The organism is Sphingomonas populi (assembly GCF_004208535.1).
GTDB classification, from domain to species: Bacteria; Pseudomonadota; Alphaproteobacteria; order Sphingomonadales; family Sphingomonadaceae; genus Sphingomonas; species Sphingomonas populi.
The window spans coordinates 1-82228 of sequence record NZ_SGIS01000023.1; the positions used below are offsets into that span (position 1 = coordinate 1).

At 63.0% G+C, this 82228-nt stretch carries 73 protein-coding genes and 3 pseudogenes; 46 read left to right on the forward strand and 30 right to left on the reverse strand.

Translation table 11 applies throughout. From position 1 onward, the window contains the following. Positions 1-161, forward strand: a pseudogene (locus EWE75_RS25580) (IS630 family transposase); the annotation flags it as partial. A gap of 68 nt (positions 162-229) precedes the next feature. Then, positions 230-673 (forward strand): acyl-CoA thioesterase, encoded by a 444-nt coding sequence (locus EWE75_RS14850; protein WP_130158859.1) that lies wholly within the window; start codon positions 230-232, stop codon positions 671-673. 221 nt (positions 674-894) lie between these two features. On the opposite strand, the gene EWE75_RS14855 is transcribed toward EWE75_RS14850, so the two are convergent. Together EWE75_RS14855 and EWE75_RS14860 are read right to left on the reverse strand one after the other, a co-directional pair. Further along, positions 895-1140: a hypothetical protein gene (locus tag EWE75_RS14855; protein WP_130158861.1), complete on the reverse strand. Its 246-nt coding sequence runs from the start codon at positions 1138-1140 to the stop codon at positions 895-897. 18 nt (positions 1141-1158) lie between these two features. Further along, positions 1159-2748, reverse strand: a complete 1590-nt coding sequence (locus tag EWE75_RS14860; protein WP_130158863.1) for a phytoene desaturase family protein — start codon at positions 2746-2748, stop codon at positions 1159-1161. 548 nt (positions 2749-3296) lie between these two features. Between EWE75_RS14860 and EWE75_RS14865 the strand changes: the two genes are divergently transcribed. Next, on the forward strand, positions 3297-4022 hold the full coding sequence (locus tag EWE75_RS14865; protein ID WP_130158865.1) for an SDR family NAD(P)-dependent oxidoreductase: 726 nt from the start codon (positions 3297-3299) through the stop codon (positions 4020-4022). A 374-nt stretch (positions 4023-4396) separates the two neighbouring features. On the opposite strand, the gene EWE75_RS14870 is transcribed toward EWE75_RS14865, so the two are convergent. The 3 genes from EWE75_RS14870 to EWE75_RS25585 all read right to left on the reverse strand — a co-directional run bounded on the left by EWE75_RS14870 (position 4397) and on the right by EWE75_RS25585 (position 6290). Then, positions 4397-5173, reverse strand: a complete 777-nt coding sequence (locus EWE75_RS14870) for an SDR family oxidoreductase (protein ID WP_130158867.1) — start codon at positions 5171-5173, stop codon at positions 4397-4399. A 72-nt stretch (positions 5174-5245) separates the two neighbouring features. Beyond that, entirely contained in the window at positions 5246-6022 is a 777-nt protein-coding gene (locus EWE75_RS14875) for an SDR family NAD(P)-dependent oxidoreductase (RefSeq protein ID WP_130158869.1), read from the reverse strand. Between the two features lie 28 nt (positions 6023-6050). Then, the gene (locus EWE75_RS25585) at positions 6051-6290 is read right to left on the reverse strand and encodes an AMP-binding enzyme (RefSeq protein WP_345789388.1); all 240 of its coding nucleotides are present in this window, start codon (positions 6288-6290) and stop codon (positions 6051-6053) included. Positions 6291-6811: 521 nt separating this feature from the next. Between EWE75_RS25585 and EWE75_RS25590 the strand changes: the two are divergent. The 4 genes and pseudogenes from EWE75_RS25590 to EWE75_RS14900 all read left to right on the forward strand — a co-directional run. After that, positions 6812-7060 (forward strand): annotated as a pseudogene (locus EWE75_RS25590) (thiolase family protein); the annotation flags it as partial. 105 nt (positions 7061-7165) lie between these two features. Then, a complete protein-coding gene (locus tag EWE75_RS14890; protein WP_130158871.1) occupies positions 7166-9853 on the forward strand; it encodes a winged helix-turn-helix domain-containing protein in 2688 nt (895 codons plus the stop codon). An 86-nt stretch (positions 9854-9939) separates the two neighbouring features. Beyond that, complete coding sequence (locus tag EWE75_RS14895) at positions 9940-11037, forward strand: CaiB/BaiF CoA transferase family protein (RefSeq protein WP_130158873.1); 1098 nt, start codon at positions 9940-9942, stop codon at positions 11035-11037. Between the two features lie 135 nt (positions 11038-11172). Continuing rightward, complete coding sequence (locus EWE75_RS14900) at positions 11173-12654, forward strand: NAD-dependent succinate-semialdehyde dehydrogenase (protein WP_282432702.1); 1482 nt, start codon at positions 11173-11175, stop codon at positions 12652-12654. Positions 12655-12935: 281 nt separating this feature from the next. Here the strand turns inward: EWE75_RS14900 and EWE75_RS14905 are convergent, their stop codons facing one another. Beyond that, entirely contained in the window at positions 12936-13676 is a 741-nt protein-coding gene (locus EWE75_RS14905; protein WP_165388396.1) for a 2OG-Fe(II) oxygenase, read from the reverse strand. Between the two features lie 396 nt (positions 13677-14072). Here EWE75_RS14905 and EWE75_RS14910 point away from each other — a divergent pair, with 396 nt between their 5' ends. Continuing rightward, positions 14073-17003, forward strand: coding sequence for a TonB-dependent receptor plug domain-containing protein (locus EWE75_RS14910; RefSeq protein WP_130158877.1), 2931 nt, complete (start codon positions 14073-14075; stop codon positions 17001-17003). A 67-nt stretch (positions 17004-17070) separates the two neighbouring features. Here EWE75_RS14910 and clpB read toward each other — a convergent pair whose 3' ends face one another. Continuing rightward, entirely contained in the window at positions 17071-19668 is a 2598-nt protein-coding gene (gene clpB, locus EWE75_RS14915) for an ATP-dependent chaperone ClpB (RefSeq protein WP_130158879.1), read from the reverse strand. 126 nt (positions 19669-19794) lie between these two features. Here clpB and EWE75_RS14920 point away from each other — a divergent pair, with 126 nt between their 5' ends. The 6 genes from EWE75_RS14920 (at position 19795) to EWE75_RS14945 (ending at position 25646) form a co-directional block, all read left to right on the forward strand. Beyond that, positions 19795-22620, forward strand: coding sequence for a M16 family metallopeptidase (locus EWE75_RS14920; protein ID WP_165388397.1), 2826 nt, complete (start codon positions 19795-19797; stop codon positions 22618-22620). Positions 22621-22624: 4 nt separating this feature from the next. Further along, on the forward strand, positions 22625-22924 hold the full coding sequence (locus EWE75_RS14925; protein ID WP_130158883.1) for a hypothetical protein: 300 nt from the start codon (positions 22625-22627) through the stop codon (positions 22922-22924). Between the two features lie 144 nt (positions 22925-23068). After that, complete coding sequence (locus EWE75_RS14930) at positions 23069-23332, forward strand: type II toxin-antitoxin system Phd/YefM family antitoxin (RefSeq protein ID WP_130158885.1); 264 nt, start codon at positions 23069-23071, stop codon at positions 23330-23332. Beyond that, positions 23329-23595: a Txe/YoeB family addiction module toxin gene (locus EWE75_RS14935; RefSeq protein WP_130158887.1), complete on the forward strand. Its 267-nt coding sequence runs from the start codon at positions 23329-23331 to the stop codon at positions 23593-23595. Before EWE75_RS14930 ends, EWE75_RS14935 begins: the two co-directional genes overlap by 4 nt. A 69-nt stretch (positions 23596-23664) precedes the next feature. Further along, positions 23665-24990: a PQQ-dependent sugar dehydrogenase gene (locus EWE75_RS14940; RefSeq protein ID WP_130158890.1), complete on the forward strand. Its 1326-nt coding sequence runs from the start codon at positions 23665-23667 to the stop codon at positions 24988-24990. Between the two features lie 170 nt (positions 24991-25160). Beyond that, complete coding sequence (locus EWE75_RS14945; RefSeq protein WP_130158892.1) at positions 25161-25646, forward strand: hypothetical protein; 486 nt, start codon at positions 25161-25163, stop codon at positions 25644-25646. Here EWE75_RS14945 and EWE75_RS14950 read toward each other — a convergent pair. Beyond that, complete coding sequence (locus EWE75_RS14950; RefSeq protein ID WP_206364777.1) at positions 25643-26071, reverse strand: winged helix-turn-helix transcriptional regulator; 429 nt, start codon at positions 26069-26071, stop codon at positions 25643-25645. The genes EWE75_RS14945 and EWE75_RS14950 overlap by 4 nt on opposite strands. A gap of 62 nt (positions 26072-26133) precedes the next feature. Here EWE75_RS14950 and EWE75_RS14955 point away from each other — a divergent pair, with 62 nt between their 5' ends. Continuing rightward, on the forward strand, positions 26134-26958 hold the full coding sequence (locus tag EWE75_RS14955; protein WP_130158895.1) for an SDR family NAD(P)-dependent oxidoreductase: 825 nt from the start codon (positions 26134-26136) through the stop codon (positions 26956-26958). 186 nt (positions 26959-27144) lie between these two features. Here the strand turns inward: EWE75_RS14955 and EWE75_RS14960 are convergent, their stop codons facing one another. The 3 genes and pseudogenes from EWE75_RS14960 to EWE75_RS14970 form a co-directional block, all read right to left on the reverse strand. Further along, a complete protein-coding gene (locus EWE75_RS14960; RefSeq protein WP_130158897.1) occupies positions 27145-27888 on the reverse strand; it encodes a DUF2889 domain-containing protein in 744 nt (247 codons plus the stop codon). 8 nt (positions 27889-27896) lie between these two features. Beyond that, complete coding sequence (locus EWE75_RS14965) at positions 27897-28685, reverse strand: enoyl-CoA hydratase/isomerase family protein (RefSeq protein ID WP_130158899.1); 789 nt, start codon at positions 28683-28685, stop codon at positions 27897-27899. Next, a pseudogene (locus EWE75_RS14970) lies at positions 28682-29510 on the reverse strand (phosphotransferase). The gene EWE75_RS14965 and the pseudogene EWE75_RS14970 overlap by 4 nt, the downstream one beginning before the upstream one ends. A 207-nt stretch (positions 29511-29717) precedes the next feature. Here EWE75_RS14970 and EWE75_RS14975 point away from each other — a divergent pair. Beyond that, the gene (locus tag EWE75_RS14975) at positions 29718-30449 is read left to right on the forward strand and encodes a TetR/AcrR family transcriptional regulator (protein WP_165388398.1); all 732 of its coding nucleotides are present in this window, start codon (positions 29718-29720) and stop codon (positions 30447-30449) included. 334 nt (positions 30450-30783) lie between these two features. On the opposite strand, the gene EWE75_RS14985 is transcribed toward EWE75_RS14975, so the two are convergent. Beyond that, positions 30784-31374 (reverse strand): TetR/AcrR family transcriptional regulator, encoded by a 591-nt coding sequence (locus EWE75_RS14985; protein ID WP_130158903.1) that lies wholly within the window; start codon positions 31372-31374, stop codon positions 30784-30786. A 26-nt stretch (positions 31375-31400) separates the two neighbouring features. Between EWE75_RS14985 and EWE75_RS14990 the strand changes: the two genes are divergently transcribed. Continuing rightward, complete coding sequence (locus EWE75_RS14990; RefSeq protein WP_130158905.1) at positions 31401-32087, forward strand: DUF1349 domain-containing protein; 687 nt, start codon at positions 31401-31403, stop codon at positions 32085-32087. Further along, the gene (locus tag EWE75_RS14995) at positions 32087-32638 is read left to right on the forward strand and encodes a sugar O-acetyltransferase (protein ID WP_130158907.1); all 552 of its coding nucleotides are present in this window, start codon (positions 32087-32089) and stop codon (positions 32636-32638) included. The genes EWE75_RS14990 and EWE75_RS14995 overlap by 1 nt, the downstream gene beginning before the upstream one ends. A gap of 189 nt (positions 32639-32827) precedes the next feature. On the opposite strand, the gene EWE75_RS15000 is transcribed toward EWE75_RS14995, so the two are convergent. From EWE75_RS15000 to EWE75_RS15035, 8 genes are all read right to left on the reverse strand, one after another. Continuing rightward, the gene (locus EWE75_RS15000) at positions 32828-33643 is read right to left on the reverse strand and encodes an enoyl-CoA hydratase-related protein (protein WP_165388399.1); all 816 of its coding nucleotides are present in this window, start codon (positions 33641-33643) and stop codon (positions 32828-32830) included. A gap of 50 nt (positions 33644-33693) precedes the next feature. Further along, entirely contained in the window at positions 33694-35352 is a 1659-nt protein-coding gene (locus tag EWE75_RS15005) for an FAD-dependent oxidoreductase (RefSeq protein ID WP_165388400.1), read from the reverse strand. Positions 35353-35446: 94 nt separating this feature from the next. Further along, complete coding sequence (locus EWE75_RS15010) at positions 35447-36220, reverse strand: alpha/beta fold hydrolase (RefSeq protein WP_130158913.1); 774 nt, start codon at positions 36218-36220, stop codon at positions 35447-35449. A 20-nt stretch (positions 36221-36240) separates the two neighbouring features. Then, a complete protein-coding gene (locus EWE75_RS15015) occupies positions 36241-37482 on the reverse strand; it encodes a CaiB/BaiF CoA transferase family protein (protein WP_130158915.1) in 1242 nt (413 codons plus the stop codon). A gap of 45 nt (positions 37483-37527) precedes the next feature. Next, positions 37528-38466 carry a cupin domain-containing protein gene (locus EWE75_RS15020; protein WP_130158917.1) on the reverse strand — a complete coding sequence of 313 codons (939 nt, stop codon included), beginning with the start codon at positions 38464-38466 and terminating at the stop codon, positions 37528-37530. A gap of 66 nt (positions 38467-38532) precedes the next feature. Next, positions 38533-39015, reverse strand: coding sequence for a hypothetical protein (locus EWE75_RS15025; protein ID WP_130158919.1), 483 nt, complete (start codon positions 39013-39015; stop codon positions 38533-38535). 15 nt (positions 39016-39030) lie between these two features. Further along, entirely contained in the window at positions 39031-40644 is a 1614-nt protein-coding gene (locus EWE75_RS15030) for a GMC family oxidoreductase (protein ID WP_130158921.1), read from the reverse strand. Between the two features lie 91 nt (positions 40645-40735). Further along, positions 40736-41545 (reverse strand): aspartate dehydrogenase, encoded by an 810-nt coding sequence (locus tag EWE75_RS15035; protein WP_130158923.1) that lies wholly within the window; start codon positions 41543-41545, stop codon positions 40736-40738. Between the two features lie 346 nt (positions 41546-41891). Here EWE75_RS15035 and EWE75_RS15040 point away from each other — a divergent pair, with 346 nt between their 5' ends. The 7 genes from EWE75_RS15040 (at position 41892) to EWE75_RS15070 (ending at position 50796) form a co-directional block, all read left to right on the forward strand. Next, complete coding sequence (locus EWE75_RS15040) at positions 41892-43373, forward strand: aldehyde dehydrogenase family protein (RefSeq protein ID WP_130158925.1); 1482 nt, start codon at positions 41892-41894, stop codon at positions 43371-43373. A 415-nt stretch (positions 43374-43788) separates the two neighbouring features. Beyond that, positions 43789-44835, forward strand: coding sequence for a gentisate 1,2-dioxygenase (gene gtdA / locus EWE75_RS15045; protein WP_130158928.1), 1047 nt, complete (start codon positions 43789-43791; stop codon positions 44833-44835). A gap of 3 nt (positions 44836-44838) precedes the next feature. After that, a complete protein-coding gene (locus EWE75_RS15050; protein WP_130158930.1) occupies positions 44839-45714 on the forward strand; it encodes a fumarylacetoacetate hydrolase family protein in 876 nt (291 codons plus the stop codon). 120 nt (positions 45715-45834) lie between these two features. After that, complete coding sequence (locus EWE75_RS15055; RefSeq protein ID WP_165388401.1) at positions 45835-46449, forward strand: cytochrome b; 615 nt, start codon at positions 45835-45837, stop codon at positions 46447-46449. A gap of 262 nt (positions 46450-46711) precedes the next feature. Beyond that, positions 46712-47011 carry a helix-turn-helix domain-containing protein gene (locus EWE75_RS26260; RefSeq protein ID WP_165388402.1) on the forward strand — a complete coding sequence of 100 codons (300 nt, stop codon included), beginning with the start codon at positions 46712-46714 and terminating at the stop codon, positions 47009-47011. Positions 47012-47243: 232 nt separating this feature from the next. Beyond that, complete coding sequence (locus tag EWE75_RS15065; RefSeq protein WP_130158936.1) at positions 47244-49499, forward strand: TonB-dependent receptor; 2256 nt, start codon at positions 47244-47246, stop codon at positions 49497-49499. Between the two features lie 82 nt (positions 49500-49581). Continuing rightward, positions 49582-50796, forward strand: a complete 1215-nt coding sequence (locus EWE75_RS15070; protein ID WP_130158938.1) for an MFS transporter — start codon at positions 49582-49584, stop codon at positions 50794-50796. Positions 50797-51029: 233 nt separating this feature from the next. On the opposite strand, the gene EWE75_RS15075 is transcribed toward EWE75_RS15070, so the two are convergent. Then, positions 51030-52091 carry an aromatic ring-hydroxylating dioxygenase subunit alpha gene (locus tag EWE75_RS15075; protein ID WP_206364778.1) on the reverse strand — a complete coding sequence of 354 codons (1062 nt, stop codon included), beginning with the start codon at positions 52089-52091 and terminating at the stop codon, positions 51030-51032. Between the two features lie 100 nt (positions 52092-52191). On the opposite strand from EWE75_RS15075, the gene EWE75_RS15080 reads away from it, so the two are divergent. From EWE75_RS15080 to EWE75_RS15115, 8 genes are all read left to right on the forward strand, one after another. Next, positions 52192-53166, forward strand: a complete 975-nt coding sequence (locus EWE75_RS15080; RefSeq protein WP_130158940.1) for a LysR family transcriptional regulator — start codon at positions 52192-52194, stop codon at positions 53164-53166. Between the two features lie 245 nt (positions 53167-53411). Then, positions 53412-55703, forward strand: a complete 2292-nt coding sequence (locus tag EWE75_RS15085; RefSeq protein WP_130158942.1) for a TonB-dependent receptor — start codon at positions 53412-53414, stop codon at positions 55701-55703. Then, positions 55700-56884 carry a cytochrome P450 gene (locus EWE75_RS15090; protein WP_130158944.1) on the forward strand — a complete coding sequence of 395 codons (1185 nt, stop codon included), beginning with the start codon at positions 55700-55702 and terminating at the stop codon, positions 56882-56884. The genes EWE75_RS15085 and EWE75_RS15090 overlap by 4 nt, the downstream gene beginning before the upstream one ends. Before the next feature lie 57 nt (positions 56885-56941). Beyond that, positions 56942-57157, forward strand: coding sequence for a hypothetical protein (locus EWE75_RS15095; RefSeq protein ID WP_130158946.1), 216 nt, complete (start codon positions 56942-56944; stop codon positions 57155-57157). A gap of 10 nt (positions 57158-57167) precedes the next feature. After that, positions 57168-57626, forward strand: coding sequence for a hotdog family protein (locus tag EWE75_RS15100; protein WP_231708365.1), 459 nt, complete (start codon positions 57168-57170; stop codon positions 57624-57626). Next, positions 57623-58012: a MaoC family dehydratase gene (locus EWE75_RS15105; protein WP_130158948.1), complete on the forward strand. Its 390-nt coding sequence runs from the start codon at positions 57623-57625 to the stop codon at positions 58010-58012. The genes EWE75_RS15100 and EWE75_RS15105 overlap by 4 nt, the downstream gene beginning before the upstream one ends. A 19-nt stretch (positions 58013-58031) precedes the next feature. Continuing rightward, a complete protein-coding gene (locus tag EWE75_RS15110) occupies positions 58032-58544 on the forward strand; it encodes a VOC family protein (RefSeq protein WP_231708366.1) in 513 nt (170 codons plus the stop codon). Beyond that, positions 58541-59377 (forward strand): alpha/beta fold hydrolase, encoded by an 837-nt coding sequence (locus EWE75_RS15115; RefSeq protein WP_130158949.1) that lies wholly within the window; start codon positions 58541-58543, stop codon positions 59375-59377. Before EWE75_RS15110 ends, EWE75_RS15115 begins: the two co-directional genes overlap by 4 nt. 225 nt (positions 59378-59602) lie before the next feature. Here the strand turns inward: EWE75_RS15115 and EWE75_RS15120 are convergent, their stop codons facing one another. Further along, positions 59603-61261: a class I adenylate-forming enzyme family protein gene (locus EWE75_RS15120; RefSeq protein ID WP_130158950.1), complete on the reverse strand. Its 1659-nt coding sequence runs from the start codon at positions 61259-61261 to the stop codon at positions 59603-59605. A 317-nt stretch (positions 61262-61578) separates the two neighbouring features. Here EWE75_RS15120 and EWE75_RS15125 point away from each other — a divergent pair, with 317 nt between their 5' ends. The 3 genes from EWE75_RS15125 to EWE75_RS15135 are packed head-to-tail and all read left to right on the forward strand — an operon-like array spanning position 61579 to position 66078. Then, positions 61579-62784 carry an acetyl-CoA C-acetyltransferase gene (locus tag EWE75_RS15125; RefSeq protein WP_130158951.1) on the forward strand — a complete coding sequence of 402 codons (1206 nt, stop codon included), beginning with the start codon at positions 61579-61581 and terminating at the stop codon, positions 62782-62784. A 1-nt stretch (position 62785) separates the two neighbouring features. Beyond that, entirely contained in the window at positions 62786-64921 is a 2136-nt protein-coding gene (locus EWE75_RS15130) for a 3-hydroxyacyl-CoA dehydrogenase NAD-binding domain-containing protein (RefSeq protein ID WP_130158952.1), read from the forward strand. Continuing rightward, positions 64921-66078, forward strand: a complete 1158-nt coding sequence (locus EWE75_RS15135; protein WP_130158953.1) for an acyl-CoA dehydrogenase family protein — start codon at positions 64921-64923, stop codon at positions 66076-66078. Before EWE75_RS15130 ends, EWE75_RS15135 begins: the two co-directional genes overlap by 1 nt. 6 nt (positions 66079-66084) lie before the next feature. Here EWE75_RS15135 and EWE75_RS15140 read toward each other — a convergent pair whose 3' ends face one another. Genes EWE75_RS15140 through EWE75_RS15155 form a run of 4 tightly spaced genes read right to left on the reverse strand, consistent with a single transcriptional unit; the run spans position 66085 to position 69872 of the window. Beyond that, a complete protein-coding gene (locus EWE75_RS15140; protein ID WP_130158954.1) occupies positions 66085-66861 on the reverse strand; it encodes an SDR family oxidoreductase in 777 nt (258 codons plus the stop codon). Further along, on the reverse strand, positions 66858-67844 hold the full coding sequence (locus EWE75_RS15145) for a quinone oxidoreductase family protein (RefSeq protein ID WP_231708367.1): 987 nt from the start codon (positions 67842-67844) through the stop codon (positions 66858-66860). Before EWE75_RS15145 ends, EWE75_RS15140 begins: the two co-directional genes overlap by 4 nt. A gap of 40 nt (positions 67845-67884) precedes the next feature. After that, positions 67885-68709, reverse strand: a complete 825-nt coding sequence (locus tag EWE75_RS15150) for an SDR family NAD(P)-dependent oxidoreductase (protein ID WP_130158956.1) — start codon at positions 68707-68709, stop codon at positions 67885-67887. Further along, positions 68709-69872: an acyl-CoA dehydrogenase family protein gene (locus EWE75_RS15155; protein WP_130158957.1), complete on the reverse strand. Its 1164-nt coding sequence runs from the start codon at positions 69870-69872 to the stop codon at positions 68709-68711. The genes EWE75_RS15150 and EWE75_RS15155 overlap by 1 nt, the downstream gene beginning before the upstream one ends. Positions 69873-70225: 353 nt before the next feature. Between EWE75_RS15155 and EWE75_RS15160 the strand changes: the two genes are divergently transcribed. Further along, positions 70226-71038 carry a hypothetical protein gene (locus EWE75_RS15160; RefSeq protein WP_130158958.1) on the forward strand — a complete coding sequence of 271 codons (813 nt, stop codon included), beginning with the start codon at positions 70226-70228 and terminating at the stop codon, positions 71036-71038. 107 nt (positions 71039-71145) lie between these two features. On the opposite strand, the gene EWE75_RS15165 is transcribed toward EWE75_RS15160, so the two are convergent. After that, a complete protein-coding gene (locus EWE75_RS15165) occupies positions 71146-71529 on the reverse strand; it encodes a lysozyme inhibitor LprI family protein (protein WP_165388403.1) in 384 nt (127 codons plus the stop codon). 288 nt (positions 71530-71817) lie between these two features. Continuing rightward, a complete protein-coding gene (locus EWE75_RS15170; RefSeq protein ID WP_130158960.1) occupies positions 71818-72477 on the reverse strand; it encodes a hypothetical protein in 660 nt (219 codons plus the stop codon). A gap of 338 nt (positions 72478-72815) precedes the next feature. Between EWE75_RS15170 and EWE75_RS15175 the strand changes: the two genes are divergently transcribed. After that, entirely contained in the window at positions 72816-73433 is a 618-nt protein-coding gene (locus EWE75_RS15175; RefSeq protein WP_130158961.1) for a TetR/AcrR family transcriptional regulator, read from the forward strand. 52 nt (positions 73434-73485) lie between these two features. Here the strand turns inward: EWE75_RS15175 and EWE75_RS15180 are convergent, their stop codons facing one another. Then, the gene (locus tag EWE75_RS15180; protein ID WP_130158962.1) at positions 73486-74496 is read right to left on the reverse strand and encodes a PASTA domain-containing protein; all 1011 of its coding nucleotides are present in this window, start codon (positions 74494-74496) and stop codon (positions 73486-73488) included. 95 nt (positions 74497-74591) lie between these two features. Between EWE75_RS15180 and EWE75_RS15185 the strand changes: the two genes are divergently transcribed. The 8 genes from EWE75_RS15185 (at position 74592) to EWE75_RS15220 (ending at position 80540) form a co-directional block, all read left to right on the forward strand. Further along, a complete protein-coding gene (locus EWE75_RS15185) occupies positions 74592-75665 on the forward strand; it encodes a 3-oxoacyl-[acyl-carrier-protein] synthase III C-terminal domain-containing protein (RefSeq protein WP_165388404.1) in 1074 nt (357 codons plus the stop codon). Next, on the forward strand, positions 75662-76336 hold the full coding sequence (locus EWE75_RS15190; RefSeq protein WP_130158964.1) for an iron-containing redox enzyme family protein: 675 nt from the start codon (positions 75662-75664) through the stop codon (positions 76334-76336). The genes EWE75_RS15185 and EWE75_RS15190 overlap by 4 nt, the downstream gene beginning before the upstream one ends. Beyond that, a complete protein-coding gene (locus tag EWE75_RS15195) occupies positions 76329-77261 on the forward strand; it encodes a DUF6999 family protein (protein WP_206364779.1) in 933 nt (310 codons plus the stop codon). The genes EWE75_RS15190 and EWE75_RS15195 overlap by 8 nt, the downstream gene beginning before the upstream one ends. Continuing rightward, entirely contained in the window at positions 77261-77686 is a 426-nt protein-coding gene (locus EWE75_RS15200) for a hypothetical protein (RefSeq protein ID WP_130158965.1), read from the forward strand. The genes EWE75_RS15195 and EWE75_RS15200 overlap by 1 nt, the downstream gene beginning before the upstream one ends. A gap of 8 nt (positions 77687-77694) precedes the next feature. Beyond that, a complete protein-coding gene (locus EWE75_RS15205) occupies positions 77695-78318 on the forward strand; it encodes a hypothetical protein (RefSeq protein ID WP_130158966.1) in 624 nt (207 codons plus the stop codon). Between the two features lie 67 nt (positions 78319-78385). Further along, complete coding sequence (locus EWE75_RS15210; RefSeq protein ID WP_130158967.1) at positions 78386-78805, forward strand: lysozyme inhibitor LprI family protein; 420 nt, start codon at positions 78386-78388, stop codon at positions 78803-78805. A 163-nt stretch (positions 78806-78968) separates the two neighbouring features. Beyond that, positions 78969-79769: a hypothetical protein gene (locus tag EWE75_RS25310; protein ID WP_206364780.1), complete on the forward strand. Its 801-nt coding sequence runs from the start codon at positions 78969-78971 to the stop codon at positions 79767-79769. 126 nt (positions 79770-79895) lie between these two features. Then, positions 79896-80540, forward strand: a complete 645-nt coding sequence (locus EWE75_RS15220; RefSeq protein ID WP_130158968.1) for a hypothetical protein — start codon at positions 79896-79898, stop codon at positions 80538-80540. A gap of 40 nt (positions 80541-80580) precedes the next feature. On the opposite strand, the gene EWE75_RS15225 is transcribed toward EWE75_RS15220, so the two are convergent. Continuing rightward, on the reverse strand, positions 80581-82228 hold a 1648-nt coding region (locus EWE75_RS15225; protein WP_345789389.1), incomplete at its 5' end, for a DUF4153 domain-containing protein.

Below are 82228 nucleotides of genomic sequence, written 5' to 3' on the forward strand. Positions count from 1 at the left end.
ACCCGATCGAAAACGCCTTCTCGAAACTCAAGACCTTGCTACGCAAAGCCGCCGCCAGAACGGTTGATGACCTCTGGCGCATTATCGGCCAATCTATCGACGAATTCACCCCCGCAGAGTGCAAAAATTACTTCGCTCACTGCGGATATGATGCTTTTTGATCGAAAAATGCTCTAATATAAGCCAATAATAAAACCTAAATAAATAGATTGGTTATCAGGGGCGGCGTATGACCGATAGAGTAAATCCAAGCGTTCGCAGCGATTATATCGCATTTCAACAGCACAGTACGCGCTGGTGGGATAATGATTCCTATCGTCACGTCAATAACGCGGTTTATTATTCGTTCTTCGATTCTGCGGTGAACCAAATTCTAATCGAGGCCGGGGTTTTGAATATCGATACCAGTCCCGTCATTGGGCTGGTTGTCGAAACCAATTGCCGCTATTATGCACCCATCGCATTCCCCGATACCATCCATACTGGCGTGCGCGTGTCGAAGATCGGCACATCGAGCGTACACTATGAAATCGGCCTGTTCCGCAATGACAGTGATCACGCGAGCGCCGATGGGTTTTTTGTCCATGTCTACGTCGATCGTATGACCAACAAGCCTCAGCCGATCCCGGATGACACGCGCAAATTGTTGGAGACGCTCAGGGCTGGCCGATGACAATCAATGGCGTCCAGGTGGAGTAACCGCATCGCCACAGCCCCGATAGTGCAGCCCGAAGGCTGCAGCACCGTATCCACATCGGTGTTTCGACCCGACGCCGTCCGGCATGCTACGATGCGATGATAGGTGCCTGACGGACGCCGAATTTCCCGGCTGTGCAGTGTGGGAGGGGCTGAACAGAATTGGCATGAAAACGCTCTACTCGAGCCTCGATTCTGTCAGCCGGTTGTGCTCTTTTTTTTCTCTTTAGCGTTTATTCTGAACCCCATGAATAACAATATTGGGAGACGGACAAGTAGCTTAAGAGGGAAAAGGCGAAAGGCCTCCCAGACGCTTTTCGGCTCGACATGAAGCGTGGTCGCCATTGATTTCATCATTTTCCCCTTGATGACGATCCTATTTTCAACCAGCGCGATGGAGGAAATGTCGATCATTTCCACCCCGTCCTTGCTGAATATCTTCATATCAAAACCTTTTAAATTTTAGTTGGACGTGACTTTATCGAAGTCGAGCCCAAGATCCTCGAAAATGATCTGAGCGGAATTGCGTCCGGGCGCCCCGGTTACGCCGCCATTTGGATGGGTGGATGCGCCTGTCATGTACAGCTTTGGCACTGGCATGCGATATTCCGCCCAGCCGGGAACGGGCCGGTTGCCGCCGAGCTGCCAACTGAACGGTCCGGCATGCAGGATGTCGCCGTTCACCAGCGAGGTATTGTAGCGGCTGATGTCGAGCGGCGTCATGAAATGCATCGCGACGATATTGTCATCCGTCAGATTGGTGCAGTGTCCACGGACATCGTCGACCAATCCCCGAGCCACTTCCGCACCGATTTCGTCCCACTTCTCGCGCCCGCCGTCGGCCAGATCGATCGGCATGAACGCATAAATGTGCAGTGTTCCCTTTCCTTCCGGCACGCGGGACGGATCGGCCCTGAACTGCTGCACCCAAGCCGCGAAGTCGCGAACGGGCTGCCCCATTTGCAGCTTCTGCAAACCCATGCGGAATTGATCGACATCCGTATGCGACGCTTCAAGCCAGAAGAAATCGGACTCGCCGCCGGCCGCCTTGAATTTCAGCGGCTCGTTCAGGGCCAGATGAACGGTCATAGCCTGAAAATCTGAGTGTTTCAGCGTGTTGACGCGATTCTGGAAGCCGGCAGGCAGCTCCACGCCGGGCAGCATATTTGGGAAAATCTGCTTGACGTGCAGCCCCATGACGACGGCCTTGGACGCGCGGATCGTCTCGCCGCTCTCCAGCACCAGGCCGCGCGCCTCACCCTGTTCCAACAGCACTTGGGAAACCGGGGCGTTCAGGCGGATCGTACCCCCGTACGATTCAAAGCAGCGCACGAGCGATTCCGCAAACGCACCCGAACCGCCGATGCAGATTCCCGATCCGTAGCGATACATGTAGGGAAGGATGAGATAGAAGCCGAAGCCCGTTCCGTTATCAAATGGGTTGACCATCGCTTCCGACGCATAGCGGGCAAGTGCGATCCTGATCTTCGGATGCTCGATATGCTCGCAGATGAGATCCCACGCGCTGATCGACTGGAGCCGCAGCATCTCCTGCCCCTCGGGCGACTGGTCCATCATCATGGTCTGCATGCCGGCCGTTGGCGGCACGGAGAACATGCCCATAACGACCATGTCCAGCGACCGGTCGACGGTATTGACAAAGGCCTCGTAGTTCCGCGCATCTTTTTCGCTGATTTTCATCATCGACTCGACGGTGCGTTCGAGGTCGCTCCAGAATTCGAGAACCGTGCCATCGTCGAAGAAGATCGACGTCATTTTCTCTGGATGGGAATATCGGAGGCCGAACTTTGAAGCGAGCCCCAGCTCGTCGTTCCGCATCATCGGATTGGCCATCAACATCGAGTGCGAGACGGAGCAGACGTCCTGCTTGAAGCCCGGGCCGGTGAAATCTTCAGTCGTGGCGGCAGATCCGCCCGCCTTTTCCTTCCGCTCCGCGATGCAGACGCGCTGGCCAGCCTTGGCTAAATAGCATCCAAGCACAAGCGCGTTGTGCCCAGCACCCGCTATTACAACGTCGTAATTCTCGGACATTTTGCTTCCCAGTCAATGCTTCGTGGACATAATAGTTACTGTTCGAGTCGAGTTAAGGATGTTGCCGATCTGCGACATATTCTTCAGGGCAGCTAGGCTGCTGCATGGTACGCTGCGTCGATTTTCAACCAGTCAACCTTACAGAATGACCCAGGCGTATTCGGACAAGGGCGTTGAATGCGAAAGACGGACATCGGCCGTTCCGTCAGCGCGAACCCGGACAGCTTCACCGGCGAGGGTGAGCCTTGATCACTCCTTTTTGTCTCCCACCAGGCAAGTCGCACGTCGTCACTTTCCCGATCGATACTGAATCCCTGGCAGATTTGGCGACGCTTCGAAACAGGAAGCGCGCGACACGCTGTAAGGAAGACGGGGTGGCGAACGGGCGATCGAGCATGCGAAAAGCTCGCTAGGGCACCAAGGCTCCCTAACCACAATGGCAATGGCCACGGCTGTCCGACCTGCTCTGCTCTAACAAAGATACATTTTGCGTGGAAGAGTATTCCATAGGCATTTGGTCAGCAAAGCATACCATCAGGGAGTAAGTAATGACTGATCAGAAAACCATCGCTATCTTTGGGGCCGGACCAGGACTTGGCGCATCATTGGCCAAAAAATTCGGCAGCGAGAGCTTCAAGATCGCGCTTGTCGCCCGCAACGCTGAGACGCTTGCCGAGAGTGTCACCGAACTGGCTGCAAATGGCATCGAAGCGAAGGCATTCCCGGCTGACCTGACCGATACTAAAGGGCTGCCGCATCTCGTTCGCAGTATCGAGGACCACTTTGGTGGCATCGATGTCGCCGTTTATGCGCCGGTGTCTGCCGATGCGAGCTTCGTGCCGGCAGCGCAACTCGATGCCAATATGATGGAAAGAATATCGCGCCTGTATATTCTGGGGCCGATTGAGATCGGCCACTCGATCCTCCAGAATATGCTGACGCGGGGCGGCGGCGCGCTGATCGTGGTGGACGGGGTAACCGCCATTTATACCATGCCGGGCTTGAGCGGGGTGGGGCCGGCATTTGCTGCCGTCCGCAACTGGATTTTGACCCTGCATGAAGAGGTCAAGCACCAGGGCGTTTATGCAGGCACATTGCATATCGCGGCGCTGATCGATCGGTCGGCCGGATTGAAATTGGCCGCATCGATTGACGGCGCCCTCGATCCCGCTTTTCCAATCATCGACCCGGACGATATCGCTCAGGAAATCTGGAAGCTTGTGACCGACCGTGATCGGGTGGAGGCCATCCTGCCGGTAATGCCTCAGGCTTAAGGATGCCCGACGCTGGTCGGCGCAACGCCGCCAGGGTGGTGATCAGGCCGAGCTGCGAACTGGCTTCGATCCTTAGCCAGCATCGACAATCGTGATTTCCGGCGCGTAATCCGCCACCCCTCGGCGGTGCGGATCAGGCAGTCATCACAATAGCCGCTGGTCCGATGGGCTCCGCTGCCTTGTCGGGCACGAGCATCCACGTCTTGGGCGCCTTAGCATCGGCCCCGCAGCGTGCCAGGTCGCGAAACGCCTGCTTCTCTTCGGGGAAAGAAGAACCCATCGCCATCCTTGCGGTCACTAACACACGAACCTTCAGCCTTGCGAACCTATCGTACTATCGGGTGCCAATCGCTCAAGCCGGGCGCGCGGCGTCGTCAGATGGATAGTCCGCCCTCGACCGGAATGACCGATCCGGTGACATAGGCACCTGCACGTGAGGCGAGGTAGATCGCCGTGCCAGCGAGGTCCTCCGCCGTGCCGATCCGGCCGCGAGGAACCATGCCCTCGAGCATACCGCGCATCTCTTCGGAGGTGATCACAGACATTTCGGATTCGAAGAAACCCGGTGCGATAACGTTCGCGGTAATGTGATCCCGTCCGAGCCGCTTGGCGAGGCTCTTCGCCATCCAGTGAACGGCGCTCTTGGATGCCTGATAGGCATAGTTTTCCTTGGGTCCAACCTTCAGCGCCCCCACCGAACCAATGTTGATCAACGAAGCAGGCCGCTCTGCCGTGCCGCCCGCGCGCAACAGCGTAAGGAATTTTTGCAAGATGAAGAACGGGGCTTTGAGATTGATGTCGATGACCTGATCCCACGCGGCTTCGCTATAATCGTCGATGGGCGCTTCCGCCATGGTGCCAGCGTTGTTGACCAGGATGTGCAGTGCACTTTCCGCTGCGGCGATTTCCGCGACGAGCGCGTCGATGCCCGCCAGGGTGGACACGTCGACGGCGATGCCAATGCATGTGCCGCCGGTCATCTCGCTGATTTCTCGGGCGGCGGCTTTCACCTTGGTTTCGGTGCGGGCACAAATATAGACCTTGGCACCTGCTGCCGCAAAGCCAGTGGCGATGTGTCGACCAATTCCGGTCGATCCTCCGGTGACAACCGCGACGCGGCCTTGGATCGAGAAAAGCTCCGTGGTCTTCATGGTGCGACCTTCTCGGCGATCTTTGAAACTTTAGCGAAACGCATGATATTGCCTTTCTAGGAGGTATTAAGTCTACCGCTGCTGTCCGGTGCCCCCGCCGCTGGCAGGCATAAGCATGTTGCTCATTCCGCCATCGACCAGCACGTCGATGCCGCTGATGTGGCCGGCCTGAGGACCGATCAGGAACAGGATGGCGTTCGCCACGTCCTGGGCCGTGCCAAGCTTGCGTAGCGGGATGCTGGCCTCGCGCTGCTGCCGGCGCGCCTGGTCGTCATAACCGGACGCGGTCATCGGGGTGTAGGTCGGACCTGGCGACACAGTGTTGCAGCGGATATTGTCCGGCCCCCACTCGATCGAGAGCTGTCGGATCATCATGAGCAGCGCGGCCTTGCTACACGAATAGAAACCAAGCGCCGGCGTCGGCTGGGTCGCGGACATAGATGCGGTTGCGACGAACGCGCCCTTGCTGACTTTGAGATGTGGATACGCGGCTTTGCCGAGCAGCCAGGCGGCGCGCGTGTTGATCGCAAAGGCGCGATCGAAGTCGCCGACGGGAAGATCGGCGAGGGCGCCGCCCATGATGATGCCCGCGTTGCTGATCACGGCATCGATGCCGCCCATATGGCTTAGCGCTGCTGCTACGATCCTGTCACCGCAATCCGCATCGGCAAGGTCAGCGACGCAGGACTCCGCCGCAGGCCCGATCGCATCGGTTACTGCGATCAGATTCGCGGCGTCGCGATCTGCGAGGAGCATCTGATGTTGACCGGGGATGATGGTGTCGGTGGTCAGAAGTTCGGCGCAAGCGCGTCCGATGCCGCTCGCCGCGCCCGTAATGATTACCCGCATACTTCCTCTCCCGCTTCGTCAGAACGCCTCAGACCTTAAGCGCCAATTCTTCCATCAGCGCGGCACGAAGCTTGAACGTCTGGATCCTTGAAGCCGACATCGGCCACTCTTTGACAAAGCGAATATGCCGGGGAACCTTTAAGGAGGCGAGGCGAGCCCTTGCATAGGCTTTCAGCTCTCCGGGGTCGGCCGTCGCGCAATCTATCTCGACAAAGCCGGCAGGGATTCCGGCAAGGCGTTCGTCGGGGAGGCCTATGACCTGCGCCAGGCGACCCGCCGGCTACGTATCGAGCACCGCTTCCCTTTCGGTCGCCGCCACGTTTTCCTCCCGTTACCTTCAGCATCTCCCAACCGGCTAGCAGGTGATCGCCGAGCGTCGTCGCGGATATGCGGATGGCGGCGGTATCTTCGCCCGAGTTCTCCACCAAATTCGCTCCCTGGTTCCCGCTACACGATGAAGGACAGGTTGCAGCAGTCGGAGCGCTCTGCGCCTTTCGTCGGATAGGTGTGTGCTGTTCAGGGTCGTTCGAGAGCAAGGTTGGAAACACTCCGATCATTGACCGGGGAAATGCAATGGAAGCATATATTTACGATCGTGTTCACACGCCGCAGTATAAGGCCGACCGGATGGCGCGCGCGGCGGTGTTGAATCGATGAGCCGGACGGTCATGGTTATGACTCCAGAGCCTGAAGTGCCAAGCCCAGCGTCGTCTGCGCCAACCATGATGCTTCGCAGCGCATAGGGGCAGACCTTATTGCGACGATCGACCGCTCGCCCGGGAAGACGTCGAGCCTTTCGCCGTGGAGAGCCAGCGTAAGGCAGGCCATGCCTGGAACAGCGGCTATTTCGGGAAGTCGGTCGTCCCGATGAAGGACATCCTCGACCATGACGAGCATATGCGCCCGGCAAGCGCTCTGGAAAGCTTGGCCGACCTTAAGCCTGCTTTCGAAGGTTTCGGAAGAGCGGGCTTCGAAACGGTCGCCAGAGCCAGATATCCCGAGATCGAGGAATTGAAGGACGTCCACGGTTCGTCATGACCTATCCGTGGATAGGAGAAGATTGTTGTGTTTCGGCTTCCGAGGGTCGCAATGTGGTTCGGAGATAAAGCCGAATCGGGCCGCAAGGCTTGCAGGAGAGGAAGAATGGCCGTCGTTCCCAACTGCGTGGTGCCGCCGCGGATCACGCCAACGCTGATCGAACGCGCCGCGCTATTGAGGCTGACCGACGAGGTGGGTGCGTCACGGATGACGGTGGTTTGCGCGCCGGCGGGTAGCGGCAAGACAACGGCAACGCTTTTCTGGGCAGACCAACTTGCGGCCTCCGGCCGGCCGGTGCTTTGGTTGGCCGTTCGAGCAGGGATCGTCAACAGGCCGTCTTTCCTGTTGGCGCTGAGCGCGGCCGGCGTGGCTGCCGGTTTGAACTGGAAAGACCTGGACGACGAGTCCTCGGAGGACAACTGGCTCAAAACCCTTTCGGCCATCCTTGATCCGAAGCCGGTGATCGTCATCGATGACGCCCAGTTGCTGGACCAGCCCACCCTCGATTTCGTGGCGCAGCTTTCGGCGAGCGCCCGCGATGCGCTGACCATCATCATCGCATCGCGTGGTTCCATCGCACTGCCGTTGGCGCGAATGCGCGCGCTCGGTTTCCTGACTGAGGTCGGCACTGCGGATCTGGCGTTGACGGTTGCGGAAGCAACGCAGTTGGTAACGTTGAGCGTCGGACAGCCGATCGATGCGCAGAACCTGCATGACATCGTCCACGACACCCAGGGATGGGTGTCGGGGGTTGTGATAGCCAGCACGCTATATCGTCGGGGAGGGAAGGGGGCTGCCAATCTCAAATTGACCGGGCTGCGACCCGAATTTGCGGAATATTTTCATGAGGAGGTGGTCAGCCACCAGTCGGATGCCGTCCAACGTTTTCTGGTAGATACGTCGATTCTCGACGAGCTCACGCCCTCTGCCTGCGCAGCGGTCACGGACGACCAGAATGCGCGAGTGATGCTGGATCACGTCTTTCGCGAAGGCCTGTTCCTGAATGCGATTGACCAAGAACAGGGTCGCTACGCCTACCACCACCTTTTCCGCGAGATGGTCCTCGGCCGGCTCATGGAGCGTGCGCCGGCACGCGCCGCATTGATGCACCGCCGCGCCAGCGAGTATTTCGCGTCTATTGGTAAGGGCTCGACGGCGGTCGAACATGCCTGCCTGACTGCGGATGAGACTTTTCTTGCGCGGCAACTCGATCTCGTGGCCGAGCAACTCGTCTATGCGGGATTCCTCTATCGGCTAGACGAGCTCGCCTCGAACCTGCCCTGGTCGGCTTTGGAGCGGCATCCGAACCTGTTGCTGGCGCTGGCCTGGCGGCGCATCCGGCAGATGTCCTTCACATCGGCCGAGCGGTTGATAGCAGCCGCCCGGACGTTGCACCGGAAGGGTCTGGAGGACGGCTCGCTTAATGAGCATGATGCTGAACAGCTAGATCTTCGAATCCGGCACCGGCTGGTCATGCTCGCTGCAGGGCGGGATGATATGGGTAAGGTCGAGGCGGAGGCAGAGCCTTTGCTTCTCGAACTCGCCGACAGCGACGCTTATCTGAGCTGCACGCTCCTCGCCCAACTGATGTCGGCGCGCCGAGAGCTCTATCATTTCCAGGACATTCTAAAGCTCGAGGCAGAGACCCGCCGCGCCCTCGCGCGCGCCGGGTCGCAATTCGCGTCCATCGCCTTGAAATCGTCGGTCGCGCCGACGCTGCTGGCCCAGGGCAAGACGCAGCTTGCGCGTCGTTTTCTCGAGGAAGCTCTGACGCTCGCCATCGAGATCCACGGTGAAGGATCGGGTTTGGCCGCCTTGCCGGCCCTGCCGCTCGCCGAACTGTTCTACGATGCAGGTGATCTCGACAGTGCCACGCGGCTGGCGGAACGCTATTTGCCGGTGGCGCGTCAGTGGGGCTTCGCGGATCAATTGGCCTCCGGCTACCTTGTCAGTGCCCGGCTTCGTGCTGCACTCGGCGACCTCCCCGGTGCGTTGTCGACGCTCAACGATGCCCATCTCGTCGCGATCGAGTGCGGGCTCGACCGGATGCGCGCCTTCATCGTGGCCGAGGAAGTAAGGCTTCTGATCCGGGCCGGCCAACTGGAAGAAGCTGAGCGTCACTTCCTTGCAGGGGACCCGCAGTTGGACGGTGAGCCTATCCCCACGATGCATCCGACCCGTCGCAATGAAAACATCGCCATCGCCTGGTTGCGGATCGAGATGCAACATCACCGGCTCGCGCGCGCTCGCAAGGTCGCGCATCGTTGGCTGGGATTCGTCAAGCGCGCAGGTGCCGTGCGCTCCGCAGTGACTTTCGAACTTTTGCTGGCCGAAATTGCCGTGTTGCAAGGCAATCGTTCGGAAGCGCAGCGCGCCGTACGCGCAGCCGTGGAAATGGCCGAACCCGCCGGGTGGGTACGGACGTTCATCGACGAGGGGGAGGTGATCGCATCCCTTCTGACCGAAGCCTATTCCGAAGGCCCGGAGCTGGACACTCCAGCGGATCGCTTTGCCGTCCGGCTGGCTTCAATGATGCGCCGTGGTCCGCTTATCGCAGCCGGGGACGACGAGGAGGAGGAGGAGGATCTCGGGCTCGCGGGGCGTATCGCGACCCGCGAGGTGGAGATCCTCACGATGGTCAGCGGCGGCCTGCGCAACCGCGAAATCGGGGATCGTCTCGGACTCACCGAGGGCACGGTCAAATGGTACATGCAGCAGATATACGACAAGCTGGGTGTGCGGCGGCGTCCTCAAGCGGTGTGCAAGGCACGGCAGTTGGGAATTTTGCCTTGACGCTGTTGCCGCCTACCGACGGATAGAGTGGTTCAAGCCCCGGCCCTGCCATCGAATGGGCTGGATAAGCGAGAGGGCAAAATGTGATGGCGACGCGTTCCGGGCCTCTGGCAGGTATTCGCATTGTCGAGCTCGATGCGATCGGCCCCGTGCCGCTGGCGGCGATGCTGCTAGCCGACATGGGGGCGGACATCGTGCGCGTCGCAAGACCGCAATCAGCAGGCGTGGGTGACTGGGAGGATGTCGGCGGCGACGTGCTGCACCGCAGCCGCACCGTCACCTATCTCGACCTCAAGCAGGACGACGATCGTGCCCGGCTCCTCGAATTGATCGAGCGGGCCGATGCGTTGATCGAGGGTTATCGACCGGGCGTGATGGAGCGGCTCGGCATCGGCCCGGATGTTTGCCTGGCGCACAACCCGAGACTGGTGTTCGGCCGGATGACTGGCTGGGGTCAATCGGGGCCGCTGGCAATGCGCGCGGGACACGACATCAACTATCTGGCGATTACAGGCGCGTTGCACGCCATGGGCGAGCCGGGTGCGCCGCCGCTGGTGCCGCTCAACCTGGTCGGCGATTACGGTGGCGGTGCGATGTTCCTGATCTTTGGCCTGCTAAGCGCGCTGCTCGCTGCGCAGAAAACGGGTCGGGGGCAGGTGGTTGACGCCTGTATCACCGATGGCGTCACAGCGCTGATGAGCCTGTTCTACGCTTGGGAACCCAAGGGTCTCTGGCAAGACGCACCAGCGTCCAATCTCGTGGACGGAGCGGCACCATTCTATCGTTGCTACACCTGCGCTGATGGCAGGCATGTCGCAATAGGGTGCCTTGAGCCCAAATTCTTCGCTCAGGCGGTCGAGGGGCTGGGGTTGTCAGGCCGTGGCTACGATCAGAACGATCGCGCGGGATGGCCGGCGATGAGGGCCGATTTCACGGCCGCCTTCGCGACGCGGCCGCGAGACGCGTGGGCCGCGCATTTCGCTGGGACCGATGCCTGCGTGACACCGGTGCTGGCAATGGGCGAAGCGCCATTACATCCGCACAACCAAGCTCGGCAGACGTTCGTGCGTCGCAACGAGAGCTTTCAACCCGCTCCAGCCCCGCGACTAAATGCAACGGTGCCGGAGATCCGCGAACCCGCAGCGGCCGAGATCGAGGACATCATTCGCGCATGGTCCCGCTGAAGGACCGCAGGTTGCGCAACCTGCCACGACTGCAATTTCCGCCAGAGGACAGATAGGGGACCATGTCATGAGCGACACGATGGACATGCAGGGCAAAATGGTGCTGATAACCGGCGCGCCCGCAGAGGCATCGGCGTGAACCCGGCGGCTATCATCGGGTTATCGGAGCCGCGGCTGCTGTGTTCGGCAGCCTTCATTGACGGCGAATGGGTGATTGGCGACGCGACGATTGACGTCGTCGATCCAGCGAGCGGGGTGTTCATCGGCTCGGTGCCGAATCTCGGCCGGCCCGACGCCGAGCGCGCGGTCGCTGCCGCGCACCGTGCCTTTCCATCATGGGCGGCGCTAACCGGGAAGCAGCGCGGAGACATACTCCGTCGCTGGGCGATGCTCATGCTCGCCCATCGCGACGATCTCGCCCGGTTGATGACCGCCGAACAGGGCAAGCCGATCACCGAGGCGCTGGGCGAGGTTGCCTATGCGGCCTCCTTCCTCGAATGGTTTGCGGAAGAAGCGCGTCGGGTGAACGGCGATATCCTCGCGCCGCACCAGAGCGATCGACGCCTTCTCGTGCGCAAGCAGCCGGTCGGCGTGGTCGCGGCCGTGACGCCGTGGAACTTTCCGCTCGCGATGATCACGCGCAAGGCCGGCCCGGCGCTTGCTGTTGGCTGCACGATGGTGGTGAAGCCGTCCGAACTGACCCCTTTGTCTGCGCTGGCGCTCGCCAGGCTGGGCGAAGAAGCCGGCTTGCCCGCTGGCGTATTCAGCGTCGTCACGGGCGATGCCGGACCGATCGGTGATGTGCTGACGGGGGACAAGCGAGTTCGCAAGTTCACCTTCACAGGCTCGACCGCAGTCGGCAAGATGCTCGCTGCCCGGTGCATGGCGACCGTGAAGCGGGTATCACTCGAACTGGGCGGCAACGCGCCGCTCATTGTCTTTGACGACGCCGACCTCGATTTGGCGATTGAAGGGACGATCGCCTCCAAGTTTCGCAACGCCGGTCAGACATGCGTGTGCGCCAACCGGTTGCTCGTGCAATCGGGCATCTACGACGCGTTCGCGACGCGCTTGGCGGAGCGGGTCCGGGCGCTGGTCGTGGGACCGGGGCTCGAAGGGCCGACAGATCAGGGACCGCTGATCGACGGGCGAGCCGTCGCCAAGGCCAATGCCCATGTAGCGGATGCCATCGCGCGTGGCGGGCGCGTGTTGACGGGCGGCGAGCCATTGGCGCGCGCCGGGCATTTCTTTTCGCCCACCGTGATCGCCGACGTTCCGCGCGACGCCCTGCTGTGTCGCGAGGAAACGTTCGGTCCGGTCGCCGGACTGGTTCGATTCGAAACGGAGGACGAGGCGGTCGCGCTGGCGAACGATACCGATGCCGGGCTCGCCGCCTACGTCTTCACGCGCGACATGGATCGCGGCTGGCGCGTGCCGGAGCGGCTCGACTACGGGATGGTCGGGCTGAACACGGGCCTCATTTCTACCGAGGTCGCGCCGTTTGGCGGGGTGAAGGAATCTGGCATCGGACGGGAAGGGTCGCGCTACGGCGTCGACGATTACCTCGATCTCAAGCTCGTCTGCGTCGGCCTCTCGCCGGCTCGAGGGGCGGGATGAAGATGGGCGATTGTTGGCCCGACCTGCCCAGGAAGACGTTTAAATTTGAAGCCAACCGAGCGCCTTCGGGATGCGGCGTACCGGAGCGACACGCTTGGATTTTGGCGCTCTCAGGGAAGCGGTGGTGGCGCATCGCGGGCAGTCCTCAAGCTGCCCAATGCCTATCACATAGTTCCATCAGCCTCGCCCAACATCACGCTGCGTTAGACCGTGCCGGAAACCGGAGTACGTACGTCCGGTGGTGTGAGAGGGGGGAGCCGTGGGGCTTCCCCCCACTCGATTTATGGGGCGCCGGTGGCGCGTAGCCAGCCGGTGATCGCGAGCCGATCTTCCCCGGCATAGGGCGCCACGCATGCGACGAAATGGTTCGATGGCACGAGGAACAGGTCGAGTGTGTTGAAGCCTGGATTGCGCGCCTCGGCGATATCCCCGGCGTCATCCAGAAACGCCAGCGCGCCGCCCCATTCCGCACGCCACCCGCGCGAAAGACCCATTACATAAGCCGCGCGCCGGTGCTTGCCCGCTACCGCGTCGTCGTGACGGTTGAGGAAATGCCCCGGCCGATAGCGAGTCGCTTGGGCATCAGCGAGCGCGACGCTGTCGTCGCCGATCAGCGTGCGGACACGATCGAGCATCGCCGCGCCGTTCATCAGTGCGGCGAACTGACGCAAGGGATCGCCCGCCACGCCGAAGCTTGGGGTCGCCTCTGGAACGCGAATCGTGTCATAGCGATACCGGAACGACGATGTGGCCTCACGGTGCAGCGTCGTTTCGAGCGTGGTGCGGGTATCCACTGCCAGCGCGGCATAAGCGGTGGCGGGGATTTCGAATGCTTTCCCGCCGCTGCCGATCACATGGCGCCAGTCCTCGCGGCTCGCGAGGTTCTGGTGGAGTCTCCGCGCCGATGGCTCCGTCAAAAAATTGGCGATCCGGGTGCGACCGGTCGCGGCGATGGTCGCTGCGGCACGATCCCAATCGATCGCCGGATGAACCGCGAGGGCATGCTCCCCGGCTGACGTCATCGTTCGCCGGTCTGCCAGTCGGTCACGCGCAACCCCTGTTTCCCGTCGCCTCGTCCAGTAGCACCGCAGCGCAAGCCACCGTGCGACTCGCGTCTGCCCGATCGATGGTCCGCTTTCAACATGCGCGCGCATCGGGAGCGCTAAGCCGCAACCGCCGCGCGCCCGAAAATCCGTCTCGGACATACTGGAGAAACATTCTCCTCACAGGAATGTGGCATAATTGCTACGATGATTGCCAAATCATCACGATATGGAATCCGTCGGCTTTACAGCCCGTCTGACCCCGTTCATTCCCCCTTCATCTGCCTCATAGCGCGCCGCCTGGTGCCGAGGCTTGGTATCTCCCGACGTGCGCGACAGGGCGCGCGCGGGGGATCGTAACGGGGAAAGACACTAATGATTTCGGTCCAGACGACTCTCAAGAACCGCCTGCTTCTGAGTGCGGCGCCGCTCGCGGCGCTGGCATCGCTCGCCGCGCCTGCGTTCGCGCAGGATCAGGCCGCGCCTGCAACGCTGCCGTCGGACGCACCTGCCGCTGAGCAAACGCCTCAGGACATCGTCGTCACCGGCACGCTGTTTCGCCGCACCGACACCGAGACGCCTTCACCGGTTTCGGTAATCACGGCCCAACAGCTCGATCAGCGCGGCCTCACCACGATCGCAGACGCGATCAACACCATTTCGGCCGGCAACGGTGGCAGCATTCCGCAGGGTTTCGGCAACGCGTTCGCGTCGGGCGCGCAGGGCGTGTCGCTTCGTGGTTTGTCGACCAACTCGACGCTGATCCTGTTCGACGGCCTGCGCCCCGCATATTATCCGCTCGCCGATGACGGTCAGCGTAGCTTCGCCGATCTCAACACCATTCCCGGCGCGATCGTCGACCATATCGAGACCGTGCGCGATGGCGCCTCGTCGCTCTACGGCGCAGACGCCGTCGCTGGCGTGGTCAACATCATCACCAAGAAGGAAATCACCGGCATTCACGGCCGCGTCGAGGGTGGCGTCTCGTCGCGCCGGGACTCTGGTGGCCAGCGCTTCCAGCTAACCGCAGGCTACGGCAAGCTCGACGAGCAGGGCTTCAACGTATACCTGAGCGGCGAATATCAGCATCAGGATGCGCTGTACGCGCGTGACCGCGAATTCCCGTACAACACCAACAACCTGTCCTCGATCACGAGGCCTAACGGCTTCACCGGCGCGAACGGCAACGTCAACTACCTGCCGCCGAGCACCACCGGCGTGAGCAGCGCGACCGTCGCGGTGGTCCGCCCCGCCAACCAGATCACGCCAGGCAATATCCTGAGCGGCGTCGCGATCGCGGGTGGCCAGTACCAAATCCTTGGACGCACGGATTGCGGTGCGGGACTCACCACCCACGTCAACACTGCTGGCTCGTACTGCGAAGAAGATCAGATCAATAAATATTCGCAGCTCATGCCCGACCAGACCCGCATGGGCCTGACCGGCCACCTGACCGTCAATGTGGGTTCGAACGCACAAGCTTACCTGATCGGCACCTATTACCAAAGCACGATCTTCCAGAACCGTACGCCCAGCAGCCTGCGGTCGAACAACCCGATCTACACTTATGGATTGGTGCTGCCGGCACAACTCGCGAACGGCGCGCTCAACCCGCAAAATCCCTACGCGGCCGCAGGTCAAGCCGCGATGCTGTTCTACTCGTTCGGCGATATCCGCTCGACGCTCAAGAACGTGTCGGACACGTACCGTATCGCGTCCGGCATCGATGGCAAGTTCGGCGACGACGCTTGGAGCTACTCGGTCAAGGGTACGTACATGCGTACCAACCTGACCCAGTATCGCACCGGCAACATCAACCTCGCCGGGCTGACCAGCGCGATTAGTAACGGCACCTACAACTTCATCAATCCGTCGGCTAACTCGCAGGCGGTGCGCGACCAGATCGCCCCGAAGCAGCAGAGCTCGGCGCATTCGGAAGTCGCTGAAGTCCAGGGTATCGTGACGCACAGCTTCTTCGACCTGCCGGGCGGCCCGCTCGACGTCGGCGTGGGCGGCGAGTTCCGGTACGAGAACATCTTCGATCCCACTCCGAATCCGGGCAACCAGTTCCTGACGATCAACGCATTCTCGGCGATCGGCCATCGCTACATCACGTCGGGATTCTTCGAAGTGAATGCGCCGGTTCTCAAGGAACTCGAGCTTAACGCCTCGGGCCGTTACGACCATTATTCGATCGGTTTCAATCACTTCTCGCCGAAATTCGGCGCCAAGTTCACGCCGATCAAGCAGTTCGCGATCCGCGGCACCTATTCGGAAGGTTTCCGTGCGCCGTCGGTGCCGGAAATCAGCGGTAACGTGGTCGGCTTCACCAACTACACTCCACCGGCAGCGGTGGCGGCACTGCACGGCAACAACTCTTACACGCTTCCATATTCGGTCGGCCTTAACTCGGTCGGCAACCCGAACCTTAAGCCGGAGACCTCCCGCAGCTTCACTGGCGGCGTTGTGGTCCAGCCGACCTCGTGGCTGAGCCTCACGGTCGACTATTACAATATCAAGAAGAAGAACGTGATCTACCAGACGGCGGACACGTCGTTCGCCAACATCTATATGGGTAACGGCGTCACCGCCGGTACCTTGCCGGCTGGTATCACTGTCACGCCCAACGCGGTCGATCCGGAGCATCCCAACCTGCTGCCGACCCCGCTGTTCATCAACGGCCAATATGCCAACGGCCAGTCGCTCAAAACCTCGGGTATCGATGCGCAGATCCAGGCGACCTTCGAGGTCACGCCGGGCATCAAGTTCACCACCAACCTTGAAGGCACCGAGATCCTCGAGTACAAGCAGATCTTGCAGGACGGGACGGTCTACGATTATCTCGGCACGCTCGGCTCGTACAGTGTGACCTCGGCGTCGGGCACGCCGCGCTGGCGCGCGACGTGGCAGAACACGCTCGACGCGGGCAAGTTCTCGCTGACCAGCACGACCTACTTCACGAGCGGGTACAAGGGCTGGGCGGCAGACTATAACGGCGTCGGTAGCTGCGCTGCCAACGGCACACCGGAGAACTCGGTCAAGTACAATGCACCGGGCACGCAGGCCACGACCCGCCAGCTTGGCGACGCGCTGCAGTGCACCGTGAAGCACTTCCTGAGCTTTGATCTGAACGCCACCGTGCGCGTGAACGACAAGTTCAGCTTCTACGGCATTGTTCAAAACCTGTTCGACGCGCATGCGCCGTTCGATCCCAACACCTATGGTGGCAACAACTACAACCCCGCCTGGGCCGCTTCGGGCATCATCGGTCGCTACTTCAAGGTCGGCGCCAAGTTCGAACTCTGATCGCTTCGATTCGAGTTATAAAAAAAGGGCGGCTTCCGCGAGGAAGTCGCCCCTTTTTTTGTGATCATCACGGGCGCTCGGCGACCGCTACCACCGTCAACTCAAGCTTCCCATCGCCCTCCTCGACCCGCACGGTCGCGCCGTCCTTCACTTCGCCGCGCAGGATCAGGTCAGCGAGCGGGTCTTGCAGGTAGCGTTGCACCGCGCGTTTCAGCGGCCGGGCGCCGTAAACCGGATCGTACCCCACCCGCCCGAGCCAGCCCCGCGCACCCTCGGTCAGATCCAGCACGACCTTGCGGTCCGCCAGTAGCTTGTCGATGCGCGACACCTGGATGTCGACGATCGGCGCCATCTCGCTTTGGCCGAGACGGTGGAACAGCACGATCTCGTCGAGCCGGTTGAGGAATTCGGGGCGGAAGTGGGCGCGCACGATTTCCATCACCTGCGGCTCGACGCTCGCCACATCCTGCCCGTCGGACAGCGTGGTCAGGATCTGGCTGCCGAGGTTCGAGGTCAGCACGATGATCGTGTTGGTGAAATCGACCGTGCGGCCCTGTCCGTCGGTCAGTCGGCCGTCGTCGAGCACTTGCAGCAGCACGTTGAACACGTCGCCGTGCGCTTTCTCGACCTCGTCGAACAGGATCACCTGATAGGGCCTGCGCCGCACGGCTTCGGTCAGCACGCCGCCTTCCTCATAGCCGACATAGCCGGGGGGCGCGCCGATCAGCCGCGAGACGGCGTGCTTCTCCATGAACTCGCTCATGTCGATGCGGACCATCGCGGACGGGTCATCGAACAGGAATTCCGCGAGCGCCTTGGTCAGTTCGGTCTTGCCGACGCCGGTTGGCCCCAGGAACAGGAAGCTGCCCATCGGCCGATTGGGGTCCTGCAGCCCCGCGCGAGACCGCCGCACCGCAGTCGAGACCGCGCGCACCGCTTGCATCTGACCGATCACGCGCTTGCCGAGCGCGGCCTCCATCTGGAGCAATTTGGTGCGCTCGCCTTCCAGCATCCGCTCCATCGGGATGCCGGTCCATTTGCTGACCACGCCGGCGATATCGTCGGCGGTGACTTCCTCGCGCAGCATCGCGCCCTTGGCGGCCCCCTGCGCCTCTTCGAGCTGGCGCTGGATCTGGGGGATGCGGCCATAGGACAGTTCGCCCGCGCGACCGAGATCGCCCGCACGCTGCGCCTGTTCGAGTTCGAGCCGGGCGGCGTCGAGCTGTTCCTTGAGCTTGGACTCGGCGGCGATCTTGTCCTTCTCGGCCACCCAGCGCGTGGTGAGTTCGGCGGATTGCTGTTCGAGATTGGCGAGTTCGCCCTCCAGCGTGGCGAGCCGGTCACGCGAGGCGTCGTCGCTTTCGCGCTTCAGCCCCTCGCGCTCGATCTTGAGGCGCAGGATGCGGCGGTCGAGCGTCTCGATCTCCTCAGGCTTGCTCTCCACCTCCATGCGAATCCGGCTGGCGGCCTCGTCCATCAGGTCGATCGCCTTGTCGGGCATGAACCGATCAGTGATGTAGCGGTTGCCGAGCGTCGCCGCCGCGACGATCGCGCCATCGGTGATGCGGACGCCGTGGTGAAGTTCGTACTTCTCCTTGAGGCCGCGCAGGATCGAGATCGTGTCCTCGACGGTTGGCTCGCCGACGAACACCGGCTGGAAACGGCGTTGGAGCGCGGCGTCCTTCTCGACATATTTGCGGTACTCATCGAGCGTGGTCGCGCCGACGCAGTGAAGCTCACCACGCGCGAGCGCTGGCTTGAGCAGGTTGGACGCGTCCATCGCGCCGTCGGTCTTGCCGGCGCCGATCAGCGTGTGCATCTCGTCGATGAACAGCACCACCTGACCTTCGGCTGCCTTGACCTCGTCGAGCACGCCTTTCAGCCGCTCTTCGAACTCGCCGCGATATTTCGCGCCGGCGATCAGGCTGCCCATGTCGAGCGCCATCAAAGTGCGGTCCTTGAGCGTATCGGGCACGTCGCCATTGGCGATGCGCAGCGCAAGGCCCTCGGCGATCGCGGTCTTGCCGACGCCGGGTTCGCCGATCAGCACGGGGTTGTTCTTGGTACGGCGCGCGAGGATCTGGATGGTCCGGCGGATTTCCTCGTCGCGGCCGATCACCGGATCGAGCTTGCCGTCGCGCGCCGCCTGCGTGAGATCGCGCGCGAACTTCTTGAGCGCGTCGTAGCGGTCCTCGGCGGAAGCGGTGTCGGCGGTGCGGCCGCCGCGAAGCGCGTTGATCGCGGTGTTGAGCGCCTCGGCCTTCACGCCGGCGGCTTGCAGCGCCTTGCCCGCCGCCGTGTTGAGCGACAAGGCCAGCGCGACCAGCAGCCGCTCGACCGTGACGAAACTGTCGCCGGCTTTCTGCGCGATCTGCTCGGCCTGGTCGAGCACGCGCACCAGATCATTGTCGAGCCCCGGCGAGCCTTGCGCGCCGCTGCCCGACACCGCCGGGATTTTCGACAGCGCGAGATCGGTCTCGGTGAGCGCGCGCTTGGCATCGCCGCCAGCGGACTGGATCAGCCCCGAGGCCATGCCCTGCTCGTCCTCCAGCAGCGCCTTCAGCAGATGTTCGGGCGCGATCCGCTGATGGTTCATGCGGATCGCGACGGTCTGCGCCGATTGCAGGAAGCCCTTGGCGCGGTCAGTGAATTTTTCGAGATTCATGTTGGTGAAATCCCTCCTTCGATGCTCGCGATATGGTGTTGCACTTTTATCACACAAGGGGCGATCGGCGATTGGACGAGGTTCTTCGCGCATGGTAGCGCACGCGCCGATCCACGGGATGAAACCATGCGTCTCAAATCTCTCGCTCTTATCGGGACGATGATGTTCCTTACCCAGCCCGCCCTTGCCGAAACCAAGCCAGCCCCTGTCGAGGCACTGATCCGGCAGGTCGACATTCCCTATACGCAATTCACCCTAGCCAACGGGTTGCGCGTGGTCGTCCATACCGATCGCAAGGCGCCGATCGTCGCGGTGAGCGTGTGGTATGATGTCGGTTCGAAGTTCGAGCCCAAGGGCAAGACCGGGTTCGCGCATCTGTTCGAGCATCTGATGTTCAACGGCAGCGAGAATGCGCCGGGCGATTTCTACGCGCCGCTCAAACAGGCCGGCGGCACCGACATGAACGGCAGCACCTATTTCGACCGGACCAATTATTACGAGACGGTGCCGAAGACCGCGCTCGACCGGGCGCTGTTCCTCGAAAGCGACCGGATGGGCTATCTGCTCGGCGCGGTCACGCAAGCCACGCTCGACCGGCAGCGCGGCGTCGTCCAGAACGAGAAACGGCAGGGCGACAACCGGCCCTATGGCCTCGTCCAGTACAAGCAGATCGAGGGGCTGTTCCCGGCGGGCCACCCCTATGGCCACACCACGATCGGATCGATGGCCGATCTCGACGCGGCCAGCCTCGATGATGTGAAGAACTGGTTCCGCGCGCATTACGGCCCCAACAACACCGTGCTGGTGCTGGCCGGCGATATCGACGCGGCAAGCGCCAAGCCGCTGGTGGAAAAGTATTTCGGCGCGATTCCGCGCGGGCCGCAGAATGTTGCGCCCGCAGCCGCGATTCCGACGCTCGCCGTCGCCAAGTCCGAGGTGATGAAGGACCGCGTCGGCGCGACCTTGCTGTTGCGCGCGTGGACGGTGCCGGGGGTCAACGACACCGATTCGATCGCGCTCGACGTGGCGGCGGGGGTGCTCGGCGGGCTGTCGAGTTCGCGGCTCGACGATCTTCTCGTGCGCAAGGAGAAGCTGGCGGTTCAGGTCAGCGCGCACAACAGCAGCTTCGCGCAGCTCGGCACCTTCAGCGTGCGCGCGTTGGTGCGGCCGGGGGTCGATCCGGCGCTGGTGGCGACGCGGCTCGACGCGATCGTCGCCGATTTCTTGCATAACGGGCCGAGCGCGGACGAGGTGAGCCGCTATGTCACCGAAAGCGTGTCGGGCACGATCGCCGGGCTCGAGCGGGTCGGCGGGGGCGGTGGCAAGGCGGTGACTTTGGCCGAGGGCGCGCTCTATTCGAACGATCCCGGCTTCTACAAGAAACAGCTCGCCGATCTCGCCGCGCAGACGCCGGCGCATGTCCGCGCGGTCGCGGCGAAATGGCTGTCGCGCCCGGTCTATGCGCTGACCGTCGAGCCGGGCGCGCGCGACGCCTATGTCGATGCGGCGGTGCCGCCGGCCGCGCCGGTCGCGGTAAAGGCCGAACCGCCGGTGAAGGGCACGCGCGGCGCGATGCCGCCCGCCGGTGCGGCGATCGACCTGACCTATCCCAAGGTCGAGCGCACGCGGCTGAGCAATGGCATCGAGATCGTCTATGCGCAGCGCGGCGCGGTGCCGTTCACGCGCGCGGTGTTGAGCTTCGATGCCGGCTATGCCGCCGACGTGGCGGGGCGATCGGGCACCGCCAAGTTCGCGCTGGCGATGCTCAACGAAGGCACCGCGACGCGCGATGCCACCGCGCTCGCCGAAGCCAAGGAGCGGCTCGGCGCGGGGATCGGCATGGCGATGAGCGCCGACCGCACCAACGTCTCGTTCAGCGCGCCGAGCGTCAACCTTGCGCCGGTGATCGACCTGTTCGCCGATATGGTGCGCCACCCGGCGTTCGCGCCCGCCGAGGTCGAGCGCAAGCGCGCCGAACTGCTCGCCGCCATCGCGCAGGAAGTCACCGATCCGGGCGCGCTCGCCAACCGCGTGCTACCGCCGTTGCTGTACGGCGCGGCCTCGCCCTATGCCAAGGCCAATGGCGGCGGCGATCCGGCGGCGGTCGCCGCGCTGACGCGCGACGATCTCATCGCGTTCAACGCCACATGGCTCCGCCCCGACACCGCCAGACTGTTCGTGGTGAGCGACCGGCCGCTCGCCGAGATCGCGGCGGCGTTCGAGCGCGGCTTCGGCGACTGGCAGGCTGCGGGTGCGCGCGGCGTCAAGACGTTCACCGCGCTCGCGCCGAGCGCGCCGAAGATCGTGCTGGTCGATCGCCCCGATTCGCCGCAATCGACGATCCTCGGCGCGCTGCCCAACGGGCTCGCCGGCACCGACGAGCTGCTGCCGCTGATCACCGCCAACGATGCGCTCGGCGGCGGCTTCCTCGCGCGGATCAACATGAACCTGCGCGAAGACAAGCATTGGGCGTATGGCGCGAGCGGCAGTTTCCAGCGGATCGAACATGCCGCGCCCTATCTGGTCAGCGCGCCGGTGCAGGCCGACAAGACCGGCGCGGCGATCGCCGAACTGCGCAAGGAACTGACCGGCTATGTCGGCGCGCAGCCGATGACCCAGGCCGAGTTCGACCGCGCGATCGCCGATGCGACGCGCTCGCTGCCCGGCAGTTTCGAAACGTCGCAGGCGCTGCTCGGCGGCATGCAGAACAACGATCTGTGGAAGCGGCCCGACGACTATTACGCGACCATCACCGCGCGCTACCGCGCGTTGACGCGCGCGCAGGTCGAAGCGGCGGCGCGTGCGACGATCGACCCGGCTCGTGCGTTCTGGGTCGTGGTCGGCGATGCGAAGGTCGTGCGGCCGCAGCTTGACAGCCTCGGCCTGCCCGTCGAGGTGATCCCCGCCGCATCGGTCGCCACCGCGCGCCGGGCGGCCGGCTTACAGGAGTGACGTGATGGCGACGGTCGATGGACAGTGGAATATCGTGGTACGCACGCCGCTCGGCGAACAAAAGGCGATGCTGAGCGTGGCAAGCGCCGGCACGAGCTTCACCGGCGATCTGAGCGGCGCGCTCGGCTCGGTGGAGGTCAAGGACGGCACCGTCGATGGCGATACGCTCGCCTGGGTGATGTCGATCACCTCGCCGATGCCGATGACGCTCGAATGCACCGCTACGGTGGAAGGCGACACGCTGACCGGATCGGTCGGCGCGGGCGCGCTGGGCAGCTTCCCGGTCTCGGGGACGCGCGCGTAACGCGGGATCACCCTCCCTCTCCCGTTGGGAGAGGGAAGGGGCCCGCCCGGCAAAGCCGGGTGGGAAGGGTGAGGGCGATGCACGAAGGCGCCCTTGATTTGTACGGCTACCTGTACATATAACAGCCTGAACGGAGGCTCGAATATGCAGGTTGTGACGTACACGGACGCGCGCGCCAATCTTAAGGACGTGATGGAGCAGGTCGTCGAGGACCATGAAGAGGTTGTCGTCACGCGCAAGAACGGCAAGCCGGTGGTGATGGTGTCGCTCGATGCGTGGAACGCGATTCAGGAAACGATGCACCTGCTATCCACCCCGGCCAACGCGCGCGCGCTACGCGAGTCGATCGCACAGCTCGATGCCGGCAAGGGCGTGGAACGTGAGTTGATCGAGATGGCGGACGCGTGAGACTGGTCTTCTCCGACCTGGCGTGGGAGCAATATCAATATTGGATCAACGCCGATCCCAAAGTGTTCGAGAAGCTCAACGCGCTCATCGCCGAAGCTCGGCGCAGTCCTTTCAAGGGCAAAGGCAAGCCCGAGCCGCTGCGGGGCGATCTATCGGGATGGTGGTCGCGGCGACTCACCGAAGCTGACCGGCTGGTGTACCGGATCTCGGGCAAGGCGCCCGACCAGCAACTCGAAATCGCGCAATGCCGGTTTCATTACTGAACCCGCAGCGATAGCGCGCCCCGCCGATTTGACCTTTCGCCCGCCACCGCCACGGCTTACCTAGCGGGCATGCTCAAGCACATCCTGCGTATCGTCCTGATCCTGATCGTCATCGCGATCCCGGTCGGCTATTGGATCAGCCGGCCCGATACGGCGAAGCTGCCGTTCGAGGCCGTCACCGGCAAGCGGCCGAACATCAGCCAGCCGCGCAACCAGATGTTCCCGACGATCCGCATCGCCAAGCCGATCGGCTGGGGGAATACCATGCCGACGCCCGCCGCCGGGCTTCAGGTTCAGCCGTTCGCGCGTGATCTCAAGCATCCGCGCTGGCTGTACCGGCTGCCCAACGGCGACGTGCTGGTGGCGGAGACCGATTCGCCGCCGCGCAAGGCGAGCGGCATCAAGGATTGGGTGATGGGGCTGCTGATCGGCTCGGCGGGGGCGGACAGCGGCTCGGCCAACCGCATCACCTTGTTGCGCGACGCCAATGGCGATGGCGCGGCGGAGGCCCGCACGGTGCTGATCTCGGGGCTCAACTCGCCGCTCGGCATGGCGCTGGCGGGGGGCTATCTCTACATCGCCAACACCGATGCCTTGGTGCGCGTGCCGTTCACGCCGGGCCAGACCAAGATCACCGCCAAGCCCGAGACCGTCGTCACCTATCCGGGCGGCGGCAACCATTGGGCGCGCGGGCTGCTCGCCGCGCCCGACGGCTCGCTGTACGTCTCGGTCGGATCGTCGAGCAACATCGCCGACAACGGCCTCGACGCCGAGACCAACCGGGCGAACATCCTCCAGGTCGATCCGGTCCACAAGGCGTTCCGCATCTATGCGGCCGGCTTGCGCAACCCGCAGGGGATGGCGTTCGCGCCGCAGGGTGGCCTGTGGGTGGTCGTCAACGAACGCGACATGATGGGCTCCGACCTGTCGCCCGATTACATGACCCAAGTCGAACTGGGCGATCACTTCGGCTGGCCGTGGTTCTATTGGGGCGGCTATATCGATCACCGCGTCCAGCCCGAAAATCCGGCGTTGCAGGAATATTCGAAGCGCCCCGATTACGCGCTTGGGCCGCACGTCGCCGCGCTTGGCCTCGCCTTCGCGACCGACGCCAAGCTCGGGCCGAACTTCGCCAACGGCGCGTTCGTCGGCGAGCATGGCTCGTGGAACCGCGTGCCGGCATCGGGCTACAAGGTCGTCTACGTGCCGTTCGCGGACAACGGCTTCCCCGCCAAGGGCGCGCGGCCGGTCGATCTGCTGACCGGCTTCCTCGACGACAAGGGCCAGGCACGCGGACGGCCGGTCGGGGTCATCACCGACAAGGCGGGCGCGCTGCTGGTGGCGGATGATGTCGGCAACACCGTCTGGCGGGTGAGTGCCAAAACGGGAGGCTGATCGCGAGGCCGACCGTGCTGTGTATCAATGTGGCACGAATGTATCAGGCGCGCGCGATTCGTCGCAATGGGGTAAACCGGTAGTTTACGAACCCGCGCAAACTGCCAATATTGCGTAAAATCTAGACCCGTGACGGAATCCGGGCGTGTCAGTGAGTGCGCGAGGGGCTGATGGGGACGCGTGTTACCACCAATACGGCCAAAATGGCCGAGAACTGGCGCGTCGCGATGACCGCGCTGAGCAACCAGTTCCTGACGACGCATCGCGCCCTGTCCGAGACGATCCAGCTCGGGCCGACCGAAACGCTGATCTTCCTGACGATCTCGGTCGCCAATGTGCAGCGGGTGATGCGCGAACGCGCAATCCCGCCCGAGCTGCGCGGCACGACGCCGCTGCCGCCCGAAGCCAGCGTGCCGATTTCGCGCAACGCGATCTCCGCCGCTACCGGATTGCCGCGCGAGACGGTGCGGCGGCAGGTCGCCAACATGATCGCGCGCGGCCTCATCGTCGAAGACCCGCGCGGCGGCGTGACGCCACCGCCCGACATCATCTCGGCGGGCGGGTTTGAGCCCGTGCTCGAAGGGCTGATGACCGAATTCGCGCGGACGGTGGAGACGTTGTGCCGCACCGGCGCGCTGGCGGTCGGGCACGACTAGGCCAAAGCGATCGCCAGATCGGCGAGCGGCACGCCTGTCCCGGCATCGACCACCACCGGCACGATCTCGCGGCCCGTGCCCGCCTCGACCGGCTGCGTCATCGCGCCGCCGCCGAAATGCTTGCGCGCCCACCCGCCCAGCGCATGCAGCACTGGCAGATAATCGCGCCCCGCCTCGGTCAGCACATAGTCGTCGCGCGGCGGGTGATCGCTGTAGCGCCGCCGCTCGAGCATCCCCGCCGCGACCAAAGCCGCGAGCCGCCGCGTCAGGATGTTGGGCGCGATCCCTAAGCTCTTCTGGAACTGGTCGAAGCGCGTCTGCCCGAGCCCCGCATTGCGCAGGATCAGCATGCTCCACGTATCGCCAGCGCGGGCGAGGCCGCGCCCGACCGGGCAGGGTCCAAAGGAAAGTTCGTCGATGTCCATTGCAGAAAGATAGTCACATCACTATTAAAACGCAAGTGACATCGCACAACGGAGATTCCCCCATGACCCAAGCCTCGACCAACCCCCTCAACCAAACCGCCCTCATCACCGGCGCCTCGACCGGCATCGGCGCGGTCTACGCCGACCGGCTCGCCAAGCGCGGCTACGACCTGATCCTCGTCGCCCGCGACGCCGCCCGCCTGAAAACGCTCGCCGAACGCCTCCGCGCCGAGACCGGCCGCACCATCACCGTCCAGCGCGCCGATCTCACCGCCGCCGCCGATGTCACCGCCGTCGCCGCTACGCTGACCGACGACGCGCGCATCACCCTGCTCGTCAACAACGCCGGCATGGCGATTGACGGCGACCTCCTCACCGCCCCCGCACAAGACGTCGAACGCCTGATCGCGCTCAACATCACCGCGCCGACGCTGCTCGCGCAGGCCGCCGGCAAGGCGTTCGTCGCGCGCGGTGCCGGCTCGATCATTAACCTAGCCTCGGTGCTGGCGCTGATCCCGGAGGCGTTCGAGGGCGTCTATTCGGGCACCAAGGCCTATCTGCTCAACATCAGCCAGAGCCTGTCCGCCCAATATGCCGCCAAGGGCCTCTACGTGCAGGCGGTGCTGCCCGGCGCCACCCGCACCGAGATCTGGGAGCGCGCGGGCCAGGACGTCGAGTCCTTCCCGCCCGAGATCGTGATGGCGGTCGACGATCTCGTCGATGCCGCCTTGGTCGGCTTCGACGCGCGCGAGACCGTGACGATCCCGCCGCTCGCCGACGAGCATCTGCCGCACTGGAACGCGATGCAGGCCGAACGCGCCGCGCTCGCGACCGTGCTCAGCCGCCGCGATCCCGCCGCGCGCTACGCGGGGCCAGCCCGCGCCTGAGCGACCGGGCGCGCCGCGCGACCCCGCCGGCGCGCCCGCTTGCCGCCCCGCCGCGGTCGCTCGCGGCGGTCTCGCGTGCCATCGAAATCTTCAATCCGTCGAGCGTGCGCAAGATTGAGCTCGCGGGTTCAGTCCACCAGATGCCGGGACTGAACACATACCGCGATCACAAATGGGTGTTCTACCTTAAAGCGTTGGCTGGGTAGCGATGCTTCCAGACGTGAAGGTCGCCGCTTGCGCGTTCTCGGGGGCGTAGGCGAAGCATCGTCCAGCCATTTCGGCATTTCGGGTTATGGGGTGTCCGGCAGCCTGTTCGACCAGATAGCGCCGTCCGACCGCGATCAGCCAGGTTCGGGCGAGAAGGGTTGCGGCTTCCAGCGCAGCGTCGGCGAAATGCAAAGTCGCCCACGCAGCAAATCCCTTGTCGAGCGTCTTCCCCCGAAGAGACGGCGGATGCAAAATGGTCGCATCCTGGATGAGCCAGCGATGTATCTCGATGTCATTGCGGCGAATGGTGATCGCGACGGGCGAATCGATTTCGTCTGGAACGATTGCGTCATAGCGGCAGGAGCCTTCAGCCTGCCTGCCGTGTTGGATGGCAAATACCGCGAGATCGAACAGATGCGTGCAATGACGGCGCGCACGCCCACCGCTGTAGAAGGCTCGTCCCGGCAGGTCCAAACGCGCTCCGACGAGGTCTTGCAAAACCGTGATTGCGGCAGGGCATGCCGTGGTTGGGATGCGGATGGTCTCTCCCTCGATCGCCGTTACGACTTCGCCATCGTGGCGGACGCGGCAGCGCATTTCATGAAACGTGTCGGACAGATACGCATCGACCACACCATTGCCGCAGGTGATCTGCACCAGTCGCCGACAAGCGCCCGAACCATAGTCGGGATTTGGCGGATAGCATAAGGTGGCGGGGCGCATCGGCGCGGCTATTCGCTCGGGAAGGCCGGCGGTCGCTTCGCGAGGAAAGCGGCGACACCTTCGCGACCTTCCGCGCCGCCGCTGGCGGCGGCGATCGACGCGGCCTCGGCGTCGAGCTGTGCGTCCAATGGCGTGGTGATTGCGCTCAGCAACAACGCGCGACATCGCGCAATCGCCGCCGACGGCCCGGCGGCGAGGGCGAGCGCCGTCTCGCGCGCCGCCGCTTCCAGTTCCGCCTCTGGAACAACGCGCGTTATCAGCCCGATACGCACAGCTTCGGCCGCGTCGATCCGCCGATTGGTAAGCAGGATATCTTGCGCCTGCCTGAACCCCACCAAATGCGGAAGCCACCACGAAAGGCCGCCATCCGGCGTCAGGCCGATCGCGGTATAGGCCGCCGTGAAATGTGACGTATCCGCCGCGATGACGATGTCGCCGAGCAAGGCGAGGCTGAAGCCGGCGCCGGCAGCGGGGCCATTGACGGCGATGACGAGCGGTTTCGCCATCGTCGCCAATCGCAGAATGCCGGCATGGAAGCTGCGCGCGAGCTTTAGAACGGTTGCCTCGATATCCTCGCCCGTCTGAGCGAACACCGCGATGTCACCGCCGACACAGAAAAAGCGGCCGCTGCCGGTCAGAACGACGCAACGGACCGTCGGGTCGTCGGCGCAGCGATCCGCCATCGCATGCAGTGCCTCGGCAAGGTCGGGGCCAACCGCGTTGCGATTCTCTGGTCGGTCCAGCGTGAGCCACGCTACGCCGTCTTCGACGCGAAAGCTGATGGGGGTGTCAGTCATGGCGTATCGATCCTTTCGACCTGTCGCCAGGCGAGTTGCATGAGTTCGGGCAGCACGGCAACGCCTTCGCGCGCCTGAGCGGATGCCGCCGTGCCGCGCAGCACCCGGCCTTTGATGCCGTGGAAGATGGCGGCGAGACGGAAGACGTTGAAGGCCATGTAGAAGCCATAGCCGGGCATCGCACCCACTGCACGCCGGCGACAATAGGCGGCGAGATATTCCTGCTCGCTCGGCAGCCCGAGTGCCGCCGTGTCGGCGCCGGCGAGTCCGGCTACGATATGCGGGGGCATGCGATACATCATCGCATGGTACGCGAAATCCGCGCCCGGATGCCCGAGCGTGGACAACGACGCTGTGAAGCTGGGCGATCGTCTCGTTCATCGCGTCGAACAGGGCGGCGCGTTTCGCGTTCGGCACGCCGGGAATGCTCGCGTCCCAGAAGATGCGGCCCCCCACCATGTCCATCACGTAGAAGCATCACGTAGAAGATGGTGCCGAGTACCGCCGGGTCGGTACAGACGCCCCGGACATGCGCGACCGGGAAGCTGCTTTTGCGAGACCGGAGAGAACGCGTGCCTCGTGATCGACCGCATGAGCACCCTTGAGCAAGTGGCCGGGCGGTTGCTTGCGGAGTACGTAGCACGCGCCGGGTGTCACCAGCCTGTAGGTCGGGTTGGACTGGCCGCCTTTGAACTGCTCGATCGAGAGCGGGCCGGCAAAGCCGTCGACCGTCTCGCGTATCCGCGATTCAAGCGTGGCCACGTCGAGTTCGTAGCCCTCACGAACCGCAATCGTGCCACTGTTGAAATTGGCTGAAACACTCACGGTCGATGCCTCTCGGGTGGCGCAGGCTTGCTCATGCCTGCGCACCAATCCAGTCCGAAGCCGTCGCCATCCCAAGCATGGTTGGGGCGCCGGCCAGTTACCTCCTCGCGCGCTTTCGCTAACTTTTTCTGTGTCTTACTTACTGGCAGGTTTCCGGTTTATCGTTTAAGGCGGCCCGAGAAGAGCCCACCTAGAGGGACAATTACATTGGCGAAACCGATGACGCGAAACGACGAGCAGCCAACGGAACACACTTCGAGGGACAAGATCAAGGCCATCGCCTCTGATCTGGTCACTATGAGGGGATATCATGCTGTCACGTTTCGAGAAATTGCCGAGGCCATTAAAACCACCCGTGCAAATCTACATTATCATTTCGGAACCAAGGATAAGTTGATCGAAGAGGTTCTCGCGGACTATGTATCTGTGACCACCGAATTTTATCGATCGACTTTTACCGCGCCACAAATAAGTTTGCGCGAGAAGATGCGACGCGTTCGCGAGTTCCTCAAGGCCCGATATCATCGCTTTAACCCTGAGGGTTTGACGTCGCACCCGTGGAGCTTGGCGGCGAGACTTCGATCGGATTGGGAGGCGCTTTCTCCGCAGATGAAGGAGACCATGCGGGAATTCACCTCGGAAAACGACATCTCGGTTAGGATCGGGATTGGGCTGGCGATCAACTCGGGTGAACTGCGTGAAGACGCGCCGCAGGAAGACGTGGCATTGCTGCTTCTCAACAATATTCTCTATGCTGCGAACGTTACTCGAGACACGCAGTCTTTCGATCGCCTTACCGCGCTTTGGGAAGCCACTCTGGACGCAGTCCAGGGGGCGTATGGTGCACAGGACGTAGACCGCTTCGATAAACCGCCGACAAAAACGCGGGGGAAATCCGCTACGCAAAAGGGTTCGCGGGAAAAGGACGCCAAGCCGTGAGATCACTGGCGAAACGTGCTGAGGCTGTCTGAACCAGCCGCGCTATTTTTTGCGGGAGCCGGCGTTTCAAGGAGCATCTGTTGCCGTCTTAGGCCCCATGACGGCCACAGCCTCGGCGGCTCAAAACTGAGATGCTGATGATCGATATCAGCAACGGAGGCGGGTCATGACGGAAGTCGTGAAGTACATCGGCCTGGACGTGCATAAGGAGAGCATCGCAGTCGGTGTTGCGACGGGGAACGCAGGGGTGAGGTGCGCTACGTCGGCGCAGTTGCCAATCAAGACGATGCGATCTTGAAAAGTCCCCGGCGAATTGAAGCCAACGTGTTCTCGATTAAACGCGGGCAATGCGTTCAACGATAATCCCGATTGAGGTCCTGTCCAACGGCTCGCGATCTATCGAGTTGTGGATACCGATGCCTTCTATGAGGGCGTCAAGCGCGCGCGCGGTCAACGGATCGAAGAACCGGCTCAATGCCGCGCGACTCGTGTCCATCCACTGCTGCATCACGGCGCTCACCGGCGGGTGACGTGCCGCAAACGCATAGAGTTCGTAGCTAAGCAGCAGGGTGCGGGGCTCAGCCCAAATCGACCCTGCAATGATGTCGATCACCGCCTCTCGTGCGCTGATCGGATCGTTCGCGGTTTCCAGTCGCGCGCGAAAAGCGGCAGAAGATTGTGCCGCGAGTTGCAAGAATGCGGTGGTGAGGATGTCCTCCAGCGAGGCAAAATAGTAGGTCAGCGATCCCAAGGGCACTTCGGCGGCAGCCGCGATCTTCCGATGTGTCGTTGCGGCGACTCCGTGCTCCGAGATTACCGCCAGCGCCGCGTCAACGATCCGCTGCTGGCGGGCAGGGTCGTTCTGTCTGACTTTACTCGCTATCACAGATTCACCCTTGTTCCACGATTGTGTACGCTTGTACATATGGCGACCTCTTGAAAGGCATGCACATGACTGAGGATACGGTGACCCGGCGAACCATACTCGGAGGCGCAGCGGCGTTGGCCGTTGCAAGCTCCAGCCCGACGTCGGCGCAAGCGGGCGGCAAGCCGGTGCTGGGACGCAGCGACGGCCGCTGGCTTAATGAGCCAAAAAGCTGGAAAGTTGATCCTGCTGGAGACCTGTCGATCGTCACGGACACGGGCACGGACTTCTGGCGTGAAACGCATTACGGATTTACCCGCGATAGCGGCCACTTCCTCGGCTTTACGACGGGCGACGCCTTCACTGCGCAGCTACGCATCCGTGGGCAATATGAGAAGTTATATGATCAGGCCGGCATTATGGTGCGGGTCGATGAGCGCCGCTGGGTTAAAGCGGGTATCGAACTGTCGGACGGTCGCGCGATGCTCAGCAGCGTGCTGACCGACGGCAAATCCGATTGGGCTACCGGCCCCTATGAGCACGACGCACGGGATTTCTGGATGCGCGCCACAGTCGCCAAGGGCGTATTGAGGCTTCAGGTGTCGGCCGACGGCAAGACTTGGCCGCTCGCTCGGTTGGCGCCATTCCCGGTCGCTTCCTCCTACCAGGTCGGCCCTATGGCCTGCACGCCTGAGCGCAGCGGACTGGCCGTACAGTTTTCGGATATGCGGATTACCGCGCCGCTCGGCAAAGATCTCCATGATCTAAGCTAATGAGTATGACGCAAAAGCAGAAGATGCTTGCGGGCGAACTCTACATTGCCGACGATCCCGAACTCGTCGCAGACGCCGCTCGTGCTGCTGCGTGGATGGACCGCTACAATGCAGCATCGGCGGCTTCGGCCGCTGATCGATATGCCATGTTGGTTGAAGGGCTGGGACATGTCGGCGGCGGCGTCGTGGTGCGGTCGCCGTTCCACTGCGACTACGGCTACAATGTCCACCTAGAGGACGGTGTTTTCCTGAATTTCGGCTGCATCGTCCTTGACGTTGTTGCCGTGCGGATCGGGACGGGCACCCTGATCGGACCAGGTGTGCAAATTCTCACGGCCGAACATCCGCGTGATGCGGCGGTGCGATCGCAAAAGCTTGAATACGGACGCTCGGTGACAATTGGGCGAAACGTCTGGATTGGAGCAGGTGCGCTGATATTGCCGGGCGTTTCAATTGGAGATGATGCGATCATCGGCGCAGGTAGCGTGGTGACGTGCGATGTGGCTCCCAATACTACCGTGGTGGGCAATCCTGCGAGCCCCGTCAAATGATTTGGGTTTCCTACAGAAGTCGGTGCCGGGGTCGAGGGCGGCCGGAGCGATCATGCCGTTTCAAGGATCTTTTCCTCGAACTCGGCTGAATCGTCCGGCCCCGTCGCGAGCACGCCGCTTCGGCGTTCCGCCACCAGCCCTCACCCAGATGCGCGACGCCTCGACGGTATGGCGTGACGAACGGATCGGTTAGCGGCCGGTGAAGTGAGGGGTGCGCTTTTCCAGGAAGGCACGCATCCCTTCTTTCGAATCCGCTGTTTCGGAAAGGGCATTGGTGGTGTTTCGCTCGAACACCAACCCATTTTCAGAGGTTGCTCCGACCGCATGCGCGATGCAGGCTTTCACGGCCCGCGCCGCCGCCGGTGCTCGCTCCGCAATGGAGCTGGCGATGGCGATAGCACGCGAAATGGTTTGATCCGGCTCGCACAATTCCACGACCAAGCCGAAATGCATGGCCTGCTGCGCCCCGATGGGTTCGCCCGTCAAAAGCAGATAGGCCGCGACGTTGGGCGGCAGCTTGCGCGGCAAGCGTTGTGACCCCCCATCGCCCGGCATCCCGCCGATCTTGATCTCCGGCTGGCCAAACGATGCGTTCGATCCAGCGATGATAAAGTCGCACAGAAGCGCCAGTTCGCACCCTGCACCAAACGCCATGCCATTGACCGCAGCGATCAGCGGCTTCCCGAACTGTTCGATGCTGGACCATGCGGCGACACGCGCGGGCGAATTCGCGACGGTCGCCGGGCCAAAAGCGATCATTTCCTTGATGTCGGCGCCTGCGGCAAAGCAGGTCTCGCCGCCCGTCAGCACGACGCTGCGTACGGTGTTGTCATCCGCCAGGGTGTCGAGAATTCTTCCGAGTTCGATGATCATCGAACTGTGAAAGGCGTTCTTCTTGTCCGGCCGGTCAAAACGGATCACCACGACATGGTCGCCATGCCGTTCCATAGAAATCCGGTCAGCCAAATTGTCTGGGCTCCCGGGAACGATATTGCCATCGGTCACGACATGTTCCTTCATTTCACGTAGCTGGTAAGATGTGGGCGGCGTCGCCGTCACGAATGGTTTCGCTGCATCAGCGACCGGGCGCAGGTGTAACCCCAGGTCATATAAGGCCCGATGGTCGTCCCAACCTGGCTCGGCGTGCGCGCCCCGGTGGGGTTGGCCATCACATTGCCGGCGCAATACAGACCGTTGATGATGGACCCGTCCGCTCGCAGCGCCCGACCCGAACTGTCGGTGCGGACACCGCCCTTGGTGCCGAGCAGCGAGGGCCTGAACCGGAACGCGACATAGGGTGCCTGGTCGATCTCTTTCATCAGGCCAAGGTCTTTGGCGAGCGCCTTCTCGTAAAAGTTATTCTGCCCCCGCCCGAAGTCGAGATCAACGCCGCTACGGGCGAAACCATTGAAGCGCTCGACGGTTTCCTTGAGGGTGTCGGCAGGCAGGTCGGTAAGCCTGGCAAGTTCGTCCAGCGTTTTTGCCTTCAACAACCAGCCTGATTTGAAGAAACGATACCAGCCGACGAGGGGCGCCCGCTTTACCATCGGCCAATGGCTGATCACCCACGCAGGCTGATGGATCAATTCGCCATTTTCGTCGCGATCCATGATCCGGTCATAGACCCAGAACTCATATTCGCTGGCGAAGCGGCGCCCGTTCCGATCGACGATGATCGCGTCCGGCTCCGCGTGGATGCGGAGCGGAAGTCCGTGGAGCTTGCCCTCATAGCGAACCGGAGGCTGGATAACGATATTACCCTGGTCCATGTGCGCAAAGCTGGCGCCCAGGGCTTGCGCCATCTTGTGGCCGTCGCCCTCGTTGCTGCTCGGGCCGCTGCGAAAATCGATTTCGCTGGGGAAATGCTTGGCGAGCATCTCTGAGTCCCACTCAAATCCGCCCGATGCAAGGACCACGCCCATGCGTGCGCGCAAGGTGCGGTGCTGCCCGTTACATTCCACTTCCACGCCATCGACGACGCCCTTGTCGTCAACGGTCAGGGCGACAGCCCGCGTAGAAAGCTCGATCGTGCAGCCAGCGTCGAGGCAACCTTTCAGCAGGGCGACGATCAGTCCGCCACCTTGGGCGATGGAATCACTGGCCCAGCGACGCAGCAGGATCGGCCAGCTTTTGATCATTCCGAGCACGGGATGCCGGAACAAATTGGCGGCCATCGTCTCGCCGACGGTCATCCGCTGCGGGATGGTCGATCGGCGAATCTTGCGGCGATATTTTCCCAAGATGCGCTTGCTGATCGGTTCGACCGCCAGGATGCGGCACGACTTGGCACCGGGCGCTTCCTGAAACGGATCGGGCACGTCGGTCAGGCTGAAGCGCAGCGGCGAATGCGCCTCCACCAGACGCAGCATTTCCGGTCCGTCCTCCATCTGCCGCGCCCAGAGTTCGTCTTCCGTGTCGCGCCACCCCTCCGGGGAGGCGGCGCGCATATAGGTAAGCGCCTCGGCGACGCTGTCCGCATGACCGGCGGCTTCGGCATAATGGTTGGCCGGGATCCAGGTCATGCCGCCGGACATCGCACTGGTGCCGCCGATGCTATCCGTCTTTTCGATGATCCGCACCGTCTTGCCGGCCACTGCCGCCGTCAGCGCTGCGGTCAGCGCAGCCGCGCCCGATCCGACGATGACGACGTCGGTGGTGTCTGCGTCCGTCGCGGTGTTTGCTTTGCCGGAAACGGGCGAGTCGGTATCGGCCAAGTGAAAATCCTTCCGTGGCGTTTCGGTTGCCGCAAGGGCTCGACCGTCCAGCGATGCGGCCAGAGATCCGGACGGCGTGACGGTCGATGCGTGTTCAGTCGACCGGCTGAGACAGGATGAAAGCGCCGACCTTTTCCAGGTAAGTTTCCGGTCGGGTGTTCACGAAGAAATGCCCGCCATCGATGACTTCGAGCTGCGCGCCCGGGATCATCTCAGCGATTATTTTCGACTGGTAGAGCGGTGCGAGCAGATCGTCCGAAGCGCCGATCACCAGTGAGGGTATTCCGATCCGCGGGAGTTCCGCTCGGCGGTCGAACCCATAAGGCGCCCGCATGCGCGCCATAATGACGTCGTCCGGCGCCTTCGACGAAACATTCACAATCCTGTCGTGCAGATTGTACCGTTCGTCCATCACATTGCCGCCCGGCATCGCCATCACCGCGGAAAATTGTGCGCAGGCTTCCGTACCGACCTTGTCCAGTAGCGCCTGGCGGAGGTTGTTGGTGTTTTCCATGTACCAGTCAAAAACGCAGAACGTGCCGCTGAACACGGCGGCGCGCACGCGCTCAGGATGATCGAGCGCCAGATACTGGGTAATGACGCCGCCCATCGAATGACCGACGACAATGGCATTGTCCACACCAGCGGCGTCGAGAACGTCAATGGTATCCGCCACGATTTCGGCCAGTGTGTGCTCGCCAGCAACGTCCCGATTGTCACCGCAGCCGCGCTGATCGAAGCTGATGACCGTGCAGGTTTCTGCCAGCGCCTTTCGGAAGTTCGTCCAGAAACCCGCATGGCCATTCAGGCCGGTGATGCACAGGACTGTGCGATCACCAGAGCCTTCCTTGTTGTACGCTAATGTCATGAACGAACCCCCGTTTTTTATCAGGCTTGGGACAGCGATTTGCTTTTGGCTTCGCTCGTCGCATTCGCGCGCACCGCATTGTCCGAAATGACACGCTGCGCCACGAGTTCGGCGATTTCCTCCGCCGAGAAACCATATTCCGCGAGAACCTGCGCCGAATGCTGGCCGAGCAGGGGCGGCGGGTTCAGCGCGATCTGTGGTGATTCGGACGACTTGATCGCACTGCCCATGGTCCGCAGCGGACCCTCGGTCGGATGGTCCAGCGTGATGAGGCTGCCATTGGCCTCGACCTGCGGGTGCGCGAGCGCTTCTCCCAGGTCGAGCACGATGCTCGACAGGATACCTGCAGCCTCCAGGCGGCGCTCGCACTCCGCGCTGCTATATTTCGCGAAGCCCGCACCGATCTTTTCGCGATAGAGCTTACGATTGCCCATTTGCTGCTCACGCGTGGCCAATTCGGGCGTCTTGGTAATGTCCTCGATCTCCAGCGCCTGGCAGATGTCCGAGACTGGATTGGGGCGAAGCACAGCCAGGACGGCGATGTGGCCGTCGGTGGTCGCAAAGATATCCATGGGGTCCTGGATGAGCGGGTTGAAATGCTTGCCCGACCGCAACTTCTGGGTGACTTCCTGCTGCTGCATCAAGAAGTAGACGTCCAGCAGGTTGATATCGATCTTCTGTCCGCGGCCCGTCCGTTCGCGGTGGTACAGCGCCATCAGAACGCCCTGCACCAGGATCATGCCAGCCGAGAAATCGGCGCCGGAAACCGGGAACAGTTGTGGCCGGCCTTCGGCGTCGCGGTTGCCGTCACAGATGCCCGCCATTGCCTGGACCACAAAGTCCATGCCGCCCTTGCCACGCAAGGGGCCGGTCGAGCCAAAGCCGGAGCCTTCGATGTAGATCAGGTCTTCGTTCTCGGCCTTCAGGTCGTCGTAACCCAGACCCATGCGCTCGACGACGCCGGGGCGGAAGTTGTGAACGAAGACATCCGATTCACGTGCGATCTTCTTGACGATTTCAAGACCCTCGCTCGCCTTCAAATCAATCGCGAGACTGCGCTTGTTACGGTTCATCGCCATGAAGTTGGCGCTCTCCGTTCCGGGAGCCGCAAAGCGATCGATCATCCGGCTGATATCGCCCGATTTGGGGTTTTCGATCTTGATGATGTCCGCGCCGTAATCGCCCAAGACCTGGGTTCCGCACGGGCCGAACATGATCTGCGACAGATCGCAGATTTTGATTCCTTCAAGAGGCAGAGACATTTCAATTCCTATCGTGAGCCGGTTTTCGTTCAATTGCAGAGCGGCTTAGGAGATGCCTGGGATGATGAAGCCGTACTGCTCGACCAGCATGCGTTCGGTATCCGGGTTCCTTGGAATGCCGACCGGCCGTTCCATGCCCGGCAGCTTGCGCACGCCGGTCTTGCGCAGCGCATCTTCAACGCTGCGTGGCGTGAAAATCCCGGTGTACGTCCACGGTTCACCGCTATCGTTGATGAAGTGATGCGTGACCGTCGGCGGGAAGATCAACATATCGCCAAGACCATATTCCAGTTCGGTATCGAAGATCACGGCACGACCGCGTCCGCGCGTGCAAACGGCGACTTCGGTGGACTTGACATGCCCGTGGTGCCGAACCTGCGATCCGGGGTCCAGCGTCTGCGAGGAGATGCTGAAATAATAATCATGGGGCATCTCTTCTTCGAACTTCATCGTAATATAGCCCAAGCTCGGAGCTGCCTGCCAATAATCGTGGCCCTCTTCCTCCTGCTCCAGCAGAACCTGGGAACCCGGCGCATCGGCACCGTCGCCAATGGCCAAGCCTTTGAGGTTGAGTGGGAACAGGGCCTCTGCGTCCGCAGCATCCGGCACGAGCGAGATCGTCGTGAAACGCAGCGGCTCGGTGCCCTGCTGAAGGATTTCGACATAGGCGCCCCGGCTGACGAACAAGCTGCCGCCCTGCTTGAAGGGTGTTTCCTTGCCGCCGCCCTTGACCACGCCTTCGCCGCCATAGCAGATCAAGGTCCGCTCATTCAGCGTGTTGGTGTGGCGCGGGATAGATTCGCCCTGGCCGAGTTCCATTTCGACGACCGAGAAGGAAGCGTCGGCATCCTGATAGCGTGCGACGCGCAAGCGGATTTCACCGAAGCCTTCGATCGTCTGGAGCGGGCCGGTCGTGGCGGGCAACACAACGCCCTCGCGCCGACCTTCGTTAAGGTAGCCTTTCAGTAGGTTTGCCTGTTCCATGATGCTTCTCCATTTCAGCTCGCGCTTGCGCGCATCAGTTCGGGATGACGGTTGGGTCAGACTGTGTCAGTCAATTTTGATGTAGGTAAAATCGCTCGCCATCACTGGATCGAGGATGCCGCTCGATAGTTCATCGGCCGCATCGAAGAAGTCCGGCGGATTGCGGTGCGGCAAGGGATAGTTCAGTTGCTCACGGATTTCTTCCGAATACAGGTACGCGCCGGTGATCACCGTGGATAAGGTCATGAACCCCGGGTCATTCTTCGCGGCCATAGTTTCCAGAACACCCCACAACTGGTCCTGTGGCACTGTGGATAACGTGGCGAGTGCGGCGACAAGGGTCGGAAATTGCTTGTCCAGGATCGCAGCCGCGCGGGTGATGAGTGCTTCGAAACTCCCCACCGCGCTGCCGGACAGCAGACCCTCGCCGGCGGGGATCAACGTATCCGCGACCCGGCAGATCGTCGCCATTTCCTCTGGAGTGATCGCGCGCGGGGGCGTCTTGCTCATGCGCGAGACCGAAAGGCGGTCCGGCTGGGCGTCGTTCATGCTGCTCGACATGGCTTATTTGTCCCCCTGCAGGGTTTCGACGAGTTTTTTCGCGTTGCGCAGCGCGAGCGCAGTAATGGTGCTGGTTGGATTGGCGGAGCCACCCGTCACGAAGATGCTACCGTCCGAGATCACCAGATTGGGGCAATCATGTGCGCGGCCATATTCGTCGACCACGGACGTCGACGGGTCCCGGCCCATGCGCGCGGTTCCCAGCAAGTGGCCGGGTTCGCCCTGCAGGTCGGTGATCGGAATGACCTTCTTGGCACCACCGGCACGATGGATTTCGGTCATCCGTGCAACCGTGAAGTCACGGATCTTGATCGTATTTTCACTGAACCGGTAGCTGATCTTGGGCGCCGGGATGCCGTCGCTGTCGCACAACACCGGGTCGAGCGTGACGCGATTGGTCTCTTCCGGAAGATCGTCGATATTTGCTGCCCAGAAGATCGCATTGCGCGCAATGCGGATCGCCTCATGGAAGCTGTGGCCCCATAGCTGATCGAACGGCAGAAGGCGGTGCGCGTCGACCCCGCCGAACATCAGGCCAGGCGTGGGGCACGCATGCAGCTTGGACCCGCGAACAAAACCCCGCGACGTGTCGGTTTCGGCGAATTGCATCGAACTGATCGCGGACCCGGCCGGGCCACGCCAGGATTCCAGCTCCTCGTCATAATAGCCGATTACTGCGCAATTGGGGTGCAGCATCAGGTTCTTGCCGACGAGGCCCGAGGAGTTGGCCAACCCGTCGGGATGCTGTTCCGACGCGGACAAAAGCAGCAGCCGAGGCGTACCGATGCCGTTCGCACAGACCACGACCTGCTTGGCCTTGGTCTCGAAACGCTCGCCGTTCTTGATCCACTCGGCACCGGCGGCGGCGCCGGTTTCGTCGACGGTGATGCGCGAAACGCGCGCGCCGGTGACGAGCTTGGCGCCGGCCTTGATCGCGTTCGGCCAATACGCGAGATCGAACGATGCTTTCGCGCCTTCCGGGCAACCCTGCGTGCAGGTCCCCCACCGGGCGCATGCCGCGAGGTTGCCGATCTTCTGGCTGGGAATCGCGTTCGCATGGGGCCACCAATGCCAGCCCAGCGCATTCATCGATGCCGCTGCTTTCATGCCGTATTTGCCCAGCGGCATCGGCGGCAGGGGAGGGACATAGCCCTCCGGGAAAGCGGGATCGCCTTCCATGCCGGACACGCCGATGAAATTGTCAATCTCGGCGTAATACGGCGCCAGTTCAGCGTAGTTGATCGGCCAGTCGGCCGCTACGCCATCCAGCGTCCGCACGCGAAAATCCGAGGGGGAAAGCCGCGCCCACAATGCGCTGTAATGGATGCTGGACCCGCCGACGGCGCTGTACATCGACGGCGACAGATCGGTGTCCGACACTTCCAGCGGGTAATCTGCAGGATTGCGGCGGTGGTTCGGCTCCGCGGCCCAATGTCCCCGCGCGACCAGTTCCCACATGTCATGATTGGCGGCATAGTCCGAAGGCAAGACATAGTCGCCCTGCTCAAGGCAGATGACCTTAAATCCCGCCATCGCGAGCGTATGTGCCGTCACCGCCCCCGAAGGGCCGGCACCAATGATGAGCGCATCGTAGATTTCATCTGAAGTGGCAGTCATGATTTGCCTCAATTTCGCTATCAGTGTCGTTACCGATGCGCCAAATTATTGAAGTCCTCGCCCTGCATCTAGGGCAAGCACTGTTTCCAACTTACATTTCGACCGGCTCAAAGTGACGCATGATTGCCTGCTCGATACTTAGCGCAGCCAATCTGGACGTCTTTGGGTTTTCCGTAAGCGGTTCATTGTGTAAGCAGATGTTGAAGTCGCCGAAGGCACCGCGCGCTGTGACCTCATGGCTGTTCAGGTGCGCCTGAGCATCCGCGACGAGGGTTACTTTGGTTTTCTGAAACCCGATTCCGGCGAGTGCAACGGCCGCCGTGACATTGGCATTCTTTGGGAAAAGGCGAGACGCCTCCTCCGCGTTTCCTTCGAAAAATACGGTGCGATCCGAGACGGACGACAAGTCGCAAAGCGTTTCGGCTGCACTGCCTCGCCATGCTGCTGGCGGCTTGGCTCCGAGATACTCGACAGAAGACAGTCCGGCGAGCCTTGCGGCGCGGAGCGCATCGAGGCCTCCGATGGCGCCCGATGCGACCGTAAGCCGGCTGTTGCCAGCCACGGCGGCAGCTTCCAGTTCGCTACGCAACAGGGGGTCGGACAGGCTACCGATCGACACGATGACCGTGTCGATGCCTGCGCGGAGCAGGACCGGGACCACGTCGCGAACGGCGCCGTGGCTAGCGCACTCGACGACTAAGGACGGTTCCCACGCAACAAGGGCAAGCGGGTCGTGAAAGAACTGTAGAGCCCCTTCATCGGAGGTATCGATGGCATGGGTGCCGGTCACAAGCGCGGCCGTAATATCGAACACTCCGCCAGAACGCCTGAAAGAAGCGCGAAGGTTCCGCGCCATGGCGCCGAAGCCGATCACCGCGAGCTTCTTCCTTCCGTCTACCATTTTGCCCCTCGTGTTTGCGCGTATGGGTGCGGACTCACGCACGCCGCATACTAGCCTGACCCTTCGTACGGACTTTAACCCTAACCTGCAAGTCAGTATATGCGGTAGGCCGCTGTGAGCCTCGGGCAGGTATTAAAAGCCAAGAGCCGAGAAATTTTCGATCGACATATTGACTGACGTGGCAGTTGGTATCAAGCCTTCGACCGCACGCACGGCGTTGAAGCACGGTCGGAGATCGTCGGAATCTTATCCGCTTGTCGCCCTTCACATGGCGAGCGGCTCACGCCGAAAATTTGGCGAGACGGCCCGCCCCTGGGCTGGTCTGTAAACAGCGAGGTTATGTCCGATGTCAGTCGTTCGCAGCTACGATCATTATATTGATGGCGCGCCCACAAAAAGTCTGGGCGAAGGCGTAATTGGGCGGCATTCTTCGGCGCATGGCGGGCATCTTGCCGATTACGCCGCTGGCGACGGACGCGACGTCGACGTTGCGGTCGCTGCGGCCCGTTCGGCATTTGACGGAGGATGGGCCGACTCGACGGGCGAAGGGCGGGCTGCGATTCTGAATCGCTTTGCCGACCTGATCGACGCTAACGTCGAGAGACTGGCTGCGATCGAAGCGGAGGAAGTCGGAAAGCCGATCCGGTTTGCCCGCTTCGAGATCATGGCGGCGGCGAACCTGACCCGTTACGCTGCGGCGTTGGCATGGCAGATCGCCGGCCATGTGTTCACCCATCTAGGCCCCGACAAGATGGGGTTGGTGACGCGGGAGCCGTGCGGCGTCGTTGGCCTCATCACGCCCTGGAATTTTCCGATTCTGACGCTTTTCCAGAAATTGCCTTACGCCCTCGCGGCGGGCTGTACGGTTGTGTTGAAACCGTCGGAATTTACCTCCGGCACCGCCCTGGAAGTCGCGGCGCTAGCGACCGAGGCAGGGGTGCCCGCCGGGGTCATCAACGTGGTCACCGGCACCGGCGGCGCCGTCGGTAGCGCGATCGTAACGCATCCCGATGTGGACATGATCTCGTTCACTGGCTCGACCGCCGTCGGCAAGCAAATCCTTCGCGATGCGGCCGGTACGGTCAAGAAAGTCGCGCTGGAACTGGGTGGAAAGGCCGCGAACATCGTCTTTGCCGACGCGGATATCGAAGCTGCGCTGGACGGCGTTCTCTTCGGATTTACGTTCAACCAGGGGCAGACATGTGTTGCTGGCGCGCGCCTGCTCATTGAATCCGCAATAGCACCTGCATTCCTCGAACAATTGGCTGCCCGCGCCGCGCGTCTTCGGATCGGCCTGCCGCTTGACGAGCAGACGGACATCGCCAGCCTCATCCACCAAGCGCATCTTGAGGGCTTGGTGCAGCATGTGAAGACTGCGCAGGAGGAAGGTGCCACGGTCCTGGCGGGCGGCAAGCGGCTGGACGGTGCGTTCCCGGATGGGTTCTTCATGGCGCCGACCATCGTGTCTGACGTGCGGCCCGACATGCGACTGTTCCGCGATGAGGTGTTCGGGCCGGTGCTCACCGTCACGACGTTCGATACCGTTGACGAGGCCGTGAGCCTGGCCAACGATACCGAATACGGCTTGGCTAACGGTGTTTGGACAAAAGACATCGACAAGGCGTTGACCGTCTCGCGTCGGTTCCGCAGCGGCATCGTGTTCGTCAACACCTATCTGGATGGTGCCCCGCAGCTCCCGCTCGGTGGCTACAAACAGAGCGGGCTCGGGCGAGAGAATGGTCTCGATGGTCTGTACGAGTATATGGAATTGAAATCGACGGTTGTCAGGACAGGCCCTCGCGTGCCGGTGCTCGGGCATACCATCTAAGCGTATTGGCACGGGCTCAACGGTCATTGCCCCAAGCAAAGGGCTCCGCCCGAGAGGCGAATTGACGTTGACCCGTGCCAAAGTTCCCCGGCTGCACCGATTACTTGTTCAGCAAATATAAGACCTTGGGCAGAATTGTACCCCGTAGAACAGGTCATGCGAACCAATGGATCATACGCGCTTCAAAACCGTCGAACAACGAAGCCGGCGCTGCTCGACACTTTGAAGTAATTATGCGTGTTGACTGACGTGAAGGTAAGTTTTAGAGATGCCGAAGGGCTTTTGTCGACATGAATCGGCATCCCCCGACACAGGCGACCTGCAGGCTGATCGAGCAGATGGGGATCACGATGTCACTCTTCGGTTACGGACCTTCCTTGCCTGATCGCGGCCCGCGCGCTGACAGGAAGGCGGCATGAGCTTGCCCCTCGGCAGTGATGCGGCCCTTGCGGCGGATCGCAGCGTTTTTTACGACGCACTCGACCGTGAGAGCCTTGGCCCTTTGTGGGAATCGCTGAAAGGTCTGGTGCCAAGCGAGCCGCGCCCGAAAGCCGTTCCCCATGCCTGGCGCTATGCCGAGGTCCGGCCACGCCTTATGGAAGCTGGTTCGCTCATCTCCGCTGAAGAGGCCGAGCGCCGTGTGCTGGTCCTGCAGAACCCCGGCCTGCCGGGTGCATCGCAGATTACCGACACGATTTATGCCGGGCTCCAACTCATCCTTCCCGGTGAAATTGCGCCGGCCCATCGGCATAGCCAGTCCGCACTCCGCTTCGTGATCGAAGGGCAGGGCGCGTTCACCGCGGTTGATGGCGAGCGCACGACCATGCATCCCGGCGACCTCATCATTACCCCCGCCGGGACCTGGCACGATCATGGCCATGACGGGGAGGGGCCTGTGGTCTGGATGGATGGCCTGGATGTTCCGCTTGTGCGGTTCCTGGGCGCGGGCTTTCGTGAGGAATATAACGAATCGGCTCAGGTTGTCACCCGGCCCGAAGGCGATGCTGACGCACGCTACGGCGCGGGTTTGCTGCCGATCGATTCCGACACGCGTGTGACGTCGCCGATCTTCAACTATCCCTATGCGCGGACGCGCGCGGCGCTGGAAAGCATTGCCCGCAGCGGCGCGCCCGATCCGCATCATGGGTTCGCACTGAAATACGTCAATCCGACCAATGGCGACTGGGCCATACCGACCATCGGGGCGAGTATGCGCCTGCTGCCTGCCGGGTTCTCGACACAGCCTTATAAATCAACCGCCGGCGCAGTGGCGGTGATCGTCGAGGGACGGGTCGCGGCGACGATCGGCGACACGCGGATCGAGCTGGGGGAGCGCGACATCCTCGCCATGCCCGGCTGGACGTCGCAGGTTTTCGAGGCGTTGGAAGACACCGTTTTGTTCATCTTCTCCGACCAGCCAGTGCATGAAAAGCTCGGCTTGTGGCGCGAAAGCAAAGGCTGACCGATGAAATTCTGCCGCTTCAACAAGGATCGGATTGGTGTCGTTCAGGGCGAACTGATCCACGACGTCACGAGCCTATTCGACCGGCAATTATCCTGGCCGACGGCAGCGGGCGACGCCATCATCGCCCAGCTTGCTGCTGTTCATGCCAGCGGTATTGATCTGGCGAAAATGCCGGTCGTGCCGCTTGCGGACGTGCGCCTGGAAAGTCCGGTCGCCAACCCGAACAAGATCATCGGCGCGCCGGTCAATTATCACGCGCACATCGCTGAAGCGAACGCCGACGCCGAGATCAATTCCGGCCGAACGTACACGACGTTGGAAGCCTATGGCTTGTTTCTAAAGGCGAATAGCAGCCTGATCGGTCCTGCGGACGACATAAGCCTCGCGTTTGCAGATCGCCGGACCGACCATGAAGTCGAATTGGTGGTGGTCATCGGCAAGACGGCTCGCCATGTCTCGCGTGACGATGCGTTTGGTTACATCGCCGGGTACACGGTCGGCCTCGATATGACGGTGCGCGGTGCCGAAGTACCGAGCTATCGCAAATCGCCCGATGGCTATTGCGTGTTGGGGCCGTGGCTCGTCACCCCGGACGAGATCAAAAACCCGGATAAGCTTGGGCTGAGTCTCACCGTGAACGGCGAAACCCGGCAGTCCGCGAACACCGATTTGCTCATTCTCGGCGTGGCCCGGCTGATCGAATATGCCAGCGCGATCTACACGCTCTACCCAGGCGATATCATCATGACCGGAACTCCGGCGGGCGTCGGGCCGGTGGAAGCCGGCGACCTGATTGATGCTACGGTCGAACAGGTCGGAAGCCTGCGCATCCGCGTCATCCCGGCGCGACCGACGGTGCAGGGTGCAAGCGCGTAATGTCTGTTCACCGCTGCGGCCTCGTGACAGTCGTACTTGGTCTACGCGGGGGGCACAGAATGATTGACGGAAGGCTATGATGATGCTCGTCGAGCCAATGGAAAAGCCGGGAAGCATCGCATGAGTTTGAAATTGCCCATAGCGCCGAGTGTGGGCGAGGTGACGGATACGTCAGGTCCGGCAGCGCCGATCGTAACGCGGCCTGGGCGCTACAGCGGGATGCACCAGTTGATGCATTGGGGCACGGCCGTGATGATGTTTGTCATTATCGTGCTGGGCTGGATTATGCATGTTCAGCCCGACTCGGTCGCCCTGCTGCCGCTCTGGGAATGGCACAAGACGCTTGGCTTGTTCGTGCTCGTCGTAACCGCGTTCCGCTTGGTCTGGCGGCTCAAAGCTCCGCCGCCCCCGCCGCTTCCTGGTCAGCCGAGGTGGGATCACAGGCTGGCACAATGCACCTACGCAGTGTTCTTCGCGACACTCATCTGGATGCCGGCGACCGGATATGTGTTTTCGACCGCAGGTGGCTACCCACCCAAGCTGTTCAATATCCTTCAAACGCCAGCGCTTTTCGGGAAGAGCCCCAAGATCGAGGCGCTCGCGCAGTGGCTTCACCTTTCATCGCAATGGCTGATCTATGGCCTGATCCTGCTACACTTGGCGGGCGTGCTGTATCATGTCGTCATAGTGCGGGACCGCACCCTCGACCGAATGCTGCCCGAACCTTTGGACTGAACGGGTATCCACCCCGGCGAATGGGGTGACCCACTTTTCGTTTTTTCCATAAACTTGTGACGGGATCGCGCTCGCCTGTGGCGGGTCCTCTCCACGACCTCGGGATATCGTGCCAGTCGTCACGAAGAACACCACGGGCCCTGAGCCTGACTGACGCCTGAGACTCCCAAATCACAGAAAATCTGCTTCGCCGTGGCGCTGGTTCTGAACACCGAACAGCGGACCCGGCTTGCGGCGGTTGTGGAGCGAGGGCCAATATGGCGTGCTGCGCTGGCGGCTTGTCGATCTGGCGCAGTGGCTATGGGATGAGTTCGCGCTCTCCGTCACGCGTGATACCCTTGGGCGCGAGCTTCGCGCGATAGTCTATCGCAAGCTCTCCGCGCGACCCCGTCATCGGGCCAGAAATTTGACGACATTGGCGATTTTAAAAAGCCTTCTTCGGCCCTCTTGTGCCTCGGAGTGCGGCAGTGAGCGCGTGGGTTCCTTGGTAAAAGGCGTTCTCCAAGCACGCCGGGACGGAACGGGTCATACTTTTTTGATGGCAAGTTTTTCACACGCGTAATATATGTTGACTGACGCGTACGTAAGTCGCATGAAGAGCGACGGCCGCCAGGCCCGATTCAGATCGTTATGGCGGAGCGGGCAGCGTGCCAGGCGGATCGCCTGTGCCGACGGCGAGAGGGGTGTAAAGATCAAATAACCCGCTTTTCTTTTGTTGTCAGAAAAGTGACTTGCTCGCCAATATTCACCAATGAAAACAAACTATAAGTTTGGGGATTTTAAGGGGATACTCAATGTTAAACGGCATCAAACTAACCACGTTTTGTTTGTCCATTACTTCGGCCATGCCGGCGCTCGCTCAGGCCCAATTGGCACCGCCCCAGTCGACCGTCGCAACACCTGTAATGGAAAACGAAATTGTCGTGACGGCGGAGAAGCGCTCGGATCGTGCGCAGGATGTGCCGATTTCGTTGGGCGTTATCTCGGGAGAACAGCTCAGCAAAGCTGGTATCACGAATGTGACCCAGCTTGGCGCACAGCTTCCGAACGTTTCCCTTACTGCCCCCTTTGGTGAGGCGCAGCCCGCGTTCGTTGTCCGCGGCGTTACCATGTCCGACTATGCTATGAACCAGCAAAGTCCGATCGCGATTTACGTCGATGAAGTTTATAAGGGCGTCGCTGCCGTTCAGGCGTTGCAGCTTTATGACTTGCAGCGAGTCGAAGTGTTGCGCGGCCCGCAAGGTACTCTTTACGGCAAGAACGCCACTGGCGGCGCCGTAAGTTTTTATACACAGACGCCGCTATTCGACGGTACGCATGGCTATATTTCTGCCGGCTACGGTAATTACAACCGTAAGCAGGTTGAGGGCGCTATCGGTACGCAGCTCAGCGACACCCTCGCCGTTCGCTTTGCCGGCCGCTACGAGAAGGCGGATGGTTGGGGCCATGAAATTGAACCCAACGTTCGCGATACCGGCGGCAAAAACAATTATTCGTTTCGCGGCAGTCTGCGTTTCCACCCCAACACGGACACGGACATCATTCTGCGCGGCTCAATCGGCCGGATTCGTTCGACGGGCATTCCCGAGCAAAGCCGGAACGGGCCGGAGGGCGTTTTCTTCACGAACCCGCCTTTCGACCGGTCAGGATTGGGGTTCTATGAAAATGCCAAGGGCGAATCTTCGAGCCTGCGGAGCGATACGAAGAGCGCCTCGCTGACCATCAAGCAGCGCCTGTCCGAAGGTCTGTCGCTGACCTCGATCAGCTCTTACGATCATGGTCGCCTGTTTAACGACGAAGACGTGGACAACACCCCGTTTAAGCTGGTCCATATCGGGGATCTCTCAAACGTTACCGCGTATGCGCAAGATCTGCGATTGGGCTACGATGCGGGGCCGCTCGAACTTCTGGGCGGTGCCTATTATAACCATGAAAAGGTGCGCTTCAGTGAACAGGACGAATTCCTGTTTCAGGACGGCACGTATGATCCCGCTAACCCTGGAGCATCATCCTGCGCACAAGATGGCTTTACCGGCTGCCGCTATGTCAACAATCTGACCCAGATCAAGGATAGCACCGCAGTCTATGTGAACGCCAACTATCATGTCACCCCCAAACTCGATCTGGTCGGCGGCGTTCGTTACACGCATGATGTGGCACGCCTTCCGCAATATCGGTCCTATTACGACTTTCATGATGGTATGACCGGTGCCGAACTGCATGAAGGCCTTGTCACGATCACGGAGTCGCCGATCAAGCGCAAGGTCGACAACAATGTCAGTTTCAAGCTCGGCGCAAATTATAAGCCGAACCGCGACACATTGCTCTATGCCAGCTACAGCACCGGGTATCGAGGCTCGTCCTTCAACGGTCTGGCCTTCAACTCGCCTGCCCAGATCACTGCGGCCAATCCCGAAAAGGTTTATGCCGTCGAAGTGGGCGAGAAGATTCAGCTTTTTGATCGTAAGCTAACCGTCAACAGTGCTGTGTTCCACTACCTCTACAAGAACCAGCAAACCCTGGGCTCGTTTGACCAGAGCATTATCCAAACGCTGTTCAACGCTCCGGCTGCCAAGATTTGGGGTGGTGAATTTGATATCACCCTTCAGCCGGTGCACGCGTTGCGCTTCAACGTGAGCGGCGGCTATCTTGATGGCACGTACGGCAAGGGGATCATCGGGGGCGCACAGGTTGAGGGCCATCGATTGATTGGTGCCGCCAAGTGGACGCTGGATACCGGGGCTACCGTTATTGCGGTAGATGATGAGCGGCATTCCCTGTCGTTCAATGCTCAGGCGAACTATACTGGTCGTCGCTATTTTGATATTTTCCAGCAAGAGGCGACCAGCCAACCTGGCTTCTGGCTGGTCAATGGCAATATTGCGCTAGAGGACAAGAAAAGAGGCGTAAAGCTTTCGGCATGGGGCCGGAACCTGCTGGGCAAGCACTATGTCAGCACCATGCAGGACATCCGGTCATTTACCAATCAGGTGTTCACTGCGCTTGGTGAGCCGCGCACGTATGGCGTAGACGTGAAGTTTACGTTCTGAAGGGTCTTTCCGTGCAATCGTCGTTTCACGCGACGATTGCACGAAGATGAGCTGAAAAAAGTATAATCATAGGACCCTCGATATGGCTCAGGACGCCGCGTTTCAGTCTAATCGCACAATTGCCCTCAGCATGGCGATTGGAACCGGCGGCCTAGCCTTTTTCGCGATCATTCCGATCGTCATGGGCAGTTTGGTGTCGGCCGGGCGCATAGATGCCGCGCAGTTGGGCTGGGCGGCTACCGGCTCGACCCTGTTTAGCGCAGCAGGCATGATGCTGGGCCTGAAAGTCCTCAAGAGGTCGGGCGATCGTTGGATCGTGGTTGCCGCGGGTTTGGTCATGGCGCTGGGCAATCTCGCTGCCTGGTTCATGCCCAATTTCAGCCTGATCTTTTGGGCGTGCAGTATTGCTGGGGTCAGCCAAGGCGTGCTGGTCGCGGTGGTGGCTTTGTCGATTGGATACGCTCCAAACCCGGCAAGGCTATCGGGCATATTTCTGGCGGTCAGTGTGCCGCCCCCGTTGCTGTTGGCGTATTTCCTCCCCACGAGCCTCATGCCCTACTTCGGGAATGGCGCCGGCTTTACCTCGGTCGCGCTGGTAGGGGTGATATGCGCTGTGTGCGCTTTCTTCATTCGGGACGATTTCGCAAAGGAAACGACCGAGGTGGTGGAGCGCATCCGCTGGTCACCCTGGACCGTTGCAGCACTCGCCGGGGTGCTATTGGGGACCGCAGGGTTTGGCGCGGCCTGGACATACGTCGATCTGCTCGGGGTCAGCCTGGGCCTCACTCCGCAAACCATCGGCCTTGCCGTCAGTGCCGCGATCATGGGCCAATTCATCATCAGCGCGCTGGTCGCGGCGATCGGCTGGCGGTTACCGATGCTGAAGACATTGTTGGCGGTGTCTGCGCTTCAGGTTATCATCGCGCTGATGCTGCAGAAAAGCGGCAGCCCGCTCTTCTTCACGCTTCTCCTCACCGCATTCGGCTCGCTGTGGCAAGGCTCCACCCCTTTTGCCACCGGCTTGTTGGCGGCGCTCGATGAAAGCCGCAGGCTTGCGCCGCTGACGCTGCCACTGCAGTTGGTCGGCTTGGCGCTCGGCCCGCTGGTGGCATCATCCGTGGCCAGCACCAACATCGTCTATGTTCTGCTGGTCGCTGCCGGCTTTTACGGGCTGACGTTGCTAACATATATGGTTGTGCTGTGCGATCGAGCCTATTCCGATACGGCCACTCTCAAATCGGTCGATGTCGATCCGGCCGGGCCGTTCGAGCCATTCGTGGCCCATTTGCATGAGTGATCTGGAGGCCGCGTGCTGCCCGCAGTCGCTCCATGCCAGGTTGTCGCACAGCATCTGACCCTGCTGTCATCCGGCTGGAATGATTGCACCCAAGTCGGCCATCTCGTGCTCTTGACTGATGATGGCGACGATTTTGGGCGCTGACGTTGGAGTAAGTGCTGGAGCAAGCCTAGATCGTCATTGCGTCACCTCGCGCTCGACAATGCTGCCCGACAATTGCTCACCGGGTCAACTCAGGTGGCGACGTCCTGCCGCTCCGCAGCCATCAGGCGCCGGATCAACTGGCGCGCGGCGCGCCCGCCGGTGTCGCTCGCAATATCCAGTAGCGGCCGCTCCGGCTCCGCTTCCATGCGTACTTGCTGAAGCTCAAGGACCTCCTGGTCTTCCCGGAAGGTTGCCGCCGTCTGTTCGAAGACGATGTCGGGCGTGTCGTTGTCCAGGACGTTGGTCGCCATCGACCAGAAATAATGGGTGGTCCGCTCGGTTTCGGGCGTTATCCCGTGGAAGCCCAGCATGGAAAATCCGTGCTCGCGGCGCCCTTCATACGCGCCGGTATTCACGTCACATGCGCCCGTGTGGATACGAATGAGCACAGGCTCGAACTCGATTTCCTGCCAGCGGTCGACCAGGCCGGTGAAGCCGCGTGCCGTGACATAGGTCGGCGGCGGCACCGACGCCGGCATACGGCGCTCGACCCGAACGCGGTTCGGCAGCTTCGTCGTTTCCGTCTTTGTTTTGAAGTGCAACTCGGGATTGCCGCCGATGGTCTTCGGATGGATGTAGGGCAGGTGGGATAGATCCATCAGATTGTCGATGAGCAATTGCCAGTTGCCGTTCACCGGGAAATGCGCGCCGCGCCATGCGAAGCGCGGATCGTGATGCACCGGATACGCGGGTATTGTTGCCGGATCGGCCCGCTGGGCGTCCCCCATCCAGATCCATAGCATCGCGTCCTGCTCGACGAGCGGGTAACTCCGCACGCGCGCCGTTGGCGGAATTTTTTCTTGCGCCGGAATGCGTGTGCAGATCCCGTCCGTGCCATATTCCATGCCGTGATAAGTGCAGCGCAGGATCTGCCCATCGACGTGCCCGTGGCTCAGTTGCATGGCGCGATGGCAACAGCGATCCTCAAGCGCACCGAGCGCCCCCGTTTCCGTTCGGAAGAGCACGATCGGCTGGTTGAGAAACGTCCGTCCGACCTTGGAGCCGGGCGTGAGATCGTCGGCCCAGCCGGCGACATACCAGGCATCAAAGAGGAAGGCTGGCGCTTTCCCGGCGGTCTGATCCAGTGTCACAATCGTCCTTTCCTTGCGGCATCTATGTGCTTAGCGAGCAGCATAGCGCGCCTGCCGCTAATCCGTATCGCTAGTTATGCGGATACGCTAAATCAGCGATATGGATTACCGCGAACTCGACCTGAACCTGCTCGTCATCCTCAACGCGCTGTTTGAGGAAGGCGGGGTCAACGCGTGCGCCCGCAAGCTGGGGATCAGCCAGCCCAACGTCAGTTTCGCGCTCGCCAAATTGCGTACGGCGTTCAAGGATGACCTGCTAATCCGGGAAGGAAACCGGATGAAACCGACCTCGGCCGGGGAGCGGCTGCGCGATCCGATCCGGCGCATCCTCGCAACGGTCGATGCGGAGCTTCTGCACGCGCCGGTGTTCGATCCGGCGGAAAGCGCGCGGCGGTTTACGATCAGCACCTCCGATATCGGCGAGCTGACCTTCCTCCCGATGCTGCTGGCTGCACTCGCCGTACGCGCGCCGGGCACGACCGTGCGATGCTATTCCATGCGCCCGGAAGAGCTTGAGCGGTCCATGGCCGAAGGGACCGTCGATGTCGCGCTCGGCTATTTCCCGGATCTCGATGGTGCCGCGCTCTACCGTCAGAAGCTGTTCGAGCATCCCTTCGTCTGCATCGTCCGGTCCGATCACCCGGATGTTGCCGGGGAGCTGACGCTGGATCAGTTCCTGTCGCTCGGCCATATCGTCGTCGCGCAGGAGGGCCGCAGCCAGGAACTCGTCGAGCGGACGATGCGGCAGCAGGGGCTTTCGCGCGAGATCAAGCTTCAGTCGCCCCATTTCATGAGCGCGCCGCTGCTGATCGCGCGATCGGATCTTATTACCACCGTGCCCAGGGCCGTCGGAACGACCTATGCCGGTATCGCCGGCCTTCGGCTGCTGCAGCCCCCGATCGCCTTTCCGCCGATCGACCTCCAGCAATTTTGGCACCGGCGGGTCCACTCCGATCCGGCGGTGCGCTGGTTCCGGGCGTTGGTGGCCGAGCTTTTCCTGGGCAAAGATCCTACGATGCCCGTCGAAAAGCCGGGCAAGCCTGCCACAGCCGCCCGAAGATCCCGGAAGCCGTAGGCGTCTGACTGAACGATTGCCCGCACTGTCCAACGAACCCGATCTTCCCCCGGTTCGGCGGACACGCTGGGGTATTCCGACATGCTCTTCGACACGAAGTCGTAGGCCAAGATGGAGATCCGCGCGTCCTGGTCCTCATAAGAGGGCCGGCATCACGGGCGGCTACCTGTCGAGCGACAGGCAGCACGAGGATCCCGCTCCGCCAGAGAGCGGTCACAATAAAAAAGCGATACGGGGATGAGGGCATGAAGCGATTTAGGGGGGCGACGACGGTCGCGGGCGCGGCCATAGCCATCTGGCTGAACATGGGGCCAGCTCAGGCGCAGACCGCGCCTGCCGCGGTCGATCCCGCTGCTCAGGAAGAGCCCGCGACGTCGGCCCGCGGCATCCAGGACATCGTCGTCACCGCTCGCAAGACTGGCGCGGAATCGGCGCAGCGCGTGCCGATCGCGATCACCGCGATCCCCACTGAGCTGATCGCGATCGCCAAGGCCGACGATATCAGTAAGGTCGCGCGGCTCGCGCCCAATACCGTGCTGGAATCATCCTCGACGCTGCCGGGCTTCGCCAATTTCCAGATTCGTGGCATCGGCGCCTCGGGTAGCCAGTTGAGCGTCGATCCCGCAGTTGGGCTGAGCGTCGACGGTATGACCTATGACTTTCAGGGTGCGTCGATTCTCGACACCTTCGACGTCGAGGGGGTCGAAATCTTGCGTGGGCCGCAGGGCATCCTGTTCGGCGCGAATACGATCGGCGGCGCGGTCGTGCTTCGCACCCGCCGCCCCGGGGCGGAGACCGAAGCCAAGGCGGAGGTGACCATCGGCAACCTTAACCGCTTCGACCTGTCGGCCATGCTTTCCACCCCGTTCAATGCAGATGCCAGCCTGCGCGGCAAGATCGCGGTGCTGTATCGCACCCGCGACGGCGCGATCCAGGATCATAACGGCGGTACGTTCGTGCCCTCGGTCAACAACCCATCGGGCACCGAACCCGGCACCGCCACCGGCAACTTCCCTCAGACTCGCACGCTGGCGATCCGGCCGACGCTCACCTGGGCGCCGCCCGGAAGTGCATTCGACATGGCGCTGTTCGGCGAACTCGTCCGCAGCCGCGGCCAGACATCGGCCTCGCAGCCGGTGCCCGGCTATAGCGCGGCGCTGTTGACGGTCTTCGGCTATACACCGCCGGCCGGCGCGTTCGAAGCGAACAACAACTTCTACGAGGGCCAGAGGACCGGCGCCGAGCGGATCGCGCTTGAGGTGAACTGGAACATCGGCGTGGGGACGATCACCTCGATCAGCGCCTTCCGCCACACCGACTATCACTTCGGGTTCGACTCGGACGGCACGCCCTTCACGATCCTGGAATTTCCTGACAACCGCGCCGAAAGTTATCAGAACAGCCAGGAGATCCGCTTCGCTTCCAGCTTCTCGGATCGGGTCAAGCTGCTGGTCGGTGCCTATTTCGACCGGTTCGATCTCTACAATCTCGAACGCCGCCGCCAAGGCTCGGTGCTGATCGGCGCGAGAGTCAACACGATCTCCTACATCCAGGGGCAGTTCAAGGAGCTAAAACAGACGGCGGCGGCCTTCGCCAACGTCGATTTCAAGCTGTTCGACAATGTTACGCTCACCGCCGGCGCTCGCTATAATTACGATCGCAAAAGCTTTACCTCGACGCCGCTGTCGACCTGCGTCGGGCCGAGCTTCGACGTCTGCTCGAGCGCCAGCCAGACCTATGTCCGCCACTGGGACAACATCTCGCCCAAGGCCGGCATTACCTGGCAGGCGACTCCCTCTATTCTGGCCTATGCCTCCTATACCAAGGGCTATCGCAGCGGCAATTTCAACGGTCGCGCGACCAGTTTCGCACAGGTAACCCCGGCCGATCCCGAAAGCGCCGGCTCGTCCGAGATCGGCGTCAAATCGACATTGTTCGATCGCCGGGTGCGGTTCAACGTCGCGGCGTTCAACACCAAATATAACGACATCCAGCGCCAGGTGCTCGTGGGGCTGTTGCAGGTCATCACCAACGCCGCCTCGGCGACGATCCGGGGGGTAGAGGCTGAACTGACCGTCCAGCCGGTGCCGCAGCTCGAATTCAACGGCAATATCGGCTATACCGACGCCAAGTTTGAGACGTTCGAGAATCTCAACGTCAACGGCATTCCCGGCATACAGCCGGACGACGCGGTACTCGCCAAGAAGCTGAAGTTCGACAAGGTGCCCGAGCTCAACGCTTATGCGGCCGCGACCTACCGCATCCCCATCAACGGTCGTGATCTCGCGCTGCGGGTCGATTACAGCTACCGCAGCAGCTACTTCACCGACGTGCTCAATACGCCCTCGCTGAAGGTGAACGGCTATGGGACGCTCGGTGCCAGCGCTTCGGCCGATCTGGGCAAAGTGCGCGTCACCGTCTTCGGCCAGAATTTGACCGACGCGCGCTATTTCGATCTCGCCAATACGCTGCTCGTGCCGATCCGCTACGGTGGCGAGTCGCGCACCTTCGGCATGACGATCGGGTACAAGATATGAGCGGCCTGCTCGATACCGCTGATCGTTCGCCCTACGCCTTCTTCGAGCAGGTGCGTGCGCAGGGCGGCGTTGTGTGGGACGCGAGCGTCGGCGGCTGGCTGGTGGTCGATCATGCGCTCTGCAAGCTGGTCGAGGGCGACGAGGCGCACTTCACCAACCCTTATGTCGGCGCGCCGCCGACGATCGTCGCGATCAAGGGCGGGATGGGCAACATCACATTGACCCACGGCGCGGCGCACGATCGGCTGCGGCGCTTCCACCTCAAACTGCTGACACCGGCCGCAGTCGAGGCGTACCGGCGCGACATCGTCGTGCCGGTGGTCGCGGCGTGCATGGCGGCGATCGAGGGACGGGGACAGGCCGAACTGTTCGCCGAGCTGGCGGCCAGGGTGCCGCCCGCAGTGACGCTCGGGCTGCTCGGGCTTGACTGGCGCGACGATGCTCTGGTCGCGCGGGTGCTGGCGCTGCACGACGACATCATGGCGTTCATCGGCCGCAACTATGCCCCGGAGCTCGAGCGCAGTGCGCTCGAGGCGAGCGCCGCGATCAACGCGATCCTGCTGCCGGCGATCCGCGCGCGGCGCACCGGCGACGGCACCGATTTCATCAGCCGCATCTGGCGCGAGGCGCCGTCCGACGAGGCGATCGACGAGCAGACGGTGCTCGGCATCTGCCGCGAGATCTTCCTCGGCGGCAGCGACACCACCGTCTATGGCATCGCCAACTGCCTGTACGTGCTGCTGACCGACGCCGATGCTCGGGCCAAGCTGCAGGCCGACCGCAGCCATCTGCGCGCCTTTGTCGACGAGACGATGCGGCTCTACGGATCGGTGCAATATCGCTACCGGATCGCGGCCGAAGCGAGCGAGGTGGGCGGCGTTGCGGTGGCAGCCGGCGACACGCTGGTGCTGGTCAATGCTGCCGCCAACCGCGATCCGGCCAAATATGGCTGCCCCGCGCATTTCGATCTCGATCGTCGCCCAGTGACCGACCATCTCGCTTTCAACTGGGGCGAACGCTCGTGCGTCGGCGCCGGCCTGGCCCGCGCCGAGATGCGCGAATGCCTGCTCGCGGTGCTCGATCGGTTGCCCGACGTGCGGCTCGATGCGGAACGCGAGCCGCCGCGGCTGCAGGGATTGTTCATGCGCGCGTTCAAGCCGTTGCATGCGCGCTTCGCATGAGACCCTATCGCCGGATGGGTGGCGGCCCCGCCCACGGCGATACGATTTCGGCCATGCATGCCGGATGCCCCTGATACCATGCGCTCGATGGTCGCGATTGGACATGCGGTGAACGCCGCGCACCTCAGTGTGCAGAGTCCCGGTGGCATGGTCTGTTCGGCGGAGACGCACATGCAGCGCGGTTGGGGCGGCCACCGCACCCTGCGGATGACGCCGATCTTCAAGGTTCGCAACACGATCGCCGCAGGCCTCGGCCTGCCGCGGTCCTTCTGATGAGGTATCGATGATGGCGACCCTGCCCGATCTGCCGCCCCCGCCCGACGTTGCCGGCATGTCGCTCGACGGCACCGAGCCGTTCACGGTCGACGCCGCCGAGAACGCCGCCCTGTGCCGCTCGACGGGCGTCGAGCCAGCCGCTGATGGCAGCGCGCACCCGATCTATTATTTCATCGCCACCCAGGTCGGCATGGGCAAGACCGTCGCCGGGCTCTGCGCGGCGTGCGACTTCGATGTCGATGACGGACCGATGATGGGCAGTTCCGCCGTTCGCTTTGCGCGGCCGATTCGAATCGGCGAACCCTATCGGGTCAGCGGCGAAATCACCGGGCTGGTGCGCAAGCGCAGCCGCAAGCTGGGGGTGATGGACGTGCTCGACTACCGGCTCCGGCTGCACGATGCGGCGGGCGCGGTCATACTGGAGGCTGACAATATATGGGTATTGCCGCGCAAGGAGCTCGCATGACTGCAGTCGGTGATATCCTGCCCGAGTTCGTCGTCGATCCGGTCGATGCGGAGGCGATGAAGGAATGGGCGGTGTTCCTGCACGATCCCAATCCGATCCATCTCGATGCCACGGTGGTGCAGGCGAAGGGGCTCGGCGACCGGGTGATCAACCAGGGACCGGCCAATGTGGCCTATGTGATGAACATGCTGGCGGCGGCCTTTCCGGGCGCGACCCTCACCGCGATCGAGTCGCGATTCGTTGACAATGTCTATGCCGGCGAGCGTGTGGTCGCGAGCGGCGCCATCACCGCCATCGCCGACGGGGCGGTAACCTGCACGATCGCTCTGGTGGCCGGCGACGGCCGCCCGGTGATCACCGGCACCGCGTCGATGCGCCTTCCCTGATCCAACGAAAGGAAATTCCATGCCCAGCGGTCCATTCGCCCATGTCTGCCTGCTCGTGAAGGATATCGACACCGCCATTGCGGACTGGACCAAGATCCTCGGCGTGCTCGATCCGCGCGCGCTGGCCGAACCGATCGTCAAATATGACGAGTTCGAGGGCGGCGCCGACGCCGGCATGAAATGGGCGACCTTCGTCGCCAACCACACCACCGAGATCCAGTTCATCCAGCCTTCGCCCGGCACCCCGCTCGGCAAGCGGCTTGAGGAGAAGGGCGAGCACGTCCATCATCTCTGTTTCACCGTCGACGACGTGCCGGGCACGATGGCCAAGCTCGATGCCGAGGGGATCGCGGTGGTCAATGGCGGCCAGACCTACAACGATCCCGACATGCCGTGGCAGACCTGGAGCTGGGTCAGCCCGAAGAGCGCGCACGGCGTGCTGATCGAAGTCGCCAAGCCCTATGAGAGTCACGGCGACGGCAGATGGCATTCTTCGCCGGGCCGGTTTGCCGAGCCGGCCGCCGCTGAGTGAGCATCGGCGCGGACGGTATCGAGCGCGTAAGGTTACCGGGCGACGGGCTGACGCTGACGGCGGACGCGTTCGGCGATCCCGCCGCGCCGCTGGTGCTGTTCTTTCACGGCGGCGGGCAGAGCCGGCGGAGCTGGCGCGGCGCGGCGCGGCGGGTGGCGGATGCCGGCTATCGCGCGCTCAGCGTCGATCTGCGCGGGCATGGCGAAAGCGACTGGGCGGCGGACGGCGACTATGCACTCGACGCGATCGCGCGCGATGTCGAGGCGATCGTCGATAGCCTGGAGGGGTCGGTCGCGCTGGTTGGCGCGTCGCGCGGGGGGCAGGCGGCGTTCGTGGGCGGTGCGCGCCGGGCGGAGCGGGTGCGGTTGGTATTCTTGGCCGATGTCGCGCCGCGGATCGAGCACCGCGGCGTCGAGCGCATCCGTGGCTTCTTTCGCGCCAGCGCAGCCGGATTTGCAGACGTCGCAGAGGCGGCGGCGACGCTGGATACGCATCTCGGCCATCCCGGAACGAGCGATCCCGCCCGGCTCGGTAAGGTCTTGCGACGCGAGGGCGACCGGCTGTTCTGGCAATGGGACCCGCGCACGGTCGCGCCCGAATTTCTCAGCCCGCCTTCGGAAGGCGCGTTGATGGAGGCGATGGCGCGGACCATCACGGTGCCGGTGGTGATGGTCCGCGGTACGCTCAGCGACCTGGTGACCGAGGACGAAGCCGCCTATTTCCGCGAGATCACGCCGCATGTCGAGATTCTCGAGGCGCAAGGCGTGGGCCATATGCTCACCGGCGATCACAACGATGTTTTCGCGACGGCATTGCTCGATCATTTGGGATGATCGCACCCTGAGCGTCGTTGGCGGCAAAAGCCGCTTCATGCGCCGAAGTGTTTGCGATCGACGCCGCTGAGATCGAATGAGCAGGTCGGCGATTCCGAGGCGGATATCGCGCCGGTGGCGGGGTTCCTGGCGTCGGACATGGCACGCTATGTCAACGGTCGATGGCGGACAGCATGTGCCGCGCTACGATTCGCGGCCGCAGGTTCTTGGGGCACTGGAAGGCGCCTAATCGACGAGATTGAACTCCTCCATCAGCAGCGCGCGCAGCCGGAATTTCTGCACCTTCGACGCCGACATCGGCCATTCCTCGACGAAGCGCACCACCCGCGGCACCTTGAACGACGCGATTTCCTTGCGGCAATAGGCGATCAGATCATCCGCCGAGACCTCGGCCCCTTCGACCAGTCCGATGAACGCGGCGGGGACCTCGGAGAGCCGCGCGTCGGGAATGCCCACGACCTGCGCGAGCTGCACGCCGGGATAGCGCGCAAGCACCGCCTCCACCTCGGCCGCTGCGACATTCTCGCCGCCGACCTTTAGCATGTCCTTCATCCGGCCGTGGAACATGATATGGCCGTTCGCTTCAAGCGAGCCGATGTCGCCGCTGTGATACCAGCCGTCGCCGTCCAGCGCCTCTGCGGTCTTGTCGGGGTCCTTGTAATAGCCCTCGAACAGGCTGTAGCCGCGGATCAGCACTTCGCCTTGCTCGCCGGTCGGCAGGTCCGCGCCGGTTTCGCGATCGACGATCCGCAGTTCGATGCCGGCCAACGGATGACCGAGTCGGGAAAAGCCCAGCGCCGGGTCCATGCCTGGGCCGCCGGTCGCGACCACGCCGCACGCCTCGCTCATCCCGAAGGTCCCGACCTGCATCGTGCCCGGCATCGCCTGCGCGAAGGCCGTACCGACGCTGGCCGGCATCGCCGCGAAACAACTGTTCATAACCCGCACGCTCGACAAGTCGGTGGTCGAGAAATCTGGATGGTGGAGCATCGCCTGGAGGAAGGTGACGAAGGGGAGGAAGACTATCGTGGCCCGCTCGCGCTCGATCGCGCGCAGGCTCTCGCCCGGGTCGAAGCGCTCGTGGCCGATGAAGGTGCCGCCCGCGTCGATGCTGGAGAGCAGCGCGGAGAGCGCGGCGACATGGAACAGCGGCAGCGGCGACCAGACCCGCTCGCCTTGGCGATACTGCCAGCGTTCGCGGCCCAGGTTGATGCTGTTGCGGACCATCGCCTCGTGGGTGATCAGACATCCCTTGGGATTGGACGAGGTGCCCGAAGTATAGAGGATCATGCCCACGTCACGGATGCGGACGGCCGCGCGGGCGTCGTCGATGGCGGTCTCGGGAACCTGTTCCGCGAGCGCCCGGAACTGCGCCGCGTCGATGCAGCCCGGCGCAAGGTCGGACCCGAGCAGGACGATGTTGCGCAGGAAGGGCACGCCGTCGATCGCCAGCGCGAGCGGATCGGCCGCGTCGGCGATCACCGGGAACGCCTCGGTCAACCGCTGGCTGAAGTCGAGCGCGTCCGCCACCGCGCCGGTGGTGACGATCGTCACGACGTCGGCGTTGCGCGTGACATAGGCGAGTTCGCTCGGCCGATAGCGTGCGTTGATCAGCACCGCCACCGCGCCGCACAAGGCGACCGCGAAGAAGGCGTCGATGAAGTCCAGCCCGTTCGGCAGCAACAGCCCGACGTGGTCGCCGCGTTTCACGCCGAGCGCCTTCAGGCCGCGGGCGATATCGGTCGCGCCCTTCACTAGCTCGGCATAACTCCGGCGCGCGTCGCCGAAGACGACGGCGGTCGCCTCGGGATCGCGATCGGCCGCTTTCAACAGCAGATCGGCGAAGGTGGTTGCTTCGATGCGGACGGGGAGGCGACTATCCATGCGCCGTTGTCGCGGCGCGGCGCGGTTCCTGCTCCTATCCTGCGACAGGGACCATACGCTCATGCCGCCATCGCGCGAAATGTAATCGATGTCGGCCGAGTATTCGCTGTAGCTGCCCCACCGATCGCGCTCGACGTGCTCAACCACCACCGCTGGCGGACCGCCAAGACGCTGATCGACGCGATTGGCGCCTCCGAACTCGGGCAGGTGCTCCTCTTTCGGCGAAGGCCGGTTGAAGAGCCGTCATCGCTCCCTGCCACCCGATAGGTGGCAGCGCGCCGGTCGTGCCGTGATGGGCGGGGTGGAAGTGAGGATCTATGGCTGAAGCATTTATCTATGATCACGCGCGCACCCCCCGCGGTCGCGGGCGCGCCGACGGATCGTTGCACGAGATCACTGCGGTGGAAGTCGCCGCGACGCCGCTGCGGGCTCTGGCTGCGCGCAACGGGCTGGACACCAGTCTGATCGACGACGTGGTCTATGGTTGCGCGCAGCCGGTGGGCGAGCAGGGCGGCAATATCGGCCGCGCCGCGGTGCTTGCCGCAGACTATGACGAAAGCGTCGCGGGGCAGCAGGTGCATCGATTCTGCGCCTCCGCGCTCGAAGCGGTCAACAATGCCGCAGCGCAGGTGATGACCGGCGCTGCGGACGCGGCGATCGGCGGCGGGGTCGAATGCCTGTCACGCACCTATATCGGTGCCGACACGGGGGCGTGGTCGGCCGATCCTTGGCGCAGCTATCACGGCCATTTCGCGCCGCAGGGGATCGGCGCCGACCTGATCGCGACGCTCGACGGCTTCAGCCGCGAAGATGTCGATGCCTATTCGGTCGAGAGCCAACGCCGCGCCGCCCACGCCCAGCGCTCCGGCTGGTTCGACCGCTCGATCGTGCCGGTGCTCGACGTGATCGGCCAGACCGTGCTCGACAAGGACGAATTTCTGCGGCCCAACACGACGATGGACTCGCTGGCCGCGCTCAAGCCCGCCTTCGCGCAGATGGGTGAGATGGCCTGGGATGCGGCGGCGCTGCAACGCTATCCGCAGGTCGAGACGATCAATCATGTCCACACAGGGGGCAATTCGAGCGGGATCGTCGATGGCGCCGCAGCGGTGCTGCTGGGCAGTGCTGCATTCGGCACGGCGAGCGGGATGAAGCCGCGCGCGCGAATCCGCGCGTTCACCAACATCGGCTCCGAGCCGACGATTATGCTGACCGCGCCCGCTGACGTGTCGAACAAGCTGCTCAAGCGCGCAGGCATGACCACCGCCGACATCGACCTGTTCGAGATCAACGAGGCGTTCGCCAGCGTGGTGCTGCGCTTTATCAAATATCTCGAGCTTGATCCCGAAAAGGTGAACGTCGCCGGTGGGGCGATCGCGCTCGGGCATCCGCTGGGCGCGACGGGGGCGATGATCCTCGGCACCGTGCTCGACGAGCTCGAGCGGCGCGATCTCAACACCGCGCTCATCACGCTGTGCGCCGGAAACGGCCTCGGCACCGCAACGATCATTGAACGGGTCTGACATGGCACAGTATCTGACGACGCAAACTGCCGATGGCGTGCTGACGCTCACGCTGGACGCGCAAGGCGCTGCGGTGAACACCGTGTCGCCTGAATGGATCGAGGCGGTGACCGCGGCGATCGAGGCGGCCAAGGCGGATACCGCAGTGAGCGGCATCGTGATCACCTCGGCCAAGCCGGGCTTCATGGCCGGCGCCGACCTCAACTATATTCTCGAACACGGCAAGGCGATGCAGCCCGCCGAAGCCTTCGCGTTCAGCCAGCGTGCGACGCGGCTGCACCGCCTGATCGAGACGTGCGGCAAGCCGGTGGTCGCGGCGATGACCGGCTTCGCGCTTGGCGGCGGCTACGAGCTGGCGCTGGCCTGCACCTACCGTATCCTCGCCGACGATCCGAAGGCTGTCGTGGGCCTGCCCGAGGTCAATGTCGGGCTGCTGCCCGGCTCGGGTGGCACCCAGCGCCTGCCGCGAATGGTGGGCGTGCAGAAGGCGCTGGAGGTATTGCTCGAAGGTAGGAGCTATCCGCCGCTGGAAGCGCTCCGTCTGGGGTTAGTCGATCTGGTGGAGCCTGTCGGCGACGTCCTTGCGGCTGCGAAGGCTTGGCTCGCGACCAACCCGGATCCCGTGCGCACCTGGGACAAAAAGGGGTTCTCGATTCCAGAATCGGACGGGCTGCTCAAGCAGACCACAGCCGGCTACTTCACCGTCGCCACCGCCAAGCTGCGGGCGAAATACGGCGACAATTACCCCGCGCCGATCGCGATCCTGACCTGCGTGTTCGAAGGTGTGCAGGTGCCGCTCGACAAGGGGCTGCTGGTCGAGAGCCGCCACTTCGCCCACCTGATCACCGATCCGGTCAGCCGCAACATCATCCGCACCACGTTCGTCAACAAGGGCGCGGCCGAGAAGGGCGCGCGCCGGCCGGTGGGGGTGCCGAAGGCGACGGTCGCCAAGGTCGGCATCCTGGGCGCCGGGATGATGGGCGCGGGGATCGCCTATGTTTCGGCCAAGGCGGGGATCGACGTGGTGTTGCTCGACGCCAGCCTGGCAGCGGCTGAGAAGGGCAAGGCCTATTCGGCCAGAATTCTCGCCAAGGAGGTTGAGAAGGGCCGCACCTCGCAGGACAAGGCGGATGCGTTGCTCGCGCGGATCACGCCGACGGTCGATTACGCCGATCTCGCCGGGGTGGATCTGGTGGTCGAGGCGGTGTTCGAGGATACCGCGATCAAGGCCGACGTGACGCGGCAGGCCCAGACGGTGATCGGCGACACGGCGGTGTTTGCGTCAAACACCTCGACCCTGCCAATCACCCAACTCGCCGAAGCGTTTGCACGTCCCGAAGATTTCATCGGTCTGCACTTCTTCTCTCCCGTTGAGCGGATGGCGCTGGTCGAAGTGATCTTAGGCCGCAAAACGCGGCCCGAGGCGCTGGCGCGCGCGCTCGATTACGTCGCGCAGATCCGCAAGACGCCGATCGTCGTCAACGACAGCCGCGGTTTCTACACCAGCCGCGTGTTCCAGACCTTCATCCATGAAGGGATGGAGCTCCTGCGCGAAGGCGTGTCGCCGGCGCTGATCGAAAATGCCGCCCGACAGGCTGGAATGCCGGTCGGCCCGCTCGCGGTGACCGACGAGGTGACGCTTGAGCTGCCGATCAAGATCGTACGCCAGACCGAAAGCGAAGATCCGGATTTCCGACGCCCGACCTCGATGGAGGTGATGGAGACGATGGTCGACACGCTCGGGCGCCCCGGTCGCCGGGGCGGCGGCGGGTTTTACGATTATCCCGAGGGCGGCAGGAAGCGGCTGTGGCCGGGCCTGGCCGAGCATTTCCCGCCCGCCGCAGTCCAGCCGTCGCCAGCCGAGGTCAAGAAGCGGCTGCTCTACATTCAGGCGCTGGAGACCGCGCGTTGCCTGGAGGAACAGGTGCTGACCCACCCGGCCGACGGCGACCTCGGCAGCGTGCTGGGCTGGGGCTTCCCGAGCTGGGCGGGGGGCACGCTGTCCTTGATCGAGACGGTGGGACTGCCCGAATTCGTCGCCGATTGCGACCGCATGGCGCAGGCATATGGCACACGCTTCGCGCCGACCGATAAGCTCCGCGCGATGGCGGACGCAGGCAAGGGGTTCGACTGGTAATGCGCCGCCTGATCTTCGAGCCCGAGCACGAGCAGTTCCGCGATACCGTCCGCGCCTTCATGCTGGCCGAGGTCGCGCCCCATGCAGAGGCCTGGCGCGAGGCGGGGATGGTCGATCGGAGCGTGTATGAGAAGGCGGGCGCGGCGGGGCTATTGTGCACCTGGGCCGACGAGCGCCACGGCGGCGCGGGGATCGATGATTTCCGCTTCGAGCAGATCGTGATCGAGGAGAACATGCGCCACGGCGACATCGGCTTCTACATCAACCTGCACAACGACCTCGTCGCGCCGTATATCGCCAAGTTGGGAACGCGCGAGCAGCAGGACCGGCTGATGCCGGGAATCGTCGATGGCACCTGCATCCTCGCGGTGGCGATGACCGAACCGAGCACCGGCAGCGATTTGGCCGGCATGAAGACCCGCGCCGAAGACAAGGGCGACCATTGGCTGCTCAACGGCGCCAAGACCTATATCTCCAACGGTATCCTGTCCGATCTGATCGTCGTTGCGGCGCGTACCGATCCCACCAAGCCGCATGGAATGACGTTGTTCCTAGTCGAGCGCGGCATGGCGGGGTTCGAGCGCGGGCGCAAACTCGCCAAGATGGGGCTCAAGAGTCAGGATACGGCCGAGCTGTTCTTCACCGACGTGAAGATTCCGCCCGAGAACGTGCTCGGCGAGCCCGGGCAGGGGTTTCGCTACCTCGCGCGCTTCCTCGCACAGGAGCGGCTGGTCGCCGCGATCGGCTTCATGGCGACCGCGCAGACCGCGTTCGATCTCACGCTGACCTACGTCAAGGAACGCCGTGCCTTCGGAAAGCCGATCGGCGCGTTCCAGAACACCCGCTTCAAGATGGCCGAGATGCGCGCCGAGCTCGATTCGCTGCAGACCTATGTCGACCAGTGCGTGTTGCTGCTCAACGCCGGTGAACTGACCGCTGAGGATGCGTCCTCAGCCAAGCTGCTGTCGAGCGAGCTGGAGGCGCGGGTAATGGACGCCTGCGTCCAGTTCCACGGGGGTGCCGGCTATATGGATGAATATCGGATCAGCCGCATGTACAGCGACGCGCGGATCAGCCGGATCTTCGCCGGCACGTCGGAGATCATGAAGGAGATCATCGGCCGCGGCCTGGGGCTGGACGAACGCAAGATGAACTGAGCGGCTCTAGCTGGCGCCGACGATGCCGCCGTCGACCGGCAGTTGCACGCCTGTTACATAGGCGCCAGCGCGCGAGCACAGGAACACGATCACGCCGGCAATGTCGTCTGGGCGACCAAGCCGCCCGGCCGGGATGTGCGCCAGTGTCTGCGGATCGACGCGATCGTCGTCGCGCAGATGCGCGGTCATCTTCGTCGGGAAGAAGCCGGGGACAACGGCATTGACGGTGATGTGCCGCGCGGCAAGATCGCTCGCCAGGTCGCGGGTCAGCATGTGGATCGCCGCCTTGCTTGCGGCATAGCTATAGGCCTGCAGCCGTTCCGGTCGCATCCCCGCGACTGAACCGATATTGACGATCCGCGCGGGGTCGTCGGCATCCGAGCTGCGCTCGAGCAGCGGGAGGAGTTCGCGAACGAGGGTAAAGGGTGTCTGGACGTTGACCGCCATCACCCCAGGCCAAGCGCTATCGGGGAAGCTCTCGATCGCGCCGCCCCAGGTCTTGCCTGCATTGTTGACCAGGATGTGCAGCGAATCGTGATCGCCCGCGTAGCGCGCGGCAAGCTCGGCGGCGGCCTGCGGGGTCTCCAGATTGACCGGATAGGCGGTGCAAGAGCCGATCGCCGCCATCTCGTCGGCCGCGCGCGCCGCGACGTCTGCCTTGCGTGAGGTGATCGCGACCTGTGCGCCGGCGCGCAGCAGGCCTTCGGCGATCATCCGCCCGAGCCCCTGCGCGCCGCCGGTCACCAATGCGCGCTTTCCGGTGAGGTCGAACAGGCCAGTCACATCGTCACCACGATCTTTCCGAAGCTATGCTTGTCCTGAAGATGGAGCAGTGCCTCCTTGGCCTGCGCGAGCGGGAAGCTGCGCTCGATCACCGGTTTGATCTTATGGGCGTCGACGAAGGCCAGCATGTCGCGGAAATCCTGCGGATCGCCGACCTGGGTGCCGACGATGCTAGCGCTCTTGAGGAAGATGTCGGTCGCGTTGAACGTGATCTCATTGCCCGCGGTCGATCCGTAGATCACGATCCGCGCGCCCGGTTTGATCGCGCGTACATAGTTGGCGAAGCTTGGTGAAGGCGCGCCGTCCAGCACCACGTCGATGCCGCCGGTCAGCTTGCCGACCTGCCTGCGCCATTCCGGGTCGGTATAGAGCAGTCCGCCCTTCGCCCCCATCGAGACCGCGCGATCGATCACGTCCTGGCTCTCGGCCGTGACATAGACATTCGCGCCCAAAGCGACCGCGAAGGCGAGCCCGAAGGTCGCCACCCCGCCGCCGACGCCCGAGATGAGGAGCGTGTCGCCAGCCTTCAGCTTGCCCTTGAACATCAGCGCGCGCCAGGCGGTGAGGCCCGTCAGCGGCATGGCGCCGGCTTCCTCAAAGGTCATATGCGCGGGCTTGGGGGCGAGATTTTCTGCCGGTACGACGATATAGTCCGCGATCGTGCCAGAAAAGGGCATCCCCAGCAGCCCGAAGTCGGCGGCGGGAGCGTCGCGATCCGGCCCCCAGTTGCGGCCGGGATAGAGCACGACTTCCGCGCCGAGCGTCGCGTCCGAGACGCCTTCCCCCAACGCGTCGACCGTTCCCGCGCCATCGCAGCCCAGCGTCGCCGGCAGCTTCATGCCCGGGTACATGCCGCGGGTGATGAACAGTTCGCGATGGTTGATCGAAGCCGCCGCCAGTTTCACGCGCACCTCGCCCGGCCCGGGCTCGGGCACCGGCATCTCCTCAAGGGCGACGGCCTCGGGGCCGTCGGTCGATGTCATGCCAAGCGCCTTCATATCCGTCCCTCTTCGATTCCGCAGATCACAGGCGGTAGCCCCCGCCACAGATGAGTATTTCGCCGCTGATATATCCCGCCTCTGGAAGGCACAGCAGATAGACCGCGCCGGCGGCGTCTTCGGGCGTGCCGGCGCGCGCCAGCGGGATCGCGGATTCGGCCGCCGCCAGCAGCTCGGCGCTCATCCCCACCTTGATCGCGCGACCGTCGATATCGATCGATCCGTCACCCGCGCCGCTCGCGGTCAGCCGGGTCGAGATGACCCCGAAGGCGATCGCGTTGACGGTCGTGTTGTACCGGCCCCATTCCTTCGAAAGGGTACGGGTCAGCCCGACGATCCCCGCCTTGCCAGCAGCATATCCGGCCTGACCCGAATTGCCGCCGAGGCCGGCGATCGACGAGACGTTGACCACGCTGCGCCGGCGCATCCCTCCTTCGGCAGCTTCGCGCTTGGCGGCGGCGCTGATGACAGGCTGGGCGGCGCGCAGCACGCGGAACGGCGCAGTGAGATGGATGCCGAGCATCGCCTCCCACTGGTCGTCGCTGGTCTTCTGGATGACGGAATCCCAGGTGTAGCCGGCATTGTTGACGATGATGTCCAGTCCGCCGAACGCATCGACCGCAGTCGCGACGAAGCGCTCCGCGAAGCCTTCGCCCAGGACATCACCAGTGCAGGTGACGGCGCGGCCGCCGGCTTGCGCGATGGCGTGCGCGACCTCATCCGCAGGCTCTACGTCGCGATCGTTGACGACCACCGCCGCGCCCGAGGCGGCGAGCTTGAGCGCGATCGCCCGCCCGATGCCGCGACCGGCGCCCGATACGATCGCCACCTGCCCGTCGAGCGTTCCCATCAGAATGACCGCGGCAGGCCGAGGCTCTCGGCGATCCCGTTCCTGACCATCTCGTTGGTGATCGGTCCGATCCGCCACAGCCGGCTGTCGCGCCAGTAACGCTGCATATCGGTCTCGGCCGAATAGCCCATGCCGCCGAGGATCTGGATGCCGAGATCGGCAGACTTGTTGGCGTTTTCCGATGCGACCAGCTTGACCATGTTCGATTCCAGCCCGCATTCCTGGCCGGTCGTCATCTTCCAGGCGGCATAGTTCATCAGCAATTCGGTGGTAGTACGCATCGTCGCGATATCGGCGACATAATGCTGCAGCGCCTGGAACTGCCCGATCACCTTACCGAACGCCTTGCGCTCTTTCATATAGGACAGCGCATCTTCAAGCACACCGTCGATCACGCCCAGGCAGAAGGCGCCGACCATGATGCGTTCGTTGTTGAGCGTCGGCAGCAGGGTGTACCAGGCCTTGTCGGGCGTGCCGAGCACGTCCTCGTCGGCGACGAACGCGTTTTCCATGTGGACGGTGCACGATCCCATCGACCGCATCCCCAGCTTGGCGAGCGGGGTGATCTTCACGCCCTCCTGCTGCGCCGGCATCCAGAACAAGGTGAGGCCCTGATGCTTTTTCTCGACCGTCTTGTCGGTGCGCGCGAGCACCAGCAGCCGGTCGGCGACGTGCGCCGACGAGCTCCAGATTTTCTCGCCGCTGACCAGCCAGCCGCCATCGGTGCGTTCCGCGGTGGTCCGCATCCCGCCCAGCAGGTCGGTGCCGCCCGACGGTTCGGTAAAGGCGATCGCGGCCTTCAGCTTGCCGGTTGCGATGTCGGGCAGATACTTACGCTTCTGCTCCTCGGTGCCGTAGATGCCGATGGATTTGGACCCCGCGAACGAGGTTATTCCCCAGATCCACGCCAGCCCGCCAAGCGAGCGGGCGAGTTCGCGCGCCAACACCATCTGCATCTGCACGTCGCCGCCCTGGCCACCATATTCCTCGGGGATGCCGATGCCGTGAAAACCGGCCTCGGTGAATTTGTCCCACAAAGCGAACGGATAATTATGCTCGTCGGCCTCGAGTTCGCGCGCCCAGCTCTTCGGCACTTCGCTTTCTACCCAGCGGTGCGCGATGTCGCGAAACGCTTCGTGTTCCTCGGAAAGGCCGAAATCCATGTAAAGTCACTCCATGTCGGGATCGAGTCCCCAATGGCAGCGCACCTCCGCGCCGTTACCTATCGGCGGACAGGGCTCGACGATGGCGACCGGCTAAAGCGGAGCACGATGCTCGCGCTTGTCGTGTCTTCCCCGGCATCAACGGATAGATGATCCGGCGTCAACCGCACCCGCAAAGGCTACGGGCAAGTGACTGAAGATGCGCGTTGGTTTGACGTCTCCGTCGAAGTCCGCGATGGGATCGTCAACGATTATGCGACCAGTGCCAACCGTTGTGACGCGCTGATCAGATACCGCGGTTCGGGATGGGGCGGGTGCCTTTTCGTTTCGTTTTCACAAGGAAAGAGGCGTGTATGCGTTTACGGTATTTGCCAATGGTGTGCATGGCTGCACTTGCCGCTTGCGGCGGAACATCTGACACCAAGGGCGATGCGTCGAAAAGGCAGTCGGCCGGGGAAGGCGCAAAAGAAGCGGTCGCCACCGCGCCGGCGAGGCGATTGACGCCGTTCGTCCAGGCAAACGATCCGGCTTTCGTCCTGCTGCCGGAACGCGGCGCTGATGCTGGCGCGTTCGTTCCAGCGGGCTGGACCGTGGTAAAATCCGCCAAGGCCGATTTCAACAAGGATGGCCACCAAGACGTGATGCTGGTTCTGCGTCAGCAGGATCAGGCGAAGATCAAGCCGCTGAACGAAGGCTCGGACCAAACCCTCGACAGCAACCCTTACAGGATCGCCGTGGCTTTCTTCGATCCTGTTACCCGCGATTATGCTCTGGTGGCGGAAGATCACACTCTGATCCCGCGGAACGACAACCCTCGGTTTGATGACCCTTTCAACGACGCGAAGACCGGAAAGGGCGTATTCGTCGTGGGCTTGTCCCGGTTCGCCAACATGGGCAGTTGGAGTACAGAGAGCCGATCCTTGACGTTCCGGTATCAGGACGGGGCGTTTCGGTTGATCGGGCTGGATTGCACGGAAAGCGAGCGCAACACGGGTGCGTACACCAGGCGCAGTCTGAATTATCTGACTCATCGCATGGAGGTCGAAATCGGCACCGTGGAGGACGAAGGGCCGGGCAAGGTGACCTGGCGGGATCTGCCCGGGACACGCCTTCACACGTTGAACGAGATCGGTGACGGGCTGGATTTCAAGATTCCAGACGCCTGATCCCGGTCACGCCCGTTGAGGACAGACGATCGCATTGCCTATACCGGCTCATTCGCCGGTCATCCTCCCTGCTGGCAGGAGGAATGGCCGGCGGCTTTGGGTGGAGCTTAGCGCTTGGGCGGATAGTCTTTCAGCCAGATGGTGCGTTTGATCGTCTCGTCCAGAATGCAACTGCTGTAGATGATGCCGGACGCCGAGCCGCCGCCCGCCTCGTCCGCCGCTTCCCGGCACCGTTCGTCGCGTCGCTTGATCCAGTTGCGCTCGGATGTGCGCAGCGCGGCCTGTTGACGCGCAGGCAGCCGTGCCATCACCGTCTTGTACGCTTGGTTGAGGCGAGCATTCTGGAGCGTATTCTCTGCACCAGTGCAGTCCATGATGCCGGACGTGATGCCCTGCGCCGCATCCCCGCTTTCCATGCAGTGATTGAAGCTGGGAGAATAGGCTGCCTCGACCTCGGCCTTCGTTTGGGCGAGCACGGGAGAGCTCGCCACGATTGTCGCTATCGCTGCGATCCGCCAGATCTTTATCATTCATACCTCCGATAGACGTCATACGAATTCTATAGCTCAGCATTGCGCCGAGGCGCGCCACATACCGTACCCCGCCTCAATTCACCGCGTTGAGGTAAGCATGCCATGCTTGTGACCGGCACCATTCTCGCCGCCAAAAACGCCGCTCCGGCCCGCCGCCGCGTCCAGAAGGCAGAGCGTCGCATGGGATATCCTTTCGGTGATGATGAACGACGTCGGCATGTGCTCAAAAGATCGTGAACGATTGCGTCACTGGCTGGAGGTGTATTGGCCACAATCGGGTAGCGGCGCGTCTGGCTTGTACGCGCCGCTGGCCGGATCGAAGCTCAAGGTCCGCCGATAGGAACAGTCACGGTCGCTCACCCATATCAAGTCGCTTTTCTTCAGCGGCGGTAGCGATAGAGAATCGGCGTTACGCGAGACACCGCGCGGAAACGATTGTGCCTTGGCGGTATATGTCAGCGTCGGCGGGCCAGACTTCGCGGGCTGCGCCACGGCGAGTTGGCCGTCGAACTCATATTGGTCGTGGCAAGCACCGGCACGGGCTTTCGTGTCCTTGTCGGAAAAGCAGGCACGGATCATCAGGTCGGTTTTCCACGGCACGCTCAGCACCACGCGCGGCGCTTCGCCCGTGCGAATGTGCAGCAGGCGCAGCGTCGTCATTTCGCCGCCACCCCCCGAATACATGACGGACTCCCGCGCCTGCACCGCGACGGTCGCGCTGCCATCCGCCAGCCGCAGCAGGCTGGGCAGTGGTGAGAGTTGGAGGCCGTCGTCCGCAGCATCCGGCATCCAGCGTCCCCCTTCCTTGCCATTGGCGGTGACGATCAGCGGTCCGTTCTTGCCGTCCACTGCCACGCACCACACATGATCGCGGCTGCACAGCGCCGCGTCCGAGGAGTTCGTCATCAACGGTTCGAATCCCGGAAATGTCGCGGCCGGTGGCGAAGTTGCACCCGTTGCCGCCACAGCAAGGATTGGAAGCAAGGCAAGCTTGCGATGGCTTGTCGCGATTATGAACTCTCTCCGCCAAAATGGGGACTGTTTGGTCTAAACGCATCGGGCAATTGCCCGCTTGCCCGGGCGTGGGGTGCCGCGAGCGCAGCGACGGCAGCGGTTGGCGCCAGCCACGGAGCAGATTTGAAAAATACCATTTTCGCCTCCTACCCGCACGCGGTAGCGGATTTATAGACGGCGTTCAATTGTTTAAATCGACGGCGGATAATAACCCGTTTATGGTGTAAAAAATGGGAAGACGGTCCGATCATTCACGCCCCGAAATCGAGCAGATGTTGTTGTCGGAAGGGCATAAGCATCTGGCAGAAGTAGGCTTCGCCCGGTTCTCCGCGCGCGAGGTCGCCAAACGGATCGGCTATTCGATCGGCACGCTCTACAATGTGTTCGGCACCTACGATCGCTTCCTCGTGGCGCTCAACACGCGCACGTTCCAGCTCTGGGCAAAGGAATTGCGCGCCGAACTCGACGCATGCGGAGGGGACCGTATCCGCTGCCTCGTCGAAAGCTATTTTCGTTTCGCGCGGGCGAACCGCAACGTGTGGCTTGCGATCTACGACCACCATCTCCCCGCAGACTTCGTGATGCCTGAAGAGCAGGACTGGCTGCGCGGCGAACTGACGCATATCGTCGTCCGCGAAGTGGCCGCCGCGCTGCCGGAAGCGGTGAAGCCGCAAGCGCCGACCTTGGCCCGCTCCCTGTTGGCGTCTGTGCACGGACATTGCGTATTCGATATTGCTGGCAGCTTTGCACTGATGGGCCAGCGCGAGCCGGTCGAGATGGCGCTCGCCCGCGTGCGGGACACGCTGACGATGGCTGCGCGCGACGGTGAGGAGAGCCGCGCTCAATAGCGCTGCTCCGCCAGCCGCGCTGCAAATGCGGTTGCGGTGCAGTCCAATACCGTCACTTGGCGTTCGCTTTCGTCTGACATTGCACCGCATAGTCCGCCACCGGCAGATCACCGTCGCCGACTGTCGTCACGCCCAATGTCCCGGCCGAGCCAGCATAGTCGAACCGACAGAATCCGAAGCCGGTGCCGCTGCAATCATCCACCTCGGTGAAGCCCTGTTTGACGAGATCGGCAATGGCATAGCCGGTCTCATCCGCCGTGCGGTTTCGGGTGACGGGCTTCCAGCCATGTTGCGCCAACAGGGTGCGTGCTTTGGCGATCGGCATTCCATACAGATTGGGAACTTGCGCCGCGCCGTCGCACACCAGATCCTGTTTCGCCATCGGGCCTACGGTGATAGCGCGGTTGCCGTCAGCCCGGATATCCGCGAGCGGTTGCGACAGGAAATCGCCGTCCCAAAGCCTCGCGTCCTGCCCGCCGCGTTGCTCGACTCTTGCGATAGACCGGCGCGCGCCCGGCTCCATCCAGGCAAGGGCGATCAGCTTATCACCGTGGAAAAAGCCGATATTGCCCTTTTCAAGCAAGCATGATCCGCTGGTTCCGCGTTCCATCTTGCCGACGAAGCTGACGGCGCGGTAGCCGCCGATCTGCGCCTCGCCCGTCACGGCCCAGCCTCGGCCAGCCACTTCGCGCCCTGCCGGGGATTCCGGCTTGCTGAAGAGATGCTCGCAGCCGTCACGGGCAGCGGCGCTTGCCGGGGCCGACGGCAGTACCTGAACGGACGTCAGCATCAGTCCGGGGACACCGCTCACCAGATGCGGCGGCTGATCGACCCTTGTCGCCTTTGCGGGGCTGGTTCCGGTCGCCGTCGGCGTGGTGTCGGCAGGTTGTGGCGAGCAGGCGGAGCCCGTCAGCAACACGGCGAGGGTGACGAGGCGAATGGACATGCGGTCTTCCTTGGATACGGTGCGGGCGGAAGCGTTGCAAAAATGAGCTTTTTCAAACTCGTCGGTATCGTTTGAGTTGCCAGCGCGGATGTTGTGGAATATATTGAACGGTGTCAATATGATTTCCGCCAGACCAAAACGGAGTCTCCATGCGCGCTTTCATCACCGCCAGCGGCCAATGTCTGCCTGGTTCGCCGGTGGGTAACGCCGCTATGGCAGACCATATAGGCCGGCTGTCGGAGCGCTGCGAGCGTGAAGGCCGGCTGGCGCTGCGGCAGAACGGCATCCGTAGCCGTCACTATGCGATGGACGCCAATGGCCGGACGGACTGGACGGTCGCCCGGCTCGCTGCGGGGGCGGTTGCCGATATCCTGGATCGCGCGGAGATCGACCGATCGAGGATAGGCTATCTCGCCACCGCGACGACCCAGAACGACATCATGGTGCCGGGGTTGGCCAGTCTGGTGCATGGCGAAAGCGGCTTGCCGCCGTTGGAAGTCTCCAGCCACCAGAGCGTGTGCGCGTCTTCGATGATGGCGCTGAAAGGCGCGGCGCTTCAGATATCGGCAGGCGAGCATCGTGCGGCGCTGGCTGTCGGGGCGGAATTCGCCAGCCGCTATTTTCGACCCGGCCATTATGCGGAGACGGATACGCTGTCCGCCGACGGCACGCTGCCGCGCGACGCGGCGTTCCTGCGCTGGACGCTGAGCGACGGCGCGGCCGGCGTGCTGGTGGAGGACCGGCCCGCCGGGCGGGGTCTGTCGCTCGCGATCGACTGGATCTCGCTGCGATCCTTTGCTGATCGCTTCGCCCCGTGCATGACCGGCGGGGCAATGGCCGGCGCGGATGGTACGCTGACGCCCTGGAGTCATGCGGACACCATCGGCGATGCGGCCCGGCGCGGCGCATTCCAGCTTCGGCAGGATATGGACGCGCTGCACCGGATGCTGCCGGTCTGGCTTGGCGAATTGATGCGTCTGGTTGACGAGGGGCGGGTGGCCGTTGACGAGGTCGACTGGTTCCTGTGCCATTTCTCCGCGAAATCGCTTCGGGAGGAAATGGTGCGCCTCGCCACCCGTGCCGGCTGCATGATCCCGGAAGAACGGTGGTTCACCAACCTTTACGAGAAGGGCAATGTCGGCGCGGCATCGCCGTTCCTGCTGATCGACGACCTGCTGCGTTCGGGGCGGTTGCGCGCGGGACAGCGCATCCTCTGTGCGGTCCCGGAGAGCGGGCAATGCATAATGGCATACGCATTGATGACCGTAGTGGAAGGACCGCAATGAGCGACGGCCGCAGCCTGCATGTCGAGGCCGCCCAGCGTGGGCTGGCGCGCGTCTGGATCGATTTCGAAAGCGCGCTGGCGACGGTGCCGGTGATCGCGCGGCTGCTGGGCGGGCGCCTCAGGATCGAGGATTATCGCAGCCTGTTGTTCAATCTGCGTCAGCAGGTGGTGGAGGGTGGGCGCTGGATCAGCCGGGCAGCGTCCAACCTGTCGCATGAGGAACTGCGCTCGCTGTTCATCCGCCACGCCGCCGCAGAGCATCGCGACTATCGGTTGCTGGAGGACAATTATGTCGCGGCAGGTGGTGACCGCGATGTCATTCGCAGCGGCGCGAAGAATATCGGGTCGGAGGCGCTGTCCGCATTCATGTTTCATGCCGCTTCGCGGGCAGAACCCGTTGGCATGCTTGGTGCGATGTTTGTGATCGAGGGGTTGGGAAACCGGCTGGCGGGACCGTGGGCGGCGGCGATCCGCGACCAACTTGGGCTTGGCGAGGATGCGGTCAGCTTCCTGGCCTATCATGGCGAGAATGACGCCGATCATCTTGCCATGTTTGACGATGCCCTTGCGCTGGCGGTGACGGACGAAGCGGTCGCCGTGGATGTCGTACGCCATGCGAAGGTCGTCGCGCGGCTCTACCGGCTGCAGCTTGAGGAACTGGACAATGTCTGACCTCCCCGACCTTCCCGCGCGAAACGGGCCTGCCGCCTTGCCCACCGGCCTGACCTTGGCCGATTGGGATCACAACGATCCTGATCCGTGGCTGGCGCTGATGATGGATCGGTCGCTGCCGATCGACCCGGTCGCCAAGCTGGCGCTGGTGCGCGACCAGCGCTCGCGCAGCCGACAGTTCCTGCTGCCGCTGGTGCGGCCGTTCGCGCGGCTGGCCATCATCGTCGCGCAGTTGGTCCACACGGTCAGCCCACGCTGGCCGCACGCGCCGCGATTCCTGCACAATAGCATCGCCTTCGGGATGCGGTGGTTCCTGACGCCCGACGCGAATATGCTGATCCTGCGGCACTTCCATCTTGGCGCGCAGATCCTGCGCTTCATCGCCGACAATGCGACACCGGGCTTTCGCCCGACGCTTTGGCCGATGCAGCCGCGCACCATCGCCGATGTGCGCGATGACCTGTTCCTGCGTCACGATCTCAACATCTACAATTTCCTGATCGCGCTCAACGCCGAACTGGACCGGCGGGGAACCGCGATCGGGCGGGTGGATACGCTCGACTTTTCGGCGATCGAGGATGAGGTCGCGCTCGATCCGCTACCGGCGGGGCGGGGGAACGTGATCGACCTGCAAACCGCGATCGAACTGTATACGCCCGCTTATGCGATGCTGCTGACCGATCGGGATTTCTGGCGCGCCACCAACTCGCTCCAGTTCGATGAGACGATCGGGCTGTATTTCGCCCGGCTGACTGGCGAGGAAAAGCATCTGGCGATGGTCGTCAACGGCCACCCGCTGGTTCCGCATTCGACGCTGCGTGCGGGCTTTCGGCTGGTGCTGCACGGGCTGTCGACCGAATTGCTGCACGGCTTCCTGCGCGAATTGAAGGCGAAGGATGCCGCAACGACAGGAGTATCCCGATAATGCGCGTAATCGCTGCGATCCTGATGTCCCTGGGGCTTGTCTCGCCGGCTGTGGCGGGTGCGGGCGGGCCACCCCCGCTCAGCGCCTATGTCGGGCACCCGCCGTTCGAGCGCGTTGCCGGTGTCACCTTCCTCGAACATCCCGCAGTACGCGCCGCCGTGCGGCGCGCGGTCGCCGACCCCAAGGTGCGGAAATGGCTGCTTGTCGCCAGCAGCAGCCCGTCGCCGCCGATCTTCCTGAAAGACGGGGCGATCGTGTCGAGCGGCTGCCAATGGCACGGCTGCGACCGGCGCAATTGGGCGATCCTGATCGACCCGAACGGGCGGCGCGCGCAGGTCTGCTATTATACCGGCGGCGACGGTGCGCGCTGGTATGCGGGCGACGGGCGCTCGGCGATGCGGGCCGAAGAATGTCCGTCCGAATGAGGGGACTCATGTCGCCGCTCGCCGCGCTGGCCATGACGCTCCAGCCTGTCGCCGCCGTCTCCGCGCCGAAAGTGCTGCGCCCGCCTGCGCGCGCGACACGCTGCGAGCTGGGCGGATGGACCGCGCCGCTGGTCAACAAACCCATCCCCGTCCGTGCTGCGCCGAGGGCGGATGCGCGCGTGCTCGGCACGCTGCCCACCGCCACTCCGCCCGCAACCTCGCCGGATGACATCTACCCGGTCGGTTTCTCGATCATCGGCGCCCGCGATGGCTGGTTGAAGATTTCCGACGCCAGCGACGCCATGAACGAGGCGCATGCTCGCCCGGTCTTCGGTGGTGTGGGCTGGATCGAAGGGGGCACGGCCCGCCTCGGCATCCAGTCGGGTCGCGGCTATGCCCGCCCCGATATCCACAGTAAAAAGTTGCTGGACCTCGAAGGCGGCTGGCTGGCCGATCGAGGTTGGATCGTCGGGCTCGCCGGCTGCTCGGGAAAATGGGTGCTGGTCGATTATCGGCTGCATAGCCCCAAGGGTACATTGGAGCGTCTGCCGATGAAGCCGTACCGCGCATGGTTTCGCGGCGCCTGCGCCGCATCCGAGACGACCTGCGACATGCCGTCGGTCGATCGTTAACCCGGCACTGCCGTCACCCACGCGATGAAGCAGCGGGGAAGTCAATCGAAGGGATATCAGCTTGTCCATGCCACTGACACTCATTCTTCTCGCCCTTGCTTCCACTGCGCCGCAGCAGACGGCGCGCCCTGCGGATGCATTCGGGCGCTGCCTGAAGGATTCGTCCTCGATGCTAAGCGACGCGCAATGTTACGCCACCGAGCAGGAGCGGCTTGAGGCGGAGCAGAAGACTCTGCTCGACACGCTGTCCGCGCGACTGAAGCGGCCCGGGCCGCCCGCGAGCGATTACGCCGCTGCGGCGGCCGCCTTGGCGAAGGCGCAGGCGGCGTGGAGCGCCTATAAGGATGCCGACTGCGAGATCATCGACCATGTGTTCGGTGACGGTAACGCGGCGGGCCTCGCTGGCGGAACCTGCCTCATCGATCATTATCGGACACGCAATGCCGTGCTGCGCGCCTGGCTGGATGAGTATCTTTCCGATCATTGACGCGCACGCCGGCACGAGGCTGTTGAAGGCGTTCGAATGGTCGCAGAAATCAACTTTACCACCATTGTATCGGTTCAAAGCATTGGTTGTGAACGATGCTCGATACTAAAATGTTATTACGTCGCCGTTGAATCCGAGCGGCACGTCAGAGAGGAGTAGTTCGGTGCGTACAACCCAAGACAATCCTTCCCACACCTGCAACCGACAGCCGAAGGACACATGGCGTGCGGTCTTGCTGGCAGGCCCGATCATGTCCTGTCTGTCGATCTTCGCGCTGCCTTCAGATGCGCAAGCCCAGACCTTTGCCTGCAACGGCACGCAGCCGGGCCAGCGGATGATCGGTATGGCGCCGGGCGGGCAGGGTTTGGCACCTACTCCGCTCTGTGCGCGCGATGACTCGTCGGCCAGCCCGGCGGCGGAGGACAAGCCGAGCGATCCTGCCGGCAACATGGCCGCCGCGGTGATGGCCATGTCGAAAATCATGCTTCAGGACGCGGTGCGGATGACCGACGATCCGTTGTATTTACGCCTTCGCGACGGATATTGGCAGTATTTCAAGCCCGCCCCCGGCGTGAAGCGGGGCGATTATTGCATGGCCGCTTATGGTACGCTGGACGGCATCATCACGCTTGCCGGCCCCGGTGATGACTACCGGGGCGCGATGCTGTCGCTCACCGGAACCCAGTTGCCCCGTCCGAAGACGCAAAGCCTGATTACGGTCACGCTGGACGACGGCGATGGCAATCCGAGCACGGTGCGCGCCATCAACTATGCGCAGTCCGGCACCAAGCTGGGAACGATAGCCTTCGCCGTCCCGAGCGCGGATGCGATGTTGGGCGGAATGAAGGACACGACGCACTACAGGCTGACGTTTGGCAAGAACCAGGCCTTCGAAATCGGCTGGAAAAATGGCGACGAGGCGCGTCGGAAGCTGAAGCAATGCGTTTCGGGCGGCGGAGCGTGATGCCGGAACGGCGCGATCACCGTCGTAACCGGCGCGTGCTTCAATGAAATTCTGACCGTTGCATTTGCTTGCCCGAGGAGAGGCACTTCATCGGTCACCACCGCAGAGAAAGTGTAGGGCGGTGCAATGAACCAGACGTATATCACCCTTCTGCTCGGAGCAGGAGCAGGCCTCGCTGTGTTCGCCAGACGTGTCTTCAAAAACGGCCGTGAGGCCGGCGCAAAACCAGCAGCGTCGCCATCGGTGGATTTTTCCTATCATCCGGGTGAGCCGGAAGGCTACGCCGGCTTCACGGATCACCACGCGATGCTGCAAACCCTTACCGATGACCTCGTTGAGCGTGACACGGAATGGCAATTCAGGACGATCGGATTCGCCAAAGGGTTTTTGAACGCGGTGTTGGCCAGGGCTGGTGATTTGGGAAATGCGCAGGGCGTATTCCGTGTGCTCGACGCGAAGGAGGGCGACGCGGAAGCGATCGAATGGATGGTCCTCATGCAGACGGAAGGAACGGATACCGCCGCTCCATCCACATCAAATCTTAATTCCGCACTTCAAAGGGTGGCATCTGACATTTGCGCCAATGGACCATGCCGCGTGAAATACTGGGATCAGATCCCGGAAGATCGCGACGACGCGCCCGCCGAGCCGGGAATTTCGCCTGGGAGGTTGATCGAACTGGCAAGCCTGATGCACGATGCGGAACGACGCGGCGCGCTCTTGGGAGGCGGCGCTCAACGCCTGTCCTTGGATACACTGCAAGCCGTTTGAGCAGGAGCGGGGCCACCATGCGATAGCGCGAAAAGCGCAATCATTCGAACGGCTCTCCGACCGGCTGGCCAGCCAGGAATATCTGCCGCCGCGTCACTGTCCGCATCTCGACCTCGCCCCGGTCGAAAGCCGCCTTGGCGGTCTCGGAGAGTTGGGCGGCTCCCGATGGCGCCTGCACCCATTGCGCGGTCTTCGATGCGTCCCGGGCCTCGCGCCAGAGATGGACGCGGACGCCATTGACGATCACCGCTTCGTGCCCGCCAGCTTGCATCAGGACGGCGCAGCGATCGTAGGTGAAGCAGGCATCATAATGGGGCAACCGTGCCCGCAGGCCGGGCGGCAGCGCCGCGCCGCGCGGCAGGACGATCAGCCGGCTTTCATCGATGCTGGTCGGCTCGCCGGTTGGCAAAAATCGGCTTGGCGTGGTCATGGCCAAGGCGGTCGCGGCGCCGACACGGATACGCTTGTCCGGGCTGTTCAGCGCGTACCAGCGGGTCGCCGCTTCGCCCGACCGACCGAAGTCGAACCGTAACGCGGTCCAGTCGAACGCTTCCGGCGATACCGTGCCGCTTTCCAGGCGGGCCAGTTGGTCGCGGGTGGACAGGCGGCCGAATGCGACCAGTGGCGTGGCGAGCAGCAGCGCCACGCCGCCCACGCCGATCGCCAATCGCAAATTGTCCCGTCTGATGTCCGCCGCCAGGCCGGTTCGCCGCCGCACCAGTGCGACGGCGTAAGCGGTGCCATACGCACAAGCGAGCATGACGAACGTCAGCGCCCACAGCCGGTCGGGGCTGAGTCCGTGCTGATGGATACGCAGCCCGGTCGAGATGGCCGCGATGATTCCCAACGGGAGCATCGTCCCCGCCAGCACCATCGCACTGGCGCGCAGGACGGGCTGCCGTGGTTCATGCGTCTGCGTGTCACCGATCACCGCATTTGTCAGGATAAGCGCGGCGGCGATGCAACACAGCAGGATCGGCGTCGTCGCGCGGGTCGCTTCCCACATCGGCGCCAGCCCGGTGAACGGCAGCGCGGCGAGAAACACCAAGAGTCCGGCGGCCAGCACCGGCGCCAGCATCGCGAGTATTGTCGTGACGACCCGTTGGAGCAGCGTCAGCACCGTGACCCGGTCGCGCAGCAGCCCGATCGCACCGCCCAGCGCGGCCCCGGTCAGCAGATAGACCATCCAGCCCTCACCGAGCAGCCTGCGCAGGCCGCCAAGCCCGATCAGCGCGAACAACTCCCCGAGCAGTAGTGCCAGCATCCAGACCACCGCCACGAACACCCACGCGGCGAACCACCGCACGATGCCGGTCCAGGCATGGCGATGGACCACAGGGTAGGGCAGGCGCGGGGTCCCGTCGCGCTGCCACGTTTGAAACACTGGGACAGCGATAGCGATGGCCAACAGGGCGCTGACGATCGGCCACACATCCGACGATGATCCCCTTCCGGCAGGGATGTTCCACCATGTCACAAGCCCCAGGATCGTGCCGGTCGCGGCCGCGAAAGCGACCGCGCGGATGACCGCGCCGCGCTCCACGACGAAGCCGGCGACCAATGAGCTGCTGCCGCTTCCGTGGACACCGAGATAAGGTGTTTTTGGAACCGGAGGATGGAGATGCAACGACGGAAGTTCAGCCGCGAGTTCAAGCTCGAGGCGGTGAAGCTGGTGCGGGAACGCGGGG

Coding starts and splice junctions, on each gene's coding strand:
- EWE75_RS14920 (WP_165388397.1), top strand. CDS start 19,795: ATGCGTCTCAAATCTCTCGCTCTTATCGGGACGATGATGTTCCTTACC.
- EWE75_RS15035 (WP_130158923.1), bottom strand. CDS start 41,545: ATGGTAGACGGAAGGAAGAAGCTCGCGGTGATCGGCTTCGGCGCCATG.
- EWE75_RS15015 (WP_130158915.1), bottom strand. CDS start 37,482: ATGTCTCTGCCTCTTGAAGGAATCAAAATCTGCGATCTGTCGCAGATC.
- EWE75_RS15090 (WP_130158944.1), top strand. CDS start 55,700: ATGAGCGGCCTGCTCGATACCGCTGATCGTTCGCCCTACGCCTTCTTC.
- EWE75_RS15210 (WP_130158967.1), top strand. CDS start 78,386: ATGCCACTGACACTCATTCTTCTCGCCCTTGCTTCCACTGCGCCGCAG.
- EWE75_RS14945 (WP_130158892.1), top strand. CDS start 25,161: ATGGGGACGCGTGTTACCACCAATACGGCCAAAATGGCCGAGAACTGG.
- EWE75_RS15175 (WP_130158961.1), top strand. CDS start 72,816: ATGGGAAGACGGTCCGATCATTCACGCCCCGAAATCGAGCAGATGTTG.
- EWE75_RS15185 (WP_165388404.1), top strand. CDS start 74,592: ATGGCAGACCATATAGGCCGGCTGTCGGAGCGCTGCGAGCGTGAAGGC.
- EWE75_RS14965 (WP_130158899.1), bottom strand. CDS start 28,685: ATGACTGACACCCCCATCAGCTTTCGCGTCGAAGACGGCGTAGCGTGG.
- EWE75_RS14995 (WP_130158907.1), top strand. CDS start 32,087: ATGAGTATGACGCAAAAGCAGAAGATGCTTGCGGGCGAACTCTACATT.
- EWE75_RS15220 (WP_130158968.1), top strand. CDS start 79,896: ATGAACCAGACGTATATCACCCTTCTGCTCGGAGCAGGAGCAGGCCTC.
- EWE75_RS15065 (WP_130158936.1), top strand. CDS start 47,244: ATGTTAAACGGCATCAAACTAACCACGTTTTGTTTGTCCATTACTTCG.
- EWE75_RS14925 (WP_130158883.1), top strand. CDS start 22,625: ATGGCGACGGTCGATGGACAGTGGAATATCGTGGTACGCACGCCGCTC.
- EWE75_RS14955 (WP_130158895.1), top strand. CDS start 26,134: ATGACCCAAGCCTCGACCAACCCCCTCAACCAAACCGCCCTCATCACC.
- EWE75_RS15025 (WP_130158919.1), bottom strand. CDS start 39,015: ATGAACGACGCCCAGCCGGACCGCCTTTCGGTCTCGCGCATGAGCAAG.
- EWE75_RS15055 (WP_165388401.1), top strand. CDS start 45,835: ATGAGTTTGAAATTGCCCATAGCGCCGAGTGTGGGCGAGGTGACGGAT.
- EWE75_RS14950 (WP_206364777.1), bottom strand. CDS start 26,071: ATGGACATCGACGAACTTTCCTTTGGACCCTGCCCGGTCGGGCGCGGC.
- EWE75_RS15155 (WP_130158957.1), bottom strand. CDS start 69,872: ATGGATTTCGGCCTTTCCGAGGAACACGAAGCGTTTCGCGACATCGCG.
- EWE75_RS15160 (WP_130158958.1), top strand. CDS start 70,226: ATGCGTTTACGGTATTTGCCAATGGTGTGCATGGCTGCACTTGCCGCT.
- EWE75_RS14985 (WP_130158903.1), bottom strand. CDS start 31,374: ATGTACAAGCGTACACAATCGTGGAACAAGGGTGAATCTGTGATAGCG.
- EWE75_RS14940 (WP_130158890.1), top strand. CDS start 23,665: ATGCTCAAGCACATCCTGCGTATCGTCCTGATCCTGATCGTCATCGCG.
- EWE75_RS15020 (WP_130158917.1), bottom strand. CDS start 38,466: ATGGAACAGGCAAACCTACTGAAAGGCTACCTTAACGAAGGTCGGCGC.
- clpB (WP_130158879.1), bottom strand. CDS start 19,668: ATGAATCTCGAAAAATTCACTGACCGCGCCAAGGGCTTCCTGCAATCG.
- EWE75_RS15145 (WP_231708367.1), bottom strand. CDS start 67,844: ATGACATCGACCGACGGCCCCGAGGCCGTCGCCCTTGAGGAGATGCCG.
- EWE75_RS15010 (WP_130158913.1), bottom strand. CDS start 36,220: ATGACATTAGCGTACAACAAGGAAGGCTCTGGTGATCGCACAGTCCTG.
- EWE75_RS15110 (WP_231708366.1), top strand. CDS start 58,032: ATGCCCAGCGGTCCATTCGCCCATGTCTGCCTGCTCGTGAAGGATATC.
- EWE75_RS14960 (WP_130158897.1), bottom strand. CDS start 27,888: ATGCGCCCCGCCACCTTATGCTATCCGCCAAATCCCGACTATGGTTCG.
- EWE75_RS15105 (WP_130158948.1), top strand. CDS start 57,623: ATGACTGCAGTCGGTGATATCCTGCCCGAGTTCGTCGTCGATCCGGTC.
- EWE75_RS15130 (WP_130158952.1), top strand. CDS start 62,786: ATGGCACAGTATCTGACGACGCAAACTGCCGATGGCGTGCTGACGCTC.
- EWE75_RS14875 (WP_130158869.1), bottom strand. CDS start 6,022: ATGCGGGTAATCATTACGGGCGCGGCGAGCGGCATCGGACGCGCTTGC.
- EWE75_RS14930 (WP_130158885.1), top strand. CDS start 23,069: ATGCAGGTTGTGACGTACACGGACGCGCGCGCCAATCTTAAGGACGTG.
- gtdA (WP_130158928.1), top strand. CDS start 43,789: ATGAGCTTGCCCCTCGGCAGTGATGCGGCCCTTGCGGCGGATCGCAGC.
- EWE75_RS15080 (WP_130158940.1), top strand. CDS start 52,192: ATGGATTACCGCGAACTCGACCTGAACCTGCTCGTCATCCTCAACGCG.
- EWE75_RS14910 (WP_130158877.1), top strand. CDS start 14,073: ATGATTTCGGTCCAGACGACTCTCAAGAACCGCCTGCTTCTGAGTGCG.
- EWE75_RS14870 (WP_130158867.1), bottom strand. CDS start 5,173: ATGAAGACCACGGAGCTTTTCTCGATCCAAGGCCGCGTCGCGGTTGTC.
- EWE75_RS14850 (WP_130158859.1), top strand. CDS start 230: ATGACCGATAGAGTAAATCCAAGCGTTCGCAGCGATTATATCGCATTT.
- EWE75_RS15120 (WP_130158950.1), bottom strand. CDS start 61,261: ATGGATAGTCGCCTCCCCGTCCGCATCGAAGCAACCACCTTCGCCGAT.
- EWE75_RS15100 (WP_231708365.1), top strand. CDS start 57,168: ATGATGGCGACCCTGCCCGATCTGCCGCCCCCGCCCGACGTTGCCGGC.
- EWE75_RS14905 (WP_165388396.1), bottom strand. CDS start 13,676: ATGACGTCAGCCGGGGAGCATGCCCTCGCGGTTCATCCGGCGATCGAT.
- EWE75_RS14865 (WP_130158865.1), top strand. CDS start 3,297: ATGACTGATCAGAAAACCATCGCTATCTTTGGGGCCGGACCAGGACTT.
- EWE75_RS15030 (WP_130158921.1), bottom strand. CDS start 40,644: ATGACTGCCACTTCAGATGAAATCTACGATGCGCTCATCATTGGTGCC.
- EWE75_RS15125 (WP_130158951.1), top strand. CDS start 61,579: ATGGCTGAAGCATTTATCTATGATCACGCGCGCACCCCCCGCGGTCGC.
- EWE75_RS15190 (WP_130158964.1), top strand. CDS start 75,662: ATGAGCGACGGCCGCAGCCTGCATGTCGAGGCCGCCCAGCGTGGGCTG.
- EWE75_RS14855 (WP_130158861.1), bottom strand. CDS start 1,140: ATGAAGATATTCAGCAAGGACGGGGTGGAAATGATCGACATTTCCTCC.
- EWE75_RS14990 (WP_130158905.1), top strand. CDS start 31,401: ATGACTGAGGATACGGTGACCCGGCGAACCATACTCGGAGGCGCAGCG.
- EWE75_RS15095 (WP_130158946.1), top strand. CDS start 56,942: ATGCCGGATGCCCCTGATACCATGCGCTCGATGGTCGCGATTGGACAT.
- EWE75_RS14860 (WP_130158863.1), bottom strand. CDS start 2,748: ATGTCCGAGAATTACGACGTTGTAATAGCGGGTGCTGGGCACAACGCG.
- EWE75_RS15050 (WP_130158930.1), top strand. CDS start 44,839: ATGAAATTCTGCCGCTTCAACAAGGATCGGATTGGTGTCGTTCAGGGC.
- EWE75_RS15040 (WP_130158925.1), top strand. CDS start 41,892: ATGTCAGTCGTTCGCAGCTACGATCATTATATTGATGGCGCGCCCACA.
- EWE75_RS15150 (WP_130158956.1), bottom strand. CDS start 68,709: ATGGGAACGCTCGACGGGCAGGTGGCGATCGTATCGGGCGCCGGTCGC.
- EWE75_RS15200 (WP_130158965.1), top strand. CDS start 77,261: ATGCGCGTAATCGCTGCGATCCTGATGTCCCTGGGGCTTGTCTCGCCG.
- EWE75_RS14895 (WP_130158873.1), top strand. CDS start 9,940: ATGGCGACGCGTTCCGGGCCTCTGGCAGGTATTCGCATTGTCGAGCTC.
- EWE75_RS15205 (WP_130158966.1), top strand. CDS start 77,695: ATGTCGCCGCTCGCCGCGCTGGCCATGACGCTCCAGCCTGTCGCCGCC.
- EWE75_RS15085 (WP_130158942.1), top strand. CDS start 53,412: ATGAAGCGATTTAGGGGGGCGACGACGGTCGCGGGCGCGGCCATAGCC.
- EWE75_RS14890 (WP_130158871.1), top strand. CDS start 7,166: ATGGCCGTCGTTCCCAACTGCGTGGTGCCGCCGCGGATCACGCCAACG.
- EWE75_RS15170 (WP_130158960.1), bottom strand. CDS start 72,477: ATGACGAACTCCTCGGACGCGGCGCTGTGCAGCCGCGATCATGTGTGG.
- EWE75_RS15070 (WP_130158938.1), top strand. CDS start 49,582: ATGGCTCAGGACGCCGCGTTTCAGTCTAATCGCACAATTGCCCTCAGC.
- EWE75_RS15195 (WP_206364779.1), top strand. CDS start 76,329: ATGTCTGACCTCCCCGACCTTCCCGCGCGAAACGGGCCTGCCGCCTTG.
- EWE75_RS15135 (WP_130158953.1), top strand. CDS start 64,921: ATGCGCCGCCTGATCTTCGAGCCCGAGCACGAGCAGTTCCGCGATACC.